The organism is Spirochaetia bacterium (assembly GCA_022482625.1).
GTDB lineage: Bacteria > Spirochaetota > Spirochaetia > Sphaerochaetales > Sphaerochaetaceae > Pleomorphochaeta.
On the sequence record JAKVOU010000001.1, the window covers coordinates 2,537,038 to 2,652,380 of the forward strand.

Consider the following 115,343-nt stretch of genomic DNA (forward strand, 5'->3'; position numbering starts at 1 on the left):
GGTACTGTATATGAAAATCAAATATAATTCAGAAATGTTGTCAGGTGGAATCTTTACTTTGGTGGCTGCTGTGCTATGGCATCAGATTCCTAGCCAGATACCGACATTGGAAAAAACGGAAATCAATGCACAGACTATTCCTAAGATTGCCATAGGGGGGCTTTTTATTTTTTCGGTCGTGTTGCTGCTGCAGGGACTGTTCTACTATCCAAAGAAGGAATTGGTCTTCAATGATGAACTCTATCATTCACGGGGATTCAGAGATGCTATCCGTTCACTGGTCTATATTGGTATCGTCATTGGCTATCTTTTTATTTTTACAGCTTTTGGCTTTATCGTTTCTAATATTTTCTTGGTAGTTACGATATTGATTTATTATCATGCAAGAAAATGGTATTACTATGCAATTCCACTTGCAGTTGTTGGTATCGTCTATGCGGTGTTTTCAATCGGATTGCATGTCTCATTGCCATAAAAGCTGGGACAACCTGTCCATATAGAAGGAGGAGCTGCCTATGGAAGTTTTTATGTCAGGGATACATACCCTGATGAATCCGAATATCTTATTGGTAATCCCCTTGGGATTGATTCTTGGTATTGTTGTCGGTGCCATTCCAGGCTTGACTTCTGATCTTGGTATCATACTTTGTATTCCGCTGACCTATGGGATGGACCCGACGGTTGCAATAGTCCTTTTGCTTGCAATATATGTAGGTGGTACATATGGAGGTTCAATCACAGCCATACTTATCAATACCCCGGGAACTTCGGCGAATGCTGCGACACTCTTTGACGGGTATCCGATGACAAAGAATGGTGAAAGTTTCAAGGCCCTTTCCATGGCCTTGTATGCTTCAACCATCGGAGGTCTTGTAAGTGCCTTTGTACTGCTTTTTGCTGCTCCTCAGATTGCAAAGATTACACTTTTGTTTGGCCCTGCAGAATATCTGTCGCTTGCTATCTTCGGACTCTCGGTTATAGCGGGAGTTTCAAATGACAATATATTCAAGGGGTTGATAGGTGCCTGTATCGGTATATTTGTTTCAACTATCGGTATGGATAAGATAAGCGGTACCATGAGATTTACCTATGGTAATCTTCAGCTGAGGCGAGGTATTGACCTTATCATTGCCCTTATCGGCCTGTTCGCAATTTCTGAGATTCTCATGAAGTCAAAGTATGATCCCAGGACCGATAGGAAAACTGTTGATTCTTCTTCCATCATAAAGAAGGAAATCACTCCTGCAGAGTACAAACGGTGCAGACGTCCGATTGCAATCGGTACTCTTGTCGGTGTCATCATAGGGGCTACGCCGGGTACCGGAGGTGGTTTGGCAGGATTTATATCCTATAATCAGACAAAGCAGACATCTACACATCCTGAGACTTTTGGAAAAGGAGAAATTGAGGGCGTCGCTGCTTCTGAATCCGCCAACAACGGAGCTTGTGGTGCTACGATGATTCCAATGCTGACCTTAGGGGTACCAGGTGATGGTTCAACCGCAATTCTGATGGGTGCCTTTATGATTCATGGTATGGTTCCCGGACCGATGCTTTTTGTCAAGCAAGGAAATATCCTGTATGCAATTATGCTGGGGCTTATCATCGTGAATATCTGTTTGTGGTTTATAGGCAAGGTGCTTATAAGATTTTATGCCAACATTACAAAGATTCCTTTTGAATTATTGGCCTGTACTATACTTACTTTATGTACTGCCGGTGCATATTCAACAAATAACAGTATCTATGATGTGTACTATATTTTTGTCTTCGGTATCTTGGCCTACCTGATGAGAAGAATGGATTTCCAATTGGTACCTGTTCTGCTCGGTATAGTATTGGGGCCTTTGGCTGAAACAAATTTCAGAAGGGCCCTTATCCTTTCGGACGGAAGTTATTCTATCTTTCTGACTAGGCCTATCAGTTTGGCTTTTCTTATTGTTTCTGTTGCTTCAATTGTTATTTTTACAATAAGAGGTATCAGAGTAAAGGCAAAGATAAGGGAAAACGATGGCTCGGTTCCAGTGTCTGCATCGGACTCTGGCCATATGGAATAAAAATCAAAACCTAAAGATGGCCAGTAATACAAACGGTGTCTTCTTCTTTGGTGGAAGGCCCCGTTTGTATATTGTATATAACCAGTGTATACCTAAATGCCATTTACAGGGATTCACAAACAAGCTACAAGATGAATTTTTTGGTTATTTCCCATACTTTGCATGGTATACATCAAGATCTGCATAGAGATCTTTTTTTTCTTTACTTGTCAGGTCCAGCGCAGGAGCTCTCATATGCGATCCCGGCAGTCCGTTGTATTCCATTGCAGCTTTGAAGTAACCCATGTTGGCGCCAGCTTTGATTATCTTGGCCAATTCATTGGCCTGCTGCTGTGCCTTGCGTGCAGCTTCAATGTTTCCGGCCATGAAGTTCTTGTATACTGATACAAAGGGTTCGGGACCACACTGGGCACAACCTGAAACTGCACCCTTGCATCCCATGGCCAAGGCTGGAAGGAACAACTGGTCAGGACCGCATACTACATCGAAATTGCCGTTGTTACAGGTAAGATAGTCCTTGAACCTGTTGAAGTCGGGGAAACTGTATTTGATCCCTACGACATTCTTTGCTTGCCTGACTATGGCTTCAATCTGAGAAACCGAGATATCATTTCCGGCACACTGGGGAATATTATAGAGATAGACGGGAAAATCTTCCGGCACACTGTTCGCTACAGATACAAAGTAGGTAATCATTTCACGGTCATTGACACCTAAGAACTGTGGTGTTACGACACCTATGCCGGCAGCACCGGCTTTCACTGCATGTTTTGCCAATGTTATGGTATCTTCTGTTGTTGCTGTACCTACTTGTACAAATACGGGAATACGGCCTGCGGCATACTTTATTACAGCTTCGACAAAATCCATTCGCTCCTGAGTAGAAAGTTTCAGCATTTCGCCGGTCGTACCGCACGGGTACAGGCTGTCAACTCCTTTCTCAACCAGATAATTTACTAAAGACTCCGTTACGGCATAGTCAATTTTATTTTCTGCCGTAAAAGGAGTGACAATTGGGACAATGATTCCTTTCATTTTTGTCATTTTATATTTCTCCTTGACTGAATTGTATTCAGAATTGCTTTTGGTTTATCCTTGTGTTTATGTTTTCCCTTCTATGCCCAGAGAATAATGTTCTCTGTAATTTCTTTGGCACAGAAACAATACCCCATACCCTAGGGATATTCCAAGAGTATGAAATGTTGTCAGGGCAAAGTGGGGCAGGAAGATAAGCGTCCAGCTTGCGCTATGAAATATTTTCCTAAATCTACATGTTGTTACTTAGATGTTACATATCCCAGCTTATGGGAAATACAATCAGCAGTCTCAATAGTAAGATCTTTGATTCTCTCAAATGCATTGTGCTCCTTGATGATGTTTATCGGACCTGTTACACCGACTGCAGCAATCGTAACGCCTTCATGGTCACGGATAGGAGCCGCAATACAGCCGATGTTCTCTGAATATTCCTCATCATCAGTAGCATATCCCTGCATACGGCATTGAAGCAGATGTTTTTTGAAAAGGTCCTTGTCCGTGATGCTGTTTCTTGTCGCACGTTTCAGATTTGCATTTTGAAGCACTTGGTCCATCTGTCCGTCCGGCATCTGTGAAATGATGGCCTTGCCTCCTGCACTGGTGTTGATATTCAATGGAGTCCGGAGAGGTGCAATTATCACATTCACTGTGGGGGATGGCAATGCCATCTGGGTGTACATGACATAACCTTGCTCATAGATTGCCAACTGACTGACCAGGTCTGTTTCTTCGGCCAATTTTTTCATTTCATTCTTTGCGATGCTGTCCAAATCAATTTCACGGTAGACAGCTTGGGAAAACATCAATAGTTTCAACCCGAGCGAATAGCTGCTTGGTGTCATATGATGTTCTATCAGATAGTTCTTTGCAGTCAGAGTCTTGATGATGCGAGTTGCAGAAGCGATAGGTATATGTAAACCGGTTGCAATCTCCTTGATTGTTCCCTTGCTGTTCTTTGCCAAGTAGTCGAGAATATCTGTAGCTCTGTCAACGGCTGGTACTAAATTCCCATTGTTTGGATTCACCATACTAATTCCTTTTGTTCATTGTCAAAAGATTTGTGCCAATATGCACTATAAATATTATTGAATTTGTTGAAATAAAAACAATAGATAGTCTTCATAAACTTCCCAATCAACATGTTTTTCCCTCTATCTGAGAAAAATTTTCTTTCTATGGACCTTTATTTGCTTGGCGGTCGTTTGCTCCTTCATCGGAGATGATGGGTACCTGATAAGGTCAACCAGTATGTTTGCCAGTAGCGCCAGATGTAACATGATCAAGAAAACCCCCACTGCCTTGTCTGATGAGCATGGCAAGACAGTGTTGGATTTCCATGTTACTCCAGGCTGTCCAGGATGCCAAAGACTTTCTGCGCACCAGAGAGGACATGCAGGTAGTCTGTCCCGGCACTGATGAAGTTAATGCCCAGCTCATGCCATGCCCTGATGACTTCAGGATCGTCGGAACCGGTCGAGATACCGATTGATTTACCTGCGTCCTTCAATATCGAGATGGCTTCTTTAATGAGACCCTGTGTATGTGGGGCAAAGACCTTGTTCAGTTCTCCAATTGAACCCGAGAGGTCACAGGCTCCGAAGATGAAGCAGTCCACATAGGGATTTTTTGCCATTTCCTTAAGGTTGGATACGGCTTGGGCCGATTCAATCTGGACACATCGTATCATTTTCCTATTCACGTCCTCGACATATGCATCTACGTCCTGCAGCCCGTATTTGATTGCCCGTACGGGGCCGAAACCTCTCTTCCCCTTCGGGGGATACAGGGTACTCTGCATTGCGGCGTCCAGTTCCTCAGCAGTGTTCACCACGGGAAAGATGATTCCGTCTGGTCCCATTTCGATGACTCTTTTTGCGAGTATCGGGTCATTCCAGGGAACCCTGATGAGCGAGTTGGTACCCGCCGAGTGTGCTGCGATGATATGCGTGAGCAACGTATAGTAGTCGATTGGAGCATGTTCGGTATCGATCCAGAGGAAATCGAACCCGACCATGCCGCAAAGTTCAGAGATGCTGCAATCTGACAAAGTGGTATGCATGCCTTTTACCAATTTGTGGTGCTTCAGCTTGTCTTTTAAATCAGTCATTGTTTCTGCCTCCAAGTATGCAGATTCTGTAAAAGAATTTTCCAGTTGTACGCTGGTAATAATATCGGTCATTTTACCTTTTGAACGAAAAGGATACCTGTTTTCACGGGCAATCCTGGCTGATGCTGTCGGCACATGGTATCGGTGTTGCCCTGCCTGATGTTTCCTGTGAATGCGCCTGTTCCTATTGTTTCCGTTCCTTTTCCCGTTTTGCTACCTTGAGTATCGCCGGGCTTGCAAGTGACAGTATGATCAGTATGATCAGTGTCAGGGAGATCGGCCGTATGAAGAACGTCAGGTAGGTCCCCTGAGGGAGCATCATCGACCGGATGAAGTTCGATTCAATCATCTCACCTAGGATGAGGGCTAGGACGATTGGCCCCGAAGGGAAATCCGCCTTTGCCATCGCGAAACCGAACAGCCCTGCGCACAGACAGACGATGACATCGAAGACACTGTTCTGGATTGCATAGGACCCCACTAGAGAAAAGATGATGATCGTCGTCGAAATCCATGACCTGGGAAGTTTGGTGAATTTGACGAACAGCTTCGATCCGACGTTGCCAAACACCAGGATAAAGAGGTTGCAGATGAAAAGGAGAATGAAGATTACCCATACCATGTCAATATGTTCTGAGAAGAGCAGCGGCCCCGGGGTATAGTTGTACATCATCAGTGCTCCGATCAGTATTGCGGTGACAGAGTCTCCCGGGATCCCCAGGGTCAGCATCGTGGTCATCGCACCGCCTATGCAGGCATTGTTCGATGCACATGTTACGGCCAAGGCTTCTTCCGAACCTTCCCCGTACCTGTCCTTGTCCTCGGAGAAGTTCTTGCATTGCGTCCATGTGATGATTGACGCAATGTCACCGCCGGTTCCCGGTATTGCTCCGACAAAGACGCTGACGAGCGAAGAAAACAAGAATGCCCATTTTGTTTTCCACATTTCTTTCAACGTCATTCTTTTCTTTGCATCCTTCGCTTCTGCCATGAAATCAGAGAAAGCTTCCCTGCCTATTTCTTCTCCTCTGTACTTCTTTCCGACCTTCAGCACGGGCGTCTGTGAGATTTGGTTCAGACATTCCCCGATACCGAACAGCCCGATCATGATGGGAACGAACGAGAAACCATCAAGCAGGTAATAGTTGCCGAAGGTATAGCGCTTCACTCCTGAGATGGGATCCATGCCGAACATCGCAAGGCCCAGGCCTATGAAGCCGACCATCAGGCCCTTCGGAATGCTTTTCCCTGAGACTGCAACCATCATTGACAGGCCGAATAGGGCCGTCATTGCGTATTCAGGAGGTCCGAACTTGAGTGCAAAGCGTGCAATCGGGAAGGAGGCGATGCACAGCAGTATGACGCCGAAGATACCACCTAGGGCTGAGTAGACGGTATTGATCCACAAGGCTAGAGACGGCCTTCCGCCCTTTGCAATCTTCGTTCCATCAAACGTGGATGCGATTGAAGCCGGCGTACCGGGGACTCCGAGCAGGATTGCCGAGACGCCACCGGCATAGATTGCTGCACAGTAGATGCCGAACAGCATGCCTAGGCCATATCTGGGATCAATCCAGAACGTCAGTGGTAGCAAGATAGCTACTCCCATCGTTGCCGACAGACCAGGCAATGCACCGATGAACATGCCTAGGAAAATACCTATGAGCGTATAGAACAATACGCCAAGATTTAAGACTGAATGCAGTGAACTTAACAATATATCCATACAATAACTCCGATTACCAGAGACGGACTCTCAGCAGGAACGAAAACAGCACGTAAATGAAAAGTACGAGGAAGATTGCAAACAAAGCATTCTGCCACCAGGCTTTTTCGTTGCTCATCAACATGCAGACAGGAACAAACACGACGATGGAATTCAGTATGAATGTCCCTACGTGCAAGTACCAAAGAATGACATAGAGGAAAAGAAACAGGACGATCATCACGATCTGGATGACTTTTCCTTTTTGGAATACTTCCTTGACATAGGTACCATCCTTTTTTCCTTTATATGCCGACAGTATTCCCTTCGCTATGTTCAAGACGCTCAGTCCGAACAGAAGCGTGCTGATGATGAAGGGGAAGAAGGCTGCGCTGGGGATGTCCGGGTTCTGGGAAGTCGGGAAGAACCGCGCGAAATAGAAGAGGAAGATGCTGAACAGCAGGCTGATGATGCAGACGATCATTTCAGAAATCATGGTCAATTTTCTCCATAGGACGAAACACAACAGGCAACAAGACCTGTATACCTGTCCAGGCTACATTCCAAGGATGGAATGTAGCCTGGCATTCTGTTATTTGGAAACATTCAGGACTTTGGGAATCAGCTGGCTGTATTTCTTATATTCCTGTTCTGCGAATTTCTGCGCATCCTCGGGTCCGAGCCATCCGGGCTTCAGCCCGCTTGTCTGTAGCATTTTCTGATAGGTTTCGCCTTCGTATGACTTCTTGATTGCTGCTTCCAGAATATTGAAGATATCATCCGGCGTATCCTTAGGGACACCGAAGCCCAGCCAGCAAAGTACGGAGACATCGTACCCCAGTTCCTTTGCCGTAGGTACATCCGGGAAAAGCGGGAACCTTTCATCGTCGAAGACTGTCAGCAACCGCAGGTCTCCGCTCTGTACCTGTGCACGTACTTCCACAGGGGAACAGACTACTGCATCGATATGTCCGCCCATCAGCGCAGTGATGGCCGGGGCAGCACCTTCGAAAGGAATGTTGCTGAACTTGACGTCGGTGGCCTGCTCGAACTGGCAGGCGGACAGGTGCCAGATGGCCCCGATGCCCGAGTTCCCTAGGGAAATCTTGCCGGGGTTTACCTTGACGGCATTGATGAATTGGCTGAAGTCCTTGTACTGCGAGTCGGCACGGACTGCAATTGCTGCCGGATGGTAGGCCACCCTGCATAGGAATCTGAAGTCGTCAGGGGTCACATCCGCATTGCCGGCCGGCTTGAGCTGTGCTACGTCGACGGGTAGGTGTGTGATCGTATAACCGTCTGGAGTGGCCTTTGCCCCGTAGGTAATGCCGATGCCGCCTCCGGCACCGGGTTTGTTCGTCACCGTGACAGGGACCCCCAGGGCATCTTGGATACCAGGTGCAATAGACCTGCAATTCAGGTCGGAGGATCCGCCGGCACTTGCCTGGCAGATGATTGAAATCTGCTTCGTCGGGAACTTGCCCTCGCTCTGTCCCTGTGCGGAAACGGATGCCATGGCACCGGCACAGACCAATGCCGTCAGGATCAACAATTGTTTCTTTCTCATTACTCTTACTCCTTTTTTTGAATATCGTGAATTGTTGTTATAAATCACCATATATGATTTATAATTATCAAATTTGATTATACAATCACTTTTTTAGAGTTGTCAACAAAAAAAACAAACAATTTTACAATGCAAGTATTTGTAGATAATTTATTATACAATAAATAGTTATATTAGTAATAGTAAATATTTTCCTAAGTTGTAGTTTCTATAGACTTGATTTTATCTTGTATTTTGGTGAGAACTGAGAAGAATAGTAGAATATGTAATTAATTATTTACAATAAAGTAATTAATTATATATAAACCATAACTTCAAGTGAGGTTTGTCATAATTTTCTGGTACATGGCATTGTGACATAAATACAACTTTATATTTTAGAAACTAATAAGGATAACTCTAAGGAGATTTATTAATAAATATTTATATTATAAATAAATATTTAATTTTCCGTATTGATTCTTTCTCTCTGGCAGAAACGTTGGGAATTTTGTTGACAACTAAAGTAACTACAATTATAATCAAATATAATAATACATAATCATATTTGATAAAACTCGGTGGAGGGTACTACCATGCGATTGTTACAATCTTTGCCAAGAATTGGGATTGTCGGTTTTTCGGACGGAGATCCGGATGTACATGAAGAGATCAAGATATTTGTACAAAAACAAATTGATGAGATTTCCAAAGAAGTGAAACGTCGGGCCGATATAGAGCTGATTGAAGCTTCTTCGTTGGTTTCTTCTGCTGCACAGGCAAAGGAAATGGCACAGGAATTGTCGAGCCAAGGGATTGATGGGATAATATTTTCCTATGGCGTGTTCAGTTATCCGAATTTTTCAGCGATAGCTGCAGAATTTTCTTCATGCCCCATACTGCTTGTTGCCAATTTGAGTCCGGATTGGCCGGGAATGGTTGCCCTTCTGGCAAGTGGCGGAGCTTTGAACCAGTTGGGAATAACGCATTTCCGTGTGACAGGCAATATCCATGAGGATGCCGTGTATGACAGACTGTTGCTTTTTGCAAGATGTGCCCATACGGTTTCTGCCCTCAAGGGAATGACTTATGGATTGATCGGCGGTCGTTCCCTGGGTATGTACAGTGCAACGGTGAGCATGCAGGATTGGCAGCGTATCTTCGGGGTTGATATCGAACATATTGACCAGTTGGAAATCATCCGACGGGCCCAGACGATTCCTGCTGACCAAGTCGAGAAAGGTTTCAAGTGGCTCACGGACAATTGCAAGGATATCAAATACGATGGAAGCCAGTTGACGGAAGACAAATTAAAGATGCAGATTCGCTGCTATGAAGCGACCAAGCAGTTGGTTTCGGACTACCATCTGAATTTTGTCGGTGTCAAATGCCATTACGAACTCAGTCGCCATTACTGCACGCAATGTTTAAGTGCGGCATTTCTCAACGATCCATATGATTGGGATGGTCCTAAGGAGCCAACTGTATTTGCCTGTGAAGCCGATTCCGATGCTGCTTTGACGATGCAGATCCTCAAATTGTTGACTGACAAACCTGTTGTATTTATGGATGTACGGCATTGGGATGCCAAGAATCAGGTCATGGTCTTCTGCAACTGTGGTTCAGAGTCTACATACTATGCAACCGGTGAAGATGATTACAAGGCAAATCTTGCCCATGTGACGCTCTATCCAGCCTTGCATATCTATGCCGGTGGCGGTTGCCATGTAAATTTCATGACACATCCGGGACAGGCTACCGTTGCACGCTTGTGTAGGGATGACAAAGGCTATCGGATGGTCATGTTCAAGGCAGAGTTTGTAAAACTTCCTGATGAAACGATGAAGGAGACCAATGAAGAATGGCCTCATGTCTTTGCAAAACTTCCGTTTGACCATGAAATTTTCCTTGACCGATTCGATGCGAATCATTGTCATGCTGTCTATGGTGATCATATTGAGGAACTCAAGATGATCTGCAAGATGCTGAAAATCGAAGTTGATGAATACAAATAAGGAATAGGAAGATGAAAGTTGCAATTGGAAGCGATGAAGCCGGCTTTGATCTGAAAACGATTCTGGTAAGCTACCTCACGCAGGAAGGATATGCGGTAGATGATGTCGGGACCTATTCCAAGGATCCGGTCCTGTACCCTGACATAGCCCTGAAGGTGGCGACGGCGATACGGGAGCAGAGGGACGAGCGCGGCATCCTGATCTGCGGTACGGGCATCGGCATGGCGATGACGGCCAACAAGGTGCCGGGGATCAGGGCGGCGCAGGCCCATGACACGTACTCGGCCGAGCGTGCGAGGAAGAGCAACGACGCGCAGATCATCACCATGGGGGCACGGGTGATCGGGCCGGAGGTGGCCAAGGCAGTGGCGCTGCAGTTCCTCAGGAGTGAGGGGCTGAAGGAGAGCTCGAAGGCGAAGGTGGAGAGGATGTGCGAGATAGAACGTTCCTTCGGGACGGAGAGGAAAGGAGCCTAGGGACATATGCAGAGGATAATCAACGACCCGGACATGGTGGTCGAGGACATGCTGAGGGGGTTCGTGGAGGCCCACGGGGACAAGGTGGCTGCGACGGGGGACCCGCGGGTGCTGAAGTACAAGGGAGCCCCGAAGAAGGGGAAGGTCGGCATAGTGACGGGCGGGGGCTCGGGGCACAAGCCTGCATTCATCGGTTACCTAGGCAGGAACCTGGTGGATGCGGCCGCGGTGGGTGAGATCTTTTCCTCGCCGACGGCGAAGGCGTTCCATGATGCCTTCCGGGGAGCCGGTGTTGCCTGCCTGTACGGCAACTATGCCGGTGACAACATGAACGTGAGGATGGCCGTGGAGCTTGCCGAGGACGATGGGCTTGAAGTACGGACGGTGGTAGCCAACGACGACGTGGCAAGCGCGCCGAAGGAAGAGCGGGAGAAGCGCCGCGGCGTGGCCGGCGAGGTGCTCATGTGGAAGGCCGCAGGGGCGAAGGCCGCATTGGGCGGCACGCTGGACGAGGTGGTCGCGGTGGCACAGAAGGCCATCGGCAATACGCGGAGCGTGGGCATCGGGCTCACCTCCTGCACGATACCTGCTGTGGGGCATCCGAACTTCCACATAGCCGAAGGGAAGATGGAGGTCGGCATCGGACACCACGGGGAGCCCGGCATCAGGGTCATGGACCTGGCCAGCGCGGACGAGATGGCAAGGATGGCGGTGGACATCGTGGTGCCGGACCTGCCGTTCGTGGCAGGCGACGAGGTCGTGGTGCTGGTCTCGGGGCTTGGTGCGACACCGGTGATGGAGCTGTACATCTTCTACGGCGAGGTAGCCCGGCTGTTGGAGGAGAGGGGGATACAGGTCCACTACCGGTACGTGGGCAACTACTTCACGTCGCTGGACATGATGGGGGTGACGCTGACGGTGATGCGGCTTGACGGTGAGCTGGAGCCGCTGATGGACATGGAATGCGAGTCGATGGGGCTGACCCAGTTCAGGGTCGGGAAGGAATAGGAGAGATGGAAGCATTCAAAGACAGTGAAGGCAAGGTGGTCGTGGAGGACCTGATCCGGTGCATCAGGGAGAACCGGGAGTACCTGAGCGAGGTCGACGGGCTGATAGGTGACGGCGACCACGGGATAAACATGAGCAAGGGCTTCACGCTGTGCGGGAAGGAACTGGAAGGCAAGGACGTGGGGCTGTGCGAGGGCCTGCAGGTGCTGGGCACGGTGCTGCTGACGGAGATAGGCGGCTCGATGGGTCCGCTGTACGGCTCCTTCTTCCGGGGGATGGCGAAGGCCTGCAGGGGGAAGGAGCTGATAGACGGCCAGGTGATGGGAGAGATGCTGCAGGCGGCAGAGGAGAAGGTGTCTGCCCTCGGGAACGCGAAGGTAGGGGACAAGACGCTGATGGATGCCCTGGTGCCTGCTGTGGAGGCCTACAGGGAGAGCATGGCTGCAGGTAAGGATATGAGTGAAAGCCTTGCAGCGATGAAGGAGGCTGCGGCGAAGGGGCGTGACAGCACGAAGGACCTGGTGGCGAAGGTCGGCAGGGCTGCACGGCTGGGAGAGCGCTCGCGTGGCGTGCTGGATGCGGGTGCGACGTCCTGTGCACTGATACTGGGGGCGATGGCAGATTCGGTCAACAGGCTGCTTGGACGGCAGTGAGAAGGGAGAATGTCTGGCCATAGGGGGGAGGTTCCTTGCAGGGAGCCTCCCCTTTGCTATATTTCCGGTATTCAGGCATAAAGATTACAAGAGAATCACTTACTTCAGGCAGTCAACCAGACTGGACAATTCATTTGAGTTATATTGAAAGAAATGGCATACTGTGAAAGAATAGTCCGATTTGTAGGCTATTATAGGTAACTGAGAGTATATGAATCTTCTGTCAGGGGATATTTGTTATGCTGTTGAATTGGACTTGATGATGTGCATTTTTCTAAGCCTTTGTAACAAAAAACGTACCTGACAAAAAGGAAATTGAAAAAATGAGTTTGACTTTTAGATATGCACAAGAATCTGATACCGCATTGATCCTACAGTTCATCAAGGATTTGGCTGAGTATGAAAAAATGCTTGATGAGGTAGTTGCCACTGAATATGTATTGCGGGATTGGCTGTTTGAAAAGAAAAAGGCAGAAGTCATATTTGCAGTAGTTGATGGAACAGAAGTCGGGTTTGCATTGTTCTTCCATAATTTTTCTACCTTTTTAGGCAGAGCAGGCATCTATCTTGAGGATCTGTATGTAAAACCAGCATATAGGGGTTGTGGATATGGAAAATCTATTTTGAAGAAGCTTGCCCAGATTGCTGTCGAACGCGGATGTGGCAGGCTTGAATGGTGGTGTTTGGATTGGAACAAACCGAGCATAGATTTCTATTTGTCTTTGGGTGCTGAACCGATGAAAGACTGGACGGTCTATAGGATTGCCGGTACTACACTAAAAGATCTGGCTGACAAGTAAAGGGACACAACCACCTGAATAGACTTTTTGCACAGGAAGGTTTCTTGTGTCGATTGATGTTGCTATGGACCAAAAATGGGGATTCTCTTTCGGAATCTGTTGCTTTTTTTAATAATCTTGGCTAGAATAAAGTTGTAGTTTGGATTAGCCGAAATGGAGGGGCTCCGATGTACCTGAAGCGTACCATTGAAAACAGTATAAGAAAATTCAATGATTTTTTCCCGGTTCTGATTGTCACTGGGCCACGTCAGGTCGGGAAAACGACCGTATTGAAAAACTGTGCAGAACCGGGACGTAATTTTGTTTCTTTGGATACTCTTGAAATCAGAAATCTTGCACAGAATGATCCAGCGTTATTTCTCCAACGGTATAAGCCACCTCTGATCATTGATGAAATCCAGTATGCTCCCCAACTTTTCCCTTATATAAAAGCAGCAGTAGATAAAGATGAAAAGCCAGGGATGTTCTGGCTTACAGGTTCCCAGCAGTTTATTCTTATGAAAGATATTACGGAATCACTTGCGGGACGGGCCGGAATCCTCAATTTGCAGGGTTTCTCATATGATGAAAAATTCCAGAAGCAATCATTGCCATTTGTCCCTACTGCGGAATTTATCGAACAAAAAGAAAGAAACAACATTGATGCTGATGTGACTTCTGTGTTTCGGCAAATATGGAAAGGATCATATCCCCGGTTGTTTACCGCCGCCGATGATTTCTGGGAACCTTTTTATAGTTCATATATCCAAACATACATAGAACGTGATGTCCGTACGTTGTCAAAAATCGGGAATGAACTCGATTTCTTGAAATTCATGAAGGCCGTTGCTGCACGGATCGGGAATCTCCTCGATTATGCTGACATTGCAAAAGATGTCGGTGTAAGTCAACCGACAGTAAAATCATGGATATCAATACTTAATGCATCAGGAATCGTTTGTCTGCTGCAACCATATTCGACAAACCTGACAAATAGGATTGTAAAGACTCCAAAAGTATATTTCATGGATACAGGACTTGCAGCATACCTCTGTGGATGGAAAACTCCGGAAGTGCTTGAAACAGGTGCTATGAACGGAGCTTTTTTCGAAAATTTCGTCATAACGGAGATTCGAAAAAGCTACATGCATAATGGTCGGATACCCTCAATGTATTTTTATCGTGACAAGGAAAAGCGGGAAATTGATTTGCTGATTGAAGAGAACGGAATGATATATCCGATTGAAGTGAAAAAGACAGCAAGTCCTTCACGGGCAGATATTGCAAATTTCAGTATCTTGGATAAGCTGAAACTCAAACGGGGTATGGGAGCCATTGTCTGTATGGCACAGACACATTTGCCGTTGACGGAAAAGGACCTGATTATTCCTGCCGGATATCTATGATATCTTACATTGTCGCATAGGTAGCAAATGAACAAAAATTGCATGGTAGGGATATTTGTCTGATAAAAATCGAATACGATGATGAATTTCTCAATGTACACACTATAAGACTCACTTCTGATGATGGCTTCAGAGTATGATTATCGCAGGATAAGACCTTTTTTACTTGTATCCCGACAACGTCAAGTGTACGGGATTATATGCATTATTTAAATATACTATAATAAAATAAATGAGATTTTTAATTTAAATTGATGACTTTGTGATGCTTGGTTTATAGCATGAAATGCACCTGTGGAACTTCAGCTTTAAAATTTTTTATTTTTTCCTTGACAATTCTCTGATTGGCTATAGTATTGGTATAGAGTTAAACTGGTATTACCAATTTTATATTTATGTCATGGGAGATTTGTATGAGGAAATTCATGCTATTGGGAACATTAGCTATTGCTCTGTTGCTGATGCCGAGCTGCAGCAAGCAGGAAACGCAAGAAAAGGCAACAGCTACTAAGACGGCAACTCAGAAAACAGAAATTGCTACAAAGACAGAAAACTCTGTATCAGAAGGTACTTGGACTCAGAAAAAGGACATTACTTGGATTGTTCCATATGAAGCAGGTGGAAACAGTGATGTCATGGCCCGTGTCTATGCCAAGTATCTTTCCAAGTATGCAGAACATGATGTCAACATCGTGAATGTCAATGGAGCCGGAGGCCGTACTGGGGCAGCACAGGTCATGAAGGATACTCCTGATGGATATACCTACCTCATGCAGCCTGTCGCATATCCGATGCAGTACAGCCTCGGCGTAGCCAAGTTTACCTATAAGGATTTTGACATGGTCGGACAATGGGTAAACTCAACGATGGTTCTGGTAGTGAATGCCGATTCACCTTACAAGACCCTAGCTGATCTTGCCGAGGCAGGAAAAGCTCAGCCGAAGACTATCAAAATGGGCTCAAGAACCGGCACTTTGCCTCTGTTCGCCGTATTGGATCTGGAAGACAGGGAACAGGTACAGTTCAATGTCGTTGACCTTTCCGAAAATAAGGCTCCTGAGCTGCTCAGCGGCAGGATAGATGCTTACATCGATGGTGTTGGGGCTGTGCGCCAATACCTTGATTCCGGCAAATTCCGTTGCCTGGCTGTGGTCAGTGATACGGAAGTACCTGGAGGTGAACAGTATCAGACCTATAAGGAACTTGGCTTCAAGGGATATGAATACCTCAAGCAATCATTCGGCATATGGGCTCCGAAAGGAACTCCTCAGGGGGCACTTGACTACATGAACGAATTGACGAAGAAAGCCTCTGCAGACAAGGACTGTATTGCTGAAATGGCTAATCTCGGCGTAACACCGACTTATATGACCATTGCTGACTATACGCAGTTCATGTCCGATACCTATGCATCGTTCCAGCAGATAGCAAAGAAAATCGTCCAGTGAGGAAATGTAAGAGAAAAGGATGTATGCCGGTTAAAAGCCGGCATACACTCTGTCATCTTTTTGTAAAGAAGGTTTTGTATGGGCGAACTCGTATTTCTTAGTATTATTTTCTTGATTGGTATCGTCATGTTTGTCATGACATCATGGTTCCCTGAGAGTATCATTGACCACTCTGGTGGGCCTGCTCTTTTCCCGCGTGCCGTCATTGCTGTATTGCTTTGTTGCCTGGCAATAAGAATTGTCCAGGTACTGCAGACACCTAAAGAAGAGAGAAAGCCGTTTGCTTTCCTTGAAATATTCAAAGGACCAAGCATGATTTTCATCTTGGCAACGATTCTGTCGTTTGTCGTCATGCATTGGCTCGGATTCATCATTTCGATGGGACTCTATGTGCCTTCCCTGATGCTGTACTACTATCGCTTGCAGTATGGGAAAAAGCCTACGAAAAAATTGGTTGCCATCGTAATTATTTTCTCCATAGGCGGCATAGTACTGTTTGACTACCTGTTCTGCAACATGCTGCATGTATTGCTGCCGAAAGGTCTGATAGGATTCTAGGAGGTACCTATGTTAAGTCAAGTCTTTTCGGCGGTATTCCGACCGGATGTCCTTTGTCTGATATTCATCGGTGTTGTCATCGGGAATATCTTCGGCTGTATCCCAGGGCTGAATGCGCCTATAGCCATTGCCTTGGCCTTGCCGATTACTTTTGTCCTTAATTCATTTCAGTCAGTGGCACTGATCATCGGCCTCTATATGGGCTGTACGGCCGGTGGCCTGATTTCAGCAATCCTGTTGAAGATTCCTGGTACTGCGGCCAATGTGGCAACGACTTTCGACGGATACCCGATGGCTCAACAAGGCAAAGCTACGGAGGCACTGTCCTACGGTTCCTTTGCTTCTCTTTTCGGGGGTATGTTCAGTTCCGTCGTCCTGCTGCTCATGGCTCCGATATTGGCCAACTTGGCTCTTCAGTTTGGGCCTTGGGAATATTTTGGTACGGCACTTCTTGCCTTGATCATGGTCTGTACCCTGATGGGTGAGCGCATGCTGAAAGGGTTCATTGCTGTATGTTTCGGCCTGCTGTTTACCTGTGTCGGTCTGAGCCCCGTAGATGGAGTTGCCCTGCGTTATACTTTTGGTAGCACGGCACTTGATTCGGGTTTCAACCTTATCGTCGTCATCGTTGGTATTTTTGCTCTTCCTGAGCTTATATCCAATTCGAACAAGATGGATGATACCGTGCTTCAGGCAACTGTAAAACGCAGGAAATTCTATGTGCCTACACTTGCTACCGTCAAACGGAACCTGAAGGTCATGCTGAATGGCAGTATCCTCGGTACGTTCATCGGTATCTTGCCTGGAATGGGCGGTGGTGCTGCAAGCCTTATTTCCTATGAACAGGCACGACGTACCAGTGCACATCCTGAACTCTTCGGAACCGGTTATGAAGAAGGTATATTTTGCTGTGAAAGTGCAAACAACGCTACTACCGGAGGGGCCTTGGTCCCTATGTTGGCTCTTGGGGTTCCTGGTGATACCGCATCTGCTGTGATTATGGGAGCCTTGATGCTCCAGGGGGTGACCCCGGGACCATTGCTCAGCATGGATAATTCTCTTCTGTTCAACAGCGTTTTCCTGATTGTGTTCCTGGCAAATCTGCTCATGTGGGTCTTCCAGGCATCGACGATACGGTGGATGGCCAAGATAGCCGTCGTACCCAAGTATATTCTTTTCCCGATCGTAGCACTGTTCTGCATAGCAGGAACCATCAGTATCAGGAATAATCCTTTCGATCTTGCATTCCTCATGCTTTTCGGCATCATCGGCTACATCCTCAGCAAGAATGACTATCCGTTGGCACCCTTTATATTGGCGTTCATACTGGGAGAGTTCGTCGAGAGCAATCTCAGACGGGCAATTACCTACTATGGTTCCTTCGGTGGCTGTCTGAAGGTTCCTTCGATAGGTACGCTTTTCTTCTTCCTTGCCGTAGCTTTGCCTATCATCTCAGTAGCAAGGAGAATCTATGCGTCCAGACAGAAAGCCAAGAAAAAAGCCTGAAGACGGACAGGATTGAAAATCAGCAACAGACAGCCTGCCGATGGCGGGCAGACAATAGTAAGGAGCAATAAATGATCAACGATGTTGATATCAAGGATCTGAACCGACAGGTGTGGATCAACAATGTATTTCCTGAATGGGGAACGTTTCTCAATGAGGCAATCAATGCCGCAGAAGTCAAGCCGAATACATTCAAGATGTGGTGGCTGGGATGCACAGGCCTGTGGGTCAAGAGCCCGGCTGACTGCAATATCATCATTGACCTCTGGCTCGATACCGGCAAGCAGACAAGAAAGTTCCCTGCGCTTCCTGCATGGCAGCAAGGCAAGGACTTCCAGATGGCTCGGATGATGGGTAGCCATCAGTTCCAACTGAACGCCAGGGCCGTACCGATGGTCATTGACCCATTTGCCATTACCAAGATGGATGCAGTACTTTCTACCCATTTCCACCGTGACCATATTGATCCCTATGTAGCAGCTGCAATCGTCAAGAATACCGATGCACCTTTCATCGGGCCTGAGTTCAGTGCGAATATCTGGCGCAAGTGGGGTGTTCCTGAAGCAAGGATTACTGTGGTGAAACCTGGTGATGTCATCAAGCTCAAGGATATCGAGATTGTGGCAGTGGATTCATTTGACAGGACTGCCTTGATCACAGCTCCTCCTGCGGGAGATATCAGGGGTATCCTCCCTGATGATATGGATCGGCGTGCAGTAAACTATATCATCAAGACACCGGGCGGCAATATCTATCACAGCGGCGATTCCCATATGTCCAATTACTATGTCAAGCATGGCAAGGAATATGACATTGACGTCGTCCTGGTATCGTATGGGGAAAATCCCATCGGGTGCTCAGACAAGGTAACTTCCATAGATTGCCTGCGTATTGCGGAGAACCTGCAGGCCAAGGTACTGATTCCGTTCCACTATGATATCTGGTCCAATATGCTCGGAGACCCGAAGGAGATTGAACTCCTTTATAATTACAGGAAAGCCCGCATGGGATATAAGTTCCATCCGTTCCTCTGGGAAGTCGGCGGTGACTATACCTATCCTGATGACAAGGACAAGACCCGCTACATGTATGAACGTGGTTTTACCGATGCCTTTGAGGATGAACCGAACATTCCGTTCAAGTCATTCCTATAGGAGGTGCCGGATGGATCTTTCTGCGTTGAAGAAGGCTGTGTACGATGCAAACATCGAACTGGTCCGGCGTAACCTTGTCATCTATACCTGGGGCAATGTAAGCGCCATTGACAGGGAACAGGGACTGGTCGTGATAAAACCTCGCGGCATTGCATATGAAGAACTTGGACCGGAGGATATGTCCGTGACGGATCTGGAAGGCAATCAGATCGGGGAAGGCCTGCTGCCTTCCGTCGATCTTGATATCCATCTTGAGATCTACCGTCAGTTTCCTGAGATCGGTGCCATTGCACATACACATTCCACGTATGCCACTGCCTGGAGCCAGGCCTGTAAGGAAATCCCGGTCTATGGGACTACCCATGCCGATCATTTCTATGGACCGATACCCTGTGCCCGTCCTTTGACGGAAGCAGAAGTGGAAACCGATTATGAAAGGAATGCCGGCAAGGTCATCTGTGAGACACTGAAAGGTCGCAATCCCTTGGAAATGGGTGGTATCCTGACAGCGGGTCATGGGCCGTTTACTTGGGGCAAGGATGCCGATGCTGCAGTTGCACACAGTGTCATTCTTGAGGAACTGGCAAAGATGGCATACCTTACTTCAGAACTTGAGGGTGGTAGAAAACGGGTGCTTCCTTCCTATATGGTAAAGAAGCACTATACACGCAAGTATGGCCCTGGTTCCTACTTCTATCAGAGTAAGAAATAATGGAAAGAAATATCAAGAAATCAGTATCGCTTTCCCTTTTCAGGGGAAAGCCGGAATCCCCTATCCTGTTCCGGGATGACATTGAACATACTATCCCGTTGGTCAAGGACATCGGATATGACGGTGTGGATCTGTTCGTTGAGGATGAACAGTCAGACAAGACCCTGCGGGCTGTGCAGCTTTTGCAGCAGCATGACCTTGGAATCGGCGTCGTCATGCCTGCGGCTTTGGCTGGTATGGGACTGTTTCTTGGGGATAGCAATCCTGCGGTCAGGGAAGAGACGGTACGTCGGATGAAAGGAATTATCCGCTTTGCCGGAGATATCGGCGGTATGGTTTCCCTTGGTTTGGTCCGTGGCAGTTATTTGGTCGGAAAAGAATCTGCTGAGACTATGCTTGCACGCTTTGCCGCATCAGTTGAACAGCTTCTGCCGACAGCAGAAGCAGCTGGAGTACCGCTGTTGATCGAGCCGATAAACCGGTACGAGATCAATACGCTTTGTTCCAGTATGGAAGCTGCCCGGTTTATCTGGGAGACCAAGCTGCCTCTTGGGCTGATGCTTGATACATTCCACATGAATATCGAGGATGAGTCAATCTGTGCAAGTTTCATATCTTGCAAGGATTTGGTGAAGCATGTACATTTCGTCGATTCCAACAGATTGGCTCCTTCCATGGGCCATCTGGATATGAAAGGTATCTTTGCGGTATTGGTGGCATTGGGATACCAAGGTTATCTCTGCCTTGAAGCCCTGGACAGGCCGGATGGTCTCACTTGTGCAAAGAAGGGTATTGAATTCTTTACATCTGTGGGACTTCGGTAAGGAGAATTTACTGTATGAAATTTACAAAAGAAAAACTTGATAACAATGAGAAAGTCTATGCTACCTGTATCGGAGAAATAAAAGGACAACAGGTTTTCATCGGATGTTCTGAGGGACCTGGAGCTGCCCATGCAATAGGTGAGGATGGCACAAGAACGACTATATGGACGGAACCAGGCGGTACGATGAATTTTGTTGCCGTACCAGGAAGACAGGATTGCTTTTTTGCAACCCAGAAATTCCTTCCAGTCTTTTCTGCAGCGGATTGTACGCTCAATGTCGTAGACTATACCGGTGAAGGGTGGAAGGTAACCAAAGTAATGGATTTCCCTTACCTCCATCGGTTCGAGATTTTTGAGCACAAAGGCCAGTTGTATTTCTTTGGGGCAACTTTATGTACGGAAAAGGCCTTCCAGCAGGACTGGTCACATCCTGGCAATGTGTATTGTGGCAAGTTGAATACTGACCTTGAAAAGCCTTTCCAGGTCAGGAAACTGTATGAGGGAATTACCAGAAACCATGGCCTGTGTCATTCTTTCCAGTGGGGGACATATGGGGCTCTGCTTATCGGAGGTGACGAGGGATGTTTCAGTTTTGAAATTCCTGAGGATCCTATGGAAGACCGATGGAATATTACCAAGGTGCTTCCTAATGCCGTAAGTGACGTAGCTACCTGCGATATCGATGGTGATGGGGAATTGGAAGTAGCTGCCATCGAGCCATTCCATGGTAATGTCTGCAGGATCTATAAGAAGATTGAAGGCCATTACATCTGTGTGCAGTCCTATGAGATTGAATTTGGTCATGTAGTCTGGGGTGGTCTTCTCTGTGGTGAGCCTCGTTTTCTCCTTGGCTGGAGGCGAGGGACAATGGAGCTGGTTTCCATCGGATGGAAACGTGGGGGCTTCTTTGCTGAGACAGTTGACGAAGGGACCGGTCCCAGCCAGGTCTCTGTCAAAGGTGATGTCATTCTTGCGGCGAATCGTCAGATTGATGAACTTGCAGTCTATCGTTGTTCCAGATAGGAAGTGATGCCGAATACGACATATTTATTGTCGTATTCGGACAAGTAGTATATAGTAGGCTGTTGTAAGGTGGTATGACAAAATGACAACTCCCATCATTGATAAGAAGAATTATAGCCAGCAGGTTTTCAGTTATATTTTTGAGCAGATTGACAAGGGCAAACTGAAGCCTGGTGACCAACTCCCCAATGAGCGTCAGCTGTCCGAAGAGATGGGGATAAGCCGTCCTCCTCTTCGTGAAGCACTCAAGGCGTTGGTATCGCTTGGCTTGTTGACGACCCGTCATGGCGGCGGTACCTACGTCAATGAATTTGGCGAAGACTATCTCAAGTCGATGCTGCGGTTCATGACAGTTGTTGACGATGGGTTCGTCATTGATTTTGTCCAGATGCGAAAGGTACTTGAGACTGAGTCGGCCAGAATGGCTGCTACTGCCGCTTCTGCGGAACAGATTGCAAACCTGGAGAGGATCCATGATGAGCGCAAGCAGTTGTTCAATGACAATAGCGGACATCTTGAATCCTGCCGGGACCATTTGCAGAAGCTGGACCTTGAATTTCATCTTTCCATTGCTGAAGCTTCAGGCAATCGTGTATTTTCAGCTTTTCTGGATGCTATGCACAATATTTTGCGAAAGCACCAGAAGCAGGCAGTGATGGCAGAGAACATGACAAGCAGATCCCTTGAGTTCCATCAGAGGATTCTTGATGCGATAAAGGCAAAGGAACCTGATGAGGCTGCAGAAGCAATGTATGCGCACATTGCTTCGGTGGAGCAGGCAATCCGTGCCAATATCGCCAGAAAAGACAAGACTTAGGATTGTTTCGATTTTCCTTGTATTTCCATATGATTTAAAGAACTGCTTAGGAAAGAACTATGGCCGTTGCTGTGTTTTCAAAAAAATAATCCTATTGTTCAGATTCCAAAGCTATGAAGTTATTATCGGTCCTTTACTGGTCGATTGCAATAATCTTTTTATTGCTGATTCAGGAAAACAAAATATAGAAGATATTTCATTATATCCTGTTAGCAGAATGGAAAAATTATATTTTTATCTTGTTAATAAGATAAAAATAATATATATTTGTCTTGTATATAAGATAATATAATTCTGAGGTTATGGATATGGAAAAACAAATCATCAAGGAAGTGCTTGCGGACGCAAAATACTCGGTGCGACATATAGAATTGATGAAGCGAAAGTATCCTTTTGAAAAAAATGCAAACTATGTCCTTACGGGAATAAGACGTGCCGGGAAAACCTTCCTTTTGTATCAAAGGATGCAGGAGTTGGTAGCAGACGGCACAAGCTGGGATGAGATACTTTACATAAACTTCGAAGATGAACGATTGCTGGATTTTTCGGCAATTGATTTGAATATATTGATCGAACTGCATATTGAACTCTATGGAATGAAACCTATTCTGTTCCTTGATGAACTTCAGAATATACAAGGATGGGAAAAATTCGCACGGCGTATGGCTGACCAAGGCTATCGCATCTATATCACAGGTAGTAATGCCAAGATGCTCAGTTCTGATGTTGCTACGATTTTGGGCGGACGTTTCTTGATCCAAGAAGTGTATCCTTACAGTTTCAAGGAGTTTCTTGCGGCTGAAAACGTGGATTTTTATTCCCTACAGACATTTTCAACCGCTGAACGTGCACACCTGTTCCGACTGTTCGATGAGTATTTTCGCTTTGGCGGTTTTCCCGAAGTTACGAAATATACTTCAAAACGCTCTTTTCTTTTGAGCCTTTATCAGAAAATATTCCTAGGAGATATTGGTGCACGGCATAATCTCAATAATATATTTGCATTACGTGTCATGATGAAGAAGGTCGCGGAAGCTACAGGTCAGCCGCTTTCCTTTAATAGACTTAGAAATATCATTGCTGCGACGGGAACAAAAATAGGAACATCGACAATAATAAACTATGTAGAGTATGCAAAGGAAAGCCGGATTCTGTTTGGCCTGCATAACATAGCTGCTAAGTTATCTGATAAGGAAAGTTCTCTGAAATACTATTTTGCAGATAATGGACTTCTGTCCCTTTTCTTGATTGATTACAAGACAGCTTTGCTTGAGAATCTGGTTGCACTGGAACTTATCAGACGTTATGGTCAAGATGATGCCGTATACTACTATAAGAACAAGATTGAAGTAGATTTTTACGTACCTGAGCAGGAACTGGCTATCCAAGCGTGCTATGCACTGACTGATTTGACAATCGAAGAGAGAGAAGCAATGGCATTGACAAGGCTATGCAAGGTTCTTCCATGCAGGACTTTGCAGATTATAACCTATGATACCGAAAAAACTCTCTCAAGCAATGGACGTGCCATACAAGTCCTGCCGGTTTGGAAATGGTTGTTGGAATAGAAGTCCGCAACAGACTGTCCAGACTGACTGCGGCGCCAGCATTCTCTTGATGGATGGATACGGTTTGCAGATGCCTGGACAGATCTGCATCTTATTGTATCTTTCATAGGGACTGAAGCAAAAACAATAGATTTGCCTTTTGTATATTCCTTTCTGTACTTCTTTCTTTCCAACAGATAGCTTCGTATTTCCTTGTGTTTTCATATGGTTTCAAGGTAGACTGCTTTGGAACCAGGAGGACACTTATGGATATCATCGGCAATCCTATCATGAAGCAGTTGTTGGAAAGGCATTCTGTAAGGGCATTCAAGGATGAGGGCATTGACAAGAATGTGGTAGATGCTCTGAAACTTGCAGTGCTGAGGGCTCCTACGGCTGGTTGCATGACTCTCTATAGCATCATTGAAGTAAATGACAAGGACAAGAAAGAAAAGCTTGCTGTCCTCTGCGATCATCAGCCGATGATTGCAAAGGCTCCTCTCGTCTGGGTTTTTTTGGCTGATATCCAGCGTTGGGTTGATTATCTGCATATGGGTGGTTCAATTGAACGAGGGAAGCGGTTGGACAGGGACTACCGTGACCCTGGTGTGGGAGACTTCCACCTGTGCATGCAGGATGCGGTGATTGCAGCACAGACTGCCGTGGTTGCAGCTGACTCATTGGGGCTTGGTTCCTGTTACATCGGGGACATAATTGAGAATTATGAACAGCTCCGTGAGTTGCTTGATCTGCCGCAATATGCGGCACCGGCTGCCATGGTTATCATTGGGAAGCCTACGGACAGAAAGCACCTGATGCTTCCCCGGCCTGCTGCCTTGCATATCTTCATGGAAGATGGTTACCATAGGATGAGCCTTGAAGAAGTAAGTGACTGTTATGGTCCGCTTGAAGCCCATCGAAAGAAATATAGCAAGCTTCCTTTTGAGGACGGTAATATAGCAGATGACTTTTATCTTAGGAAATATACTACTGAATTCATGAAGGAGATGAACAGGAGTACCAAAGTTTTCCTGGACCGTTGGGCTGGGAAAGCAGAAGAATAAGCATCTGTTGCAGTAGACTCTTTTATGTTTGTCATAGGAAAAATGTGTGGTACGGAACGGTAAGACTATTCTATCAGCTCGCCCTTTATGAGGACTCGTCCTTCGTCAGGGCATCTGTATCTGAAAGATTTTGTTTTGCTATTGCCAGTATCAAGCGTTCCTCCGTGTAGGAGCGCAAAGATATTTGGATAGATGCATTGCCATAGTTCATGGCAAAGGGGAGGACAAAGGTCTTCAACATACATTATATCCCCAGTTTTGTGATAGCCGCTTATGCAATTGCTTTCCAAGATTGTCGATTTGACTTTCATTTCTTCTTTGTCCTTTTATATAGTTTTTCGATAATAGTTTTTATGCTTTACCTAAAGATAGACATTTTACATATATTTTTATAGTGACTTGTTTATCCATAGTGTGAAAGCAATCCATAGCATGATTTCTATGCTAACTGACAGTACCGAGGATTATTTGGAAACTGGAACTGGAAAAATACAAAGAAAATGTGACATAATGTACATAAGGTAGGAGCAAAAACAATGCAGAATATTGACTTTGATAATCTTGCACAGTATCGGGAAAATAATCGGCTCGAGGTAAAAAGTGCAGAAAAAGGTCTTCCTAAAAGTCTATGGGAAACTTATTCTGCATTTGCAAATACGTCAGGTGGAAATATTATTCTGGGAGTAAAAGAAAACAAAGATCACTCTTTTTACATTACTGGAGTCACCGGACAGGATCGACTGCTCAAAGAATTCTGGGATACGATAAATAACCGCAAGAAAGTAAGTGTAAACATCCTGACAGACAGCATGGTTTCAGTTGACAAGGCAATGGGAAAAGATGTTATCTGCATTGCTGTACCACGTGCCAATCGTACTGATAAACCTATATACATCGACAATGACATATTTTCCGGAACATTTCGTAGAAATGGTGAAGGGGATTATCACTGCACACGAGAAGAAACAACAAATATGCTACGTGATCAAAGTGCCATTTCCCAGGATAGCAAACTGTTGGAAGAGATGGATATCAATGTCCTTGATCAGGATGCTGTCAAACGATATCGTACCATTTTTTCAAATGTCAGACCCGGTCATGTGTGGACAACATTGGCGGATGAATTGTTTCTTGAGAAGATCGGAGCTATAGCTCACGGTAGGGAAGATGGAAAGTTGCATCCTACAGGAGCAGGTCTTTTGATGTTTGGGTCTGAATACTCCATTGTCCGTGAATATGGTTCATATTTTCTTGATTACCGAGAAGAACTGTCTCCATCAACCCGATGGACTGACCGTGTGATTTCCAGTAGCGGTGACTGGAGTGGCAATGTTTTCGATTTCTTTTTTCGTATCTATGGTAAGCTTGTTTCAGGGATTAAGATACCGTTCAAGTTGAAACAGGAAACCAGGATTGAGGATACTCCGGCACATAAGGCAATCAGGGAAGCACTTGCAAATGCGCTTATCCATGCAAATTACTATGGCCGGCGTGGAATTGTCATTATAAGAAAACAGGGCAGTATCAGCATTTCAAATCCTGGGACGCTTCGGATAGCACCGGAAGAGGCAATCAGCGGGGGGCTTTCGGATCCACGTAACAGTATACTGATCAAGATGTTCAATCTCATCAATATCGGTGAACGTGCTGGTAGCGGGTTACCCGAAATCTTTTCGGTATGGAAACAGAATGGATGGAAAACCCCTGAACTGAAGGAATCTTTTGATCCTGACAGAACGGAACTGTTGATATCGCTTCCGGTATCAAACCAGAAAAGTAACCAGAAAAGTAACCAGAAAAGTAACCAGAAAAGTAACCAGAAAATTCTGGAATTGATGAAAAACAATCCGGCTATCACAATAAAACAGATGATGTCAGAGGCAGGCCTTTCAGAAAGCGGAATAAAAAAGATTGTAAAAGTGTTGAAAACGAACGGAATCATACGCCGTGTCGGGTCAGACAAAGCTGGGCATTGGGAAGTAATGGAATAATCGGCTTTTTTCTCCAATGTCAAATGTCTGTGCATAATGTGGAAGGTTTTTAGTTAGGTTTCATTTGATAGGAAGTTATTTTCTTGTTTCCATGGTTTTTGTGACAATAGGAGGATAATTCGGGAACTGGGAAGTTAGATATGGTTCTTACTGTACGATATCCTTGTACTGTTTGAAGATGAAGCCAAGGCTTGTTACCATAATATCATTATCATGGTCATGAAGGCTGAATTTATGCTATAATCATAGTCAGAGCTTAGATATCGCTCTGAATAGTATCGGAGGAATTATGCTGAATATCTTTCAAAATGGTTCAAGGTGGCTGAAGGCTGATTTTCATCTTCATACGATTTCCGATTCGGAATTTTCTTATAGTAAGCATGAGAACAAAGACTTTGTATCAGACTATATAGCTAAATTGAAAGAACAGCAGATTTATGTTGGCGTAATAACGAATCATAACAAGTTCAATAGCACAGAATTTTCTGTTTTGAGTAGTGAAGCTGAAAAAGAAGGAATATTTTTACTCCCTGGGGTTGAACTTTCAGTCCATGAAGGAGCCGGAGGACTCCATGTACTGGTCGTGTTTGATGAACCTTGGTTACAAGGCAACTGTATTGGTACTGCGCTGTCTACTATTTTCAGTGGAAAAATTCCGGATGATTATGAGGATCAAAACGGATATGCGGATAAGTCCCTGAAAGAAACTACTAAGATTCTGGATGAATTTCACCATGATTATTTTTATATATTTGCACATGTGAATCAAAAAAGTGGCTTGTTTGAAGAATTGGATATCGGAAGGATCAAAGACCTTTTCAATAACCCTAACATTGCCAAAAGGATCCTTGGGTTTCAGAAAGTAGAGGTGCAGCAAAAAAAGGATAATCTGATTCAAGAAATAGGCAAGCAGAATTATCCTGCAGAGGTAGAGGGATCTGATCCTTCTGCCATTGAAGAAATCGGTTCAAAGAAGGGTGACACATGGATCAAGATAGGTAGTTACAATTTTGAAGCTATCAGGATGGCTTTATTGGATCATATACATAGAACCAAGGCAGAGCAGCCAGAACATGTACGACATTCCTACATTAGAAGCATCAGTTTTGAAGGAGGGCTCCTCGATGGGAAAACAATTGACTTTTCTTCTCAACTCAATACGTTGATAGGTATCCGAGGCAGTGGGAAGTCTGCCATACTCGAATCTATTTGCTATGTTTTGAATTTCCCAGACAGAAACACAAGAATCGACCATGAATACAAGGACCGATTGGTGGATTATGTCCTTGGCAGCGGTGGAAGAATAAAGCTGGTGACCATTGATGAAAATGGTCAGGAATTTGAGATTTTCAGAACACTCAACAGGGAACCGGAAGTGTTTGTATCTGGCACCGAAGAACCAGGAATTGCGATAAGGAAAACCGCTATACATTGTCCGTTGTTTTTTGGACAAAAAGAACTTTCTTCCCGAGGTGAACATTTTGATCAGGAGTTGCTTGGTAAACTACTGGGAGATAAACTGGTTCCCATACGTAGGGAAATCATAGAAAAGAAAGGTAAGATCGTTGATATCATTACTATCTTGTCCAAGCTCAATGGCCTTTCCGATCATATAAAAACTTTGGAAGATACCATAAGGGACTGCAAATTCAATCTTAGGAAGTTCAAAGAATTCGGTATCGAGGACAAGTTCAGGGGACAGACCGAATTTGCTTCTGATAAACGAACAATAGAATCAATGATAAAAATGTGCATGGATTTACGTGAAGCCTTGCTCCAAGTCCATGGAACCATGTCTGAAACCTATAACGCTACTTCTGTTACTCTTTCAGATCAGAACAGTGATATTGCTGAAGTTTTGAAACCTTCATATGAGGTGGTGTCTACAAGCTTGAAACAAATAATGGAGCTAGCTGATAGACTTGAAGCTTCCAGGCAGAATATGGAGAAAGTCTATGGCAGTTTCAAGGAGAAGGAGCATGAATTCTCGGAGCAGTTTGCAAAAATCCGTAGAAGCATTGAGAAGGAAATAAGAAGTAAAGGAATTGACTCCGTCCAACTTGAAGATTATCCGATGTTACATGAAAAAATTGCAAAGAGCGAAAATCGTCTGAACCTTCTAGAGAAACAACAGCAACAGGAAGAACTTCTGAAGACAAAACTACGGAGAGAATTACACGCCCTTGCAGAGTTATGGAGAAAGGAATTTTCTATAATTGAAACAGAATTGGGTATCATAAACTCTACTCAGGGTGCCATACAGATTTCTGCAGAATTTGAGGGTGACAAAGACAGTTACCTACAGTATCTGCAATTATCTTTCAAGGGGAGTGGTTTGATGAAAAATGCTCTTTCAAAGCTGGTTGAGAACTCTAAGGATTTTATTGCAGTCTATGATGATTTTGATGGTGCCTGTAATTCTTTTCCTGATGCTTCTCGAGAAAAATTCCGTTCATCTGTACAAAAACAATTGGGAGATCTCCTTACGTATCAGGTTCCAAACTCGTATTCGATTACCTATCATGGCAAGGAACTGAAGCAACATTCATTGGGGCAACGGGCTTCTGCTTTGATTTTGTTTGTCCTTGGACAGAAAGGCAATGATGTTATTATCATAGACCAACCGGAAGATGATTTGGACAACCAAACTATATATGAAGAAGTGATCAAGCAGATAATTGCATTGAAACCTGACATGCAATTTATTTTTGCAACACATAATGCCAATATTCCCGTACTTGGAGATGCAGAAATGGTTCATACGTGTTCTTATGTCGATACCGATGGAAAAACCTCCATCGCTGTTGATTCCGGAAGTATTGATAATCAGAATACGCAAAAATCCATTATAAGTATAATGGAAGGTGGTGAGGTTGCCTTTGAAAGAAGAAAGGAAATATATGAATTATGGAATTAGTTGAACTATATGATATATTGTTGAAGGGTGAAGATAGCAAGAACCAATTCAAGCAGAATTTTACCAATTCTGATAGTTTGGCTGCAGAAATGGTGGCTTTCAGCAATAGCGATGGAGGAAGGATTTTTATCGGGGTTGCTGATGATGGTGCGATAGCAGGTCTTTCTGCTGAAGATGTTCGTAGATTGAATATGATGATTTCCAATGTTGCTTCTCAGCATGTTCATCCAGCAATCAACCCTATGACAGAAAACATATTGACAGATGAAGGTTCTGAAATCATTGTGGTTGCTGTTCCTGTAGGCTTATGCAAGCCTTATTCAGATAACCAAGGTATCATTTGGGTAAAAAGTGGGGCAGATAAACGAAAAGTGACTGCCCGTGAAGAATTACAGCGTATGTTTCAGGAAGCAGGGCTGGTTTATGCGGATGAAGTTCCTGTAAACGGTTTGACGGCTACGGATATAGATTTGAAGTATTTCAGTACTTTTTTTGAGAAACTTTATGGGGAATCCGTTGATGCGCAGCAGAAAACTTTATTACATATTTTGGAAAATATGAATTTGGCAAAGGATGGTTTCCTTAATGTGGCGGGAGCCTTGCTCTTTTCAAGAAATGTCAAGTATAAGCTGCCATTGTTCATCGTCAAGGCAGTGCATTATCCTGGTACCGATATTGATACTGCCAGATATGAAGACAGCAGAGATTTTTCTGGATTGCTGGAGGAAGTATATACTGATACGCTTTCTTTTATTCTGAGCAATGTGCCTTATCGGCAAAATGATCAAAATGTAAATTCAACTGCAGTACCTGTAGTAGCAAAGACCGTATGGGAAGAGCTTTTGTCCAACGCACTTTTTCATCGTGACTATTTTGTTGCGGCTCCAGTCCGTCTCTTTATGTTCAGTAACCGTGTAGAACTTGTTAGTCCTGGGCATTTACCTAATAATCTGACGATTGAAAATATCAAAGCAGGAAATTCAGTGAGTAGAAATCCTATACTTACTTCTTACGGAAGTAAAATACTTCCTTACCGTGGCCTTGGAAATGGCATAAGGCGGGCATTGAAACTGCATAAGAAGATTACATTTGTAGATGACAGAGCCGGAAATCAATTTAAGGCAATTGTTTTCTATTGAAGGAAAGGAAGGCTATATCTTACTTGTGCTATATAATATATACTTGGGAGTTTATTATCGTTTCAATTCTATTTTTGTAATATTTTTTGAATTGATGCAACAAAATCAAAATTCTATACAATGTTCAATATTGTACTATACATGCTGATTCTTAGAGAAATAGGGCCGAGATTAGAGAAAATCAATACTCAGTATTTCAAATACGGGGTATTGCCTTTTAGTCGGTTTTAATATCATACCCATAAGTTAAGATCGAAGCCAATAATCTGTACCGGAAACTCAGTGCTTGTAGTAGCTAATGGAGTTTTTACAAAACGCATTGATTAATGTTTCAGATTTTGCTGTCTTGCTTACAATTAGATATTCAATAAAGAAATTAATTATTATAATATTATGCCGTTTACGGTAGAATTTAATATTCTATACTTATTATAAGTGAATCTCAATTAAGAAAAATTTTTAATGATAATAAATATGTTTTGTGAAACTTTCAGAAAATTGTTTACTATTATAAGATGTTATTTTAGAAATTATATAAGGATATCTACTAGCAAAAACTTGCATAAAATATTTACTGATTCTTAATTGTATAAAAATGACTGTATTAATATAAGTATGAGTCATTAATTTGAGTATAAATTATATATAATTTATTGTATAGTAAATAATTATATTGACATTTTAGGCTGTTTATGATACTGTTATCAGTATTAGGAGGAAGTAATATATGGTTAATTTTAGTAGCCTGAATGGGAAAAAAGCCATAGTAACAGGAAGTGCAAGAGGCCTTTGCAATGGAATAGCTACAGCTTATCATGAAGCAGGTGCCGAAGTTGTTCTTGTTGATGTGAATGAGAATGTCAAGGATGCTGCTCAGAAAATGAGTACTGGAGATATTCCTGTACATTATATTGTCGGGGATTTGACAGACACTGCTCATCTACCGGCACTTGTCAATTCTGCAAAAGAACAACTTGGTGGACGAATTGATATTTTACTTAACGGGGCAGGTATACAATACCGTTGTCCGGCTATTGATTTTCCAGTTGAAAAATGGGAGAAAATTATTGAAATAAATCTAAACTCAGTTTTTTTTCTTTCTCAGCAGGTAGGCAAAGTTATGATTACCCAGCATTATGGCAAGATTATTAATATTGCTTCAATGACTGCGTTTATGGGCAGTGTTCTTATTCCGGCTTACACTGCCAGCAAGGGGGCAATTGCGCAATTGACTAAGGCCTTGTCAAACGAATGGGCAAGTCTAGGCATTAATGTGAATGCAATTGCACCCGGTTATATGGCAACAAAACTTACGGCTAATATGAAAAAAGTCAATCCTCAGCAGTATGAAGAAATATCGAACAGGATACCGATGAAACGTTGGGGACAACCTGAAGATTTGTATGGAGTTGCTATTTTCTTGGCAAGTGATGCTGCTGCTTATATTTCTGGAGCAATTATTCCTATCGATGGAGGATTCTTAGGGAAATAATTTCCTGTTCCGGAAAATTCTGCACCCTGAACTTAAAAGAAAGCACACTCAATCAAACTGGGTGTGCTTCTTTTTGGTCTCTTTTAATTTTTATTTTGCATTATTCACTATATCGTTTTGTAGTTTTCCTGATGATAAGTTTTGGATCAAGTATTACCCGTTCAGGTTTACTGTTTTTATCATTCAATTGTTTTAACATCAGTCGGACAGCTTGTTCACTCATTTCTTCAACATGTTGATCCACTGTTGTTAGCCCAATATCATATAAGGAAGCAAATGAAATATTATCAAAACTTACTACTGAGATGTCTTCCGGAACTTTGATTCCAGATTCTCTACATCCTTCGATAAAACCGATTGCTGTCAAATCATTGCCAATAACAATACCCTTTGCTCTATGATCTAAATTTTTAATATATTCCTTTGCCAATTCATATCCGGTTCCCATTTTTAAATCAGTTTCAAGGATATTTTCATCTTGAATAGGGATTTTATAATTATTCATTGCTTGCTTGTATCCTTCATAGCGTTGGATAGAAGCAGAAGATTCGTTTTGTCCCTTGATATAAGCAATACGCGGGAACTCGTATTCAATCAAATGCATGGTTGCTATATAGCCTGCCTTAAAATTATCCAAAATAACAGAATCCCCTTGATAGTCAAAGGCATCAAGCATACGATTGACTAAAACGATAGGCATATTACTTGACTTGAGCTCATCACTTATTGCCTGGTTTCTTGCTGTTAGCAAAATTAATCCAGCGAAATTAGCAGCTATAACATGTTTGATAAATTCAACTTCTTTTTTTACATTGTTTTCACTATTGAAAATAACCAACATATAGCCATTTTCACTGAGCTTTCTCTGAATAAAGAAAGCTAAGTCTGCATAAAAAGGGTTGCGAATATCACTAAGAATCAATGCAACGACTTCCATATTTCCAACGCTTAGCCCTCTAGCAATAGCATTTGGTCTGTAACCAATTTCAGATATATATTTTAAAATTCGATTTTTGACTGGTTCACTGACACCTGGAGAATTGTTCATAGCTCGTGAGACGGCTGACTTGGATACCCCTAGTTCCGTAGCTACTTCGGAAATTGTTATTTTTTTGCCCATTGAAATTCTCCTTATATGTATTATACAGATGTTGATGATTAAGTGAACTGCTATGTTGTCGCGAAGTGCTAGCTACGAAATATAATATGTCATTTTTATAATACAACAACAATCATGGATATCAAGTGTTAAGGTAAGTAACAGTAAAAATAGCCGAGCTCCATCGCTGAAGCTCGGTATAAAAACTAACCAAATTTACGGCGAATAATTAAAACTATTTAAGTGGTGCTGGATATGCGAAATTGCCATTTGCAATCGAAACCGGCCAGACAGTTACTTGTTTTTGATTCTGATATTGTACTACAGTCAGATTGCCTCCCATGTTTTGATTTTTATAATCTTTTCCATTGAATTGTGAATCGGTGAAGGCAATCTTATCATAAGGTAATATGATTATTGGTTTTGCCCCAATTTGAAAAGACTTATCAATTTCGATTTTGCCAAGGGCATTCTTGATTGTCTCTGAAGTTATTTCTTTGCCATCATTGGCAACATTTTGAATTGCTTGAGCAAGAACATATGTTGTAATGTAGGCTTCAGCGGAATGTCCGTTCATTGCTATCCCAAATTCTTTTTTAAATTTATCAGATATTGCAGAACCCTTTGAGCCTGCAACAAATTCTGTTGCCAAAGAGATACCATTGCATAGAGACCCTACTGCTGGTACATATGAGGCTTCAGAGAACCCGTTGCCTTTTGCGATGCAAAGCTTCGGAGCATATCCTTGTTCATGGAATGTCTTTGTAAGTAAAATGGCATCTGATACGTAACAGTCAACAATTAATGCATCAGGATTCATTTCTTTCAATTGTAAAACTTCGCTTGAAAGATCCGCAGCACCCTGTGAATAAAGGACTTCACCTAAATAGTTATATCCTAATTGCTTTGCCCAATACCGTGTCCACTCAACAGTCTGCTGGCCAACTTCTGTATTGTCAGCACAGACTGCTATTGTTTTTACGTTCATTGCATCATTTGCTTTGTCTAGATCCCGGATACTATAAATCATATCACGAATAAACATCATATTTGTCGGTGCAAGCCGGAAAAAATAATTGTATCCATGTCCTGTCAAATTATCTGAAGTTGCATTTGCAGTAATAAAAGGAACTGAATAATTTTCAGCAACTTGGGCAACTACTTCTGTTACGCTGCTCTGATATGCTCCAATTACTGCTAAAACTTTCTTTTGTGTAATCAAGCGTTCCATCTCGGTCATACCGGTTTGACCTTTTCCTTGGCTATCACCAAAAGCTATATCAAGTTTTTTCCCATTGATTCCACCTGCAGCATTGATTTCATCCAATGCCATTTTGATTCCTTTTTGCATGTTTTGCCCTGAATCAGCAAGATCACCTGTCAGGGGATAAAGACCTCCCAAAAGGATAACGTCATTCGAAGAAGATTCCTTGGTTTCTTTTTCTCCATTGGCAAATGCTCCTCCAACAACAAATACTGACATAGTACCTAACAGCAACAATTTTTTGAGTAAACTCTTCATTTTTTTCTCCTTTTTGTGAATAGTTTAGTATCGATAAGTATTAAATCTGATTTGCTTGCAATCAGAATCCTAAATAAGCTTTTTTTACATTTTCATCATTAAGCAGTGATTCTGAAGTTCCGACAAGGCTTATGATGCCATTTTCCAATACATATCCTTTGCTGGCTAAATTAAGAGCTTTTCTTGCATCCTGTTCTGCCAGGACAATTGAAAGTCCATCTTGCTTAGTTATGTTTTTTGCGATTGTAAAAATGTTATCTACAATTTTTGGTGCTAAGCCAAGGGAAGGCTCATCCATCAAAAGTACTTTCGGTAACCCCATCAAACCTCGTGAAAAGGCAACCATTTGTTGTTCTCCGCCGCTTAAGGTACCAGCTGCCTGGCTTTTCCTTTCAGAGAGGATAGGAAACCAGGAAAAGACTTTTTCCAAAGACATCTTTTTTTTCAGCTTGGCTTCTTTTGTGCAAGCTCCAAGTTCCAGATTTTCTTGGACAGTCATTTCAGGAAAAAGTTGTCTTCCCTCGGGACAAAGAATTATACCTTGCTTAATGAAATCATAGCAAGATTTTCCAGTTAATTCATTTTCTTCAAAGAAAATAGAACCCGAAAATGAATGTAATAAACCTGCTAGGGTATCCATTGTAGTGCTTTTGCCAGCTCCATTACTTCCTATGAGGGCAATGATCTGACCCTTTTCGACAGCAACATCTACATCCCATAAAACTTGGGTTGCACCATAGCGTACACAAAGTTTGTTTGCCCTCAGATATGCGTTATCACTCATTGCAACCGACTCCTTTTCCTAAATAGACTTCAATTACATATGGATCATTCATAACAACTTCAGGAGAACCCTCAATGATTTTTTCACCATGGTGCATCATTATTACTTTTTCACATAAATGTGATACTGCACGCATGACATGTTCAATAAGTAAAATAGTAATTCCATTCTCATTGATTTTTCTAATCAACTTGACGGCATCGTCTGTTTCCGTAGGATTTAATCCTGCCATGACTTCATCAAGCAACAACAATTCAGGATCAGTTGCAAGCGCACGTGCTAGTTCCAATCTTTTTTTATACGAAGTACCTACTTCTCCAGGAAAAAGATCCTTTTGTGGGTACAAGCCTGTAAAATTGAGTATTTCCAATGCAAATTCTTTTGCTTCTGTAGCCTTAGAAAAGTTTTTTCTACCGAAAAGCGTTCCTGAAATTACATTGTCGAGTATTGACATGTTTCGTAGCGGTTTCATGATTTGGAATGTTCGAGCAATTCCCTTGCTTGTGTAAGTATAGGGTTTGTTTCCTGTTATATTTTCTCCTTGGTAGAAAATCTGACCTGAGGTGGGCGCCAACATACCACTGATCATATTGAACACTGTAGTTTTTCCAGCCCCATTGCTTCCAATAATACCTGTAATGCTATTTTTCCTGACTGAGAATGTTACGTTATCTACAGCTTTCAGCCCACTGAACTTTTTCGTCAGTTTATCTACTTTCAACATTGTTTCTGGGGTAATGTGCATCTCATTTTGCATTGTTTGTCTTTCCTTTGCTGAAGTAAGTATTAATTCGAGTCTTCAGCTTACTGTGGCGATACCAACCTGTAATGCCACTAGGCTGCAATACTATGACAGCGATGATTATTGCGGAATAAACGACAAGATTAAATCCATTTGCGATTGAACTTAAAGAAGCATTCAGATACTCAGACAGCGGAACGAGAATTGCACCACCGATAAGAGGACCAGCTACACTACCTAGTCCTCCTATGATAGCTGGTAAGACATATTCCACAGATTTAGAAGTCATCATGATATCCGGATTGACATAGCGCACATAGCAAGCATAGAAAACACCACAGACAGCAATCATACCTGAACTAATGAATGTTGCAATCATTTTATATTTTAAAGGATTGATTCCTACTGCTTTTGCAGTATCTTCATCTTCCCTTATTGTTTTAAGCCCATAGCCAAGCTTTGAATGATCAATTCTTTTGATTACAAGATAATAACCAGCCATCATGACAAGAGAAATATAAAAATATGGGGCCTTGGATCCAAAACGCATAAGGGCAAAAGATGGCTTACCATAAGTAAGCAACAGTCCTTGACCTTTGCCGGCAAGTTCCCAATTCAAGAATAAGTTCCTAAACGCTTCACCGAAGGCAATCGTAACCAATGAGAAATATGCTCCATGCAACACAAAGCAAGGAGAGAGAATTACAGCTCCTAAAGAACCGACAATAAAGAATACAATTATTATACTCAACCATGGGGAAATATTGAAATAATTCAAAAGCATTGTAGTAATGTAGGCTCCCAATGCCATAAAAGCTGCATGTCCTAATGAAATCTGGCCTGTCATTCCCCCCAGGATATTCCATGCCAATGAACATGAAATTGTTAAGAAAGTCGTAATAAAAATTGAGATAATATATGGAACCGTAATAAATATCGGTAACAAAACAATAATCAGAAGAAGAGCTACGAGCATAAGTAATTTTTTGTTGAGTTTCATATTTATCCTCTTTGCTTTTTTTGATTGAATTCTGCTTTTCCGATCAAAATCAGAATGAAAATAAAGAAGACAAGGGCATCTTTGAAAGATGAACCGACGACAACTGCGCCGAGGGTTTCCAGTAAGCCCAGAACAATACCGCCGAAGAAAGCTCCCAGAACACTTCCCAGGCCTCCTAGAGTCACTACGATAAAGGACCGTGTACCGTATATATTGCCTACCGTAGGGAATACGTAATAAAATGACATTAGGCATGATCCGGCTATTCCAGCAATTGCAGCGCCAAGTCCATAGGTAATAGCATAGATGGATTTTGCTTTTATCCCTGTAACTTCTGCTCCTCGTGGATTTTGGGATGCAGCTCTGATTTGTTTTCCTAAAGTTGTGTATTTAAGCATAAGAAAAATCAAAGCTGTGACAACCATAAGGATTACAAAGCTCAACAACTTCGGTGAACTAATATTCATTGTCCCTAGGTGTACCACTTTGTTTTCAAAAACGCTTTTTGCTGTGCGGTAATCAGACTTGAATATAAGTAATGCCAAATTTGCAAAGAAAATGCTTAGACAGCATGTCAGGAACAACACATTTGAATCATCTTCTTCTCTCATCGAACGTGTAATAAGGAACATCTGCAGCAATGCACCTACACAGAACATCATTATTGCCACGAGTGGAATTGAAAGGAATGGGTCGAGTCCTACTTTTTCATTTAATACGTAGGACATGTACATACTTATCATGAGAATTTCACCTTGACAGAAATTAACTATTTTCATGACACCAAAGATCAGATTAAGGCTCATTCCTACCATCGCGTAGATGCCTCCGATCATGATACCATTTACAATTGCTTGCCCAATAGTATTCAAACTAAAAACCTCCCTTACCTTCTGTAGAAGCGGGTTCGCTGTAATTTTATATTGATTGTTAAGAAAATAATTTCATTTTATCAAGGTAAAATACTGGAACCGATTTCTTCAATAAGACAATAATATCATACAATTTTGAAAAAGCAACAAAAAAAAGTAGCTAAAAGGAAAAATTGTTTTTGAAGATGTTTTGCTTTTTACTTATAAATATAAATACCTTACTATTTTTTTATTTTTATTAAATATTTTCCTTCATTGTAATGAATTGATAAGTTTATATGCAATACTTTTGTTGTTTTTTAAAATTAATGAAGCTATTTCTATTACATGATGTGTAAAATTAGATAGAGAGAATTTAACAATTGAGTTCTAATTTATTTAGAAATTGAAGTGATTATAGAACCTTTTGTAGATTTGTGTTGACAGCAATAAAGTTTCATTTTAAAATCAAATATAAAGAAACCGGTTTCGTAACAAAATAGGAGATACAATCTTGATTATTGCTGGAAATAAGCTATGGAATGATTCGGTAACAGCCGGCTTACATGAAATTTCTGTTTCACAAGAGAAAAAACTTTTTCTTTTTGAGCATGTTCCCGATACGCTTTATGATGCATTGATAAATTCTGTGAATTCTTATCCTGATAAAATTGCTGTTGTTGACGATATTGGCATGGAATATACTTTTGCTCAGTTGCTTAGACTAACTGATAGATTTGCAGGGGCTCTATGCAAAAAGGGAGTGACCTTAGGTAGCCATGTGGGTGTATTGCTTTACACTTCGATAGAATTTTGTATAACTTTTCTTGCATTATCAAGGCTTGGAGCTATCTGCATTCCTTTTCCAACTAAATATAAAAAAACTGAAATTTTTTCTTTAGTTTCAAAATCAGATTTAGAATTTATGGTTTGTGATAGTACTTTTAAACCTTGGTTTCAAAGTACAAAATTTTCTGTCATTGTCTCTGAACGTGTACATGATGACGAACTTGGTTTTGCTGCGTTATCGGTTGATCCTAAGCTCCCGGAGCATACCAAATGCCATGTTAATAGAACTTGTGATGCCTTGATTGTATTTACTTCAGGTACCACCTCAGAAAGCAAGGGTGTGGTGCTGACGAATTATAATATTATGCATGCAATAGTTGTTTACCAACGTATTTTTACAATTACTGACAATGATTCCTGTATAATTCCTATTCCAATGTATCTGATAACAGGACTTGTGGCTTTATTCGGCTTGTTTGTCTATGTAGGTGGCACAATCTATTTACAAAAATTTTTTAATGCGACAAGAATCCTTGCTTGCATCAAACAACATGGCATTACCTTTATGCATGCATCTCCTACAGTTTTTTTTCTTTTGCTTGAAGAATCAAGAAACCATAAGAGTTTGCCTTCATTGAGAGAATTGGCCTGCGGAAGCAGTAATATGCCAGTTTCAAAAATCAGAGAAATTCACCAATGGCTTCCGAATTGTATATTCCATACGGTTTATGGATTGACGGAAACTACTTCACCGGCGGCGATTTTTCCTTATGATGCGGCAAGTAGTAAATTCAGTGGATCTTGTGGATTACCAATTCCGGGAACTGTTTTTAAAGTGGTTGATGAAAAAGACAAGGAACTTGATTACGGCATGATCGGGGAGATCATGATTAAAGGGTCTGTTGTCGTAGACCATTATTATAAATTGAATGGAAACTATATTACTGCGGATGGCTGGTTACATACAGGGGATTTAGGTTATTTCAATGAGAATAATTACCTGTATATAGTTGATAGAAAGAAAGATATGATCAATCGTGGCGGTGAAAAGATTTGCAGTATAGATGTAGAAAATGAACTGTATAAGATAAAAGGAATTAAAGAAGCCGCTATTATTGGTATTCCTGATTGTCTCTATGGTGAAGTTCCAATTGCTATTGTTTCACTTTCAGAACCTTTAACAGAAGAGCAAATAATACATCGGATGTCAGATCAAGTAGCTAAGTATAAGGTTCCCGTAAAAGTGTTTATTGTTCCTTCAATTCCAAAATCTGCAAATGGAAAGGTAGATAAGAAAAAATTACGGGACGAATATGCTGCTTTTGGGCAAAGGAGATAAAAGACAATGAAGAAACCTATATTCATGTCGGCTGAAGAAGCCGCTCGACTAATAGAAAACAATTCAACAATTGCAACTATAGGAATGACACTGGTATCTGCTTCAGAAAGTATTTTAAAAGCTATTGAACATGAATTTCTGACAACGGGGAGACCAAATAATCTGACCTTGGTACATTCATGTGGACAGAGTGACAGAGACAGAGGTATCCAGCATTTTTCACATGAAGGTATGCTTAAGACAATCATAGGAGGACATTGGGGACTTCAGCCAAAGATGATGGATTTGATAGCAAACAATAAGATACTTGCTTATTGCATTCCACAAGGTCAATTTGCTCAGCTTTATCGAAGTATGGCAGGTGGAGAACCTGGTAAAATTACAAAAGTAGGATTAGGTACTTTCATTGATCCTCGACTTGGTGGAGGAAAAATGAATGAAATTACGAAGAATGCACCTGATATCATAGATGTAGTGACCATCGATGGAGAGGAGTATCTTCGTTATAAACCTATTCCATTGGATTATTGTATTATCCGGGGAACATATATAGATGAACTGGGTAACCTCACGACCGATGAAGAGGCCATGAAGCTTGAGGTGTTACCGGCAGTTCTTGCCTGTAAAAAATTTGGTGGCAAAGTAATAGCCCAGGCAAAGTACAAGGTACAGGCAGGAACCTTGCATTGCAAACGTGTCGAAGTTCCTGGTGTATTCATTGATGCAGCCGTCATTTGTCCTAATCCTGAAGAAGATCATCGCCAGACACACAGTTTTGCATTCAATCCTGCATATTGTGGTGATATAAAAGTTCCTGTAGGCAAAGATGAGACATTGCCTTTGACAGTGAGAAAGGCTATTGGCCGAAGAGGTATGATGGAACTTTCTCCTGATGACATTCTGAATGTCGGAACTGGTATTCCCAATGATGTAGTCGGTCCGATTATCGCCGAGGAAGGCATTGGGGATGATGTAACTATTACAGTTGAATCTGGAATTTATGGTGGCATCCCGATGGGAGGAATTGATTTTGGAATTGCGAAAAACAACTTTGCCCTTATACGCCACGATGACCAATTTGATTACTACAATGGTGTAGGAGCGGATGTTACCTTCATGGGGGCAGGCGAGGTAGATGCTGCAGGCAATGTCAACGCAACCAAGCTTGGTCCCCTTCCGACTGGTGCCGGAGGATTCGTAGATATTACGGCAAATGCAAAACATGTCGTTTTCTGTGCCACTTTCACTGGGAAAGGACTTAAATGTTCTTTCCATGACAAAAAGATCCATATTGACCATGAAGGATCGCTGATTAAATTCGTCAAACAACTTCAGCAGATTTCATACAATGCCGATTTGGCATTTAAGCATGGACATAAGATGCACTATGTGACTGAAAGGGCTGTGTTTGAATTGACTAAGAACGGTCTGATGTTGACTGAGATTGCTGATGGAATTGATTTGCAACGTCAAATACTTGATTTGATGGACTTCAAACCTTTGATCAGTCCTGATTTGTGCAAGATTAACCCACTGGTTTTTAATGATAAGGGAACGATGAATTTGAGAGAATTCATTTCAAATAAAAAATAACATTCATGGAGGATTTCATATGAGATTGGAAGGCAAAATTGCAATTGTCACGGGTGCAGGGAGAGGCCTCGGTGCTGGAATAGCAACTAAACTTGCATTGGAAGGAGCGAAAGTTGTTGTTGCGGACATCAAGACGGATTTGGCACAGGGGACAGTTGATGCCATTGAAAAAGCGGGAGGCGAAGCTACTGCCTGCTCTGTCAATATTGCAAGGCAAGAAGAAGTTGACGCAATGTATGATTTGACATTGAAGACATATGGTACTTTGGATATTGTTGTCAACAATGCTGGGATCAACAGGGATGCAATGTTGCATAAAATGACAGTTGAGCAGTGGAATACAGTAATTGCCATTAACTTGACAGGTACTTTTTTCAGTGTACAACGTGCTGCTCAGATTCTCAGGGAGAAAGGCAAGGGAGCAATTATCAATATTTCGTCAGGCAGTTGGTTAGGAAACATAGGTCAGGCGAATTATGCAGCTTCAAAAGCAGGTGTCGTCGGTTTGACAAAGACTGCAGCACGTGAACTTGCAAGAAAAGGTGTAACGTGCAATGCCATTTGCCCAGGATTCATTGATACTGACATGACAAGGGGCGTTCCTGAAAAAGTTTGGGATATCATGATCAATAAAATTCCTATGGGACGTGCAGGCAAACCTTCTGATGTTGCCAATCTTATTGCCTTCTTAGCATCAGATGAAGCTAATTACATAACTGGTGAAGTTATAAATGTCGGTGGCGGCATGATCGTTTAGGAGTTTGAAATGGACAATATGCAAGATGTAGTTATTGTAAGTGGTGTTCGGACCGCAGTGGGAAGTTTCGGTAAAAGCCTGAAGGATATACCTGCTATCGACCTAGGTGCTATGGTAGTGAAAGAAGCTGCCAAAAGAGCAGGTCTCCCATTGGATAGTGTTGATGAACTAATTATTGGTCAGGTCGGAGAAGTTGCTGAGAATGGTTTTGTTGCAAGGGCCATAGGAATCAAAGCTGGACTTGCAAATGACTCTACTGCTTATTCTGTCAATCGTCAGTGTGCATCAGGTATCCAATCCATTGCAGATGGAGCTATGGAAATTCAGTTGCACCATGCTGATATCGTTGTTGCTGGTGGCGCAGAAAATCTTTCTATGCTTCCATATTACGTGAAGGATGCCCGTTGGGGCACAAAAATGGGGCATAAGGTTCTTGAAGATGGAGTCTTGGATATCCTGACTTGGCCTGTGACCAATTCACACAATGGTATTACAGCCGAAAATATTGCAAGGAAATATCATGTCACCAGAGAAGAGCAGGATGCTTTTGCTCTTCGTAGCCATAATCGGGCCGAAACAGCAATCAAAGCAGGAAAGTTCAAGGATGAGATACTGCCGATTGAACTGAAGGATCGGAAAGGCAATGTAACGGTCTTTGATACTGATGAAGGTGTAAGATTCGGTCAGACAATTAAAAAGCTGCAAAGATTGAAGCCTTGTTTTCTTGAAGGGGGAACTGTTACTGCGGGTAATTCTTCAAGTCTCAATGATGCAGCAGCCGCAGTTGTAATGATGTCTCGTAAGAAAGCAATGGAACTTGGTTTAAAACCGTTGCTGAGAGTCGTTGATTGGGCAGTAGCAGGTATTGATCCTGATTATATGGGATATGCACCGAAGCTTTCCAGTGAAAAATTGTCCAAGAGAATTGGCAAGGATGTCCGTGATATTGATATGTTTGAAATCAATGAGGCTTTTGCAAGTCAATGTATTGCTGTTACGAGAGATCTTGGCCTTGATATGGATAAGGTCAATATCTATGGCGGTGGGCTTTCAATAGGGCATCCTTTGGGAGCGACAGGTACCGTATTGACCGTAAAGGTGCTGTATGAGTTGATGAGAACCGATAAAAAAGATGCTATGATCAGCATGTGTATCGGCGGAGGGCAAGGGATGTCAATGTATTTTACCAAGCCATAATAACCATAATAAACCATTTGTTTTTTCCTTACTTCGGCGTGCTGGTTTTGCTGGTTGCAATCGGCACGCCTTGTTACATTAGTCGTGTTGCTTGACGTAGGTATTTTGAAACAGAATCTTATATGTTTTGCTGGTGTTTGATTGTTTTTTTATCATGTAGGACAGTATGATGACAAGGGGAGATAGCATGAACATAGGCGAGTATATGAAGGCACTTAAAAAGCAAATGCAGGATTTCGGAATTACTTGCATTGAAACGGCAGACGGCAAAAGTGTGACATCCCTGGAGATTGATGATGGCAAGACGAATATCTATGACATTTCTTTTGGCGGTGTGCTTTTTCATCTTTGTGATTTGACTGCTGGTTGGTTATATCTGGAAAATGAGGAGATTGGCGTAACAGTTTCAGGCAATATTGAATATATCAATCCTGCACCTGCAGGAACAACTGTATACTGCGAAGCAACGATGCTGAAAAAAGGAAGGAAACTGTCATATATTGATACGAAAGTAACTGCTGAGGGAGGAAAGCTTGTGTCCAAGGCTTCTTTTGTCTTTGCCAAACTTAGCAGTTGATATATGAAGGTATCATCATAACTGTATCGGCTATGTCAGTTTTTGATGAGAAATATGCCAAGTTTGTTGGTTCATAGCTGCTTGTCAGCGGATTTCATGATATATGATTATAAAAACAGTCTGGCAGTTTTTTGGGCAATTTCCGGATAACGGGAGAAGGCGAGTACCAATTGTATCGGATCCTCGGTACTTCCCTGATTGTTTGAAGCAAGTAAATCAATCAAGTCCCTGCTGAGATACTCCTTGGTCCTTGGTTGATCAATATTACCGGCATTGCACTGGAAGAGGACTCCCAGTTCCTTCAGTGATTTGAAAAGGTCATTGTTCCATGTCAGCCAAGGATACCTTTCCACATGTGCAATGATGACATTCCGTCTATTTTCAACTACATGCTCTATCTTTTGCAGCAAATGTTCGGGTTCGTGCATGATAGGAAATTCCAAAAGATAATATTTGTCATCAATTGGAATACCCTGGATGTCTTTTTCTGCGTCTTTGACAAAGATTTCTGATCCAAGATAGCAACTGATTCCGAAGTCTTCAGCAAGTGATTTGCAATATCCATAGACATTCAATATATTTGGCACATCTGTGTGCACATAAGGATTGAACAGATGTGGCGTGAAGGTAATAGAGGAAATATGGCATCTAATATATGCAGAAAATATGCTCGGTAACTGTTCTTTTGTTACCGAACCACCTTCAATACCAGGCAGTAAATGTGTATGGATATCTCTGTACATATTATTTATTATACTACATTCCTACTTCGTTGTACAAGAATTAGTCAATATAGCCATTTTAATAACGTAAATGAACGGATTGGTAACATGAATATACTTGTCTTTTAAGAAGAAATATGCTTTAGATTTGTATCTATAAGTCAACGCTCAATTATTTCATGTAGGCATTATTGAGTGATACTACAATGCATTGACTAATCACTAAGGAGAATTAGAGTATATAATGAGTAACTTTACATATTATATTGATTGGGATTATTCGTGAATATGTCAGTTTGTAAAGAAACAAGCCATATTAGGCATGTTTCCTGATCAGTTCTGCAGGCGGCTCCTTCACATTGACATCACGGTATTTCGGAGATTCCCTGCCGACGGTCGATAGTTCCTCCCTTATCTTCCGTTCCTTCGGCTGGTCCCTGTGCTGTAGCCCGTGACCTTTCCCGTACGGCTGGAAAAGTACCTGCCGCAGACCCTGCAGCTGTATTTCTACCTCCGGCAGTCCCCTGCCGTATGACATGCTCCGAACCGCAGTACGGACAGATGACCGTCTTGGCCTTGCTTGGCAGGATACCGGATCCTGAAGCTTTCCTGTCCTTCTCCAGTACAGGTTTCTTGTCCATTTCCTTGTTCAGTTTATCGACGATCAATTGCAGCTCCGTGTCATTGAACTGGTTCAGCCATCTGGCAACATTATGCAGCTTTTCAAAATCCTTGGATGTGATCATGGGAACACTCTATAGCTAGAACGTTATTGACACAACACAACAGACATATTCACGAATAATCCCCAAATATAACTTATATATTTTGGTCCTGATATATTACATACTACCAATCAAATATCTTGACTGCAAGTAATCAGTTCAGATTTATTATGATAACCAAACGGCAAACAGAGAAAAAAGACAACTTTTGAAGAAAATGATATATGGTGTCAATGCCGTCGTCAGCCTATCTATTTTGGCAGAGACGTAACTAAAAATGACACCGATGAGGCATCTGAGAGGAAACCAGCCGTTATTTTCCAAGTAATTGCTAAGATTATACAGGAAGTGAACAACTGGCCGGACTGTACGAATACAATCTTTGAGGTTGGCAAGTAATGGCAGGGACATTATGTGTTGGGGCATAAATCTGTGAAGATACTTATTGACTGAAGTTATCAGCATGCTCCATACATAGAAAGACAGCTTTTCGATGACCCTATCATAGTGACGGTTCTTACCATTATCACTGTTAACATTATCTTTAGACTGTTCCAGAAATAAATCAAGAAAAGTTTTGTACAGATACAAAAAATAAGATAGTTATGTAAAAGATTCTCAGGATTGAAGAACTACTGAGAGAATATTTTGTACATGATGAAGAATTCGATTTCTAATCTGGCAAGTTTTCTTTTTAATATCAGAAAGAAAATCTAGAAAATCTACCCATAGTGTAGACAAAATCATCTATGCAATATATATACGAACTATCAAAATAGATATTTTGCTTATTTTTTGGAAAGTTGCTTATGATATATCTGCACTGTCTTTACCCTTTGTAAAAATTACGGTGCCAATATGCTGTAGCTTGTTTTATAATCAGAGTTTTGCAATGCAGGTTTAGTACAAATCCCTTAAGCCTTCTTTTTGCCACCGGTTTTCGGCTTCTTCCTGGAACCGGGCCTTGAACCCTTGGGGATCTCCAGCCCGAACTCGTCGAAGATGTCCACCTGCTTCCCGACGAACTCCGAGACCTTCGGGGACCTGCCCCTGAGCTGGACAAGCCTGACAGACCGCATCTCGTCAAGTACGTCCCACGGAGTCGCGAACCGCTTCCTGAAACCATCGCTCGTGGAGAAATAGCGGGCATGGAGGTAACAGTTGAGGATGAGTGCGACGAACTGGAAGAAGACCCTTCCGTCGGTACTGGGCTCCGTCCAGGTCCGGAGCCTCCTTCCTCCCTGCCAGCCCTTCAGATACATGAAAGCCTTCTCCTGGGAATCCCGCATCCGGTATTTGGAAAGGACCCAGTCAGGCGGATACTCCCGTGCATCCATGTTCGTGCAGACGATCGCGAAGAACCCGCAGCGTTTCCTGCATCCCGCAATCTTCTCCTCGTCCCTCGAGCAAGAGACGACCGTCCCGTCACCATCGGTCTCGACGGCAAAGTGCCTGCGGAATTTCTTCAGGAGCCTCTCATCCGGCGCCCCGCCGCCCTTCAGGTGACCGAGGAGGCTCTCCTCCTCGTCAAGCAGCTCCACGGTGAGCGCTTTGTCCTCTGCGCCTCTGGCCTCGGGATCGAAGAAGAGACAGAGCCTCTGCGGAACCGATGTCCCATGGCCTTTCCCTTCGTTTTCCCTGTAGCAATAGGGGTACTCGTAATCCTTGGCATAGCAGTCGTGGTCCCTGAGGAACACCCCCCTGGCCGTGATGCTCCCGCTTTCGGAAAGGGCCTCTCCGATGCATTTCGTGATCTTTGCGTCACCGGTCTTCGCCATGAATATGGCCCTGATCCCCTCCGGCACGAGGAGATCCAGGTTTTCCTTGCTGAGATACGCCCTGTCCAGGATGAGGCCGTAGTCACTGAATCCCGCACTCTTGAGTTCCTCCAGCAATAGCCTCAGCGTCCTGGAGTCGGGGATGTTTCCGGGAAGCTTCCGGTAATGGGCGGGAAGGCCGGTTGCCATGTCGTACATGACAAGCAGCCCCACCTGCCTTGCGAGGTCGTGTTCCTTGTTCTTCCCCCATCGGGAATCCGCCAGGTCCCTTGCATGGCTGGATATGCTGGTGCTGTCTATCCCGAACCAGTCGGCAGCCCCGCCCTCGCGTGAGGTGCGAAGTGCCATGAACCGGTCGGCCTGCTCCTTGGTGACCGACTGCGACAGCCTCGTTATCCTGCTGGAGTCGATCCCTGCGGAAGGATACCACTGGGTTTTTGACGACGACTCGAGCCTGCTGCAGCTGCGTCCGTAGATAAGCCGGAAGTAGGCGATGGTGAGGATCTCGGCGGTACGCCCGCGACCGAAGACGGTCTCGAGATCCTCCTTCAGCCCGCAGCCGCGGGCAAGCAGGTCAAGCATGAAGCTGTCACCGTAGAGCAGGTACCGATCCTCACCCTCGTATGGGGAACCGTCGTCGGGAACCCCTGTACGGTCATACCGGCGGGACAGGTCCCATGCCTCGGGGAAGAGGAACCTTTCCTTCTCATCGGAAGAAAGAAGCCTGAAGCGGATGTTGGGGATGAAGAGGAAGGGTTCGTCAAGCTTGCCCCAGACGGTGATGTCGGGAACACGGACGCCCTTCCTGTTGATTTTGGGATCTGTGGTTATCGCATACCTATGGCCGTTTGAACGGAATGCCTTCATCCGGTACTTTGCGTTCGGATCCTTCTTCCTGCCCATACCTAGCCTCCTTTATATGTTAATACAAATAAAGAAAAGATTCAAGGCACATAACTGCAATCAGACAAGGATATTACATGATTTTCAGCAATTCATACTAAACCTGTATTGCAAAACTCTGATTATAAGTAAAAAAGCATATTTTTTGTACTGTAGTATTGCCGTGAGAAAAACAAAGGTATATTGTCTGTTCCATATTGAAAATCAGTAAAGAGAAGTAGCTGTTCATTGTTTCCCAGTTTCAATATTTCCATCTGGTCTTTTGTGGGGGTTGCTATTTCAAGTAATCTTTTTGATTTGATAATATTAATATTGTGTTTGAGCAGTATTGAAAATAGAGAACCATTGAGATTTTCATTGACTAGAAAATCCAATGAGGGTGCATAGACATTTATTTCAATTATCAGGGGATTGTTATCGATATATCGAAGCCGTTGGGTTTTGAGTACTTGTTGTTGTGAATCTATAGCGAAAAAGTCACATTCTTTCTGTGTCGGATGCAGAAATTCTTGGGATAAAAGTACTGTCTTTGGATTATGATGATTTTTTAAACAATTGTCAGTAAAACCTATGTTGTCATTTGCTTGGAGAATAGATTTCTTTTCAGCAACGAAAGTCCCTTTCCCTTGCTTTTTTATCAACAGACCATCTTCAACCAATTCCTGCATTGCTTTTCTGACAGTAATTCTACTGATTTTTAAAGTTTCTATCAGTTCATTTTCAGTTGGTATCTTTTCTCCTTGCCGATATGTCCCTGATTTGATTTTGGACGAAATATAAAGGCTTACTTGCCTATATAACGGTGTTGCACTTGTCGGATCTATTTCCATAATTTGACTTCTCCCAATTGTCTAATACATTATATAATAAAATATAATAATTAACCAGTGAAATGTTTATCAAAAGCTAAGTAAAGATATTTTTTGCATTAGTAAGCTAGTAATTTATTTTATTCCAAAGGATTAAAATGAAAAAACATGTTGACATAATAAGATAATAGGCATTATTATATAATGTATTATTACATTATACCAGTTAAAGACTGTAATTCGGAGGAAAGGTATGAAAAAAATGTTTGTAGGTATGTTGCTGGCTTTGCTTATTCCTTGTAGTACCGTATTTGCTAATGGGTCAAGTGAGCAATCAAAAACAGCAGGTCCTGTTGTTTTGAAGTTCATTCACAAGTTTCCCGAACCCCAGCGGCTGAAGTGTTTCAATGAAATCGTTGCTGGTTTTGAAGAGGAAAATCCTGAAATCAAGATTGATATGACCGCGTATGGTGATGAAGAAATAAAGGATAAGACAAGGGTATTGCTTGGAAGTGACCAGGCTCCAGATGTGTTCTTTACATGGAGCGGTCAGAGAGTACAACAGTATGTTGATTCCTCAGTTGCCTTGGATATAACCAAGTATCTTGATGCAGATCCTACATGGAAAGACAGCTTCAACCAATCGATGCTGAACTGTACAAAGAAAGAAGGGTCATATTGGGGTGTACCTTTTGACTATTCCTCCAAGGAAATGATTTACAACAAGAAGATTTTTGCCAAGTATAATATCAGTATTCCGACTACATGGAAAGAATTTCTTGCTGTCTGTCAGACACTTAAAGAAAACGATATCATTCCGATTGCAGTAGGTAACCAATATCCATGGGTTATCTGCCATTATCTGACTACTCTTAATACCAAGCTTGTCCCTCAACAAGTTCTTCAGGACAACTATGCGTTGAAAGATTCTAATTTTACCGATGCTGGATATGTCCAAGCATATGACATGTTGCTTGATTTATACAACAAAGGGTACATGAACCACGATGTAAATTCCTGTACCTATGAAATGTCTGAATCTTTGGTTATCGAAGGAAAGGCTGCCATGTGTTACGATGAAACCCAGATCCTATCTAAGTATGAAGAAGCGATGGGTGATGACTGGGGATATTTTGACTTTCCTGAAATTGAGGGTGCCAGAGGCGAGAAAGGTTATATTACCGGAGGACCCGATGTGTTCATGATTAATAGTTCTACCAAATATCCGGAAGAAGCAGTGAAGTTTATCAAATACCTTACTAGCAAGAAAGTACAGGCAAAAATCTGTAAGGATATGGCATTCCTGCCAGTTGTAAAGGGTGCAGCAAATTCTGAGAACTCGTTGCCTGAGACTCTGGAAATTATCAAGAAAAACAATGATGCTCCTGGTATTGCCGAATGGCTTGACTGCGTATTGAACCAGACTGTAGCCAATGAGTATCTGGTTGGATGTCAGGATGTATTTAACGGTGTAAGTCCTGAAAAGTTGATGGTAAATGTTTCTGAGGTAGCGAATCAAGAGAGTAACTAAGTTTTATACATGTGTGTATCAGTATGTTACTGATACGCACATGCTTTTTAATAGGAATATCGATGACAACGATTTATAAAGACAAGAAAATACTGTTATTTTTTACGATACCGGCATTTGCTTTTGTAGCATTGTTCATTTTCTATCCATCGATAATGAATTTCTACTACAGTTTATTCCGGTGGGCGAGCTATTCGAAGAAGATGAAATTTGTTGGATTGAGCAACATACGAAAATTATTTGCTGATGCTGTTGTTTGGAAAGCATTTGCCAATAACGTGCTGTATGCTGTTTATTCCCTTGTATTTCAAGTCTGTGGTGGATTGGTTCTTGCCCATGTTATTAATCTGTATCTCAGCGAAAGGTTTGCAAGGTTTTCGCGAGTTATTCTTTTTATACCGGCTGTTGTTTCCATCACGGCGATCGGGTTGCTGTGGATGATCATTTATAGTCCGTCTGTCGGGTTCTTGAACCCTTTGCTTCGGCTTGTAGGATTGGGAATGATTGCTACGGATTGGTTGGGGAACAAGGAAACTGCCATGCGGGCTGTCATTATGGTTTCCCAATGGCAATATTTGGGGGAAATGGTCATGTTGTTTACTGTTGGATTGCAAAATGTTCCAAAGGAAATCTATGATTCTTCGCGGGTCGATGGAGCCAATGGTATACAGACTTTTTTCCATATTACCATTCCAATGATTAAGGAAAACATCCTTATGAATGTTACTATTACAATTATTGGTGCATTTATGGTGTTTGATGAGGTGTATGTCATGACTAGTGGTGGGCCTGGGCGAGCCACTGAAGTGTTGGCGACATTGCTGTATAAGACTGGTTTCCGGATGGACAAGATGGGGTATGCCAGTGCTATTTCCGTATTGTTGTTTGTTATAACTTTTCTTCTTTCAATCATTCAGCTGCGGACATTCAATGTCAAGTTCAAGGAGGGAAAGGAAAAATGAAGAGATATAATCCCATTCCACGGATTGTAATCAACTTGTTGGTTTTCTTTATTGTGCTTGCCATTTTGGTCCCGATTGTTTGGATGTACTTTGGTGGTTTCAAGACAGATACTATTCTGTTTTCCAGTCCTTGGGCAATGCCGCAGAGTTTTTCCTTCAGGAATTTTGTTGTTGCTTGGAATTTCTGTATTGGCGGAAATATTTTAAACAGCATCATATATACTGTAATAGGAACAGCAATCACTGTCTTGCTTTCAAGTTTTGCCGCTTTTGCTACGGTAAGGTTTTCCTTTTGTCTGAAAGCCCAATATTTTGTATTTATCATTTCAGGGATGATGGTTGCTTCCCAGAGTGCTCTTATCCCAATTTATAAGTTATTGATGAGTATACACTTGTACAATACAAGAATCGGATTGATTCTGCCATACGTTGCCTATCGTATTCCGTTTTCGTTTTTCTTGCTATGGACTTACTTCTCTGTTTTGCCAATTGACGTAGAAGAGTCGGCTTATCTGGAAGGAGCAAAGATACATCAGATATTTTTCAAGATTGTCTTTCCGATGAGCAAAGCTGCTCTTATTACAGCTATCATTGAAAGTTCTAGGTATATTTGGAATGATTTTGCTTTTGCTCTTGTATTTACAGAGGATCCTTCATTGAAGAATATACCTTTGGGCCTTTTTGCACTCAGGTCGACGACTCATACGAACTGGACCGTATTGTTGGCTGGTCTTGGCCTTTCGGCAGTACCGATGATTGTCGTGTATCTTTCACTGCAGAAATATTTCATCAATGACGTCAACGCAGGTTCAGTAAAGGGGTAAGCAAGCTATGTTTTCAATGTTATGCATAGGAGATAATGTCGTCGATATCAACTATGACAGGAAAAAGATTTATCCTGGCGGCAATTGTGTCAATGTTTCGGTGTATGTTCGTTCTCTGGGATATGATGCGGCCTATGTCGGTGTATTAGCTGATGATGCCTATGCCAAATTAGTAAGGGATGTACTTGATTCCCATCATATAGACCGTAGTCTGTGTCCTATCAAACACGGAGAAACCGGACGTTGTAGCTGCAAGACAATCAATGGGGATCGAATCCTTACCGATGAGAATGATCTTGGCTTGGTCAAGTCATCACCGCTTTTGATTTCTGATGCTATCCTTCGTTTTGCAAGAGATTTTAGTCTAATCCATACAAGTTGCTATAGTTTCATTGATGGGCAGCTTGAAAAACTGAAAGGACTAGGAATCCCGCTTATCTATGATTTTTCTGATTTGTGGGATGAAAAGAAAATTGCAGCAGTTTGTCCGAATTGTACCTATGCTCTCTTTTCTGTTGGAAATCTGGACAATTTTAATCAAAATAAACAATTGCTTAAGCAAGTAGTCGATAAGTTCAATTGTGAGCTTTCGATTGCAACATTAGGAGCAGACGGAGCGTGGGTCTATTACCATGACAAGGAATTCTTCCTGTTTCCGTATAACCGATCGGGAAAAGTATTTGATACGACCGGATGTGGTGATGCATGGATTTCCGGTTTCATTGCTACATATCAATGTGAAAGAGACAAATATAGGTCATATACCACTGCAGGTACATCCGATTTTCATCTTTCCGATGATGATGAGAATGATTTTTCCAATGGTCTGATACCTTACTGTATGCATGTAGGAAACTATTGCGCTGCAAAGATTGCAAAAACTGACGGGGCTTTGGGATATTTTGTTCCTTTTGCTGATTGGGAGGAATAAGGTTCATGGTAGAAGCAATTATTTTTGATATGGATGGCGTGCTTATTGATTCAGAGCCTTATCATCTTAGCTTGGATCTGGAATTGCTTAGAAGACATGGAATTGAAATGTCTAAATCAGAACATGATAAGATACGGGGAATGGATAATCTTTCTTTTTTCAAAAGGGTGGTTGCTGAACATAAATTAGATGTTTTACCAGAGCAATTGCTTGCCGAGAAAAACAGCATGATGCTGGCAGCCTTGCAATATAGGTTCCCACATATGCCTGGAATTGAGGATTTGACAGTCTTGCTCAAGCAATTGGGGTTACTGGTTGCTGTTGCTTCTTCTTCTTATAGAGTCGTAGTCGATTATGTATTGGAGAGGCTCCATTGGAAACATCTTGTTTCCTGTTCTGTGTGCGGGGATGAAGTTACCATTGCAAAACCTGATCCACAGATTTATGTAAGGACTGCTGCTAAACTTGGTGTCTTGCCCTTGTCCTGTGCAGTAGTCGAAGATTCAACCAATGGAATCTTATCTGCAAAAAAGGCTGGGATGAGTGTCATTGCCTACTGTAGGGATGCTGTTGGCGGGCAACAGGATGTCAGTCTTGCTGATTTTTCTATATACAGCTTCGATGAGATTGGAAAAGTTCTTTGCAGGATAGTGTAAAGACTTTACACAAAGATTATAATACGTTATGATATGTTATATATTATTTTGGGAGGACTCTATGTTTAATTTTGATGAGTCACGGTACGCAAGTGTTGTGAACAATGCGATTGCACTGCGGCCACAGATTGAGGCTGCTGTCGATGAGATATGCAAGCAGGGATATTCAAATATCTTTTTTGTCGGTTGCGGGGGAACGTATGCACATTCTCTTCCAATGAAGTACTGGCTTGATTCTTCTTCGATGATTGAAAACCATGCAGTCATTGCAGCAGAGTTCATGGCGATGGGACACAAACGTTTTAGCAAGGACAGTATCTGTATTTTTTCTTCCAGAAGCGGTAATACAAAGGAAATTGTTGAAGCTGCCCAATTCTGCAAAGAAGCAGGAGCAAGAACAATGGTCTATGTTTCAAATGACGATACCCCAGTATGCAAGTTTGCAGATTACAAGTTCTATAGTTTTGCAGAAGATGATTGTCTGAGCGAAGCAATTTATTCTTATATGATTTTTGCTATTGCAAGGTTTATGAAAAATGCAGGTGAATTTCAGGACTATGACAAATTTATGGAAGAGTATGAACAGCTGACACCTTTTTTACTGAAGGCGAAAGAGCAGTATGAGCCTAAGGCTAAGCAGGTAGCTGAGAATTTGAAGGATGACACTTACCATATGGTTGTCGGTTCAGGAATGCTCTGGGGCGAGGCATATGATTATGCAATGTGTATCCTGGAAGAAATGCAGTGGCTGAAGACAAAATCAATCCATGCCGCGGAATTCTTCCATGGTACTTTGGAACTAGTTGAAAAAGACATGAGTATCATTATGCTGTACGGTGAAGATGAAACAGAACCTCTGATGGACAGAGTGAAGAAATTTGCTTCGACGATTACTGACCGAATTAACATATTCGATACTTCGGTTGTCGAGTTGCCATTCTCTTGTGCTGTATATAGGAAGATTGTATCTCCTCTTGTCATTTATGCAATCCTAGAGAGACTGAGTTGTTATTTGGAAGAAGTAAGGCACCATAAGCTGACGATCAGACGTTACTATCGGCAGATGGAATATTGATCTGAGCTGACAGAAGGGACTGTTGCCGTGTCATCCTATGACTTTTGCAACAGCCCCTTCCTAAGCCATTCGAGAATGAAATTCAAGTTATGATTCTACTTTTGTGTGTATCATAGGCTTATTGAAACTATATGTCCAAAAGGAAAACAGTACGTGATGGCGGATACATCATATCAGTTTTTTCTTTTTTTTTCGTGATAGTATATTTGGGCAAGTGTTTCTTCTGCCCAGCTGTATTGGCTCATATATTCTCCACAAAAGTCACTTGCATTTTTTTCTCCGTTTAGATATCTGTAATAATCACAATCAACCAACTGTGTATTTAGACAGCATTCCTTTCTTGTCTTTAGTATTAATCCCAAGATGCCCGAAATTGTAGCACTACATTTTTAACCCCAATGCTTCCTTGAACTTTCCTGAGTCAAGACTTGAGGGAACCTCAATCCCAAAGGCCCTGTAGCATTCCTTTACTTGCCTGTTCGGAGTTTCGACTATGACTGTTCCGTCTTGCTTTCTGAAGCACATCAGGGACTGTGTCCTGCCGATGATCTCCGGAAGCGGATGGCCGTCCCCATTCGCTTCCTTCCTGAACAGAAGCGTGATGATGAGGCAGATCATATCTGCAAGGATCTTGCCCCGTACCGTGCAGTCGGTCCACTTTGCAAGGGGAAGCAGCTTGAGATATGCCTTGGATGTCTTGAAGGCTCCTTCTATGTCGGCACGGTCAAAGTAGCGGGAAAGGATGTCCTTGGGAGCAGCCCGGTAGTTTGCAATGAGTACGAAATATCCGGATTTCACTGTCAGGAAGTCCTTGTCCCTGGCACTTAGCTTCCCGTATGCATCCTCATCCCTCAGGATGCCGTCACGGAATCCCATGAGCGCATTTTCCTTGTCGACGAACGGATAGAGGAACATATGCGCATCAAAGAGCCTGCTCTCCTCGCAGGTCCCGAAATAAGTATGCCTGTTGCGGACAAATGCATATTTGCCCTTTGGGATCTGTTCCTTGTGCCTCCAGTACAGTTCCTTGTATGGATATCCCTTCCTTGCCGGCATCCTCAGTATCAGGGACTTGTCCCCGCAGTCAGAAAACGCCCTTATGATTTCCTTTGATGCATATCCGGCATCAAGGGTGAGGGAACCGACGCTGATGCACAGGCTTGACTCCACGTCTTCCACGATGCCCATCACCGTGCTCACGTCAAGCAGGTTCCCCGGGATGATGTCGAACCATACCGGAAGGGAATGCCGTGCGTCCAGTACCAGGACAAGCCTCATCATGCAGGCGCTCCCATGTACCCCGTGGCTGCACAGTGCATCGAAGGGATTGTCCGCCATGCTGTTCGGCAGGGGGGTCGAATCCACATAGCACGCATTGCCGAAACCAGGATCCTTCATCTTCATGAAGGACACGAACCCCTTGAAGAATGCCATCTTCACACGGTCATCCCCCAGCAGGGAGAAGAAGCCCGAATCACAATGCAACGAGGCTGTCCCTATGTCATCAAGGAGGTAGGCTGCAAAGGACTTGTCCAGGAAGCTGTCACACGATATCGCACTTCCGTTCCTCAGTATCCCATGCAGGAGATGGGCATACACCCTCTGGAGGTCCTTTTTTTTCGTAAAGACGTCCTCCAGAAGCCCTGCCAGCCCCTGTTTCCTCAGAAACTCCAAAAGGAGATAGGCATCCCCGAAGACGGTGTGTACCTCCTTCTTCAGTTCCCCGTGCGACATGATCCTCCCGTCATCGTCATCAACGGGACTGAACTCATCCTTTTCCACATCATAGGAGACAAGGCCCCTGGTCGGAGAAACGAAGACCCCCCTTTTCTTTGCAGCATCAAGGAATATTATCTTCCCCAGCACCTCCCTTGAAATCTGCCTGGAATGATATTTCGCTCCGCGGACGTATGCGACGTCCTTGATCGAAGCCGAACCGGATATGAAATTGCCTGCGGCATCGCAACAAGTCTTCTGAGTTTTGATAAAAGCCATGTTCGCCTCTTAAGTAGTCTTTTATATCACTACATAATATACAGCGCATTACAACTTATATCAATAATTCAAAAGAAAATATTCAAACTATTTGGAATGTAGTACTACAAAATCATTCATCTAAGGTATAATAGTAACCTGTTTGATTATGGGGGTCGTGATTGTGCTGGGGGCTGCCATAGGATTTTCTGGTTCAGATTTCAGACATCTTGAACCATTGTTTGCTCCGGATACACAGCCGATTGCAGGTATGTTGCCGATAATTGCTGTTGCTCCGTTTGCCTTTGTGGGATTTGATACTGTTCCGCAGGCATCTGAAGAGTTCTTATTTGATACCAGACAATGTAAGAAAATCATGAAACTCGCTATTTTTTTTGGTTTTCTGATCTATATTGCGGTAAACACGGCTACAGCCATTGTATTTCCTTGGTATGATTTCATTTCAAAGCCATCTGAGTGGTATACGGCTGATGCCGTGGCCTATGTATTGGGACGGGGAGGAGTATATATCCTAAGCATCTGTATCCTGGCAGCATTATTGTCTGGAGTCCTTGCCTTTTATATGGCCGCAAGTCGGCTTTTGTTTGCCATAGGTCGTGAAAATGGTTTTTCATTTTTTGCTAAGCTCAATCAAAAGAACGGGACTCCTGAAAATGCCATTGTATTTACTCTGATGTATTCGCTTTTTGCTCCTTTTTTTGGACGGACTGTTACTTCTTGGATTTTTGAGGTTGCATCCATCGGTACTGCAATAGGTTACCTTTATACTTGTCTGTCTTGCCATAAGTTTTCCAAGAAAGACGGAAATCGAAGACAGGCAACAAAGGCCTTGATAGGGAGTCTGTTTTCATGTTCGTTTATTGCTTTATTGCTCATACCGGGAACGCCGTCGTTCCTTTCAATACCATCCAGGATAATTACCTTAGGTTGGGTAATATTGGGTTCTGTTTTCTTGTTGACACATAAAAGGAATTTCTTAGGGAAAAAATCCGATAGGAGGATACTGGATCATTGAATAACATTTTATTTCGAAAGACATAGACGGACAATACCAATATATTTGAATATCTGTTTTTTATTGCTAATGATTTTCCAATTTCTAAACTATATTTTTTCCAAGGATTGTATTCTGTTACGGCAGAAGCTTCTGTTTTGCTTTATGGTTTCCTTCTAGTCAATTCCTTGAGAATATTGTCCAAGCAGTTATTTATCTTTCTGCTATACATTAGTTAATGTATATTGGATTTATAATACCCTGTCTAAATTATTTCATATGATTCTACGAATTTCATCCAATGAAGAGTAGTGGTTGTCCGCCATGTACTGTTCCAGTCCTTTCAGGATTCCCATGGCTGCAGTCGGCTGCAGCAAGGATGCTGTGCCTATTTCGCAGCAGGTAGCTCCTACCATGATGTAAGCTATGACATCTTCCCAGCTCATGATGCCTCCTACGGCAACTACGGGAATATCCACTGCATGGCATACCTGATGTACCATCCTCAGCGCTATGGGCCTGATAGCCGGACCGGAGAGACCTGCGTAGACGTTGTTGAATACTGGTTTCTTTTTCTTGATGTCAATTGCCATTGCTTGGAAAGTATTTACCAATGAAAGCGCATCGGCACCTACTTCTTCGCAGGCTTTTGCAAGGTCAACGATATTTTCTGCATTGGGAGACAGTTTTACTATCATCTTCTTCCTGCAGATTTTTCTCATCCTTGCGACGAACTGCTTCGCGAATTCAGTCTGTATACCGAAATTCATGCCTCCGTTCTTGACATTCGGACAGGAGATATTCAGCTCGATGAAATCTATATCCAAATCATTGAGTTTTTCCAAGGCTTCTTCATACTCTTCTTCTGAGTGGCCTCCCAAGTTTACAATCCTGGTAAAATCGAAAGTAGTCAACTTGGGATAGATGGTATCGATAAAGGCGTCAACTCCAGGGTTTTCGAGTCCTATGCTGTTCATCAGTCCGCTTGGGGTTTCCCAGATCCTTATACCTTCATTACCACACTGGGGTTGCAAGGTAAGTCCCTTGAAGCACATGCCACCAAGCTTTTCGATATCGAAGAACCCTGACAGTTCCTTTCCGAAGCCACAGGTACCTGATGCCAGCAGAAGTGGATTCTTCATGACGGTCCCTGCAAGATTTGCCTGCAATGCATTATTCATAGAACACCTCATTTGCCTTGAAAACCGGGCCTTCCTTGCATACTCTTTGATTTCCGTGGATGGTCTTGATGGAACAGCCAAGACAAATGCCTATGCCACATCCCATTCTTGCTTCCAACGAAACGAAAAGTTTTTCTCCGACTCCCTTTTCCCTGCATATTTGGGAAAACAGTTTCATCATGATGGTAGGACCGCAGGCATAGATGTAATCATATGCCTGTACATCGATATCCTGGATGATATAGCCACCGACATTGACAGTGACCGCATCGAGGATTTCCTTATATTGATCTACCAGGATTGCTTCTTTGCTGAATCCCAAGTAACCGTCTACGATAGTATTTTTCTGTTCTTTCAGCTTTTTCCCTGCATAGTATAGCGGCGCAATTCCTGTCCCTCCGCCTACCAAGGCTATTTTTCCTTCTGCATGGGGAAATCCTGTACCGTTCGGTCCCTGAAGCAGGACATGTTGCCCTGCTTGCATAGTGCTTAGCTTTTGAGTTCCTTGGCCGACTGTTTGGTAGAGAAAGGATGTCGTTTCAGCATTGCTGTCAAAAATACCAAGAGGTCTGGATAACAAGGGGAAATTGTCTTCCGTCCGTACCATGACAAACTGGCCCATGTCGCAGGAAGAAGGATCCTTGACCTTCATGAGATAAAACTTGTCGTTTACCTTCCTGTTGTAGACTATTTCATTCATTTGTTCTGTCCTTATATACTATTTTTCCATCGATGATGGTATAGACGACTTTGCCTTGCAATGTTTTCTGCAGGAACGGTGAGTTGGATGATTTCGATTTTCCGCTTGTATAGACCCATTGGGCTTGTGGGTCAAACACTACGAGGTCGGCCGTTGCCCCCTTTTGGAGTGAGGGGAGTTCAAAACCATATAAAGAGGCTGGATTGGTGGTCAGCAGACGTAGGACATCGACCATTGTCATACCGTGTTTTTTGACAAGCATTTCGTAGACGGCTGACAATGCAGTTTCCAGACCTATGATGCCACTGGGAGAGCGTAGGAATCCTTGTCCCTTTTCTTCTATACTATGTGGAGCATGGTCAGTCGCGATGAGATTGAGTGTCGAATCCCTTACCCCTTCTATCAGAACCATCCGGTCCTTTTCTGTTCTGAACGGGGGATTGAGCTTGGCATTGGTACCGCTTCGTAGGATTTCGGTTTCATTGAAGGAAAGATGCTGTGGTGTTGCCTCTGCAAAGATCGTTGGAGAAAATTGTTTGGCAAACCTGATGATTTCAACGGATTCTTGAGAGCTTATATGTTGGAAATCAACTTTTGCTTTCGTATGGACTGCAAATACACAGTCTCTGGCAACCATACTGCTTTCTGCCAGATCCATGGCTCCTTTCATCTGAAGCAATTCGGCGACCTTCCCATCATTTATACCATGTACACCGATGAAGTTCTGGTCTTCCTCATGCAAGCTGATAGGACAGTCAAGTGCCTTGGCCTTTTCCATGGCTTCGGCTACCAGCTTGGTATCCATGATGGGGGAACCATCATCACTGAAACCGACGGCACCATATGATCTGAGGGCATCCATATCGGTCAGTCTTTTACCTTCCATGCCTTCCGTTACATTTGCCACGGTATACAGTTTCAATGGAGTTGCTTTGGCTTTTTGATAAAAGTAGGCAAGGGCCTTTTCATTGTCCATCCGAGGCTGCGTGTTTCCCATGCAGACGACTTTCGTGTAGCCGCCGGCAATGGCGGCTTCACTGCCGGTACATATGTCTTCCTTGTAGGTGAAGCCGGGGTCTCTGAAATGGGCATGTACGTCTATCAAACCGGGGAAGACCAGCATGCCTTCGGCATCGATATATTCGGTTGCCCTTCCTTTTTCAATATGTTGGCTGATTCCCGTGATTTTTCCATCAGCAATCTGCAGGTCAGCTTTTTTCTGCCAGCCATGCAGGGGATCGATAAGCAAGCCGTTTCTAATGATGAGCATACTTTTCCTCCAGATAGCGGACCAATATATCCGCTGCTTTTCCTGCATCCTCAAGCTTGGCATATTCCTTTTCGTTGTGGCTTATCCCATTCTTGCAAGGAATGAAGAGCATGCCGGTAGGTACGATATCAGCAAAGCACATTGCATCGTGTCCTGCTCCGCTCACCATATCGGCATAGGGAATGGACTGATCTGCAACGATGTGTGCCAGGTTTGTACTGATTCCTTGGGACAAGTGTACAGGTTTTGCTTTTCCTATTTCCTTTATCGAAGCTTTCATGCTTCGCTGTGCCATCGTTTCTTCAACCTTATGCCGTATTGCACGTTTGGCTTCCGTCAACGTATGCTGGTCCTGGGAGCGGATGTCGAGGGTAAGCTTGGTCTTGCCCGGGATGACATTGATGACATTGGGGAAATTGTCCAGTTCCCCTGCCGTTATGACGATATCATCATGGGCTTTTGCATAGCTTTCTGCAAAGGAGACGAGCTCGGAGGCAAAGCAAAGGGAGTCTTTCCTGATTCCCATCGGGGTAGTACCTGAATGTTCGCTTTGCCCTTGGATGGTTATTTCCAGCCGTTCGTTGCCGACGATGGCATGGACGATCCCGATGATCTTGTTGCTGTCTTCAAGAATCTTGCCCTGTTCGATATGTACTTCCAGGTATTCCTTGATCCCTTCGAGGGAATCTGCATAGAGCAGGCCTTTTTCTTCGAATATCCTGCTGAGCTTTTTTCCTTCCTTGTCTGTGAGGTTCGCAACCGTTGCCTTTGTATATTCCTTGGACAGCAGTCCGCTTCCTATCGTACATTTATTGAAATTGGTAGATTCTTCACAGCGGAATGCACCGGCTCGTACCGGTATGCGGATGCCTTTCGCTGAAAGGTCAAGCAATACGGCAAGTCCGACGATGACCCCGATGACACCATCATATCTGCCACCTGAAACAACGGAATCCAGATGTGAGCAGATCCATGTAGCCGGTGTTCTTTTGCAATTGGATACATACGAGTTTCCGATGTTGTCGGTGAAAGTATCAAAACCATATTCTTTGCCGATCTGAAGAAATGTCCGGTGCATTTCATCTTCTGTGCTGCTGTAACCCAACCGGGTCACACCGCCGTTTTCGAGGCAGCCTATGTGTTCGAATCTATTGAAAATACTTCTTATTTCTTTTACGATATCTGATTTGTCCATAGCCATGTCTTCCTTGGGAGAATCGAATGATTCCGGTAGTTGCTGTCAACCTACGACTTCTTCTTCCGTTTCCTTCCATGTCAGGATATGTCTTTCCAGGATATCAAATACCTTATAGAGGAACAGGCCGAGGACACTCAGAAGGAAGACCGCAGACAGTATCAGGTTGATGTTATAGTTTTCTCCGCCGAGTACGACCAGATAGCCTAACCCGGCCTTTGCTCCTATCATTTCACCGATGACGGCTCCGATCATGGCTTGGGTAACTGCTACCTTCATTCCGGAGAGAAGCATCTCTCCGGAAAAAGGCAATTCAATCTTGATGAACCGCTGCCAGGCATTGGCCTTCAGTATGGTCATCAGATTGTAGATGTTCTTTTCAATTGACCTGACAGCCAATACTTCATTTGTCATGACGGGAAAGGACACGACCAAGATGACCAGAGCCACCTTGGACTGGATGCCCAGTCCCATCCAGAGGATGAACAGGGGAGCAAGAGATATCTTCGGTGCAGTCTGGACTATGATGACGAAAGGCATCACAAGCTTTTCCAGGAATTCAACCTTTGCCAGGACATAGCCGAGGACCAGCCCCAGCAGGATGCCCCAGAAAGTTCCCAGGAATATTTCTTCCAAGGTTACCCAGATGTGATAGAGCATATCACCTGTCCTGAAGAATTCGATCATCGACAGCAGGAATGCATAAGGGCTTGGCAGCAGATAGGCCGGTATCTTGCATAGTACGATATAAAGTTCCCAGACCAGCAAGAATACCGGGATTACTGATACTGGCAATATGACGTTCCTGTATTTCTGATAGAATAGTCTCATCTCCTGCTCCTGTTTTCCTAACTATTTGATTATCTTCGAATACAGCAGATCATTTGCATCGAAGACATTGTCGATGATGCCGTACTCATGCTGGATGTTGATCAGCTTGTTCCAGCGTGCAGGATCTGCAGTCCCGATACCATTGGCTTTGGTGAAGTCGCTCTGCCACAGATAAGTCTTGAACACTTCGTTGATGATCTGGATGGTAACATCCCTCTTCGAGGCATTGAATGTCTTTACGTAGTTTGCAATGGACAAGTCAACAGCTTCTTCTGCATGTCCGTCACAGATGTACTGGATTGCCTTTGTCAAAGCACTGCTGAATGCGTCGACTACTTCAGGATGTTCCTTGATATAGGCGTCTCCTGAGATCAGCACGTTGCCGAATGAAGGCAAGACCGTATCAGACCTGATTTCCTTTACGTCGGCACCGGCATTGTTCAGCTCAATGGTCCTGAGCATGGAGAATACGATGGCGTCTACCTTGCCGGTCGTCAGGGAGTTCAGGATGGCACCGGTACCGATTATTTCCAGATCGATGTCATCAAGTGTAAGTCCGACGCTCTTCAGCAGGACCTGCAACTGGATGTAGTTTGGGCTTCCCAGGCTTGTTACGGCAATTCTCTTTCCTTTCAGGTCTTTTGCACTCGTAATTCCTGAATCGGCCTTGAAGATGGTTGATCCCAAGCCATGCTGATACGTATTGTGCACGACTTTCACGGGTACGCCGTTGGATTTGGCAGTGACTACTGCATCTGCATTGGGGAAGCCGAATTCAACGTTTCCTGCTGCAACGTTCTTGACTATATCAGAAGCTGCCGCATAGTAGAAATCGACATCAAGTCCTGCTTCCTTGAAGTAGCCTTTCTGCTGGGCTACATACAGGGGTGCATAGTACGGGGTCGCTCCACCGTCCAGTTGGATCGAGACTTTCGTCAGTCCGTCGGCAGATTTTGCCTCGGTTGCTTCCGTTGTCCCCTGAGCCCAAAGACAGGCTGCCGACGACAACAGTGCGATTGTCAGGATTGCTAATTTTCTCACAACTTTTCTCCTTGTAAATACGAGTTTATTTTTACAACGGCTTCCAGCGTTGTCTTGCACATCTTCAACTGGGCGTCCTCGAAATCAACCAGCCATTTATCCTCGATACGGTTGCAATGGACTACACAGATGCTTCCGGCATAAATATTGTTCAATGATGCCAGGGTCAATACGGTTTCTGATTCCATTTCAAGGTTTTTGATATTCAGGTCTTCATAATATTTGATCAGGTCGGTATCGCTGGTTTCCTTACCGACGATCTTACGGCCCTGTCCTTTGTAGAACGAACCTACTGATGCACAGATGCCCATATGATATCTGACGTTGTTTTCTTCACAGGTTTCCTTCAGGGCCTTGACAACTTCAAACGAAGCTATGGCTGGGTATTCCGGCCTCACATAGAAACTTGAAGCTCCTCCCAGACGCATGGCTCCTGTGTTGATGATGAGATCTCCGCATTCTATTCCTTTTTGGACTGCTCCGGTACCGCCGGTGCGGATCAGAACTTCTGCGCCCAAGTACATGAGTTCCTGTACGACGATTTCCGTAGATGCAGAACCTATGCCTGTCGAACAGACGCTTAACCGGACATTCTTGTATGTTCCGGTTCCGACGGTAAATTCCCTGTTGCTTGAAATGATTTCAAAGTTATCACATAAACTGGCGAACTTCATGACCCGTTTCGGGTCGCCGGGGAGCAGTACAATCTTTGCGATGTCCCCTTTCTTGCATTTCAAATGAGGCATCAAGCCATTGAAAAATGGTTTGTCTGCCGAAATATACTCCATATATTCCCCCAAAAAAGATGTGTTGTACGATTATTGTTGCTTCGATGTGTTTTCCGAATCATGCCAGCGGAGCAGATATTTGCCTGCCAAGTCGATGATTTCGTAAGAGATGATGCCGACCAGTACGGTTACGATGATACCTGCCATCAGCAGGGCGGTATTGTAGGTGGCGGAGCTGTATGTCAGAATGTAGCCTAGGCCTACTTTGCCTGACATCCATTCAGAGACAATGGCTCCGATGACAGCCTGGACGATACCTATCTTCAGGCCTGAAAAGATCATCGGCAGTGAATACATTATCTCAATCCGTGAAAATATCTGCCATTTGCTGGCTTTCAGTATCTTCATCAGATAGCGTACATCCTGTGGTATTGAACCGATTCCCATGATGACGCCGATCATGACAGGAAAGATTACCATTGAAACGATCAGGACCAGCTTCGATGTGATGCCAATACCGAACCAGACGACGAACAGAGGCACCAAGGCAATTTTGGGAGCTGTCTGCATGAAAATGATATGTGGCATCAATGCTGTCTTCAGTCCATCTACCTTGGCAAATACATAACCGAGGACGACTCCGAAAAAGACACCCAACAGAAAACCTACCGTTACTTCCCATGTGGTTGCCCACAGATGTGGCCAAATCATACCCGAGCTAAACAATTTGCCGAACTGGACAAAGACAATCTTCGGGGCCGGCAGGACAAAGGCAGGGACATCATGTGTCGAAACGTAAATCTGCCAGATCAATACGAAGATACTTATTGACAGGATATATTCACCTATCAACTTTGCAGCTGTCGTTACATTTCCCTTTATCCTCATCCGATGATTCTCCTCAGGTATCTGCTGTAGTCCTGGAATTCCGTCGTTTCCCTCATGGCCATAGTACGGGGCCTAGGTAAGTCGATGGTTACTGTTTCATTTATCATGCCGGGATGAGCAGACATGACAACTACTCTGTCGGAGAGGAAGACTGCCTCAGGAATACTATGGGTAACAAATACGACCGTTTTCTTTGTATTTTCCCAAATCTTGAGCAACTCGATGTTCAGATGATCTCTTGTCAGGGCATCAAGTGCACCGAAGGGTTCATCCATGAGCAATATCGGGGCATCGTATGAGAGTGCACGAACGATGGAAACTCTCTGCTTCATACCACCGGACAGTTCTCGGGGAAGGGCATCCTTGAACTCTGTGAGACCAGCAAGTTCCAGTAGGGCATCAAGTTTTTCCTGAGACTGGATACTCTTGTCTTTCTTGATATCGAGGGGAAAACCGGCATTCTGCCGTACTGTTTTCCATGGTAGCAATACAGGGTCCTGGAAGACGAATCCCATTTCCTGTTCAGGGCCATCCTTGTAATCAATCTGCCCATTGGTCGGGTTATCAAGACCTCCGATGATTCGAAGGAACGTAGATTTTCCACATCCTGAAGGGCCTATGATGGAAACGAATTCACCGTTTTCTATTTCCAGGTTGATGTCTCTCAAAGCTACAGTGTCTTCTTTCATCAGGACATGGTAGATTTTCGTCAGGTCAGTTGTCTTTAGGCAATAATCATTTGGCATGTTGGTCCTCCCTGAATCCCAACGAATATGATATGTCATTGGCACATTGTCTCAGTTTTTCTATCATCTGTATGTCGATGTCTCCGGTTTCCTTCAGATTGTTGAACGATACGCTGGCAATCGGCTTATCCATGGAATCGAATATGGGGCAGGCTACACCGATGACACCTACCTGCAGTTCTTCATTGGATTTTGCATAGCCGAGCTGACGTATCTTCTGCAGTTCTGCTAGGTAAGTATTAATGTCTGTGATTGTGTTTGGAGCTATTTTCTTGAATGAATTTTCTTTGTTTTCGTTGATGACTTCTTCTGTCGGCAGGTAAGCGTCTATTACCTTACCTGCTGAAGTGGCATATTTCGGAATTGCAAAACCCGTACGTACGTAGAAATATTGTGTATCGATGTTCTGGATGTAATCAATACAGACTGTGCTGCCGTTTTCGACGATACACAGTTCGACTGTCTTGTTGAGTTCCTTTGACAAGGCATTCATGTATTCGTGGGCTATCTTGGTCAGTGCATTTTTCTGGGAAATGTTCTGGGCCAGTGTGAGGACCTTGAAACCGATTCTGTATTTCTTTGATTCATTGTCCTGAAAAGCGAATCCATCTTCCTTAAGGCAGGAAAGGATCCTATGTACGGCACTTGTGGAAATACCTAATTCATCTGACACGCTTTTTACCGATACACCGTCGGGCTCTTTGCTCAGCAATGTCAGTATTGCCAGTGTTCTATTTATCAACTGCATGTTGTCATCCCTTATTACGGGATACGATTCCGTATCACGAATTTAGACACATAATACCATGCACAGGCATTTTGTCAATGAATTTAGAATTTTATCAAAATAATTGCCTGTTGTTAGCAAAACTGATCAAGGGTATGGTTATACATGGGTAGGAATGCTAGAAGTAACTGTAATTGGAAGCAAGAAGTTCTAGGAAAGAACATGATAAATATTTAACTAATATTATTTTTGATGTGTAAAAATTCATATCATAGCTGCAGATTTCAAAATGCTTACGATATTTTTTACTGACAACTTGCCTGTTCGTGTTTTTACTTTTTCCGGAAATTCTTAGAGGGCTTTGATTTTCAGAACATGGTTTATAAAATCCAGCTTTATCCTTTTTCGATAAAGTCCCTATTGCTGACTTAAGGATTGTAGTACGGCCAGACAAAAAGGAAGATATGGACTAATCCAATAAAAATAAACTTTACATAAGAACAATATGTAACTTTCTAAGTAAGTATACTTATAGAATTATTTTATGTTTCTTATCTGAGAACTGCTGCCATACAGGTTTCTCGGATGACAATATTGGAACTGAGGACGATTTGCTCAGTTGAAGGATAGGCATCTTGAATTAATGACAACAATTGTAGCATAGCAATTTTTCCCATTTCCTCGAACGGTTGCCTAACTGTTGTCAATCCAATTAGCGATGAAGTAGGAATATCATCAAATCCAATTATTGAAATATCTGCAGGGATGCTATAATTGTTTTTTCTTAATGTCTCATAGGCACCAAAGGCCATGACATCATTTGATGCACAAATGGCAGAATAATCGAATTTTTTCTGGTCGATTAGATTTTGAGTTTCCTGACTGGCTGTTATCTTATCATAATTTCCATTTATTTTTGTTATGTTGCTTAAATCAATTTTACTATCTTCCAGTGCTTTTAGAAAACCGCTGTAACGTTCTTCTGCCGTTGAAATATCTGCAGGTCCAGCAAGATAAAGAATTTTTTTATGTCCAAGACTAAGCAGATATTTTGTTGCTTGGTACATTGCAAGGAGATTATTTGTAGTAATTGATTGAACTGGGGCGTTTATGCTTGGTATCCGATCAAGAAAGACAATAGGAGGCAATCGTCTCTGTACCATTTCAACAAGCAAATCGGATGGCTTGCCTGAACCGACAAACACAATACCTAAAATATTGATTTTGATTAGATTTTTTAGGATTTGTTCCTCAATTTTTGAATTACCTTCAGTATTGCAAACCAGTAAATCATATCCCTTGCTTCTGCAAATACCTTCGATACCTTTCAGCATGAGAGGAAAAAATTGATTTGTAATATCCGGGATAATAAAAGCAATGAAACCCATTTGGGGGTAATTGCTGCGTTTTGTATGCATCTCGATAACAGATAATACTTTTTTCTTTGTAGAATCTTTTACGTTTGGCGAATCTGCAAGCACTCTACTTACAGTAGAAATTGAGACATTTGATAATTCTGAAATTTCTTTTAAAGTAAAGTCATCTTTCTTATCTATCATATATTTAGTTTACGTTCAATGCAAAACTTTGTCAATTGCAATAAAATTTTTTCAATTTTTACCATTTTATGCAAAAAGATAAATTCATGAAAAATTGACATGATAATTAATTTTTATATATTTTATTATTATATATATAAATATAAAATTTATAATATTAATACTTGACAAATAGTGAAAATAATATGATAACTTTATGCAAAGGAGTTGAAAATGAGAAAACTATTATTAATGCTTATGGCAGTATTTTTGGTTTCAGCTTTTGCATTTGGAAATGGAAAGCAAGAAAGCCAAAACACTGAAACTGAATCTACTGAATCGCAAAAAGAAACGACTGAAATTACATTTCTTTGCAGTTCGGTAAAACCGTATGATACGGCCATGCCCAAAATGATTCAAAAATTTGAATCTGAAAATCCAAATATAAAGGTAAAGCTTGAACAGTTGCCAACCAAAAATATTTGGCAGATGGTGGAAGTAAAATTAGGAGCTAAGGAATCTGTTCCTGATGTAGTATTTACTGATGCTCCTCTTGTTACTGCTTATGCGGTGAAGGGATACTTGGAACCGCTCGACAGTTATTTTTCTTCAGATGAATTGTCTCAATATCTGGATGTTCCACTCAAGGCTTGCACATACAATGGCAAACTTTATGCTGCTCCGTTCCAAAATTCTTCCCAATTGTTATATTATAATACTGACATGTTTGATGCTGCAGGTTTGAAAAGACTGTCGAAAGATCCTGCTGACAGATTGACGTGGAGTGAAGTCGTCGATTTGGCTAAGAAATTGACAATTGATTCTGATAATGATGGGACACCGGAAGTATTCGGATTGGGAATTTCTCAGATCAGCCGTCCTTACCAGATGCTTACCATGCCAGAATCCCTTGGAGGAAAAGCTATCAGTGATGATGGACTGTCAGTTAAGGGCTTGTTGACAGATTCGGCATGGAAGCAGTCTTGCCAATTTATTTCTGATTTGTTTAATGTCGATAAAGTTGCACCAAAAGGTGTTTCTGCTTCCGATATGCTTGCATATTTTCCTAGCGGCAAGTTGGCAATGCTGATTGGGCCGGATTATAATATCCGTGCATATAGTCAGCTAAAAGATTTGCATTGGGATTATGCTCCTTATCCATATTTTAAAAATGGTAAGCCAGTTACTCCGACTGGTAGTTGGTCTTTAGGTATAAACAAATATTCAAAGAACAAACAGGCTGCAATGAAATTGATTAAATTCTTAACATTGACTCCTGCCTGTGTGGATTGGTTCTATATGGATGGTCATTTACCGACAAATAAAAATACATTTACTGCCATTGATAATGATTCGAAATTTAAAGAATGGCCTTTTAATGTCTTTGATTTACTGACTTACGAATCTAACAATACAGCTGTTCCCAGGCCTATGACACCCGGTTATCTTGAGTACGAATCCATTCTTACAAATGCATTCGACGATATAAGGAATGGTGCGGACATCGATACGACTTTGTCAAATACTGAAGACCAAATTGACAGATCACTTGCAAAATACCGATAAAAATTTTTTCTTTCCAGAGACACCAGCTTTTGGTTGGTGCCTTTGGTATTTATCAGAAACATATTCAAGGAAAAGACAATGAACACTAGTAGAGAAAAATTTGTTCCATACTTTTTTCTTATTCCTGCTTTTATTGGACTCGTATTATTTCGTATTGCACCGGTTATCTCTTCTCTGATTGAAAGCTTTCTTAAAGTTTCATTTGCAAATGGTGCGCAGAAAAGCTTTTGTCTTTTTGACAATTACAAAACAGCTTTGTCAGATCAAGTTTTTATCCAAGCTTTACTTAATACATTAAAATTTATAATTGCCATTGTACCTTTTGAAATTATTTGGGCTTTTGCCTTGGCATTATTAGTCAACCATCCTATAAAAAGGATTGGCATTTTCAGAACAATATTCTTTATTCCTTTTACAATTTCGCTGGCAATTACTTCAACAATTTGGGGAATAATGTATAATCCGAATGGTGGTTTTGTAAATTCAATATTTGAACTTTTCAGAATACCTTCTCAACAATTCTTGACAAGTGCATCACAGGCATTGCCAAGTATAATCTTTTTCATTGCTTGGCGAGCTGTAGGTTATTGGATGATTTTCTTGATTTCTGGCTTGCAAAACATATCACCCTCTTTATATGAATCAGCACAAATTGATGGGGCGAGGGGATACCAAAGCTTTTTCTATATTACGCTTCCGATGATGAAGAGAACTTTCCTTTTTGTTTTGGTGGCAAATACTACCGAGAACATATTGATGTTTACCCCAATGTACATTTTGACAGGAGGTGGTCCTCAAAATTCTACAAATGTTGCAATGTACGAAGCGTATCGGGAAGTATTTATTTACGCTGATAGAGGAGTTGGAAATGCAATGGTCATGCTTATGATTGTTTTGATACTTCTGATAATAATTGCTGAATTCAAATTGATGAGAAAGGAAGATTAATTATGAGAAATACAGGAATTAGAATTTTGCATTATACAGTTTTGGTCCTTTTTGCCATACTTTTCCTTTTGCCGATATACTGGGTAGTTATTTCATCATTCAAAAGTGATGATTCAATATTCAATGCTTTGATGCCGTTCAGTCTCAAAGCCTTGAAATTGGATAAGAAAGTATATATTGGTGCATTTTCATATATGCTTTTCAAGCGTAATTTTGCCAGAGCAATTTTTAATAGCTGCTTTGTAACAATCTGCACGACAGCAATGGGAATCATTGTCAACTCTATGTGTGCCTTTTCTTTTTCCGTTTTTGATTTCAAAGGAAAAAATACTTTGTTTACACTTGTATTGCTTACATTTATGATTCCTTTCAGTTCAATTGCCTTGCCACTGTACCAAATTGTCAGTTCACTGCATATGGTTGATACATATTGGGGATTGATTTTACCAGCTGTTGCTAATGGACTGTGTGTTTTTTTGTTCAGGCAATTCTTTCTTGATATTCCTAAGTCATATTTGGAAGCTGCAAGGCTTGATGGAGCAAATTGGTGGACAATTTATTCAAAGATATTCATGAGAATGTCAATTCCAATTGTTGTAAGTGCAGGAATCATACTTTTTATGTATCAGTGGGAAGCTTTCCTTTGGCCTTTGATTGCCGGGCGTTCACCTTCAATGAAAGTTATCCAAGTCGCAATTGCAGATTTGTCACAGGACAATGAAGTTTATTGGAACCAAATTTTTGCCTCTTGCACACTATCCTTGATTTTGCCGATTGCAATAGTCTTACCATTGCAAAAGTATTATATTGCCGGACTTACAAGCTCTGGATTAAAAGGTTAAGTTATGAATAAAATTCCGGTTGTCATTGATGTTGATCTAGGTTTTGGATCAAGGAATGCAGATATTGATGATGCATTGGTATTGTTGCTTGCATTGAATAATCCTTTTTTTGATGTCAAGGCGATAACAACAGTGGGAGGGAATGTTTCTCCGGAGGAAGTTGCCTTAAACTTGGATGTGTTGCTGAAACGTATTGGTTTTGCCTCAATTCCTCATTCAAATTGCTGTGGACGACCTTTGGATCCTCTGCTTTGGGTAAAAGAAAGATGGCATGGTAGCCTGTCACAGGATTGTCTGAAAGATAAAGAAAAGACTTATAGTGTTGATTTGCTGAGACATACAATTCATAATTCAAATGAAAAGATAACGATTCTTGCAAGTGGCCCTTTGACTAATTTGGCTTTAGCTTTGGCGACAGAACCTTCTTTGTCTACGAAGATAAAGCAGATTTGTTTGATGGGTGGTACAAAGACAGCACCAGGTCTTGATTCCTTTCCTGTTGAATTCAATATCAAGGCAGACCCATATGCAGCGGCTTTTGTTTTTTCTTTGTTGATTCCGACTTATGTTTTCAGTTTGGATGTAACAAAGGAAAGAAAAATCATTCCTGAGGATTTGGATGTTCTGAACGAAGCAGTACCGGATGGTCTTGTTTGCAATTTGCGTGAAGCTTTTATCCGATATATGAGTTACCGGTCCCATAAATATGGCTTTGACAAGCCTTTTTCATTTATACATGATGCTTATCCTGTTGTTTACCTTTTACATCCTGAATTTTTTTCAATGACACCTTGTCACATAGCCGTAGATACCGATTGTGGATTGACAAATGCAATGACTGTCTTTGATACGAAAGTGACTGAACAGGATTCCTGTTTTCAGTACTTTGCATCTCATGCAGATGCAGTATCAATTCTTGATTTCGTGTTTTCGGAAATAGTACGAAAATGGGGAAATATCTTATGAAAGAATTGCTTTATGATACTGATTTGATTGGCGATGATTTATTGACACTTATGGTCATTGCAGGAACTAAAGATGTTTCCCTGGCAGGAGTCACTGCATATGGCCGAAGGATTGGTGCTCTTGGGCGTTGCAGGATTGCCCAGCAATTACTGGATTACCTAGGCACGACAGGTGTGGATATAGTACCAGGTGCTGATAGACCTATGTTGCAGGATCCATTACAGGGGTGTATATTTTGCGATAATGTTATTTCCAGTTACGTTTCTAGCAAATGGGATGCCCAGAGAATCTATCAGAATCAGATTCTAGACAAAAAAGCGGCAGAATATTTAGTTGAAAAGGCAAACAAGTCTCCGGGTAAGTATACACTCCTTTGTACAGGTCCTTTGACTAATCTTGCATTGGCTTTGGAACTTGATTCGACAATTGCTACAAAATTCCAGGAAGTTTATGTTATGGGTGGTACGTATGCTGTCAGAGGAAACAGTTCTCCTGTTGCAGAAGCAAATTTCTATAATGATCCTGAAGCTGCCAAATTGGTCTTTTCACACTTCTCAGGAATCAAAATTGTCGGATTGGATGTTACTCTTCGTTTTGCTATTAATCGGAATACTCTTTCTTTTTCCAATGAGTCTTATTTGAAAAATTTCTTTTGTGATCTTGTCTATTCTTGTTGCTGTGCTCATAAAGAAAAGGGGACAGGTCTGCTCATGCCATTGCATGATACGTTGGCTTTTCTTGAATTGGCTGATCCTGGAATCCTCACATTCAAAAAAATGAAGGCGACGATAGGAACAGGGGCTGGCCGTACCCGTGGTATGATGGTTTGCTGTCCTGATGATGGAAATGTCAGGCTAAACTCCCAGTATATTGCTGTTGATGTCGATCTTGACAGAGCCCGGCGATATTTTGCTGCTTGCATGGAAAGGATTATAAAATGAAAAAACTGGAAGGTATCATTCCTTATCTGATCAGTCCTGTAAATGATGACGGAACCGTGAAGCTCAATGTTCTTTCCCGCTTATGCAATGACCTCATTGCAAGTGGTGTCCATGGCTTATGTGTTTTTGGAAGTGTCGGAGAATTTGCCTATTTGACTCCTGGGCAAAAGGACTCGTTGTTGAGAGAAGTCATAACAACAGCAGCCGGGAGAGTCCCTGTAGTAGCAGGAGTCTCTGGTTTTTCTATTGCTCAGGCTGTTTCTGAAGCTATTAAATTCAAGAATATGGGTGTGGATGCAATTGTTGTTATGTTGCAGGCTTATTTTCCTCTTTCAGAAATGCAGATTGCCAACTATTTCAAAAGTGTAGCATCTGCTGTCCCTGATCTTCCTATTATCTTATATTCAAATCCCAAATATATGCATTTTGAAATGTCATATGCTATTTTTGATCAGCTCATTGGTGTTCCGAATATACAATATTTCAAGGATGCGTCAGGCAATACCGGGAAGTTGTTGAGTATTGTCAATAAATATGGCAACAGGTTTAAGATATTCAGTGCATCTGCTCATATTCCTACGTTTGTTTCTTTGCTTGGAGGGATTGGATGGATGGCAGGGCCTGCATGTTTGATTCCTGTTCAATGTGTCCGGCTTTATGAATTGTGTAAAACACATTCTTATGCTGATGCTTTGGTTTTACAGAAGCAACTATGGAAATTGAATGAATTGTTTTCGACTTTTCATTTGGTTCCTTGCATTAAAGCCGGGCTCGAAATACTTGGTTATGATGTCGGTAAGCCTGTATTACCTCTAATGCCTCTTTCAGACAAAGGAAAGAGGCAATTGGAGGATATTCTTCTTGAAATCAGGAACTCTTAAAAATGTTTATCATTGCTTTGACCTTGACAGCACTTTGTGCTTTCCTTTTTCCTTCAGTCGGGACTTTTCTATATCAATTGGGATTTGTAGTAAATCTATGCATAATGGCAATGTATTTTTTCCTTGGCATTGTCGTTGATATAAAAGAAGTCAAAGAATCACTTTCTGAGAAAAAGCTTTTTTTCATTACACAAGTTTGTATTTTCATTATTGCACCGATAATTGCTCTTGTTACTTTTCTTGTCCTTGGTAATTATTGTAGTAAAGATTCGTTGCTTGGACTGATATTCATCGGATGTGTGCCGACTACTATGACATCCTGTATCATGCTGACGAAACGTTACCAAGGAAATACTGCTGCAGCATTGTGTAATGCCATCAGCTCGCAATTGGTTGGTATATTCATTACACCCTTAATCATTTCTTTTATACTGAAAACCCAATATCAACTTGTACAACCTTGGCAAGTGGTTATTAAGAATCTTTTAATGAGGGTAATAATTCCTTTTTCTTTGGGACAACTTTGCAATTTCCTGGCAAAAGGAAAATTAAACAAACGTGTTCCGAATATCATTTCTTTCTATGGTATTTTTGTAATCATTTACATAAATTTTTCCCAGGTGGTTTCTGGTAATGATTTCAATGCACTTATTGGCAATTTTAAACTTCCGATTGTGGGGACCTGCATCATTTGTTTGTTACAACTTTGTATCACGCTTATAATGGGTAAGGCAACACATATTTCATTTGGAAATAGAATTGCTTTGATTTTTACGGGGACTCAGAAAACAATAGGACTTGGAATACCTCTGTCTGCGATTTTTTTTACTAACGAACCGTCATTGGGAATGGGCGTAAACATGCTATTGATAATATATTATTTCCTTGCAATGGTTTTTACCTCACTGATTGTAAAAATTCTTATAGCAAGAAGAAAAAAAACAGATATTGGTCCTGTTGTATCCAAAGTATGACAACGGTCAGGTTCTATATTGAACATCAAGTATTTTATTGGTCTAAAATTTCAGACAACCTATTATAAATAATCTTGAAAAGCGTCCTGAGGGTAGAACTTTTTTATCAGAAGGGGGGAAATATAGGTCCTTCCTGGTTTCATCATTATTTGATGTATTTTTTGTAGTTAGATGAAAGTGAACATAGGGATTCGGTTAATAGCTATAGTTTTGAAAAAACTTTAGCTATTGATTCTTGATATCTGCTATAAGTTGGTTTTGTTGACATTTGAATATAATTACTTTATTTTGAAATAGAGAAATTTATATAAAGTCAACTGGTTTTGGCAGTATATTTGTTATTTATATAGAAGAATCTGTTGATGTTGACGATTCATCTATATGTTATTTTTCAGAAAAGAGATAGATTCTACTTGTGGTCTTATAAAGGGGAGTTTCGAAAAAATGAAAGCATTGAATACCAATCAAAGCAAAGAAACACGTGATTTTATCAAACTATGTGCAGAAATCGAAAAAGACTCGGTGCGAGCGGCAAAAGTTCTTGAAAGGACCGGGATTTATACAAAAAACGGTCAACTCTCTTCTCATTATAATCGAACAAAATAACAATGTACCGACATCGGGATGGATTGATCTTTGGATTCCATGGATGTGATGAAGATGTACGAAACCAATTGGTAAATCGTCAGATAGAATTGTCTCCTAGTAATAATTCTTATGATTGGTTAGGGCCTGGTATGTATTTTTGGGAGAATAATGTCCATCGTGCATATGAGTGGGCCGACTACACCATGAAACATCCACAAAATAAAAACCAATCTATAAAAAAACCATCTGTAGTGGGCGCAGTACTTTGTCTTGGTAGCTGTTTGGATTTTCTTGATGCAGAAAATTTGGAATTATTGAAACCAGCTTATGATTTTCTTTGCCATCAGACGGAAGAAACAGGGAAACCGATTCCTAAGAATAGAGGTAATGGCCTGATTAGAAATTTAGATTGCGCTGTTATTGAAATGTTGATTTCTTTGAAAAAAGAGAAAGAAGTTGTCTATGACAGCGTAAGAGGGGTTTTTTTTGAAGGAGAACCTATATATGAAAACGCCGGATTCAGGTCAAGGAATCATATTCAACTCTGCATACGTAATCCTAATTGCATCAAAGGGTATTTTATCCCAAGAGACTTGGATGAAAAATATTCGTGTGTTTGAATAAATATCCTATCAAGAGATGCGCACAACAACCTTTTGCAGAAGTTGAAAGAGAGGGATATTTTGATTTTGCTAACTTTCTATTGGAGATAAGTTGTTGCTTCCTTTGCTGGTTTTATTGGGTCTGCCTGATACTTGATGTACAAATCTCAAGGAAACTCTGTTGCAGTGACAGATATATATCATTGCAACAGAGACTGAAAACAATTGTGAAGCTTGTTTGTACTGATTATGCCTATTGCTTTTGGAATATCATATGCAATGATCTGCCGCAATCAAGGGAAAAACCTGTAATGGCATGTTCCTTCCGTATCAAAGTCAAGGATGATGGAAGGTCATCGAAGACATCAAAGCAGAGGACATCCTGACTCCTTTGGTAGAGTTTTGCAGCAGGCCATCTGAAACGGGAAATGATGTATTCCTGCCCTTGCTGGCTGATTTGAAGTACTGCGCTGTTTTCAGTATCGGTATATGTTCCTTCCAAACCGTCAAGCTCCTTTGCCGGGAGCACTTTGTCCAGATCATATGTCCTGCCTGCTGCCTTGTAGAGTGCCTTGGAATCACAGAATGATATATATGCATCCAATGTGCCTAGTTGATAACTGCCATCAGGAAGACGGTGCAACGCAATTCGGTAACCGTTTTTCTCTACAAAGTTTTCCTTTCCATTTTCACTGATTGTAAGCTGACAGGGCCTGTCCTTGTCATTGTTCACATAAGTACCGACCATTGCTTCCTTCAAATCTTTTCCACTTTCAATGGACTGTTCCTGCGGAAGTTCCAGGAGTATGTCAGCGATACGAAGGGCAGCTTGCTTCGGAGCAATATTCGTCGTATTGCTGAAGATACAGATATCCAGATGTTCCTTGGGGAAGATGAGTATCTGGGAGCGAAAACCTGCATCTACACCTCCATGTCCGAAGAATTCCAGTCCTTTATGGCTGCCGAATTCCAATCCGGCACCGTATTCACTCGGAAGGCCATTTGACAGGATCGGACGGGTAAACATGAAGTTTCTTGAGGCTTGGGAACCAAACGAAGATAGTTGCCCTTCATAGTAATCCAAGACTGACACGAAATCATCGACGGTACTGTTGACGCTTGTCGGACCATAAAGACAGAAATTCAAAGGTTGATAAGCAAACTTGCCGTTTCCTCTGTCAATGTAGGAATATGCAACATTTTTCAGGACCTGTGTGACCTCATTCCGTACACAGGTCTGGTTCATCCCAAGGGGAATGAAAACCTTTTGCCTGAGGAACTCAGGAAAAGGCATGCCTGATACCCGGTTTACGATTTCTGCAAGCAGGGTAAAATTAGAATTGCTATACAGATACCTTGAACCGGGAGTAAAATTCAGATTCCTTTGATCTGAAAGGGTAGCTAGGACATCCTGCATGGTAATGACATCATCAATCCTGACCCCACGGAGCATCAGGAGTTCCCATTGGTCACGTATCCCGCTGGTATTGTTCATGAGGTTGCGAATGGTAATGGCAACCGGGATATGTATGATATCTCCTACATATTTCCGGATATCATCATCCACCTGTAGCTTGTGTGCTTCCTGAAGCAACAGGATTGCCATGACGGTAAACTGCTTGGAAACCGATGCAAGATGGAAAAGTGTCTGTGAATTGATAGGCACCTGGTATTCCAGATTGGCCATCCCGAACCATTTCCTATATATTGTCTTCCCTGCTTTCCTGACAAGTACCTGGCCACCTGGACAATTTCCTGACTGCCACCTAGCAAACAACTTGTCAATGTTTTTTTCAGTATCCATAACTGTTGCTTCTCCTGTAAGTCTGCTGTCTGTCAATAGACAGGGACATGGAACTTGCTGATGCACGATCCATGTCCATTCTTCTGTATGATTGCATGTCCGTCAACGGGCATTCTTTCATGTCTTTCTTATTTGTCTCAGTAAATCAATGAAGAAAAATAAATGATACCTATCATGACGACATCACCGGTGTTCTGATAGTTGTGCAGTGTGTTTTCAGGCACATAGGCACAGTCTCCGACTCCCATGGGAAACACTTCGTCATCGATGTGCATGTCTATTTTTCCTTGCAGGATAAAAAGGCTTTCATCCATCTTGCAATGGGAAATCATTTTTTCAGAAGCCCAGCATCCTACGTCAAGCTGTACATACAGGCCGGTCATTTTCGCTTTCTTATCGCCAGGCAGGTTGGAAGGAGTGAGAATTTCATACTTTGTAGAAAGTTCGGGCATGTGCATCTGCAATCGGGCTGTAGGAGCCAGACAGTAGGTGCCTTCCTGTTCCTTCTTGATTATTTTCCCGCTCCAAGTATTCTTTTCCTCAGTTTCTCCCGTGATAAGCCAGACTTCGGAACATTCCAGACATGCAGCAATCTTACGCAGTGTATTGAGCGACGGCTGTTTGAGATTACGTTCCAGTTGGGAGAGAAATCCTACTGTGTATCCCGTTTGCTCTGCTACTTGTGCCAAGGTGTAGCCCTTGCGTTTCCTTGCTTCCCTTATCCTGTTTTTCTCCATTTCGAATCCCTCTGTCATTTATTCATTTCCAATGTTGCATTACTTCAAGAATAGTTGCATCTGTCGAAGACATACCCGGGAAGCTGACGGTTCCCATATTTCTCAACGTTTGTTCTGCTGTTGTACCAACGATGCCATTGTCATTGGGAATGACCACATCGGACAAAGCCAGAATTGCTGATTGGACGGCACTGGCAACTGCATTTGCCAATTTTAGGGAACAACCCTCTTTTGCGCCATCACAAATCATACCAGTGATCCCTCCTGCCATGTTCTTGATACTGTTCTCCATCTGTATCATCGACCCATCCAGCATATATGTCAAAGCACAGGCTACTCCTGTTCCTGACGCGACACCGCAGCCACACATGCCCGACAGTTTCCCTGAGAACCGTTTGACATAGACGGTGACCAGGCAGGACAGAGCCAATGCCTTCAGCATTTTCATCCTTGGAATATGCAGATACTGTGCAGCACGGGCTATGGGTACCATTGCCGTAATTCCATGGTTCCCGCTGCCTGCACAGGTCATTATGGATATCGGACTGCCCGATACCCGGACGTCTGACGCTGCACAGGTAGCAATCTGCAATTCTGTAGTCAAATCGTCTGCGACCCATCGTTTTCCGTCAGCCAGATCCTTCAGATGTGCACCGATTGCACTGCCAGGTCTGTGCGCAAGTCCCCACTTTGATGCTTCCATGTTCATATCGGCACCGAGGGCAAGCAGTTCAAGTTCATCAGAACTACAGGTTTCTACCAATGCAACCAATTCTTTGATTGTAACATCCGTAAGGCCATCTGTACACATTTTTTCTTCATCTGATGGCCTCCTGCCGTCTAAAAGGACCTTGCCGTTTTTCTCGCGGTATACGATGGAATCGTGGTAATCCTGGATGATGCATCTGCCGTTTCCTTTTGAACCTTTGCAGGATGCTTCAATATAGAGCATCTTGCCATTGTCAGAGACCGAAACAGATACGCCATCAGAAGCCAAAAGGGATGTGCAGGCTTTTGCCTGGACATCAGTCACTGTCTTCAGTGCTTCAAGCTTCAGACGGTAATCTCCTCCGATTGCACCGAGGGCAGCGGCAGCTTTGATTCCTTTCTCGGGGAAACCGGGGATGCCGACGGCCATGCAATTCTTATAGATATCGGGACTGACGATGATGTCGATGTGCTGTGTGCCGATGGAGTTCAGGTCAGAGGCGGCACTGCAGCACATGGCTACAGCACCGGGCTCCGTGACACCCAAGGATGGTTTGATTTCTTCTGCCAGTATGTCCAAGAGTTGCTGTTTGTTCATTTCTGTTCAGCTCCCAATGCTTTTACCGCTTGTTCCAATTGTTCAAGGCCTTGCGTCAGCAATGACCTGGGACAACCGAAATTCAGACGCATGTACTGTTCGCTGGAAGGGCTGAACCGAACACCTCTGTTGCAGCCGATCTTGGCGTTGTTGATGAAGAATGCATCGAGTTCCTTGTTGTCTTTGAAACCAAGACGCTCACAGTTCAGCCAAAGGAGATAGGTTGCTTCCGGTTTCCATACCTGGATCTGGGGAATCCTTTCTTTGAAGAAGTCGCAGGCATAGTCCCTGTTTGCCTCAAGATAGTCCAGCAGCTGTTCCAGCCAGTCATCACACTTGGTAAATGCCGCTTCAAGGGCCACGAATCCAAAGATATTGCCATTGTCCACTTCAAGGCTGTAGAGGATATCATCAAAGGCTTGCCTGATTTTCGGATCAGGAATGACTATGTAGGAAGTGGAGAGCCCTGCAAGACCGAATGTCTTGCTTGGGGCGTAGCAGGCAATGGTATGGCTTTCGGCATAGGGGGTGAGGGAAGCAAATGGAATATGCTTATGTCCCTTGAAGGTGAAATCTGCATGGATTTCATCAGAGATTACCAACAGGTCATGCCGTTGTGCAAACTGCTCAAGCTGCAACAGTTCTTCCTTGGACCAGACTCTTCCTACAGGATTATGAGGATTGCAGATCATCAGGACTTTGAGGCGTTTGTCTACCAAGGATTCCATCTTGTCGATGTCGAATGCGTATCGGCCGTTTTCGTCTTTGTCCATCAGGCAGTCGATCAACTTCCTTCCGTTGTTGGTCACTACATGGGAAAAAGGACCATACACGGGACTGAGAATCATTACGGCATCTCCAGGCCTTGTGACAGCCAGCAGGGAAAGGGCCATTGCAGGAACGACACCGGGGCTGAAGGTAATCCAGTCGTCATGGATGTGCCAGCCATATTGCCTTTCTACCCATTCACTGATGATATGGTTGTATCTTCCGCTCCTATAGGTATAGCCGAATACACCGTGTTCCAAGCGTTTCTGCATGGCATCCAGAACTGCATCTGGAACCTTGAAGTCCATATCTGCAACCCACAAGGGGAGGATATCATCAGTTCCGTATGTTATTTTGTTGTGGTCCCATTTGAGACAATCCGTGTTATGTCGGTCAATGACCGTATCAAAATCATAATTCATATGTGTTTTTCCTTACGCTATCTTAATTTTATTTTGCCAATGTACATGCGTACATGATCATTTCATACAGATTCGGGAAGTTTTCGTATTGGCAGGAAATGGTGCGTGCATCTTTCAGCTGTACGTTCGGAAGCCTTGCAACGCTTGCAGCCATGGCTGAGTCAGTAAACTCTATTTCCAATACATAGGGAGCATCGAACGTATACAGAGGAATGTCTGCGGGATTCCTGTCCAAGGCAGAGACTACAGAGGTGACGGTGTCTTCATAAAGTTGTTTCCTGCAATGGAACTTTGCGGCAGTCCGGCCCAGTGAATCCTTGGTGCAGACAAAGTTGACCCATGGCATCATCTGCTGGTCAATCAGTTCCTTGCGGAGTCCTGAGTCTCCGACGACGAGGGCTACCGGAATACCAAGGTAGCCGGCATAGGCAGCATTTGTGGTTGATTCATTCATGCGCTTGCCGTTGATCGTAAGGTTATGGATCAACCTGCTGGAAAAGCTGTGGTCCATATTTGCCTCTGTTTCGCCTACACCGGCATGATAACCGACGAAGAAGACCATGGAACATGTTGCGTCAAGTCCTGACATCATATAGTAGGGGCGCGGGGAACCGCTTATCAGACTGATGCGGTCATCAAACTCACTCAATTGGGCATATGAAAGATTGGTACCGGACCCATGGGAATCAGCAATAAGGATTTCTTCAATTTTGTTCTGTAGTGTGCTGTTATGGATGCCGTCGATGATCCATCTTATCTGCATATGCATTGATTGACGAAAACGTTCCTGCTCTTCAGTTTCCTGTTTCCAGTTGGTAATTCCAGCCAACCCTTCCATGTCAACGGAAATGAAAATCTTCATAGAAACAATCTCCTAAGTTATGAAAATTTTTTGAATAAATATACGAAAAATGTATTGACAAAAAATAACTTACGGTAAAATATTGTACAAAAAAGTGGATTTAGATGCAATACTAAGCTGAAAATATTTCTGAGAGTTAAATTTTGAGAGGTTTTTTACTAAAAGGGAAAATATATTAGTTGCCATATACTGTCCTTATGTGACAGATTGGAATTTGAATTTTGGAGGAATGAAAAATGAAGAGGAAAGGGATGATTACAGTTTCCCTGGTACTTGGAATCGCTGCAGTCTGCTTGTTGAGCAGCTGTGGTGCCAAAGAGAAAAGTTCTTCAGCATCGGCTACCACGGAAAAAGCCACTGCTGCAGCAACTACCACGGAGAAAACTGCTACAGCTACATCATCTGCTGCGGACAAAACCCCTACAGCGACGACAGAAAAAACTTCTCAGACTCAGGAAACCAAGCCGGTTGCCAGTGGGGATGATTCCCGCTACCTGGTCTGGAACTTAGGAAAGGAACCGAAAAGCTGGGATCCTACCACAAACAGCGAAAGTATCTCTGATACGATGTGCAAGCAGTTGTTCGAAGGTCTGACCGTAAGCACAGCTACAGGTATTATCCCTGGCATTGCTACGTCCTGGGATGTTTCTGAAGATGGAAAGACATACACTTTCCACTTGCGGAAGAATGCAAAATGGTCTGACGGTTCTCCCGTTACTGCCTATGATTTCCAATATTCATGGCGGAGGATCTGTGACCCTGCCGTTGCTTCCGATGCACTTCAGGCTGTTACTGACTATATCGTAGGAGCCCAGGAGTACTTTGACGGTACAGGTCCCTATGATGATATCAAGGCAACTGCACTTGATGACTATACTTTCCAGGTAGTACTCAAGAACGTGACACCTTATTTCCCGCAACTGGTAGCAAATGATGTCTATCTGCCGGTGAAAAAGGATGTTGTCGAAGCAAATAGCGATGCTTGGGAAAAGAATCCTGCTACCTGTATTTCTGATGGTCCGTTCAAATTGACGGAGTACAAGATCGGTTCCCATTTCATCTTCGAAAAGAACCCGTACTATTGGAATGCGGATGCCGTGAAGCTCAAGGGTATCAAGGCAGTCATCATTACTGATGCCAATACGTCATTGCAAGGCTACCAGGCCGGTCAGATCGATGTGACCAGTACCCTTCCTGCTGAGCAGATTCCTCAGTTGGTTGCAGAAGACCCGAATGTGGTCATTACTGCAGACACAGGTGCCCAGTTCCTGAACTTCAACTGTGACAAGGCACCGTTCAACAATGTGGATGCCCGTAGGGCAGTTGCCTATGCAATTGACCGCAAGCAGTTGACCGAACAGGTATTGAAGGATGGTTCCGTACCTGCCAGCGGTTTCCTTGCTCCTACCTGCATGAAGACGGACGGAGGTTCGTTCCGTACGATGGAAGACGATGGCTATCCTGCTGCTGAATATGGTATTGATCCCCGTAAAGCAGATGTACAGGCAGCAAAGGAAGAGTTGGCAAAAGCCGGCTATCCTGACGGCAAGGGTTTCCCGACCGTGGAGCTTGTCTATAAGAACAATGCCAAGTACAAGAAGATTTCTGAAGCAATCCAGCAGATGCTGAAAGCTAACCTGAACATCAACGTGACGCTCAGGGCAGAAGAATCCAGCGTGTTCATTGATACGAAGACGAAGGGCAAGTATGATATGGCTCCCGGCGGCTGGACGAATGCACCGTATGATGCAAGCGGCCTGGTCAAGCTGTTCTATTCCCAGAATGGTAACAACACACCGCAATGGCGCTGGAAAAATTACAAGGGAGCTCCTTGGGATACTGTCTTGAATCCTGGCAACAAGCCGTTTGACGAGTCATTTGACAAGGCAATGGCTTCCCAGGGCAGTGCCCGTGACGAGGCTTGGCATGAAGCTGAAGTTGCATTGATGACTGACATGCCTATCACTCCTTTGTTCTACCCGTCGTTCATTGCAGTGGTCAACAAAGACAAGGTAGAAGATGTCGAGCTGACCTCCACGAACAGTTTTATGTTCAAGCATGCACAGATCATCAAATAGTTGATTGACTTTGCTTGGTTATAGCTATGCATACTGTGCAGGTTTGCCTGCACAGTATGGTTCATTGTATATACCTGGGAGAACAAACGTATGCTTCGCTATATTATAAAACGGATAATCTCGGCACTTATTACTATATGGTTTATAATGACACTGACGTTTTTTCTCATGAATGCCATACCTGGGGATCCCTTTTCAAGTGAGAAGATGGCCGATCCCGTTATCATTGCAAACATGAAGGCAAAATATGGTCTTGATAAACCGCTTCCGGTCAGATACGTGCGGTATCTCGAAGGTTACCTTCATGGTGACTTTCGGCATTTCCTATACGAAGAAAGGTCTGACGACCAACCAGATTATTGCAGCCGGATTCCCTACATCGATGCGGATCGGTCTCAGTGCAACGTTGTTGGTACTGTTCTTAGGTGTCTTTTCCGGCATAATTGCTGCTTTGCGCCAAAACAAATTCGTTGACCGGCTGCTGATGATCCTGTCGACATTGGGGGCGACGATTCCCAGCTTTGTCTTTGCTACCGGCTTCTTGTTCCTTTTCAGCAAGATGCTGGGGCTGGTCCCTGCCTATGGGACAAACAGTTGGCAGGGCTATATCGGTCCTGTCGTTGTCATAGCTTTGTTTCCGCTTGCTTTCGTGACACGGCTTATGAGAACGTCGATGTTGGATATCCTCAGCCAGGACTATATCCGCACGGCACGGGCAAAGGGTCTGTCAGAATGGAAGGTACTTGGCAAGCATGCGATGCGCAATGCCATACTTCCTGTCGTTACCTATATCGGACCTTTGTTTGCGGCCTTGATTACCGGATCCTTTGTCGTTGAGAAGGTTTTCGGAATTCCTGGTATCGGCAATCTTTTTACCAATAGCGTCCTCGACAGGGACTATACGCTCATTATGGGGATTACCGTCTTTTTCGCTGTGTTACTTGTGCTGTGTGTGTTGGTCGTTGATATCACGTATGTCTTGATTGATCCTCGCATTACGTTAGATTAAAAGGAGCTGGAACCATGCTTGATACAAAAACCATACCTTCGGCGATGTGGGCATCCCTTCCCAAGGAAAAGAAAGATGCTGAAAAGATAGAACGGCCGAACCTTACGTTCATGCAGGATGGATGGAGAAAGCTCAAGGCAAATACCATTGCAATGGTAAGCCTGGTATGTATTGCCGTCATTGCCATCGGTGCAATCTTCATTCCGTTTTTCTGGCATTATAACTATTATGAGCAGGATCTGAATTATGCAAACTTACCTGCACATATGAAGACCTTTGCTGTTGATGATAATGACTATGTCTATGTCACGCCGCAATACACGCTTGTTGCGATGGATGGGCACGGCAATCTGAAAAATGATGCAGAACTCGTGCGAAAGGACATGATCCACAAGAAGAATTACTACAAGGTGAACGGGCATTCCGTAGTGATTGGCTATGGCAGTTACATGGAAGCTGTGAAGGAATACAAGAAACTTCAGAAGACAGGTGACAAATACGTTCCTGTCAGTGGTGCCTCGTACCTTGCAGTCTTACTATGGGGCTTCGGCTCCTGACAGGATTTCCTTGCGGAAGGCGAAGACCATCCTTGAGAACAAGTTGGTCCGTGTCACTGTGACCAGTGATGGAAAGACCCTTACCGATACGAAGACGCTGCATAACAGGACCTACATACTGGGAACTGACGGGCTGGGAAGGGATTTGTTCATCCGTATTGTGTATGGTGCGCGTATTTCCCTTACCGTCGGTATCATCGCGGCACTGATCAATTTCATCGTCGGGGTGCTCTATGGAGGTTTGGCTGGTTATATCGGTGGAAATGTCGACAATGTCATGATGAGGATCGTAGATGTCATCGATTCCATTCCGATGACGCTCTATGTCATTCTTATCATGGTGATCATCGGTTCCGGCCTGACTTCGATCATCCTTGCCTTGGGGCTGACGTTCTGGGTAAAGATGGCCCGTATCGTAAGGGGACAGGTCCTTAGCCTGAAAAAACAGGAGTTCATAAAGGCCGCCGTCGTAATGGGAGCCGATACCAAGAGGATCATGGTACGGCATCTGATCCCGAACATGGTAGGTCCCATCATGGTCAACATTGCCATGCAGGTTCCCAGCGCGATATTCAATGAAGCTTTCCTGAGCTTCATCGGGCTTGGGATTTCTGCGCCGATGGCTTCCTGGGGTACGCTTTGCAATGATGCCTTGGCCGGTATTTACGTGTATCCTTACCAGATGGCATTTCCTGCCATTGCCATTTCAGTTACCATACTGACTTTCAACCTGTTCAGCGATGGGTTGAGAGATGCCTTCGATCCAAAAGTAACCAAGTAAGGAGTACACCATGTCCAAGGCATTGCTTACGGTAGATAACCTTCATACATCATTCTTTACCCAGTTCGGTGAAGTCAAGGCCATACGTGGTGTGAGTTTCCATGTTGACGAGCGGGAGATCATCGGCATCGTCGGTGAATCGGGGAGCGGAAAAAGTGTCACTTCGCTCTCTATCATGAAGCTTTTGACTTATCCTGGGAAAATCGTCGGTGGAAGCATTGCTTTCCAAGGCGAAGAGCTGACGACGAAGAGCCAGCATCAGATGAGGAAGATCAGGGGGAACAGGATTTCCATGATCTTCCAGGATCCGATGACTTCCTTGAATCCCCTCTATACTGTCGGGAACCAGATTGTCGAAGCCATCAACGAACATCAGCATCTTTCTCCCCAGAAAAGCAAGGAAAAGGCAATTGAAATGCTTTCGCTGGTGAGGATTCCTTCGCCTGAAGAACGTTTCAACTGTTATCCACATGAATTTTCAGGAGGTATGCGCCAGCGTGTCATGATTGCCATGGCTCTCTGTTGCCAGCCTCAGTTGCTGATTGCTGACGAGCCGACAACGGCTTTGGATGTCACGATTCAGGCCCAGGTGCTTGAACTCTTGAAGAACCTAAACCAGGAACTGCATACTTCGGTTATCCTGATCACGCACAACTTGGGCTGTGTTGCTACGACCTGTTCCCGGGTATTGGTCATGTATGGCGGAAAGATCATGGAAGAAGGGACGACCGAAGAAATTTTCTATGCACTGCGTCATCCGTATACGATGGGACTGCTGCGGTCAGTCCCGACTGTTTCAGATACGCAGACGAAGAAACGGCTTGTTCCTATCCTAGGGACTCCTCCGGATTTGCTGCGCCCACCCAAGGGCTGTCCGTTCTATCCGCGCTGTGATTTTGCCATGGAAATATGCCGGAGTGAAGAAGTTCCGGCATTTGAGTTCAGTCCTACGCACAAAGCCTGCTGCTGGCTCTGCCATGCACAGGCTCCGAAGGTCGAAGCGTATGAACAGCAGCAGAAGGGAGTATTCCATGGATGAGACGGTATTGGTCGATGTACAGCATCTGAAGATGCATTTTACGCGGAAGACGGGTCTGATAAAGCAACAGGAAAAGTGTGTAAAGGCTGTCGATGATATTTCCTTTACGATCAAAAAAGGTGAGACCCTGGGACTGGTAGGAGAATCCGGATGCGGAAAGTCCACTACAGGCTACTGCATGGTCCGTCTCTATGACCCTACCGGGGGAAGGATCATATATGATGGGACGGATATTGCTTCTTTGCCAAGCAAGGAAATGTGGATGTTCCGTAAGAAGATCCAGATGATTTTTCAGGATCCGTATGCTTCACTTGATCCCAGGATGACTGTTTCCGATATCATCGGAGAACCATTGGACATTTATCATCTTTATGAAAATGCCAAGGACCGTCAGGACCGTATCAATGTCCTGCTGCAGACCGTCGGGTTGGGCAAGGAGCATGCCAACAGGTATCCTCATGAATTTTCCGGTGGCCAGCGACAACGTGTAGGCATTGCCCGTGCCCTGGCTGTAAATCCTCAGTTCATAGTCTGTGATGAACCTATCTCTGCCTTGGATGTATCCGTGCAGGCACAGGTGGTCAATATGCTTGAGGACTTGCAGCAGCAGATAGGACTTACTTATCTTTTCATTGCACATGATCTTTCAATGGTACGGCATATTTCCCAGCATGTCGGTGTTATGTATTTGGGATCATTGGTAGAAACAGGAGAGACGGAAGAGCTTTATAAGCATCCGCTCCATCCTTATACCCAAGGATTGCTTTCAGCAATTCCTTTGCTTGATCCTAAAGCTGGCAAGGAGAAGAAGACTCATTTGCTTGAAGGAGAGATACCGAGCCCTCTCAATATGCCCAAGGGTTGCAAGTTTGCTTCCAGATGTCCCTATGCAATGATCCGTTGCAAGGAGGAAGTACCGCCGTTGAAGGAAGTGTCTCCTGGTCATATGGCAGCTTGTTTCCTTCTTTGATTGTCAATATTGAATATGAGGATTATCTTCGGGGGATAGGTTGTCCTTTCTATAAGTACAATTAGAAAATAAATTGTCTTACAGATAGTATGCAACTGGGGTGTATATAATTCGTTCTAAGTGTAAGAGAATACTATTGATTACAACAGATATGAAACTTCATGTCTGTTGTTTTATAGTGGCTAAGAAAATTCTCTTGCTTGCATGGACCTGTATTGTTTTAGAAAGTCATATCGACGGGAACCAACATCATTATCTTCTTTGAGATGATACTCCTTTAATTCCTATTGAGGCTGTATTTTTAACAACCTTGCCGACATCTAGGAAAGGTATAGGATTATTGGTGTGATAGAAGTTGATATACGTATGATTCTTGGTATTTGTCTTGATATAATGTTTAGAAATCAACCAAAGTTTTTTTATTGTTTCGATTTTATCATATGTCCGGTGAAATGAACTGAATGTCTTTAGGTCTTTTTGTTTGAGTACATCCATTACGCTGTTGATCTGTATGCTGCTTTTTCCTTTATCTCGTGAAACAATTTCCATGGGAAGATGCAGATTTGATTTTATGCATCTGCATAAGGCGTATTCTGATTGTCCATGGACGATAGTCATGAGATGTTGGTAAGATGGTTTTATCTTACTCATTGTTATGTCCTTTTTCCGTATGCAGGACTTTTCCCTTTTCCCCTTGTGCTATCCTTTTGTATGTATCTGTTACCAACTCTTCAAAATCCAAATCTCCTGATTCCGGTACACCTTCATAAAATCCATGGAGGTATTTTACTCTCATACTGTTGTTTTTCTGGGTTCTGAACTTATATTCCGTTATACATGTAATTTTCTTATTCCCGTTTGCATCTGCACGTATTACATATACATTTTCAGGTGGAACAGCGTCCAGCAGCAAGGTGTTGTGGGTTGAGACTATCAACTGACCTCTGTTTTCAGCTGGCAGATCCAATAACATTTGCATGATTTGTACCATCAGCAGATCGTGGATACCTGAATCAATTTCATCGACCAATACCGTCTGACCTGCAGCATAGGAAAAAAGCAAAGGAAATATTTCCAGTATTTTTTTTGTTCCTGTCGATTCCATGGTCACAGGAACGGAACAGATTTTTCCGGAAATCAGTTTGTCGAAATACAAGGTGTAATGGAATCCTTCTTTTGCCTTTGAAAAATGGTAATGGACGGCTTTGATGTCAGCATAGAGCTTTGTGAAATATTGGTTTAGCATGTCCTCACAGGCAAGGAGCTCCCTGTTGTCTTTTGCCTTGGTAAAACCTTCTTCCAGATTGTTGAGGAACTGAAACAGTACGATACTCCTACCGGTTTCACCATAATGGACTTTGCAGAGGATATTGATTCCCTGAAGTGCTTTTTTTATGGAAAGCAGGACTGGAGACAATGCATTCTTGATATAAGGGATATTCGTTCTGGTCTGTTCATACGTCAGAATGGACATGAGGGTATGCTTACCCCAATATTTGTCTATTTCCTCTTCCAATTCCTTCTTGTATTTCGTTGTCACGAAGCATGAAGGACTGAGAAAGCTTTTATCTTGCGAAATACTGAAAAGGATTCCGGCTTTTTCCTTCAATGTTCCATAGAGCTCCTCTTTTATTATTCCCTGCTTTGAAAAACTCGCAAAGTAATGCCCATCATGATTGTTCAGTCTGAATCCAAGTTCAATTTCCATTGGTTTTTCATTGCCAATGGACCAATAGTTATGAATGATGTCGGAAAGGGATGAATTACGTTCTTGAATGGCTAAATCCAAAAGTTTCTGTTTGATTTCATCGTCTTGCAATGATGTAATTTGATTTACCGAAAAATTTTTATGCATTTGGTTCGTCAAGGTGTCCATGGTTTGCATCAGAAACAAGATGCTAAGGATAAGATTTGATTTTCCCGCGCCATTCTCACCATAGATCAAGGCCAGTTTCTTTGGGATTCCATGGGAACCACGCAGATCGATCGATATACTTGAAAATGACTTGAAATTTGTTAATCTAATATAGGTAATCATGTTTTTATCCCGATTTTTGTTATAATATATACCAAAATTTATTATAAGTAAATTATAATTAATTGATTTTGTATACTTTCTTTGTACTGTTTTTTGTTTGTATCAAGCCCAAGATGCCTGAAATTGTAGCATTATATTTTTAATTCCAACGCTTCCTTGCTGGCATCCTCAGTATCAGGAACTTGTCCCCACAGTCAGAAAACGCCCTTATGATTTTCTTTGATGCATATCCGGCATCAAGGGTGAGGGAACCGACGCTGATGCACAGGCTTGACTCCACGTCTTCCACGATGCCCATCACCGTGCTCACGTCAAGCAGGTTTCCCGGGATGATGTCGAACCATACCGGAAGGGAAGGGAGCCGTGTGTCCAGTACCAGGACAAGCCCCATCATGCAGGCGCTCCCATGTACCCCGTGGTTGCAGCATCAAGGAATATTATCTTCCTCAGCACTTCCATTGAAATCTGCCTGGAATGATATTTTGCTTTGCGGACGTATGCGACGTCCTTGATCGAAGCCGAACCGGATATGAAATTGCCTGCGGCATCGCAACAAGTCTTCTGAGTTTTGATAAAAGCCATGTCCGTCTCTTAAGTAGTCCCTTATATCACTACATGATATACAGCGCATGACAACTTACATCAATAATTCAAAAGAAAATATTCAAACTATTTGGAATGTAGTACTACAAAATCATTCATCTAAGAATTATCTCATGGCTATCTGGGAAATATGATGGATATGTCCCTTAAGTCTTTCATAAGCTCATTGTGACTGTCCAGAATAATTTCCGGAACTTGGCTATAGTGACGTTGCTTATCACCGGTTTTTTCTTTGATAAGAAGTTTCTGCTGAACTTTAAAGCGGTATTCGCACTACAACTTAAAAACAAACAGTCACTGACAGGATCAATGATCATGAAAAGATTGGGATTTTGAGAAAAGCAACAATTATACTATTTCAAACCTTTTTTACCAATGAATTGCCTTTCATCGGGTTTATTGCCTGCCGGGACATTTCAATTTCTTTTTCTCCTTTTTCTCCCATTGACAGACATGTTTTTACAAACAATATATCAAGAATAACAAGTTGCACTAACCTTGAAACCAAGGCATCAGTATAATAGGGCATATCGTTTTTGACACTGAATAGGGCAATATCTGCAATTTGAACTAGCTTGGAATGTAGATAGCTTGTAATGGCAATGACCGTACAGCCGTTTTCCTTTGCATTTTTTGCACATTCAACTACTTCCATGCTTGCTCCCGTATGAGAAATCAAGATCAAGACATCTTTTTTACCCAAGTGAGAAGAACGGATGATGGCAAAATGGGAATTGCTTTCATAACTTGAATGCAATCCCAGTCGCATGAATTTATGATGACCATCCATTGCAATGGCACTTGAACCACCAGATCCATAGAACAAGATTTGATTGGCATGTAAAATTTTATCAGCTGCTTTTTCCAAATCTTCGGGTGCAACAAATTTTTCTATATCACAGATAGCTGAAGTAGCAGAATGAATTACTTTCTTGCGAATCAACGCAATGGAATCATTAGGCGTGATGTTACCATAACCATCTTTCAACAGTATGTTATTTTCATTTTCTGAGGTCTTTTCTGAAGCTTCTTGTACCAGTTCCAATCGAAATGTCTGATAAGATGAATAATCCAGCTTGTTGATGAATCGAATGACAGTTGTCTCACTTAGATTACATTCATGAGCAACTTCACTTATCGATAATCTCATCGCACTTTCTTTGTTAGCAAGAAAGAAATCTGCAATACGTTTCTGTTGGACGGAAAGTATGCTGTATCGATATTTCATTTTTTCAAACGGTCCCATTTCCATATATTACTCCTCTTCCAATATATATCGTTCATATCATTTCATCAGACGTGCCAAGGATGAGAAACATTATCAAAAGAATAAGTAAAACAAGAGAACCAAAAGTTGCTGTTCACTTATCTTAATCAAATCAATATGCAATGTTATTCAATACGAAGCAAAGATTTATCCTAACATGGTAGTCAAAATCCATACTACTTGGTCTTATTGTTGATGTTATTCCAAATCTGACAAGGTAAATCCACATAAAGAATACTGATAATGGAATCAAGCTCATGACGTTTGAAGCAATGGAGGATGACACTATATAGGATAATTGCTATACCAGATTTGATTATAGAAAATGTTTTACTTAAGTACCTCCCATAATGATACTTGGCAATAAAAGAATCAGTAAGGTTTTTTCAATGTTACAGGCAATCCTTCTTTTTGTGGGATTTGCTTCTGCTTGGTAATTATTTCTTTTCGCAGTAAAATAATTATATATCATAAGGTACCTCCCATCAAGATTACCATTATAGACTCAAAGCCAGAATGAGAATCATATCTGATTCATTTTCAATTCATCAATGATACATTGTGAAAAACCTACTTACCTTCTTAATATCCCACCGGTATCTATTATTCAGTCTGTATGAAGAAAAATCTTGATACCGATGAAAATTTTCTGACATAATACAGTAGCAAAGCATAAAGAAAATTTTGCAAAGCTTTGATTTATTTGTATGCTACTCAAATATAACATAGAAATCTGAAAGTTCCTGAATAAGACAAAAGTTCCGCAAGAAGCAACATTCCCGTAATTCTGGTTGTGTATATAAAGCAACAACAATAATACAGCAGTTTAGGAAATGAGAACTGCTTTTCGATATTGCTTTCAGTTCCAGAGAACTTGACTATATGCAATGGATCATGATGTATAAATCAATTTTTCATAGCACTCTTTCAGCGTTGCGGCCTCTCCTACATTACCAGGAAAGATTACATAGGGAATGGATGGGAATTTGCTTTCTTGTCCCAATTGCCAAACAGGAATGCCCGGACAGATTTGGCCAAGAACTTTTGCACGTTTTACATGCAAAGCCTTTATTCCTATGTCACTTGAAGTGATTCCTCCTTTTGCAATAATGAACGAAGGCGTGACAGTCAAAAGCTGCACAAGCGATTGTACACCATCGCTGATTTTGACAGACCGGATCAATGCCGATTCTTTTGAGTCATCTGGCAAAGATAACAAAGTTCTCTCTGTAAAACAAACTGCGGTCTTGCCAGAACGGATAGTTTTTTCTTCTAGTTTGACACAGCGTTCGATTTCTTTCATAAAAGCAATTTTACCTTCTAAAACAAGGCTGGATTCAAACTTAATTGGTACTACATTTTTTGCAGTTAGAAGCAAATTCAATTGATCGGTTGATTTTTTCGTATGGCTTCCAACTACAATCAGGCCGCCATTTCTTAGATCTGGGTTTACTAGTTGCTTTCTTTCAAGCAGAGGCATCTGGGATATCCCTGCAATAGCGGCGACAAATCCTGCAGCTGTCCTGAACATATAATGTCTACCTGCCTGCATTGCACGATAGAGTGCAATACAAAATACCTTGACATCACAATAATCGAATGCATTCACACAGATCTTATTAAAATCAGTTACTTGCAGCAATTGTTCTTTGATTCCATCAAATTGACGCTTTCTTAATGATTCTAATGATATGCATGTTACATCCTTGGCCTTATATTTCCCTTTTGTTTTTTCTTCTACATACTCTGGAATACTGGAGTGCAAATACCCAAAAGTCTTGTCTTTTGCAAATTCAGTATCTGCTGCAGGAATGAGCATCGGCCCTTGTTTTACATAATGAATGTCGTCAATGGTATATCTACCACCTTCCTTGAAGAATGGGCAGAGTACTTCGCCATCAACATGAATACCAAGTTGTTCTTCCAAACCTTTTTTCAGAATTTCTGTCTCCAAAGGATAATGTCCTCTGAGCGTGGAATCACTTCGGGAAATAAAAGTAAAATTATATCCGGTTTCCTTGGATGCTGCGATAGCTGAAGAAACTATTTCCTTATGTATTTTTTCTGTTTCTTCAGCAGTCATACCACGACTATTGGTAAGCACATAAAACACATTGCTTTTTTCGTTCAAACCTTTGCAAAGAGATTCAAAAGACCAATCGGTATATACGTTGACATCATGGACTGTCTGCACTCCTGTAGGATCATCATCCAGCACAATGAATTTCATCTTACTTTTTGCTCTTTCATCAGCTAGGATCTGGTCTAAGGACCTTTCATCAGAGAGAGGAGGATACTTTTTCAAAATCTTATCATATTGAATGGTGCTCATCTTGATTTCCCTTATTTTCAATCAATATCAGATTTCACGACGACACCGGCAAGGTTCTCGAAATACTGTACGATTCCGGCATGATCGTCATTCATATGTCCGCTGACCTTCAGGGCTTGCATGATCTCAAACAATTGGGCAGTCAATGGGATAGGAACATCAATAGCATGGGCCGTATTGACAGCGTTCTTGATGTCTTTATGGTTGATGCTGATTTTCCCCCCAGGAGCGAAATTCCTTTTGCACATCATTGGGGCTTTTGCATCCAATACTGCACTTCCTGCCAATCCTCCTCTGATGGCATGATACACCTTCATAGGATCTGCCCCAGCTTTGACAGCCATGGTCATTGCTTCCGAAACGGCTGCGATACCTAGATTGACAATGATCTGGTTTGCCAATTTGGTGGTACTGCCGCTGCCGCTTGGACCGATAAGCACGTTACTTTTTCCCATAATAGAGAAATATGGAACCATTTTTGCATAATCAGATTCATCTCCTCCACACATAATTGCAAGCGAACCCGCTATTGCACCAGGTTCACCTCCGCTTACTGGAGCATCTACAAATCCGACTCCTTTCTTTTTTAACTTTTCATAACAGGATTTACTTTCGTTCGGTGTGACACTGGACATGTCACAGACAAGTTTCCCGGCTTGCAGGGATGATGCAACCCCGTCAGGAGCAAACAAGACATCCTGTACAATTCCTCCATTTGGGAGAATTGTAATAACAACATCACATTCTTGTCCTATCTGGACATAACTTCCGGATTCTGCTCCTAAAGATGTCAATTCAGCCACTGCTGCAGTATTCAGATCAGATACTAGCAAGGAGATTCCTGCCTTAAGCAGATTTTTTGCCATGGGTTTTCCCATGATTCCTAAACCAATGAAACCGACTTTTGTAAACTTTTTTTCTTCCATTTTTTATTCCTTATCCTTTTATGCTACCGGCAGTAACACCTTCGATGTAATACTTTTGCAATGGTAAAAACAGTGCAATGGGAATACCTGCAGAAATAATTGTCGCTGCATAGATATATGTCCACTGGACAGAGTATTCACCGACAAACTCACTGATAGCAATTTGAATTGTTCTTATTTCTTTACTTCTGGCGACCAATAAAGGCCACAGATAAGAATTCCATTGTGTCATGAAAATCATCAAACCTGAAGTAACAAAGATTGGAATTGAAATTGGAATGATGATTTTGAAAAAAATCGTGGGCCATTTTGCACCATCGACCATTGCCGCTTCCACTAGGCTTACAGGCAAATCCTTGAAGAACTGAATAAACAAGAAGGTGACCAGTCCGTCTGCTACCGCAGGAAGAATCATACCGGAGTATGTGTCTATAAGATTCATTTTATTTGCAATTGCATATAGAGGAATTGCAATTGCTTCAAAAGGAACCATGAAGGAAACCATTATTATCAAATAGAATAAATTACGTCCTTTAAAATCAAAACATGTATATGCAAAGCCTGCAAGTGAACATAAAAGACAACCAAGCAATATAGAGGCTACTGTGACTATCACTGTATTGAGGATAGGTCGGTAGAAATGGTATTCACTGAAAATATTTATGAAATTTTCCGATACAATCTTCGAGGGAATCAGAGATTTCATAGTGAAAGGGAACATGTGCTGGAATAAATCATTCTGTGTTCTCAATGAGGCTGAAAGGCAAAACAAAAGAGGAAAGAGAGCAAAAATAGCCATCAGCACAAGAACTATATATAGGAAGGACTTTTGGGTTCTTTTCTTTATTTTTTTACTGATCATATCTTAGGCTTCCTTTTCTTTCACTGCAGTTTGTTGGATGAAATACAATACAATGATAATTAATAGGAGAATCGTGACAATACAGGATTCCCTCTGTTGATTTGAATATTTGAATGCAGATTTATATGCTTCATACATAAGCAAATCAGTGCTTCCTTGCGGTCCCCCTCCTGTTGCAATCTGCACAGGTGCGAATAACAGGAAATTTGCTGTTGTATTTGCAATGATTACAAAGAAAAATGTGTTTTTTAGCAAAGGGATTATAATTGTAAACAATGTTCTGAAATAACCTGCTCCGTCTATGGCTGCGGCTTCTTTGATTTCTGAATTGATTCCTTTTAGACCGGCAAGAAAAAACATCATCCAGTAAGCACATCCACGCCAAGAACAAATTAAGATAATAGAAAGCAACGCCCATCTTTTATCGATGAGGAATCCAATTCGTCCGATTCCAAATATACCAAGGAGACTATTTATGATACCGTTGTTAAAATTCAGCATTGTTTCCCATAGCACGGTCGATATGGTTATGGAGACACAAAACGGCAGATAGAGCATGGTACGGAATATTTCAATTCCTCGTACTCTGGAATTTACAAGCAGAGCCATGACGAATGCAATGATAATCTGCAGTGGAATGGTAATGAGATTGAATTTTAAAGTTACCCATAAAGAATTCCAGAATGTCTTGTCTACAAAGAGAAGCTGATAGTTTTCCAAAGTAAAGCCACTACCTTGCCTTCTCAGAAAACTTTGGACAAGACAATTTGCAATCGGGGCGATTTTAAAAATACAAATCAGAAGGAAAACGGGAAGGACCATAATATATGGTAGCCAAGAGTTCTTGATGTTAATTCTTTGCATAAATTGTCCTTTATTTGCACAAAGACGATAACAGCTGTTATCGTCTTTGTAAGATCTGATAGCCCTTACTTATAAGAAGCAACAGAAAGATTGAATTGTTCTACGGCATCCTGCAGTGTGGATTTTACATCAGCTCCGTTCCTTACATCTTCCCACGCTTGGTTCAGGATATTGGAATATTCTCCAAACATGGGGGTAACAGCGCGTGCAACAGCTGTGTGGGCTGCTTCATAGGCTGCAATCGTCAAGTACGGTACATTGCCATTCATCATTTCCTGCTGTTTGTCCAATCTGCTTGGAACATCTCCATTGATCTTCAACCACATGTCGTTTCCTTCTCCCAATGTGAAGAACTTTACGAATTTGGCAGCAGCATCCTTATTCTTTGATTGGCTGTTGACGCCAAAGTACCAACTGCCAGTGGACGTAGCGGCTTTGTCTTCATACCCTTTGAAACAAGGAGCATAGGTGCAACCGATATGTACATCTTTTGAAGTGTTTTTCTGAGTCCATGTGCCGCCGATCATGAAAATCATCTTACCAGCATAGAATTGCTGGGTAAGTTGATCTGCATCATAACCGCGGGAAGCAATACCGTCTTTTACAAGATTCTGATACCAAGTCATTGCATCAATCCAAGGTTTCGTGTTCACAACTCCATCGAGCGTAAGGCCATTGTCACTGATGTTTTTTCCGCCCATTGAGTTCGGAAGCATATTCATTTGATAAACACGGCTTACTTGTTGGAAATCAAAACCAATTATTCCCTTGGAACCAGTTGGGTCAAGCTTTGCAAGGGCTTTTTTCGCCATCTCAGCAATTTGCTCATATGTCAGGCGGTTATCAGGTCCATTCTCAGGGATTGTGATTCCTGCTTCATCAAGAAGGTCCTTGTTATACCAAAGCAGTTGGGAAGAAGTATTTTCTGGAGCTGCATACATTGTGCCGTTCCAAACGCTTGCAGCGTAGGATGCGGAATCCCACTTGGCCTTTTCATCTGCAGAGAAATACTTGTCAAGAGGTTCGAGATAACCACTGGAACCATATTTTGCAACATACGTGACGTCAACGCTCATGACATCAAAATCCGAAGCCTTTGCCGCACATTTGGTTTCAAGTACATCGAACAGGTCATTGAAGGAATAGAATTCAGAATCGACTTTATAGCCTGTTTCTTCTTCGAATTTCTCCAAAATCGGTTTTGTTTTTCCTTCCCATCCACTAGCACCAGTCCCTTGGGAAATCCATTTGATGGTAATGTTGTCATTTGAATTTGATTCTGTTGCAGCAGAAGAACTTGCTTCATGTGTACCATTTGCAAACAGACTTCCGAAAGTAATAGCAATAACCATTAATGTTACCAATAGCTTTTTCATAAAATTTTCCTCCGTTTGATTTTATTTAGTTTGCTAATTTTCTAAACAATTCTTCAAATAAGTTGTCTCGCTTGATATTGAACACGTAACGGATTTGATGACGCGTACAATCAAATCCCCATTTGTCGTCATATTCAGGAATAGGACTGGTAATAAGACAGTCATCCATATAATCTCCGTCCAGTAGCCATGCGACCGCAGTGACATCCCAAATTGCTCTGGACCATGTTGGTCTCCCATAGGTAAGTAGGGCTTCTTTTTCAGTGACATCAACAAGATAATCACAAAGTTTATTTTTCCCTTTCAGGTGGTAGTTCAATTCTGGACCTGTCGTCCTGAAAGAAGAAACTACGCCAAGGCATGGGAGCATTATCAAAGGTACTCCACAGCCGAAAATAATCCTTGCACCAGCTATATCTTGGAACAAATTGAATTCTCTGTTAGTGGGCCAGTGGAGTGCATTGCCGCCTAACCAAACTACAACGATGTGGTTGATGATTTCTGGGTTGATTAGAATTGCAGAAGCAACATTTGTTATTGCTGCGATTGCAATGACATATAATGGATTTTCTTCAGAGTAATCCATGGCTCGCCTTGCAAGATCTTCAGCCGCAGGAGAATATATTGGGGTATTTTCATTGGAAAGGTAGTTTTCAGAACCTTTGAACGTGATCTTTTTTAAATCGTCTCGTTCCAGCAAAGTAAGGATATTGAAAATCTCATCAAAGCTTTTCTGCATCCCTTCAGCTGGTGTAGCTGCTTTTTTATTGGAAAAAGGAGCAGCATACAAGGCTTTGAGATTCAATTTGTCACTGGACTTCACTAAAAAAGACAATGCATACTGATCATCAATTTCGTTATATGTATCAGTATCAAGTACCACATCAACTTTTCCTTTTGGTTTTTTCAATTTCTGTAGACGTTGTGCTTCATTGACCTCTACTTTCATAAACACTTGACTCCTTTGTATTTTTATTGGAATTGGTTGGCTTGTTTGCTACGACTTTTCCAATTCAGTTTTTGAAGACCAAAGTCCTATACGGGTTTCTCCATGGACGAAATAAATCTCTTATGCATTTTGAAATATGCGGATGTATGAACCCACAACATCAGCAACTACTTTGATTGCTGTAGCAGACAGGGATGAATAATGTATATCCGGATCCTTTTCAAGCATGTCTTTTATTTGCTTTGTAACGGATCTTGAAATTTCTGTGTTGACGTTGATTTTGGAAATTCCTGATTGGATACAATGTGATATTTCTGCAGCGGATACTCCAGAACCGCCATGTAGGACCAAAGGGAAATCAGACAGCTGTGTATGTATGTCACTAAGTATATCAAAACGAATATTTTGTTTTCCTCTATGTAGCCCATGCACTGTGCCGATGGAAACAGCCAAGGCGTCAACATTTGTCCTCTCGACAAATGCTTGTGCCTGTCCAGGGTCTGTATAGAGTTCTTTGTTTGATAATTCCCGTTCATTTGTACCCATACCTGTTGCTAAAGAACCAAGTTCGGCTTCTACTTGAACACCTTTTGCATGGGCAAGTGCAACAATTTCTTTTGTATTCGCTATATTTTCTTCAAATGGTAATAATGAACCATCATACATAACAGAAGAAAATCCAGTATTGATGGCTTTTTCAATAGTTTCTTTATTTTTACAGTGGTCCAAATGCAATGCCACAGGAAAGGGAACGGTCGTTGCCATTTCTGAAACCAATATGTACAGATCATCGATGTCCATGTAAGGAATGTTGCTTCCAAAGGCAATGATAATTGGAGAAGCTTGTTCGTTGGCTGCTAAAAAACAACCTTTTATTGTTTCATAATTGTAAACATTGAAAGCACCTATTGCATAGGTCTTTTTTACAGCATCCGACAAAACATCTGACAATGATACTAACATAATATTCTCTTTCACGTAGTTATTTTTTTACCGTAAATTATTAACTTAGGTATTTATTTACTAAATTGTATATCAGTTTCGTTTTTTGTCAAGAAAAATATTGATTGTAGTAAAAAATGAGTTTTGTTGCTTTTGTAGCAAAATTCTAAAATAAAAATTTGGATATATCGATAATCAGTATGTTAGTAAATGTCATTAAATGGTTAATGATAAAGATTTGATTACTTTGTTGGGGTTTTTGCAAAGCGTAGAATTGCTTGGACAAATATCCAAGGCCGGTGCATATCTATACAAAAATATGTCTGCATATTTAGAAGTGACTGCACACAGATACTGTATTGTCTTCTGAGATTTTATGGATATAGGAGAGCGCTTGCACTATCAGATAGTTTGGAGAATTTTGATCTGGAGGTGGTTAATAATGACATATCTATGGGGCAACTGGAAGAACATATATGTTGCATCAGAAAAATCGGAAGGGATAGCAATTGTAACTATTTTAGATTAGTTTAATTCTGGTATTTTGAAAGTGAAATATCAAATCTCAGAATAATAGAAAGGTTAATGTTTGTTTTATGGATTTTGTACTATGAGTCTGTATACGTGATTGTATTGCTTATATAGTCGATATGTTGGGGTATATTGACTTGAAATTTAAAAGTATGCGTGATACTATCACGTATATGTTAATACGTTTTAGATTAAACAACATATATTCCTTCGGAAAAGAGAAAGAATTTGCTATGATATCTGCACCGAGGTTTTCAAGACTGAATAAGCACAAATATCATGCTGGAAGCCTCGAAATACTAAAGCTCTCTGCATTTTACGGAGCAAATGGTGCAGGTAAATCCAATCTTGTAAAAGCACTTGATTTTTTTAAGTCAATCGTGGTGACAGGCAAACTTCCTAGTTCTCTTGCCCTTCGACGCCTCAGGTTTTTCCATGAGTCCACTACTCCTACTTTGCTTGGTGTTGAATTTGTTACAGAAGGTATACCTTATCTTTACGCATTGGAAATTGGTGAACAAAATATTCTAAAAGAAGAATTCTATGTTTCGGGACTGAATGAAAAAGAAGATAAACTTATATTTGAGCGTACGACGAATCAAGATGGAACAGCAACCTTGAAATTTGCTGATTCAAAATGGAAACTTAAAGAAAATAAGATGCTTCAGAAAATCATAGAACAGAATCTGCTAAAACAAAATATAATAGCATTGAAGGTATTGGCAGAATTGGAAAACCCATCCAAAAAAGAAACTAACCAAGCATATGATTGGTTCAGAAAGAAACTTGTAATTCTTACTCCTTCAAGTGTCCCTTCGCTCCTTGTGCAAAAACTTGATATAGATAAGGAATTTCGTACTTTTGCAGAAGGTATTATTTGTTCCTATGGAGTTGGAATAAAAAAGTTAAAAACTGAAAAGAAAAATATTAAGGATTTTTTTGGGGATGACAATCCTGCTTCAATGGAGAGTGTTCTTAATAAAATGGATGAGAACCAAAATTCAGCTTTTGAGTTCAGGAATCCAGAGGGAGAAACTTTTGATGTTGTCCGTGAAAACGGCGCCGTTGTCGTCAAACAATTGAAAACTATGCATACCAGAGAAAATGGGCAAGCTGTTTTATTCGATCTTGGAGAAGAATCCGAAGGATCGAGGAGGCTGCTTGATTTTCTTCCTGCATTTACAGATGTGATAGCTTCGGATACAACATGCATCATTGATGAAATTGAGAGGAGCATTCATCCTCTTCTGATAAAAGAAATCATTAAGAAATTTTCATTTGATGATACGACAAAAGGTCAATTGGTATTCACCACCCATGAGTCAAATCTTCTTGACCAAGAAATCTTGCGGCAAGATGAAATCTGGTTTGTGGAAAAGGATTCTTTTGGGGACAGCGATTTATATTCTCTTTGTGATTTTAAGGAACACAATACCAAAGACATCAGAAAGGGCTACCTTGAAGGACGATATGGAGCTATTCCGTTTCTTGCGAATCTGAGAGATCTCAACTGGGACAAATATGATTTTCAGAAATAGATTATACCAAAGGAAACCACCAGATAGAGATGCTACACTTGTCATTATCTATTGTGAGGGAAGCAAAAGAGAACCCCAGTATTTTACTTTTTTCAAAGGGTTCAGTTCAAGAATTAACCTTGAGATTGTTCCCGCTGATTCCCAAGGTAATAACTCACCTCTTGGTTTATACCAACAAGCATTCCTTGATATTTTAGATGGTACCCAACGACCTTTGAAGTATGATGTAAGCGATGATGACTGCGTATGGTTTGTCATTGATACGGATACCTGGGGAGAATCCATCGCGAAATTAAGAAAGGCGTGTGCACCTTACAAAAACTGGTATGTAGCGCAAAGCAATTCCTGTTTTGAAGTATGGTTGTATTATCACTTTTCTTCGGAGCCAGCAAAAGATATTATGCAAGACAGTACAGGATGGAAACATGTTGTCGATGCAAAGGTCCCTGGCGGTTTTGACAGCCGAAAACATCCTCTTCTCTTAGCAGATGCCATTGATCATGCAAAGCAAAACTTTATAAAAACAGATACAGGAGAGGTATGTTACGGTTCTACAGAAGTGTATCAATTGGGAGAACAGATATACCCGTTGGTGTCATCTGTGCTTGAGAAAGTAATGGAAGGTACTAAATAAACAGTTTCATGACAATACGGAACAGCAACATCAAAATACTGTTAGGGAGTTACCTGATATTAGTACTAAAATTTGGTCTTTTAAATAATGTTTTTGGCTCATTTACTTTTTTGGGGGAGGGTAAGCATACAGGGAATTGAAAAATGAGAGGAATTCCTTGTATTGTTCGGTTATCTACAACCACAAGAAAAGGAACCCTCTCATGAATGACTATATCAGAATACCTTCTGGATTGGAAGGGTTTTCCAATGCCGGGACCAAAGCCGTCCAGACAGCCACCAGACTTCAGAAGTTGAAATTCAGCAAATAACCAGGAAAATCAAACAATAGGAACGCCAGATGAAGAATCCGGCTTGTTTTTCCGTTTGCCCGGCATGGGTGTTATCTAGACGGTGAAAGTCCGTTGCAGGTTGCGATGCAGGAGGAAGAAAACAGACCTGAACTGCTAGCCAGAGGCAAGGGCGTACCAGCGATGGTGGGTCTGAAGGAAGCCCGAGGCAGGAGTGTAAATGAAGTGGCTGCATGGGATGAAAGACAACATTCTTAACCGGGGAGGTCTTCGGGGCGACCCAGGCTGCAATGATGCCGTTTGACGGTCGCAGACAAACGAACCCGAAGAAGTCGGCAGAGGCCATAGTAGTGCAGGGAGAGTGCACGAAGGGCCGAACAATCAGATCTTTCCGAAGGAGGAAAGGCCATCATGCAGAAGACAGACACCTTGAGAGGGGCTTAGCCACGGCATGGGGGAGGAATACCATGAGGGAAGGAAATCCGCCAATGCCTATGGAAGCAATGGAAGAAGCCTGGGAGGAGGGAGGAGATGCTGAAGAAGCCCTGTCTGCCTCAGGACAGGTGGAAGCTGAACGACTTCCATGCCTATTCCAGCAACAGGCACTGGTATTTCAGCAAGGCAGTGCTCAATGCATTCATTCCGAAATCGGCGATAATCCAAGAGTACGGATTGCTTGACATCGAAGCCTATTACAGGCAAGCCAAGCGTATGCCAGGAGAATGGAGACAGACAGACGTGTACGTGAAAGTCGCCAGCTAACGCTGGGATTCGGATCTGATTGAACCGCCGTATACCAGACCGGTACGTACGGTGGTGTGAGAGGAAAGGTTCTCCGGTTATCCGGAGAACCCGACCTACTCGATTGTTTTACCTGATGACAAGTTGCTGCTACTTGAAAATCACAGAAGAGTTTTTTGCAACCGAAGGATAACGGGCATATGCTACCAGCAGATGGACGGGGTCGGTCGTGCTTCCATGGTTGTCCGTGGCAAACAGGTCAATCAAATCATTGTCCAGATAGGTAAGGGCTTTTTGCCGTGTGATGGCATCAGCATCGCATTGGAAGAGTACTCCCATGGCTTTGAGTTTCTTTGTCAGCGCACTGTCCCATGTAAGCCAAGGGTATTGCTCGATATGTGCGATGATGACTCCATATCCTTTCTTGATGACTGCTTCAATTTTTGTAATCAGGTTGGCAGGGACTGCCAGTATAGGGAATTCCACGAGGTAATAATGACCTAAGATCGGAATACCTGTGATTTCCTTTTCCGTGTCCTTGAGGAAGATTTCTGAACCCAGTAAGCAGGTTAAGCCGAAGCTTCTTGCAAGTTGCCTGCACTGGTCATACGTCTCCCGTATGTTCGTTACGTCAGTGTGTATGTATGGGTTGAACAGATGCGGCGTAACGACTAGTGTCGAAATATGGCATTGGGCGTACCTTGAGAATATCTGAGGCAATTTCCTGTAAGTACGTAATCCTCCGTCAATATTAGGTAATAAATGTGTATGAATATCCGCGTACATGATTATGTAGTAACTTATTTTTTTGCGATTTAAAAGAGTTGTCCGTGAAATAATTGGTTAGAGCTAAAGATATTTAATATTTGATTCAGATATAATATGTTTAAATGCTACTATTATGCGTTATAGAAGATATTAAAATAATATTTATTTATAAGTATGAATACGATTATATTATGTTATTGAGTCAAATATATAAATTTGAACCTTGTTGTAGCTATCGATATGATGAGGTGAAAAAGTTCAAGATTATCATGTATATTCATGGCAAGGGTTCAGTTTGTCAAGACAAGGATATTTAGCTGAAAAAGAAAATATCCTTGTTGTCAGATACTATGTATTAAAGGAAGATGGCTGCTGCTTTTTTCGCTACGGAAGGATACCTGGCATAAGCCAGTATCAATTTGTCTGGAGCATCGGCGGTTTTTCCATGGTGATTGGTAGCAAAGACATCGATCAAATCTCTGTCAAGATACGTGCGTGCTTTTTGCAATGTGATGTTTGCTGCGTCACATTGGAAAAGAATGCCACGGGCTTGTAGTTCTTTGAAGATTTTCGAATCCCAAGTTATCCATGAATAACGTTCAATGTGGGCTATGATGATTTCGTATCCCATTCCCAGTGCCTTGTCAAATTTTTGGAGAAAATCATTGCTTGGTGGTGCCATGGCTGGAAGTTCGATGAGATAGTAACGACCATCAATTGGAATTCCTTCGATATCAAGTTCACTGTCCCTGAGGAATATTTCGGAGCCCAAATAGCAATGGATTCCAAAAGTTTCTGCAAGTTGCCTGCAAGACGTATAGGTATCATAGATACTAGGTATCTGCGTATGGACATACGGATTGAACAGGTGGGGAGTGAATACTACCGAGGAAACGTTGCATGCTGCGTATTCAGAAAGAATCTGTAATAGGCGTTTCTTATTCTGCAGTCCGTCATCAATGCCGGGTAGCAGGTGTGTGTGTATATCTGTGTACATGATTTGATTATATGGCATTAATATTTATTAATGATACTAAAATTTTGTATTACCACAAACATTTTCTATATTTTAATCAAAATTATTATAGCTTTTAATTTTTTATGATTATAAATATCTTAGGTGCCTTATTCCTTATGTGATATAGATAAGGAATCTGTATTGCTAATCTATATATTGATTGAATATATATTATATGAGTTACAGTCATATTTAATATGATGAACAGTGTCATGATATTTGAAAATATCATTAGGGGGAAATATGACTTATGGTCTTGTATAATAAAATTGATTTGCGAAAATAATAAAACAACATTTCAGAATGGCAAAATGAAATCCTTTTGAGAAAATTCTGCTATAACTTGCATGGAAAAATGTTTTAGGGGAAAATTCTTCCTGATCTTTTGAATTACTGAAGGATATTGGCTATAGGCCAATACTAACTTTTTCAAAACATCAATAGTTTGCCCGTGATCTTAGATTCTTACAACTCATAAAGAGGACGAAGGGTCGAATTCAAGCTTGAAGTAGATGTCCTTCTGTTCCTCCATGACCTCTTAACCAACGGATACTCATGTGGAAATCGACACTTTCATCGAGGTGAAAAAGGAGCATCTTGATGCGGGATCCCCTGAGGTTCTACTCTTTGCAAACCAAAATCCAAGCAAGGAGGAACGAGGAGTTGCTCAAGATGCCCATAATTGAGAGTATACGGAAATTGAAAATGGATGGCTATACGCCGACGGAGATTGCACGGAGCCTGGACATCAACAGAGGGACCGTCTACAAGTACCAGGACAGGACGGACTACGATATCGGCATCGATGAGGTGAAGATGATTTTCAGGCCTGAAGTAATGTCCAGTTCCTTGTCGATACAGTCAAACAGGTACGTGGTACCGTAGAAAGATATTTTGGGAAATACCTCAGCAGTCGGTTCAACAACTGACTTGTTTCTGTACCTGCCATCGGTCGGGAGGATTTCACTGGTAACATCGTTGACAAGTTTGATACCTCCCCCTCTCCCCGTCTGTTCTTGGACTGTTTGAATTCCTTGACCCAGTACGACTTGGATTAATACGCATAGGTTATTCCTGACCTTTTATTCTTCTGATGGGCAATTTCCATATCTGCTTTCTGCATTATGTATTGTAGCACATAACGATGTCCAAGATAATAGGAATTGACAAGTAATATGCATCAAGAAAAGGAAATATGTCGAATTCGATACCTGATTATCGTTAGGTGTTTTGGGAGAGTAGGTTGAAAAGAGAATAAAGACCTTTAGCTGGCCGGATGATGGCTTCTATAGATGTCTATGATGCCTCGATAAGTACCCGTCCGTCCAAGCGCATATTCTCTCATAAGGAAGCAAATAATCTGATTATTGAAGGAACCAGGGCCCATTTTATCTTCGTGTTACTGAATGAATTTCTATAAATATAGAATAAGATAAAAGAAATTGCAGAGAAGCATCGACCATCGGGTGAACAGATCATGTATTACTGATGAAACTTGAGGGCCTTCTTGTTGTTTCCGTTTTTCTGTCCATGGCTATGATTATAAATTGAAGAGTTCACGGAGGAAGGAATTAAAATTCAGACTTCCTGAAAACATTATGGAATAAGTCATAGACTGGTGCCATGCAGCAGACAGGAAGTCATAATTTACCTCCAAATATAATAAAGATTAAAAAAATAGATTGGCTGCCTTCTGTGCTACAGAAGGATACTGTGCATAAGCTGATATCAGTTTGTCAGGGTTGTCAGTGGGTTTCCCATGATGGTTGGTGGCAAAGATATCAATCAGGTCTCTTTCAAGATACGTACGGGCTTTTGGCAATGTGATATTTGCTGCATCACACTGAAAAAGAACTCCACGTGCCTGTAAATCTTTGAAGAGTTTTGAGTCCCAGGTCAACCAAGGATAGCGTTCAACATGGGATATGATAATTCCATAACCCATGTTCAGTACCTTGTTAATTTTTGGGAAAAAATTACTACCTGGTGGTGCTACAACCGGAAATTCGATGAGGTAATAGCGACCGTAAATGGGGATTCCTTCGATATCAGCTTCAGTGTCCCTGATGAATATTTCGGAGCCCAAATAGCACTGGATTCCAAAAGATTCTGCAAGTTCTTTACAAGACATATACATACTATAGATGTTGGTCAAATTAGTATGGATGTCTGGATTGAACAAGTGGGGAGTGAATACTACCGAGGAAACGTTGCATGCTGCATATTCAGAAAAAATCTGAAATAAGCGTTCTTTGTTCTGCAACCCGTTATCAATTTCGGGCAACAGATGGGTGTGTATATCTATGTACATAATCTTATTATATAACAATATTGATTTGTAGAAAGATTTTTATTTGGAAAAAAACCATATATTTTTTGTGCATGCATCAACATTATTATATATAAATATGTTTTCTTATAAATAATCTTAGCTTTCTTATTTCTCTTTATTTTACAGATAATATCACTATAATTTAATGAGTTATACAAAATAAAATAGATATAATAAAAGTTACAATTATATAATATTTAATATTGAATGTTGTTTTTTAATAACTTATTTAAAGAGTATAGATAATTTATTTTGCACTTTTACATTGATGGTAATAATGTGAATTTACAATGAAATCGGGGAATACCAATAACATAAATACTATTTTCGAAGTTTTTATGTTTCTTGTAGTAAATCTGTACAGATAGGTTTAAAAAATATATGAAGCTATGTTTAACGTATGATAAGTGTTGGTATGATATTAGTACTATTGGCAGAGATATCAACTTCCTTTTTGTCGTTTGTCCATGAATAAGACATCCTGCATATAGATTATTATTGTACAGTATTTAAAATCAATCACTATAAGAAATTAATATTGTAAAAAGAAAATATAAGTCCAGTGTTGATTGTTATAATCGGGAACTGTAAATAATATTAGGGCAATGCTCAGAAATAATATAGAGAATATCAGGGTTATCGAAAACTGTATGTATCGATGAATAAGGTATAGCTTGCTTATCATAGCCTGTTTCTAGTACTGTGTTGGGTGATAGATAAATCCTGTATTCATAATCACTGCTATTAGAATATAAGTTGACAGTTGGAATCAATTGACCCGACTTTATCACAGAAACTCTTTGGTATCATGTTGGGTGTAATATCGGAAGGATTAATGTAGACAGGTCACCTATACAGTGTGTATTATGGCACAAAAATCTACGCTAGTTTGTATAAGGAAGGGTGCTAGCTTTTGTTATGATGTGTATGTGCAAATTTTCAGATAAAAAGCTTTTCTGCTTTTTCTGCTACAGATGGGTAACGGTTATATGCTAGTACCAATTTGTCTGGTGCATCGATGGTTTTTCCATGGTTGTTGGTAGCAAAGATATCAATTAAATCTCTTTCCAGATAGGCCTTGGCCTTTTGTAAAGTAATATTATCTGCATCACATTGGAAAATCACACTGCGATTCTGCAATTCCTGGAAGATTCTTGAATCCCAACTTAGCCAAGCATAACGTTCAATGTGAGCTATTATGATGTCATAGCCCATTTGTTGAGCCCTTTCAATCTTTTTCAGGAAACTATTACTTGGCGGTGTCATAGCTGGAAATTCAATGAGATAGAAGCGGCCATCAATCGGGATTCCTTCAATGACAAATTCTGTATCCTTGATAAATATTTCAGATCCCAAATAACAGCGGATCCCAAAAGTTTCGGCAAGTTCCCTGCAAAACGCATATGTACTGAAGATGTTAGGTATGTCCGTATAAATATATGGGTTGAAAAGGTGAGGAGTGAACACTATAGAAGAAATGCCACATGTTGCATATTCAGAAAAAATCTGAAACAAAGATTTTTTGTTCCGCAATCCATCATCGATGTTGGGGAGCAGGTGTGTGTGTATATCAGCATACATATTTTGGATTATATAATGGTACTATTTATTATGATACATTTTTTTTGTTATACCACAAATACTTTTTATGTTAGCATCAATATTGTTGCATTCTGTGCTTTTTTTTTGACAATTTTACTCATTTTATTATTTATTATACTGATAAAAATAATTATTATATAAATTAATTATATAGCTAGTTATTAGTTTGTTCTTATTTTGTTTGGTCCAGCTGATTATTGTTGCCATATAATTGGCCAATTTATTAGAATCTATACTCATTAATTTGTTTTTATATATGTAATACTTAATTATTTGTATTTCATTGAATCTGGAGACTGACTGGATATTGATGAGATTGATTACTTGCTTGATATTTGTCAGTTTGCCTAGAATCTGTGTTCTTTGCCTTGAATGACAGGATATATCTATTTTTTCATGGATGATATTGAGCTACAGGTACTAATTATATTGCTTGGTTAAGTTGTGCTACGAGGTATGTATGGATATGCTTTCAGAAATGAGAGTTGTTAGGTTTGGTGGCCTTTTCACTGGTAGCCGAAAACATACAAGTCGGTGGTATGCTGACTTACCGTGGTACCCAGTCTCTTTTTTCGATTGATGTACGTAAGGATTTTGGTAAGTTTTCAGTTGGTCTAACACCAGGTTTCGCTGCTTTTATTATTTCAAAACCAGAGATTTCTATGGATTCTGCGGAACAGACAGTAGACCTGACAGGAAATCTGAATTGTCTTTCTTTTGAAGCTGGCGTGTATTATAATTGGCTTGAGCAGACTAATATGAAGGCTTATAGTGGTGTCAGCTATCTTTTTGGTTCCGATATATATGATGGCACTGATGCTGATGTTTCATTTCCTTTGCTGAATATCAAGATTATAGTGCTTGGTGCTGATTTAATGCTTCCTGAGTATGATAACTTGATTTTGTCAGGAAGTATCGGCGGTGAAATACATTGGCTGGCTTCTTCTTCTGTTGAAGTTGATGATTACCATAAGGCGAAGCTGAATTCTTCTTTGTTCAATACATTTGGAGAAATCGCCGCAAGGATTGCCTTTTAAAGAAAATAAACCACCTTAGGGCTGTGTAATCCAAAATATCTTGAGATAAAATCAATAATGTGTAGTCGGAATCCTTGGTATAATTTGTGTCAAGGATTCCATTTGGTTTGCCCGGCATGGGTGTTGTACAGACAGTGAAAGTCCGTTGCAGGTTGCGATGCAGGAGGAAGGAAACAAACCTGAACTGCTAGCCGGAGGCAAGGGCGTACCAGCGACGGTGGGTCTGAAGGCAGCCCGAGGCAAAGTCCCGAGCCAACGGACAGAAATTTCATACAAGGCAAGCCTGCCGGATAAATCTGCCAAACAAGACGAAGTCCGATCGCGAGGCAGGAGTGCAGATGAAGTGGCTGCATGGGAAGAAAGGCAACAAACATTCTTAACCGGGGAGGTCTTCGGGGCGACCTAGGCTGCAATGATGCCGTTTGATGTAGACAAACGGACCCGAAGAAGTCAGCAGAGGCCATATTTGTTTACGTAAGCTACTTGTATGGGCAATTATAGTTTTACATGAGCCCAGGCATCGGAGACTTTTTCGATGGTAGCCTGTGCTTGTTCCCTTTTGCCTTGCTGTGCAACGACTTTCTGCAATGTAGGATCATAATACCAATGGGCATCGAAGCTGGAGAGTACTTCAGGATTCCATTTTTCTCCTATGCACAGGGAATAGAACCGAGTGCCTTTTTCTTTTTGTGCTGCCATTTTTGCTTTGAGTCTGGAAACAAGATCATCCATCAGGAAATCGGAGATGACAAGCACATCTGCTGAAGACCATTTTTCTTCTTCAAGCTTATCCATGACCTCTTCGAGGGCGGGGTTGAGATCTGTGCCTCCTTCAAAGGTCTGTCTGAGGAAGGCAGCTAGCCGTATCGGATCATAATGGTCGAGTTCCAATTGTGTGATATCGACGGAATAGAAGATCAGATAACAGCTTCGCTGTGCCTGCAATGCCAGTTTTGCCAACGCTAAGGTAATCATTTTGGAAATGGTTTCAGCTGTGCCTACCATGGAGCCGCTGGTATCTACCAGCAGCATGATAGGTCCCCGTTTCTTGGCTTTTGCAACAGTGACTTCTTCTGTAATGGTATGCTTCCGTTCAATGAAGAGTGTGTTCTGGTAGCGGAAGGAGAGCAGTTGCTTTTCAAGCAATCTCTTGTCAAACAGTTTCTTTGTGGCAGGGCTGCATCGATAGAGCAGTTCTGTAGGAATCAATGAAGACAGGTCGTTTGATTGTCCTATGCCGCTGATCTGGCCTTTGCTGGTTGGTTTTTCATAAGGAATAAGGTCCGTAACCGTTCTGTGCTGGATTTCTTTGACCAAGCTGATATCTTCCTTGCTTGTCCTGCCTAGCAGGTCAAGCAACTGTCTGATGGAAGCATCATGCTCAAGAAGCTTTTGATAGTATGCAATGACCTTGAAATCCGATGTCTTTTTTGCTGCCCTGCGATGATCCCATAACCCCTTGAAAAGTTGCTTTCTACCTTGTTCCTTTCTTGTCTTTTTCATTTCCTTGAGTGTATTGGTAAGGAAATGATCTTGACTTGTTGCAAGCTGTCTTTCAAGGTAGGTTTGCTTTCTTCTTTGGAAATTTTCCCTTAGATCTTCCTTGAGCCGTCTTGTGAGTACTTCCTTGTCAATTTGTCCGGCCGCAACCATACGCCGGTAAAAATCAAAGTCAACAGTACTTTTGGAAACAAGGGATGACGTCGTTGATGGCAGGGTTTGGTAGTAGGTTTGTTTCTCAGGGAGGAAGGACAGCACGGCTGTGCTGTCCTGGAGCTCAAGAGAAGCGATAAAGAGTTCTTCTTGTTTGAACAGGTCAGTTTTAGTTGCTGCTTGCAGCCATTTCAATACAGTTTCTACCAGTTTGTCTGCCGTAGTGACTGCAGGCTTCAATTTGCCTGCAAGGTAATGGCAGCTCTGGCTGAGGCTGTCAGAAGGGAAGGGCATGGGCTGTGATGTATCGGTAAACAGATCTTCCAGTGCCGTGATAAGCTGGAAACGGCTGCAGAGGTCTGGCTGGGCTCCTTGGAGTTCAAATTTTCTTGCCAGTACATTGTCTGAGATGTGCT

At 42.1% G+C, this 115,343-nt stretch carries 106 protein-coding genes and 1 pseudogene (1 of these 107 running past the window's edge); 57 read left to right on the forward strand and 50 right to left on the reverse strand.

The genetic code is table 11. The features are described 5' to 3' along the window. The first annotated feature begins 10 nt into the window (after positions 1 to 10). Both LKE40_11520 and LKE40_11525 read left to right on the forward strand, forming a co-directional pair. Positions 11 to 475: a tripartite tricarboxylate transporter TctB family protein gene (locus tag LKE40_11520; protein MCH3918057.1), complete on the forward strand. Its 465-nt coding sequence runs from the start codon at positions 11 to 13 to the stop codon at positions 473 to 475. Positions 476 to 515: 40 nt separating this feature from the next. Continuing rightward, positions 516 to 2,057 carry a tripartite tricarboxylate transporter permease gene (locus LKE40_11525; protein ID MCH3918058.1) on the forward strand — a complete coding sequence of 514 codons (1,542 nt, stop codon included), beginning with the start codon at positions 516 to 518 and terminating at the stop codon, positions 2,055 to 2,057. A 144-nt stretch (positions 2,058 to 2,201) separates the two neighbouring features. On the opposite strand, the gene LKE40_11530 is transcribed toward LKE40_11525, so the two are convergent. The 6 genes from LKE40_11530 to LKE40_11555 form a co-directional block, all read right to left on the reverse strand. Continuing rightward, the gene (locus LKE40_11530) at positions 2,202 to 3,101 is read right to left on the reverse strand and encodes a dihydrodipicolinate synthase family protein (GenBank protein MCH3918059.1); all 900 of its coding nucleotides are present in this window, start codon (positions 3,099 to 3,101) and stop codon (positions 2,202 to 2,204) included. Between the two features lie 233 nt (positions 3,102 to 3,334). After that, positions 3,335 to 4,123, reverse strand: coding sequence for an IclR family transcriptional regulator (locus LKE40_11535; GenBank protein ID MCH3918060.1), 789 nt, complete (start codon positions 4,121 to 4,123; stop codon positions 3,335 to 3,337). A 311-nt stretch (positions 4,124 to 4,434) separates the two neighbouring features. After that, positions 4,435 to 5,202, reverse strand: a complete 768-nt coding sequence (locus tag LKE40_11540; protein ID MCH3918061.1) for an aldolase/citrate lyase family protein — start codon at positions 5,200 to 5,202, stop codon at positions 4,435 to 4,437. A 184-nt stretch (positions 5,203 to 5,386) separates the two neighbouring features. Continuing rightward, positions 5,387 to 6,928 (reverse strand): tripartite tricarboxylate transporter permease, encoded by a 1,542-nt coding sequence (locus tag LKE40_11545; protein ID MCH3918062.1) that lies wholly within the window; start codon positions 6,926 to 6,928, stop codon positions 5,387 to 5,389. 13 nt (positions 6,929 to 6,941) lie between these two features. After that, entirely contained in the window at positions 6,942 to 7,403 is a 462-nt protein-coding gene (locus LKE40_11550) for a PAM68 family protein (GenBank protein MCH3918063.1), read from the reverse strand. A 96-nt stretch (positions 7,404 to 7,499) separates the two neighbouring features. Beyond that, entirely contained in the window at positions 7,500 to 8,474 is a 975-nt protein-coding gene (locus tag LKE40_11555) for a tripartite tricarboxylate transporter substrate binding protein (GenBank protein MCH3918064.1), read from the reverse strand. A 575-nt stretch (positions 8,475 to 9,049) separates the two neighbouring features. On the opposite strand from LKE40_11555, the gene LKE40_11560 reads away from it, so the two are divergent. From LKE40_11560 to LKE40_11635, 16 genes are all read left to right on the forward strand, one after another. Continuing rightward, positions 9,050 to 10,468: an L-fucose/L-arabinose isomerase family protein gene (locus LKE40_11560; GenBank protein MCH3918065.1), complete on the forward strand. Its 1,419-nt coding sequence runs from the start codon at positions 9,050 to 9,052 to the stop codon at positions 10,466 to 10,468. An 11-nt stretch (positions 10,469 to 10,479) separates the two neighbouring features. Further along, on the forward strand, positions 10,480 to 10,944 hold the full coding sequence (locus tag LKE40_11565; GenBank protein ID MCH3918066.1) for an RpiB/LacA/LacB family sugar-phosphate isomerase: 465 nt from the start codon (positions 10,480 to 10,482) through the stop codon (positions 10,942 to 10,944). Between the two features lie 6 nt (positions 10,945 to 10,950). Then, complete coding sequence (locus LKE40_11570; GenBank protein ID MCH3918067.1) at positions 10,951 to 11,952, forward strand: dihydroxyacetone kinase subunit DhaK; 1,002 nt, start codon at positions 10,951 to 10,953, stop codon at positions 11,950 to 11,952. A 5-nt stretch (positions 11,953 to 11,957) separates the two neighbouring features. Next, positions 11,958 to 12,605, forward strand: a complete 648-nt coding sequence (dhaL, locus tag LKE40_11575) for a dihydroxyacetone kinase subunit L (protein ID MCH3918068.1) — start codon at positions 11,958 to 11,960, stop codon at positions 12,603 to 12,605. Between the two features lie 323 nt (positions 12,606 to 12,928). Then, the gene (locus tag LKE40_11580) at positions 12,929 to 13,405 is read left to right on the forward strand and encodes a GNAT family N-acetyltransferase (GenBank protein MCH3918069.1); all 477 of its coding nucleotides are present in this window, start codon (positions 12,929 to 12,931) and stop codon (positions 13,403 to 13,405) included. A gap of 167 nt (positions 13,406 to 13,572) precedes the next feature. Further along, a complete protein-coding gene (locus LKE40_11585) occupies positions 13,573 to 14,790 on the forward strand; it encodes an ATP-binding protein (GenBank protein ID MCH3918070.1) in 1,218 nt (405 codons plus the stop codon). Between the two features lie 413 nt (positions 14,791 to 15,203). Continuing rightward, positions 15,204 to 16,238, forward strand: coding sequence for a tripartite tricarboxylate transporter substrate binding protein (locus LKE40_11590; protein ID MCH3918071.1), 1,035 nt, complete (start codon positions 15,204 to 15,206; stop codon positions 16,236 to 16,238). 78 nt (positions 16,239 to 16,316) lie between these two features. Beyond that, positions 16,317 to 16,796: a tripartite tricarboxylate transporter TctB family protein gene (locus LKE40_11595; protein MCH3918072.1), complete on the forward strand. Its 480-nt coding sequence runs from the start codon at positions 16,317 to 16,319 to the stop codon at positions 16,794 to 16,796. Positions 16,797 to 16,805: 9 nt separating this feature from the next. Further along, complete coding sequence (locus tag LKE40_11600; GenBank protein MCH3918073.1) at positions 16,806 to 18,302, forward strand: tripartite tricarboxylate transporter permease; 1,497 nt, start codon at positions 16,806 to 16,808, stop codon at positions 18,300 to 18,302. A gap of 71 nt (positions 18,303 to 18,373) precedes the next feature. Then, entirely contained in the window at positions 18,374 to 19,456 is a 1,083-nt protein-coding gene (ulaG, locus tag LKE40_11605) for an L-ascorbate 6-phosphate lactonase (GenBank protein MCH3918074.1), read from the forward strand. A 10-nt stretch (positions 19,457 to 19,466) separates the two neighbouring features. Beyond that, positions 19,467 to 20,168: an L-ribulose-5-phosphate 4-epimerase AraD gene (gene araD / locus LKE40_11610; protein MCH3918075.1), complete on the forward strand. Its 702-nt coding sequence runs from the start codon at positions 19,467 to 19,469 to the stop codon at positions 20,166 to 20,168. Continuing rightward, positions 20,168 to 20,992: a sugar phosphate isomerase/epimerase gene (locus LKE40_11615; protein ID MCH3918076.1), complete on the forward strand. Its 825-nt coding sequence runs from the start codon at positions 20,168 to 20,170 to the stop codon at positions 20,990 to 20,992. The genes araD and LKE40_11615 overlap by 1 nt, the downstream gene beginning before the upstream one ends. 14 nt (positions 20,993 to 21,006) lie before the next feature. Next, entirely contained in the window at positions 21,007 to 22,017 is a 1,011-nt protein-coding gene (locus tag LKE40_11620; protein MCH3918077.1) for a hypothetical protein, read from the forward strand. A gap of 82 nt (positions 22,018 to 22,099) precedes the next feature. After that, on the forward strand, positions 22,100 to 22,834 hold the full coding sequence (locus LKE40_11625) for a FadR family transcriptional regulator (protein MCH3918078.1): 735 nt from the start codon (positions 22,100 to 22,102) through the stop codon (positions 22,832 to 22,834). Positions 22,835 to 23,142: 308 nt separating this feature from the next. Next, on the forward strand, positions 23,143 to 24,402 hold the full coding sequence (locus tag LKE40_11630; GenBank protein ID MCH3918079.1) for an ATP-binding protein: 1,260 nt from the start codon (positions 23,143 to 23,145) through the stop codon (positions 24,400 to 24,402). 245 nt (positions 24,403 to 24,647) lie between these two features. Further along, a complete protein-coding gene (locus LKE40_11635; protein ID MCH3918080.1) occupies positions 24,648 to 25,445 on the forward strand; it encodes a nitroreductase family protein in 798 nt (265 codons plus the stop codon). A gap of 65 nt (positions 25,446 to 25,510) precedes the next feature. Here LKE40_11635 and LKE40_11640 read toward each other — a convergent pair whose 3' ends face one another. Continuing rightward, a complete protein-coding gene (locus LKE40_11640) occupies positions 25,511 to 25,756 on the reverse strand; it encodes a TIGR04076 family protein (protein ID MCH3918081.1) in 246 nt (81 codons plus the stop codon). A 225-nt stretch (positions 25,757 to 25,981) separates the two neighbouring features. Here LKE40_11640 and LKE40_11645 point away from each other — a divergent pair, with 225 nt between their 5' ends. The 4 genes from LKE40_11645 (at position 25,982) to LKE40_11660 (ending at position 32,984) form a co-directional block, all read left to right on the forward strand. After that, entirely contained in the window at positions 25,982 to 27,436 is a 1,455-nt protein-coding gene (locus LKE40_11645) for a putative DNA binding domain-containing protein (protein MCH3918082.1), read from the forward strand. A gap of 289 nt (positions 27,437 to 27,725) precedes the next feature. Then, entirely contained in the window at positions 27,726 to 30,353 is a 2,628-nt protein-coding gene (locus LKE40_11650) for a histidinol-phosphatase (GenBank protein MCH3918083.1), read from the forward strand. Further along, positions 30,344 to 31,492, forward strand: a complete 1,149-nt coding sequence (locus LKE40_11655; protein ID MCH3918084.1) for a putative DNA binding domain-containing protein — start codon at positions 30,344 to 30,346, stop codon at positions 31,490 to 31,492. The genes LKE40_11650 and LKE40_11655 overlap by 10 nt, the downstream gene beginning before the upstream one ends. 727 nt (positions 31,493 to 32,219) lie before the next feature. Beyond that, the gene (locus LKE40_11660) at positions 32,220 to 32,984 is read left to right on the forward strand and encodes a glucose 1-dehydrogenase (GenBank protein ID MCH3918085.1); all 765 of its coding nucleotides are present in this window, start codon (positions 32,220 to 32,222) and stop codon (positions 32,982 to 32,984) included. A 100-nt stretch (positions 32,985 to 33,084) separates the two neighbouring features. On the opposite strand, the gene LKE40_11665 is transcribed toward LKE40_11660, so the two are convergent. From LKE40_11665 to LKE40_11690, 6 genes are all read right to left on the reverse strand, one after another. Beyond that, positions 33,085 to 34,104, reverse strand: coding sequence for a LacI family transcriptional regulator (locus LKE40_11665; protein ID MCH3918086.1), 1,020 nt, complete (start codon positions 34,102 to 34,104; stop codon positions 33,085 to 33,087). A 214-nt stretch (positions 34,105 to 34,318) separates the two neighbouring features. Next, positions 34,319 to 35,605, reverse strand: coding sequence for an ABC transporter substrate-binding protein (locus tag LKE40_11670; GenBank protein MCH3918087.1), 1,287 nt, complete (start codon positions 35,603 to 35,605; stop codon positions 34,319 to 34,321). Between the two features lie 61 nt (positions 35,606 to 35,666). Beyond that, the gene (locus tag LKE40_11675; GenBank protein ID MCH3918088.1) at positions 35,667 to 36,389 is read right to left on the reverse strand and encodes an ABC transporter ATP-binding protein; all 723 of its coding nucleotides are present in this window, start codon (positions 36,387 to 36,389) and stop codon (positions 35,667 to 35,669) included. Beyond that, complete coding sequence (locus tag LKE40_11680; protein ID MCH3918089.1) at positions 36,382 to 37,146, reverse strand: ABC transporter ATP-binding protein; 765 nt, start codon at positions 37,144 to 37,146, stop codon at positions 36,382 to 36,384. The genes LKE40_11675 and LKE40_11680 overlap by 8 nt, the downstream gene beginning before the upstream one ends. Continuing rightward, entirely contained in the window at positions 37,136 to 38,131 is a 996-nt protein-coding gene (locus LKE40_11685) for a branched-chain amino acid ABC transporter permease (protein MCH3918090.1), read from the reverse strand. Before LKE40_11685 ends, LKE40_11680 begins: the two co-directional genes overlap by 11 nt. A gap of 2 nt (positions 38,132 to 38,133) precedes the next feature. Continuing rightward, positions 38,134 to 39,003 (reverse strand): branched-chain amino acid ABC transporter permease, encoded by an 870-nt coding sequence (locus tag LKE40_11690; protein ID MCH3918091.1) that lies wholly within the window; start codon positions 39,001 to 39,003, stop codon positions 38,134 to 38,136. 493 nt (positions 39,004 to 39,496) lie between these two features. Between LKE40_11690 and LKE40_11695 the strand changes: the two genes are divergently transcribed. The 5 genes from LKE40_11695 (at position 39,497) to LKE40_11715 (ending at position 45,234) form a co-directional block, all read left to right on the forward strand. Then, entirely contained in the window at positions 39,497 to 41,110 is a 1,614-nt protein-coding gene (locus LKE40_11695) for an acyl--CoA ligase (protein ID MCH3918092.1), read from the forward strand. Between the two features lie 6 nt (positions 41,111 to 41,116). Next, a complete protein-coding gene (locus tag LKE40_11700; GenBank protein ID MCH3918093.1) occupies positions 41,117 to 42,703 on the forward strand; it encodes an acyl CoA:acetate/3-ketoacid CoA transferase in 1,587 nt (528 codons plus the stop codon). Between the two features lie 19 nt (positions 42,704 to 42,722). Beyond that, positions 42,723 to 43,460 carry a 3-oxoacyl-ACP reductase FabG gene (gene fabG / locus LKE40_11705; GenBank protein MCH3918094.1) on the forward strand — a complete coding sequence of 246 codons (738 nt, stop codon included), beginning with the start codon at positions 42,723 to 42,725 and terminating at the stop codon, positions 43,458 to 43,460. 9 nt (positions 43,461 to 43,469) lie between these two features. Beyond that, positions 43,470 to 44,657, forward strand: a complete 1,188-nt coding sequence (locus LKE40_11710; GenBank protein MCH3918095.1) for a thiolase family protein — start codon at positions 43,470 to 43,472, stop codon at positions 44,655 to 44,657. A gap of 187 nt (positions 44,658 to 44,844) precedes the next feature. After that, entirely contained in the window at positions 44,845 to 45,234 is a 390-nt protein-coding gene (locus LKE40_11715) for a PaaI family thioesterase (GenBank protein ID MCH3918096.1), read from the forward strand. 107 nt (positions 45,235 to 45,341) lie between these two features. On the opposite strand, the gene LKE40_11720 is transcribed toward LKE40_11715, so the two are convergent. The 4 genes from LKE40_11720 to LKE40_11735 all read right to left on the reverse strand — a co-directional run bounded on the left by LKE40_11720 (position 45,342) and on the right by LKE40_11735 (position 50,192). Next, positions 45,342 to 45,977 carry a hypothetical protein gene (locus tag LKE40_11720; GenBank protein MCH3918097.1) on the reverse strand — a complete coding sequence of 212 codons (636 nt, stop codon included), beginning with the start codon at positions 45,975 to 45,977 and terminating at the stop codon, positions 45,342 to 45,344. Positions 45,978 to 46,321: 344 nt separating this feature from the next. Then, positions 46,322 to 46,702 carry a hypothetical protein gene (locus tag LKE40_11725; GenBank protein ID MCH3918098.1) on the reverse strand — a complete coding sequence of 127 codons (381 nt, stop codon included), beginning with the start codon at positions 46,700 to 46,702 and terminating at the stop codon, positions 46,322 to 46,324. An 893-nt stretch (positions 46,703 to 47,595) separates the two neighbouring features. Continuing rightward, positions 47,596 to 49,362 carry a transposase gene (locus tag LKE40_11730; protein MCH3918099.1) on the reverse strand — a complete coding sequence of 589 codons (1,767 nt, stop codon included), beginning with the start codon at positions 49,360 to 49,362 and terminating at the stop codon, positions 47,596 to 47,598. Positions 49,363 to 49,484: 122 nt separating this feature from the next. Next, the gene (locus LKE40_11735) at positions 49,485 to 50,192 is read right to left on the reverse strand and encodes a GntR family transcriptional regulator (protein MCH3918100.1); all 708 of its coding nucleotides are present in this window, start codon (positions 50,190 to 50,192) and stop codon (positions 49,485 to 49,487) included. 232 nt (positions 50,193 to 50,424) lie between these two features. On the opposite strand from LKE40_11735, the gene LKE40_11740 reads away from it, so the two are divergent. From LKE40_11740 to LKE40_11765, 6 genes are all read left to right on the forward strand, one after another. Next, entirely contained in the window at positions 50,425 to 51,702 is a 1,278-nt protein-coding gene (locus LKE40_11740; protein MCH3918101.1) for an ABC transporter substrate-binding protein, read from the forward strand. Positions 51,703 to 51,764: 62 nt separating this feature from the next. Next, positions 51,765 to 52,664 carry a sugar ABC transporter permease gene (locus LKE40_11745; protein ID MCH3918102.1) on the forward strand — a complete coding sequence of 300 codons (900 nt, stop codon included), beginning with the start codon at positions 51,765 to 51,767 and terminating at the stop codon, positions 52,662 to 52,664. Next, positions 52,661 to 53,488 carry a carbohydrate ABC transporter permease gene (locus tag LKE40_11750; protein ID MCH3918103.1) on the forward strand — a complete coding sequence of 276 codons (828 nt, stop codon included), beginning with the start codon at positions 52,661 to 52,663 and terminating at the stop codon, positions 53,486 to 53,488. Before LKE40_11745 ends, LKE40_11750 begins: the two co-directional genes overlap by 4 nt. A gap of 7 nt (positions 53,489 to 53,495) precedes the next feature. After that, complete coding sequence (locus LKE40_11755) at positions 53,496 to 54,419, forward strand: PfkB family carbohydrate kinase (GenBank protein ID MCH3918104.1); 924 nt, start codon at positions 53,496 to 53,498, stop codon at positions 54,417 to 54,419. A gap of 5 nt (positions 54,420 to 54,424) precedes the next feature. Beyond that, positions 54,425 to 55,075: an HAD family phosphatase gene (locus LKE40_11760; GenBank protein MCH3918105.1), complete on the forward strand. Its 651-nt coding sequence runs from the start codon at positions 54,425 to 54,427 to the stop codon at positions 55,073 to 55,075. 61 nt (positions 55,076 to 55,136) lie between these two features. Further along, positions 55,137 to 56,150 carry an SIS domain-containing protein gene (locus LKE40_11765; protein MCH3918106.1) on the forward strand — a complete coding sequence of 338 codons (1,014 nt, stop codon included), beginning with the start codon at positions 55,137 to 55,139 and terminating at the stop codon, positions 56,148 to 56,150. Positions 56,151 to 56,531: 381 nt separating this feature from the next. On the opposite strand, the gene LKE40_11770 is transcribed toward LKE40_11765, so the two are convergent. Continuing rightward, on the reverse strand, positions 56,532 to 58,145 hold the full coding sequence (locus LKE40_11770; protein ID MCH3918107.1) for a transposase: 1,614 nt from the start codon (positions 58,143 to 58,145) through the stop codon (positions 56,532 to 56,534). A gap of 148 nt (positions 58,146 to 58,293) precedes the next feature. Between LKE40_11770 and LKE40_11775 the strand changes: the two genes are divergently transcribed. Further along, positions 58,294 to 59,160, forward strand: a complete 867-nt coding sequence (locus tag LKE40_11775; GenBank protein MCH3918108.1) for an APC family permease — start codon at positions 58,294 to 58,296, stop codon at positions 59,158 to 59,160. 254 nt (positions 59,161 to 59,414) lie between these two features. On the opposite strand, the gene LKE40_11780 is transcribed toward LKE40_11775, so the two are convergent. The 11 genes from LKE40_11780 to LKE40_11830 form a co-directional block, all read right to left on the reverse strand. After that, the gene (locus LKE40_11780; protein ID MCH3918109.1) at positions 59,415 to 60,320 is read right to left on the reverse strand and encodes a dihydroorotate dehydrogenase; all 906 of its coding nucleotides are present in this window, start codon (positions 60,318 to 60,320) and stop codon (positions 59,415 to 59,417) included. After that, positions 60,313 to 61,020, reverse strand: a complete 708-nt coding sequence (locus LKE40_11785; protein ID MCH3918110.1) for a dihydroorotate dehydrogenase electron transfer subunit — start codon at positions 61,018 to 61,020, stop codon at positions 60,313 to 60,315. The genes LKE40_11780 and LKE40_11785 overlap by 8 nt, the downstream gene beginning before the upstream one ends. Further along, positions 61,013 to 62,290 (reverse strand): dihydroorotase, encoded by a 1,278-nt coding sequence (locus LKE40_11790; protein MCH3918111.1) that lies wholly within the window; start codon positions 62,288 to 62,290, stop codon positions 61,013 to 61,015. The genes LKE40_11785 and LKE40_11790 overlap by 8 nt, the downstream gene beginning before the upstream one ends. Next, positions 62,277 to 63,485, reverse strand: a complete 1,209-nt coding sequence (locus LKE40_11795; GenBank protein MCH3918112.1) for a Zn-dependent hydrolase — start codon at positions 63,483 to 63,485, stop codon at positions 62,277 to 62,279. The genes LKE40_11790 and LKE40_11795 overlap by 14 nt, the downstream gene beginning before the upstream one ends. A gap of 45 nt (positions 63,486 to 63,530) precedes the next feature. Then, positions 63,531 to 64,316 carry an ABC transporter permease gene (locus LKE40_11800; protein MCH3918113.1) on the reverse strand — a complete coding sequence of 262 codons (786 nt, stop codon included), beginning with the start codon at positions 64,314 to 64,316 and terminating at the stop codon, positions 63,531 to 63,533. Between the two features lie 21 nt (positions 64,317 to 64,337). Further along, positions 64,338 to 65,357 (reverse strand): ABC transporter substrate-binding protein, encoded by a 1,020-nt coding sequence (locus LKE40_11805; protein MCH3918114.1) that lies wholly within the window; start codon positions 65,355 to 65,357, stop codon positions 64,338 to 64,340. Next, the gene (locus LKE40_11810) at positions 65,354 to 66,145 is read right to left on the reverse strand and encodes a nucleoside phosphorylase (protein ID MCH3918115.1); all 792 of its coding nucleotides are present in this window, start codon (positions 66,143 to 66,145) and stop codon (positions 65,354 to 65,356) included. Before LKE40_11810 ends, LKE40_11805 begins: the two co-directional genes overlap by 4 nt. 30 nt (positions 66,146 to 66,175) lie before the next feature. Further along, a complete protein-coding gene (locus LKE40_11815) occupies positions 66,176 to 66,973 on the reverse strand; it encodes an ABC transporter permease (GenBank protein MCH3918116.1) in 798 nt (265 codons plus the stop codon). After that, positions 66,970 to 67,719: an ABC transporter ATP-binding protein gene (locus LKE40_11820; protein MCH3918117.1), complete on the reverse strand. Its 750-nt coding sequence runs from the start codon at positions 67,717 to 67,719 to the stop codon at positions 66,970 to 66,972. Before LKE40_11820 ends, LKE40_11815 begins: the two co-directional genes overlap by 4 nt. Further along, positions 67,709 to 68,467 (reverse strand): IclR family transcriptional regulator, encoded by a 759-nt coding sequence (locus LKE40_11825; protein MCH3918118.1) that lies wholly within the window; start codon positions 68,465 to 68,467, stop codon positions 67,709 to 67,711. The genes LKE40_11820 and LKE40_11825 overlap by 11 nt, the downstream gene beginning before the upstream one ends. Positions 68,468 to 68,997: 530 nt before the next feature. Next, complete coding sequence (locus LKE40_11830; GenBank protein MCH3918119.1) at positions 68,998 to 70,005, reverse strand: LacI family transcriptional regulator; 1,008 nt, start codon at positions 70,003 to 70,005, stop codon at positions 68,998 to 69,000. A 213-nt stretch (positions 70,006 to 70,218) separates the two neighbouring features. Here LKE40_11830 and LKE40_11835 point away from each other — a divergent pair, with 213 nt between their 5' ends. The 9 genes from LKE40_11835 to LKE40_11875 all read left to right on the forward strand — a co-directional run bounded on the left by LKE40_11835 (position 70,219) and on the right by LKE40_11875 (position 78,310). Continuing rightward, positions 70,219 to 71,550, forward strand: coding sequence for a sugar ABC transporter substrate-binding protein (locus LKE40_11835; GenBank protein MCH3918120.1), 1,332 nt, complete (start codon positions 70,219 to 70,221; stop codon positions 71,548 to 71,550). A 78-nt stretch (positions 71,551 to 71,628) separates the two neighbouring features. Continuing rightward, positions 71,629 to 72,498 (forward strand): sugar ABC transporter permease, encoded by an 870-nt coding sequence (locus tag LKE40_11840; protein MCH3918121.1) that lies wholly within the window; start codon positions 71,629 to 71,631, stop codon positions 72,496 to 72,498. Positions 72,499 to 72,782: 284 nt separating this feature from the next. Then, positions 72,783 to 73,340: a carbohydrate ABC transporter permease gene (locus LKE40_11845; protein ID MCH3918122.1), complete on the forward strand. Its 558-nt coding sequence runs from the start codon at positions 72,783 to 72,785 to the stop codon at positions 73,338 to 73,340. Between the two features lie 3 nt (positions 73,341 to 73,343). Continuing rightward, a complete protein-coding gene (locus tag LKE40_11850) occupies positions 73,344 to 74,306 on the forward strand; it encodes a nucleoside hydrolase (protein ID MCH3918123.1) in 963 nt (320 codons plus the stop codon). Further along, positions 74,303 to 75,247 carry a nucleoside hydrolase gene (locus tag LKE40_11855; protein ID MCH3918124.1) on the forward strand — a complete coding sequence of 315 codons (945 nt, stop codon included), beginning with the start codon at positions 74,303 to 74,305 and terminating at the stop codon, positions 75,245 to 75,247. Before LKE40_11850 ends, LKE40_11855 begins: the two co-directional genes overlap by 4 nt. Further along, positions 75,244 to 76,128 (forward strand): dihydrodipicolinate synthase family protein, encoded by an 885-nt coding sequence (locus LKE40_11860; protein MCH3918125.1) that lies wholly within the window; start codon positions 75,244 to 75,246, stop codon positions 76,126 to 76,128. The genes LKE40_11855 and LKE40_11860 overlap by 4 nt, the downstream gene beginning before the upstream one ends. Positions 76,129 to 76,130: 2 nt before the next feature. Continuing rightward, complete coding sequence (locus tag LKE40_11865; protein ID MCH3918126.1) at positions 76,131 to 77,102, forward strand: bile acid:sodium symporter; 972 nt, start codon at positions 76,131 to 76,133, stop codon at positions 77,100 to 77,102. A gap of 444 nt (positions 77,103 to 77,546) precedes the next feature. Further along, positions 77,547 to 77,708, forward strand: coding sequence for a hypothetical protein (locus LKE40_11870; protein MCH3918127.1), 162 nt, complete (start codon positions 77,547 to 77,549; stop codon positions 77,706 to 77,708). 23 nt (positions 77,709 to 77,731) lie between these two features. Further along, a complete protein-coding gene (locus LKE40_11875) occupies positions 77,732 to 78,310 on the forward strand; it encodes a hypothetical protein (protein MCH3918128.1) in 579 nt (192 codons plus the stop codon). Between the two features lie 235 nt (positions 78,311 to 78,545). Here LKE40_11875 and LKE40_11880 read toward each other — a convergent pair whose 3' ends face one another. The 5 genes from LKE40_11880 to LKE40_11900 form a co-directional block, all read right to left on the reverse strand. Next, a complete protein-coding gene (locus LKE40_11880; GenBank protein MCH3918129.1) occupies positions 78,546 to 80,096 on the reverse strand; it encodes a beta-lactamase family protein in 1,551 nt (516 codons plus the stop codon). Positions 80,097 to 80,233: 137 nt separating this feature from the next. Further along, a complete protein-coding gene (locus LKE40_11885) occupies positions 80,234 to 80,851 on the reverse strand; it encodes an XRE family transcriptional regulator (GenBank protein ID MCH3918130.1) in 618 nt (205 codons plus the stop codon). 4 nt (positions 80,852 to 80,855) lie between these two features. Continuing rightward, a complete protein-coding gene (locus LKE40_11890) occupies positions 80,856 to 82,139 on the reverse strand; it encodes an L-serine ammonia-lyase, iron-sulfur-dependent, subunit alpha (protein MCH3918131.1) in 1,284 nt (427 codons plus the stop codon). After that, the gene (locus LKE40_11895) at positions 82,136 to 83,329 is read right to left on the reverse strand and encodes a pyridoxal phosphate-dependent aminotransferase (GenBank protein ID MCH3918132.1); all 1,194 of its coding nucleotides are present in this window, start codon (positions 83,327 to 83,329) and stop codon (positions 82,136 to 82,138) included. Before LKE40_11895 ends, LKE40_11890 begins: the two co-directional genes overlap by 4 nt. 28 nt (positions 83,330 to 83,357) lie before the next feature. Next, positions 83,358 to 84,191 (reverse strand): M55 family metallopeptidase, encoded by an 834-nt coding sequence (locus LKE40_11900; protein MCH3918133.1) that lies wholly within the window; start codon positions 84,189 to 84,191, stop codon positions 83,358 to 83,360. 236 nt (positions 84,192 to 84,427) lie between these two features. Between LKE40_11900 and LKE40_11905 the strand changes: the two genes are divergently transcribed. From LKE40_11905 to LKE40_11930, 6 genes and pseudogenes are all read left to right on the forward strand, one after another. Then, positions 84,428 to 86,269, forward strand: coding sequence for a peptide ABC transporter substrate-binding protein (locus LKE40_11905; GenBank protein ID MCH3918134.1), 1,842 nt, complete (start codon positions 84,428 to 84,430; stop codon positions 86,267 to 86,269). A gap of 90 nt (positions 86,270 to 86,359) precedes the next feature. Further along, positions 86,360 to 87,278 (forward strand): annotated as a pseudogene (locus tag LKE40_11910) (ABC transporter permease). A 14-nt stretch (positions 87,279 to 87,292) separates the two neighbouring features. After that, on the forward strand, positions 87,293 to 87,835 hold the full coding sequence (locus LKE40_11915) for a hypothetical protein (GenBank protein ID MCH3918135.1): 543 nt from the start codon (positions 87,293 to 87,295) through the stop codon (positions 87,833 to 87,835). Further along, positions 87,768 to 88,616, forward strand: a complete 849-nt coding sequence (locus LKE40_11920) for an ABC transporter permease (protein MCH3918136.1) — start codon at positions 87,768 to 87,770, stop codon at positions 88,614 to 88,616. Before LKE40_11915 ends, LKE40_11920 begins: the two co-directional genes overlap by 68 nt. A 10-nt stretch (positions 88,617 to 88,626) precedes the next feature. Continuing rightward, the gene (locus LKE40_11925; protein MCH3918137.1) at positions 88,627 to 89,655 is read left to right on the forward strand and encodes an ABC transporter ATP-binding protein; all 1,029 of its coding nucleotides are present in this window, start codon (positions 88,627 to 88,629) and stop codon (positions 89,653 to 89,655) included. Then, a complete protein-coding gene (locus LKE40_11930) occupies positions 89,648 to 90,625 on the forward strand; it encodes an ATP-binding cassette domain-containing protein (protein MCH3918138.1) in 978 nt (325 codons plus the stop codon). Before LKE40_11925 ends, LKE40_11930 begins: the two co-directional genes overlap by 8 nt. A gap of 643 nt (positions 90,626 to 91,268) precedes the next feature. On the opposite strand, the gene LKE40_11935 is transcribed toward LKE40_11930, so the two are convergent. From LKE40_11935 to LKE40_11985, 11 genes are all read right to left on the reverse strand, one after another. Continuing rightward, positions 91,269 to 92,663, reverse strand: coding sequence for an AAA family ATPase (locus LKE40_11935; GenBank protein MCH3918139.1), 1,395 nt, complete (start codon positions 92,661 to 92,663; stop codon positions 91,269 to 91,271). 139 nt (positions 92,664 to 92,802) lie between these two features. Continuing rightward, positions 92,803 to 93,057, reverse strand: coding sequence for a transposase (locus LKE40_11940; GenBank protein MCH3918140.1), 255 nt, complete (start codon positions 93,055 to 93,057; stop codon positions 92,803 to 92,805). Beyond that, positions 93,054 to 93,245 carry a hypothetical protein gene (locus tag LKE40_11945; protein ID MCH3918141.1) on the reverse strand — a complete coding sequence of 64 codons (192 nt, stop codon included), beginning with the start codon at positions 93,243 to 93,245 and terminating at the stop codon, positions 93,054 to 93,056. Before LKE40_11945 ends, LKE40_11940 begins: the two co-directional genes overlap by 4 nt. Before the next feature lie 379 nt (positions 93,246 to 93,624). Then, a complete protein-coding gene (locus tag LKE40_11950) occupies positions 93,625 to 94,518 on the reverse strand; it encodes a MurR/RpiR family transcriptional regulator (protein ID MCH3918142.1) in 894 nt (297 codons plus the stop codon). A 907-nt stretch (positions 94,519 to 95,425) separates the two neighbouring features. After that, positions 95,426 to 96,865 carry a hydroxyacid dehydrogenase gene (locus LKE40_11955; protein ID MCH3918143.1) on the reverse strand — a complete coding sequence of 480 codons (1,440 nt, stop codon included), beginning with the start codon at positions 96,863 to 96,865 and terminating at the stop codon, positions 95,426 to 95,428. Between the two features lie 17 nt (positions 96,866 to 96,882). Further along, the gene (gene garR / locus LKE40_11960; GenBank protein MCH3918144.1) at positions 96,883 to 97,791 is read right to left on the reverse strand and encodes a 2-hydroxy-3-oxopropionate reductase; all 909 of its coding nucleotides are present in this window, start codon (positions 97,789 to 97,791) and stop codon (positions 96,883 to 96,885) included. A 10-nt stretch (positions 97,792 to 97,801) separates the two neighbouring features. Then, positions 97,802 to 98,383, reverse strand: a complete 582-nt coding sequence (locus tag LKE40_11965) for a carbohydrate ABC transporter permease (protein MCH3918145.1) — start codon at positions 98,381 to 98,383, stop codon at positions 97,802 to 97,804. A gap of 273 nt (positions 98,384 to 98,656) precedes the next feature. Beyond that, positions 98,657 to 99,517 carry a sugar ABC transporter permease gene (locus LKE40_11970; GenBank protein ID MCH3918146.1) on the reverse strand — a complete coding sequence of 287 codons (861 nt, stop codon included), beginning with the start codon at positions 99,515 to 99,517 and terminating at the stop codon, positions 98,657 to 98,659. A 65-nt stretch (positions 99,518 to 99,582) separates the two neighbouring features. After that, positions 99,583 to 100,893: a sugar ABC transporter substrate-binding protein gene (locus LKE40_11975; GenBank protein MCH3918147.1), complete on the reverse strand. Its 1,311-nt coding sequence runs from the start codon at positions 100,891 to 100,893 to the stop codon at positions 99,583 to 99,585. Positions 100,894 to 100,918: 25 nt separating this feature from the next. Continuing rightward, positions 100,919 to 101,842 carry a nucleoside hydrolase gene (locus LKE40_11980; protein MCH3918148.1) on the reverse strand — a complete coding sequence of 308 codons (924 nt, stop codon included), beginning with the start codon at positions 101,840 to 101,842 and terminating at the stop codon, positions 100,919 to 100,921. A 120-nt stretch (positions 101,843 to 101,962) separates the two neighbouring features. Next, positions 101,963 to 102,805, reverse strand: coding sequence for a class II fructose-bisphosphate aldolase (locus tag LKE40_11985; GenBank protein MCH3918149.1), 843 nt, complete (start codon positions 102,803 to 102,805; stop codon positions 101,963 to 101,965). Between the two features lie 683 nt (positions 102,806 to 103,488). Between LKE40_11985 and LKE40_11990 the strand changes: the two genes are divergently transcribed. From LKE40_11990 to LKE40_12005, 4 genes are all read left to right on the forward strand, one after another. Beyond that, positions 103,489 to 104,853, forward strand: coding sequence for an AAA family ATPase (locus LKE40_11990; GenBank protein MCH3918150.1), 1,365 nt, complete (start codon positions 103,489 to 103,491; stop codon positions 104,851 to 104,853). Next, positions 104,837 to 105,487 (forward strand): RloB family protein, encoded by a 651-nt coding sequence (locus LKE40_11995; GenBank protein MCH3918151.1) that lies wholly within the window; start codon positions 104,837 to 104,839, stop codon positions 105,485 to 105,487. Before LKE40_11990 ends, LKE40_11995 begins: the two co-directional genes overlap by 17 nt. Positions 105,488 to 105,890: 403 nt before the next feature. Beyond that, on the forward strand, positions 105,891 to 106,034 hold the full coding sequence (locus tag LKE40_12000; GenBank protein MCH3918152.1) for a hypothetical protein: 144 nt from the start codon (positions 105,891 to 105,893) through the stop codon (positions 106,032 to 106,034). A 273-nt stretch (positions 106,035 to 106,307) separates the two neighbouring features. Then, positions 106,308 to 106,538 carry a hypothetical protein gene (locus tag LKE40_12005; protein ID MCH3918153.1) on the forward strand — a complete coding sequence of 77 codons (231 nt, stop codon included), beginning with the start codon at positions 106,308 to 106,310 and terminating at the stop codon, positions 106,536 to 106,538. 129 nt (positions 106,539 to 106,667) lie between these two features. On the opposite strand, the gene LKE40_12010 is transcribed toward LKE40_12005, so the two are convergent. Next, positions 106,668 to 107,303, reverse strand: a complete 636-nt coding sequence (locus LKE40_12010; protein MCH3918154.1) for a hypothetical protein — start codon at positions 107,301 to 107,303, stop codon at positions 106,668 to 106,670. 337 nt (positions 107,304 to 107,640) lie between these two features. Beyond that, positions 107,641 to 108,282 (reverse strand): hypothetical protein, encoded by a 642-nt coding sequence (locus LKE40_12015; GenBank protein ID MCH3918155.1) that lies wholly within the window; start codon positions 108,280 to 108,282, stop codon positions 107,641 to 107,643. 621 nt (positions 108,283 to 108,903) lie between these two features. On the opposite strand from LKE40_12015, the gene LKE40_12020 reads away from it, so the two are divergent. Both LKE40_12020 and LKE40_12025 read left to right on the forward strand, forming a co-directional pair. Then, positions 108,904 to 109,188, forward strand: coding sequence for a hypothetical protein (locus LKE40_12020; protein ID MCH3918156.1), 285 nt, complete (start codon positions 108,904 to 108,906; stop codon positions 109,186 to 109,188). A 394-nt stretch (positions 109,189 to 109,582) separates the two neighbouring features. Then, positions 109,583 to 109,723 (forward strand): hypothetical protein, encoded by a 141-nt coding sequence (locus LKE40_12025; protein ID MCH3918157.1) that lies wholly within the window; start codon positions 109,583 to 109,585, stop codon positions 109,721 to 109,723. 249 nt (positions 109,724 to 109,972) lie between these two features. On the opposite strand, the gene LKE40_12030 is transcribed toward LKE40_12025, so the two are convergent. Both LKE40_12030 and LKE40_12035 read right to left on the reverse strand, forming a co-directional pair. Next, a complete protein-coding gene (locus tag LKE40_12030; protein MCH3918158.1) occupies positions 109,973 to 110,614 on the reverse strand; it encodes a hypothetical protein in 642 nt (213 codons plus the stop codon). Positions 110,615 to 111,574: 960 nt separating this feature from the next. Then, complete coding sequence (locus LKE40_12035; GenBank protein ID MCH3918159.1) at positions 111,575 to 112,216, reverse strand: hypothetical protein; 642 nt, start codon at positions 112,214 to 112,216, stop codon at positions 111,575 to 111,577. Between the two features lie 518 nt (positions 112,217 to 112,734). Here LKE40_12035 and LKE40_12040 point away from each other — a divergent pair. Continuing rightward, entirely contained in the window at positions 112,735 to 113,274 is a 540-nt protein-coding gene (locus LKE40_12040; GenBank protein ID MCH3918160.1) for a hypothetical protein, read from the forward strand. 145 nt (positions 113,275 to 113,419) lie between these two features. Beyond that, positions 113,420 to 113,680, forward strand: coding sequence for a hypothetical protein (locus tag LKE40_12045; GenBank protein ID MCH3918161.1), 261 nt, complete (start codon positions 113,420 to 113,422; stop codon positions 113,678 to 113,680). A gap of 89 nt (positions 113,681 to 113,769) precedes the next feature. Here the strand turns inward: LKE40_12045 and LKE40_12050 are convergent, their stop codons facing one another. Then, positions 113,770 to 115,343 carry the 3' portion of a VWA domain-containing protein gene (locus LKE40_12050; GenBank protein ID MCH3918162.1) on the reverse strand. Its footprint extends 148 nt past the window's final position, so the window shows 1,574 of its 1,722 coding nt (coding positions 149–1,722); its start codon lies beyond the right edge, outside the window — the gene reads right to left on this strand; its stop codon occupies positions 113,770 to 113,772.

Bases quoted from the DNA above. Each gene is read 5' to 3' on its own strand.
- LKE40_11795 (MCH3918112.1), bottom strand. From the start codon at position 63,485: ATGGACAAATCAGATATCGTAAAAGAAATAAGAAGTATTTTCAATAGA.
- LKE40_11905 (MCH3918134.1), top strand. From the start codon at position 84,428: ATGAAGAGGAAAGGGATGATTACAGTTTCCCTGGTACTTGGAATCGCT.
- LKE40_11520 (MCH3918057.1), top strand. From the start codon at position 11: ATGAAAATCAAATATAATTCAGAAATGTTGTCAGGTGGAATCTTTACT.
- LKE40_11775 (MCH3918108.1), top strand. From the start codon at position 58,294: ATGGGGGTCGTGATTGTGCTGGGGGCTGCCATAGGATTTTCTGGTTCA.
- LKE40_11785 (MCH3918110.1), bottom strand. From the start codon at position 61,020: ATGAATGAAATAGTCTACAACAGGAAGGTAAACGACAAGTTTTATCTC.
- LKE40_11730 (MCH3918099.1), bottom strand. From the start codon at position 49,362: ATGGGCAGGAAGAAGGATCCGAACGCAAAGTACCGGATGAAGGCATTC.
- LKE40_11885 (MCH3918130.1), bottom strand. From the start codon at position 80,851: ATGACAGAGGGATTCGAAATGGAGAAAAACAGGATAAGGGAAGCAAGG.
- LKE40_11835 (MCH3918120.1), top strand. From the start codon at position 70,219: ATGAGAAAACTATTATTAATGCTTATGGCAGTATTTTTGGTTTCAGCT.
- LKE40_11530 (MCH3918059.1), bottom strand. From the start codon at position 3,101: ATGACAAAAATGAAAGGAATCATTGTCCCAATTGTCACTCCTTTTACG.
- LKE40_11720 (MCH3918097.1), bottom strand. From the start codon at position 45,977: ATGTACAGAGATATCCATACACATTTACTGCCTGGTATTGAAGGTGGT.
- LKE40_11755 (MCH3918104.1), top strand. From the start codon at position 53,496: ATGTTTTCAATGTTATGCATAGGAGATAATGTCGTCGATATCAACTAT.
- LKE40_11620 (MCH3918077.1), top strand. From the start codon at position 21,007: ATGAAATTTACAAAAGAAAAACTTGATAACAATGAGAAAGTCTATGCT.
- LKE40_11600 (MCH3918073.1), top strand. From the start codon at position 16,806: ATGTTAAGTCAAGTCTTTTCGGCGGTATTCCGACCGGATGTCCTTTGT.
- LKE40_11970 (MCH3918146.1), bottom strand. From the start codon at position 99,517: ATGCAAAGAATTAACATCAAGAACTCTTGGCTACCATATATTATGGTC.
- LKE40_11675 (MCH3918088.1), bottom strand. From the start codon at position 36,389: ATGAGTGATAACGCATATCTGAGGGCAAACAAACTTTGTGTACGCTAT.
- LKE40_11700 (MCH3918093.1), top strand. From the start codon at position 41,117: ATGAAGAAACCTATATTCATGTCGGCTGAAGAAGCCGCTCGACTAATA.
- LKE40_11710 (MCH3918095.1), top strand. From the start codon at position 43,470: ATGGACAATATGCAAGATGTAGTTATTGTAAGTGGTGTTCGGACCGCA.
- LKE40_12030 (MCH3918158.1), bottom strand. From the start codon at position 110,614: ATGTACATAGATATACACACCCATCTGTTGCCCGAAATTGATAACGGG.
- LKE40_11550 (MCH3918063.1), bottom strand. From the start codon at position 7,403: ATGATTTCTGAAATGATCGTCTGCATCATCAGCCTGCTGTTCAGCATC.
- LKE40_11665 (MCH3918086.1), bottom strand. From the start codon at position 34,104: ATGGGCAAAAAAATAACAATTTCCGAAGTAGCTACGGAACTAGGGGTA.
- LKE40_11990 (MCH3918150.1), top strand. From the start codon at position 103,489: ATGTTAATACGTTTTAGATTAAACAACATATATTCCTTCGGAAAAGAG.
- LKE40_11565 (MCH3918066.1), top strand. From the start codon at position 10,480: ATGAAAGTTGCAATTGGAAGCGATGAAGCCGGCTTTGATCTGAAAACG.
- LKE40_11940 (MCH3918140.1), bottom strand. From the start codon at position 93,057: ATGATGGGGCTTGTCCTGGTACTGGACACACGGCTCCCTTCCCTTCCG.
- LKE40_11725 (MCH3918098.1), bottom strand. From the start codon at position 46,702: ATGATCACATCCAAGGATTTTGAAAAGCTGCATAATGTTGCCAGATGG.
- araD (MCH3918075.1), top strand. From the start codon at position 19,467: ATGGATCTTTCTGCGTTGAAGAAGGCTGTGTACGATGCAAACATCGAA.
- LKE40_11900 (MCH3918133.1), bottom strand. From the start codon at position 84,191: ATGAAGATTTTCATTTCCGTTGACATGGAAGGGTTGGCTGGAATTACC.
- LKE40_11890 (MCH3918131.1), bottom strand. From the start codon at position 82,139: ATGAACAAACAGCAACTCTTGGACATACTGGCAGAAGAAATCAAACCA.
- LKE40_11870 (MCH3918127.1), top strand. From the start codon at position 77,547: ATGAAAGCATTGAATACCAATCAAAGCAAAGAAACACGTGATTTTATC.
- LKE40_11715 (MCH3918096.1), top strand. From the start codon at position 44,845: ATGAACATAGGCGAGTATATGAAGGCACTTAAAAAGCAAATGCAGGAT.
- LKE40_11535 (MCH3918060.1), bottom strand. From the start codon at position 4,123: ATGGTGAATCCAAACAATGGGAATTTAGTACCAGCCGTTGACAGAGCT.
- LKE40_11650 (MCH3918083.1), top strand. From the start codon at position 27,726: ATGCTGAATATCTTTCAAAATGGTTCAAGGTGGCTGAAGGCTGATTTT.
- LKE40_11955 (MCH3918143.1), bottom strand. From the start codon at position 96,865: ATGAGCACCATTCAATATGATAAGATTTTGAAAAAGTATCCTCCTCTC.
- fabG (MCH3918094.1), top strand. From the start codon at position 42,723: ATGAGATTGGAAGGCAAAATTGCAATTGTCACGGGTGCAGGGAGAGGC.
- LKE40_12005 (MCH3918153.1), top strand. From the start codon at position 106,308: ATGCTGAAGAAGCCCTGTCTGCCTCAGGACAGGTGGAAGCTGAACGAC.
- LKE40_11555 (MCH3918064.1), bottom strand. From the start codon at position 8,474: ATGAGAAAGAAACAATTGTTGATCCTGACGGCATTGGTCTGTGCCGGT.
- LKE40_11760 (MCH3918105.1), top strand. From the start codon at position 54,425: ATGGTAGAAGCAATTATTTTTGATATGGATGGCGTGCTTATTGATTCA.
- LKE40_11860 (MCH3918125.1), top strand. From the start codon at position 75,244: ATGAAAAAACTGGAAGGTATCATTCCTTATCTGATCAGTCCTGTAAAT.
- LKE40_11590 (MCH3918071.1), top strand. From the start codon at position 15,204: ATGAGGAAATTCATGCTATTGGGAACATTAGCTATTGCTCTGTTGCTG.
- LKE40_12025 (MCH3918157.1), top strand. From the start codon at position 109,583: ATGGCTTCTATAGATGTCTATGATGCCTCGATAAGTACCCGTCCGTCC.
- LKE40_11545 (MCH3918062.1), bottom strand. From the start codon at position 6,928: ATGGATATATTGTTAAGTTCACTGCATTCAGTCTTAAATCTTGGCGTA.
- LKE40_11655 (MCH3918084.1), top strand. From the start codon at position 30,344: ATGGAATTAGTTGAACTATATGATATATTGTTGAAGGGTGAAGATAGC.
- LKE40_12010 (MCH3918154.1), bottom strand. From the start codon at position 107,303: ATGTACGCGGATATTCATACACATTTATTACCTAATATTGACGGAGGA.
- LKE40_11560 (MCH3918065.1), top strand. From the start codon at position 9,050: ATGCGATTGTTACAATCTTTGCCAAGAATTGGGATTGTCGGTTTTTCG.
- LKE40_12015 (MCH3918155.1), bottom strand. From the start codon at position 108,282: ATGTACACAGATATACACACACACCTGCTACCCGGCATTGATGACGGA.
- LKE40_12020 (MCH3918156.1), top strand. From the start codon at position 108,904: ATGCGGGATCCCCTGAGGTTCTACTCTTTGCAAACCAAAATCCAAGCA.
- ulaG (MCH3918074.1), top strand. From the start codon at position 18,374: ATGATCAACGATGTTGATATCAAGGATCTGAACCGACAGGTGTGGATC.
- LKE40_11815 (MCH3918116.1), bottom strand. From the start codon at position 66,973: ATGAGGATAAAGGGAAATGTAACGACAGCTGCAAAGTTGATAGGTGAA.
- LKE40_11810 (MCH3918115.1), bottom strand. From the start codon at position 66,145: ATGGAGTATATTTCGGCAGACAAACCATTTTTCAATGGCTTGATGCCT.
- LKE40_12035 (MCH3918159.1), bottom strand. From the start codon at position 112,216: ATGTATGCTGATATACACACACACCTGCTCCCCAACATCGATGATGGA.
- LKE40_11845 (MCH3918122.1), top strand. From the start codon at position 72,783: ATGTGTGCCTTTTCTTTTTCCGTTTTTGATTTCAAAGGAAAAAATACT.
- LKE40_11635 (MCH3918080.1), top strand. From the start codon at position 24,648: ATGGATATCATCGGCAATCCTATCATGAAGCAGTTGTTGGAAAGGCAT.
- LKE40_11935 (MCH3918139.1), bottom strand. From the start codon at position 92,663: ATGATTACCTATATTAGATTAACAAATTTCAAGTCATTTTCAAGTATA.
- LKE40_11740 (MCH3918101.1), top strand. From the start codon at position 50,425: ATGAAAAAAATGTTTGTAGGTATGTTGCTGGCTTTGCTTATTCCTTGT.
- garR (MCH3918144.1), bottom strand. From the start codon at position 97,791: ATGGAAGAAAAAAAGTTTACAAAAGTCGGTTTCATTGGTTTAGGAATC.
- LKE40_11670 (MCH3918087.1), bottom strand. From the start codon at position 35,605: ATGAAGAGTTTACTCAAAAAATTGTTGCTGTTAGGTACTATGTCAGTA.
- LKE40_11850 (MCH3918123.1), top strand. From the start codon at position 73,344: ATGAATAAAATTCCGGTTGTCATTGATGTTGATCTAGGTTTTGGATCA.
- LKE40_11855 (MCH3918124.1), top strand. From the start codon at position 74,303: ATGAAAGAATTGCTTTATGATACTGATTTGATTGGCGATGATTTATTG.
- LKE40_11945 (MCH3918141.1), bottom strand. From the start codon at position 93,245: ATGGCTTTTATCAAAACTCAGAAGACTTGTTGCGATGCCGCAGGCAAT.
- LKE40_11825 (MCH3918118.1), bottom strand. From the start codon at position 68,467: ATGCAGTTGATAAATAGAACACTGGCAATACTGACATTGCTGAGCAAA.
- LKE40_11790 (MCH3918111.1), bottom strand. From the start codon at position 62,290: ATGCTCATCATTAGAAACGGCTTGCTTATCGATCCCCTGCATGGCTGG.
- LKE40_11625 (MCH3918078.1), top strand. From the start codon at position 22,100: ATGACAACTCCCATCATTGATAAGAAGAATTATAGCCAGCAGGTTTTC.
- LKE40_11735 (MCH3918100.1), bottom strand. From the start codon at position 50,192: ATGGAAATAGATCCGACAAGTGCAACACCGTTATATAGGCAAGTAAGC.
- LKE40_11840 (MCH3918121.1), top strand. From the start codon at position 71,629: ATGAACACTAGTAGAGAAAAATTTGTTCCATACTTTTTTCTTATTCCT.
- LKE40_11915 (MCH3918135.1), top strand. From the start codon at position 87,293: ATGCTTGATACAAAAACCATACCTTCGGCGATGTGGGCATCCCTTCCC.
- LKE40_11585 (MCH3918070.1), top strand. From the start codon at position 13,573: ATGTACCTGAAGCGTACCATTGAAAACAGTATAAGAAAATTCAATGAT.
- LKE40_11770 (MCH3918107.1), bottom strand. From the start codon at position 58,145: ATGGCTTTTATCAAAACTCAGAAGACTTGTTGCGATGCCGCAGGCAAT.
- LKE40_11995 (MCH3918151.1), top strand. From the start codon at position 104,837: ATGATTTTCAGAAATAGATTATACCAAAGGAAACCACCAGATAGAGAT.
- LKE40_11685 (MCH3918090.1), bottom strand. From the start codon at position 38,131: ATGAAACTCAACAAAAAATTACTTATGCTCGTAGCTCTTCTTCTGATT.
- LKE40_11570 (MCH3918067.1), top strand. From the start codon at position 10,951: ATGCAGAGGATAATCAACGACCCGGACATGGTGGTCGAGGACATGCTG.
- LKE40_11525 (MCH3918058.1), top strand. From the start codon at position 516: ATGGAAGTTTTTATGTCAGGGATACATACCCTGATGAATCCGAATATC.
- dhaL (MCH3918068.1), top strand. From the start codon at position 11,958: ATGGAAGCATTCAAAGACAGTGAAGGCAAGGTGGTCGTGGAGGACCTG.
- LKE40_11950 (MCH3918142.1), bottom strand. From the start codon at position 94,518: ATGGAAATGGGACCGTTTGAAAAAATGAAATATCGATACAGCATACTT.
- LKE40_11645 (MCH3918082.1), top strand. From the start codon at position 25,982: ATGCAGAATATTGACTTTGATAATCTTGCACAGTATCGGGAAAATAAT.
- LKE40_11750 (MCH3918103.1), top strand. From the start codon at position 52,661: ATGAAGAGATATAATCCCATTCCACGGATTGTAATCAACTTGTTGGTT.
- LKE40_11880 (MCH3918129.1), bottom strand. From the start codon at position 80,096: ATGGATACTGAAAAAAACATTGACAAGTTGTTTGCTAGGTGGCAGTCA.
- LKE40_11780 (MCH3918109.1), bottom strand. From the start codon at position 60,320: ATGAATAATGCATTGCAGGCAAATCTTGCAGGGACCGTCATGAAGAAT.
- LKE40_11865 (MCH3918126.1), top strand. From the start codon at position 76,131: ATGTTTATCATTGCTTTGACCTTGACAGCACTTTGTGCTTTCCTTTTT.
- LKE40_11630 (MCH3918079.1), top strand. From the start codon at position 23,143: ATGGAAAAACAAATCATCAAGGAAGTGCTTGCGGACGCAAAATACTCG.
- LKE40_11540 (MCH3918061.1), bottom strand. From the start codon at position 5,202: ATGACTGATTTAAAAGACAAGCTGAAGCACCACAAATTGGTAAAAGGC.
- LKE40_11980 (MCH3918148.1), bottom strand. From the start codon at position 101,842: ATGAAAGTAGAGGTCAATGAAGCACAACGTCTACAGAAATTGAAAAAA.
- LKE40_11660 (MCH3918085.1), top strand. From the start codon at position 32,220: ATGGTTAATTTTAGTAGCCTGAATGGGAAAAAAGCCATAGTAACAGGA.
- LKE40_11580 (MCH3918069.1), top strand. From the start codon at position 12,929: ATGAGTTTGACTTTTAGATATGCACAAGAATCTGATACCGCATTGATC.
- LKE40_11680 (MCH3918089.1), bottom strand. From the start codon at position 37,146: ATGCAAAATGAGATGCACATTACCCCAGAAACAATGTTGAAAGTAGAT.
- LKE40_11930 (MCH3918138.1), top strand. From the start codon at position 89,648: ATGGATGAGACGGTATTGGTCGATGTACAGCATCTGAAGATGCATTTT.
- LKE40_11800 (MCH3918113.1), bottom strand. From the start codon at position 64,316: ATGAGACTATTCTATCAGAAATACAGGAACGTCATATTGCCAGTATCA.
- LKE40_11975 (MCH3918147.1), bottom strand. From the start codon at position 100,893: ATGAAAAAGCTATTGGTAACATTAATGGTTATTGCTATTACTTTCGGA.
- LKE40_11595 (MCH3918072.1), top strand. From the start codon at position 16,317: ATGGGCGAACTCGTATTTCTTAGTATTATTTTCTTGATTGGTATCGTC.
- LKE40_11765 (MCH3918106.1), top strand. From the start codon at position 55,137: ATGTTTAATTTTGATGAGTCACGGTACGCAAGTGTTGTGAACAATGCG.
- LKE40_11820 (MCH3918117.1), bottom strand. From the start codon at position 67,719: ATGCCAAATGATTATTGCCTAAAGACAACTGACCTGACGAAAATCTAC.
- LKE40_11830 (MCH3918119.1), bottom strand. From the start codon at position 70,005: ATGATAGATAAGAAAGATGACTTTACTTTAAAAGAAATTTCAGAATTA.
- LKE40_11895 (MCH3918132.1), bottom strand. From the start codon at position 83,329: ATGAATTATGATTTTGATACGGTCATTGACCGACATAACACGGATTGT.
- LKE40_11640 (MCH3918081.1), bottom strand. From the start codon at position 25,756: ATGAAAGTCAAATCGACAATCTTGGAAAGCAATTGCATAAGCGGCTAT.
- LKE40_11745 (MCH3918102.1), top strand. From the start codon at position 51,765: ATGACAACGATTTATAAAGACAAGAAAATACTGTTATTTTTTACGATA.
- LKE40_11925 (MCH3918137.1), top strand. From the start codon at position 88,627: ATGTCCAAGGCATTGCTTACGGTAGATAACCTTCATACATCATTCTTT.
- LKE40_11985 (MCH3918149.1), bottom strand. From the start codon at position 102,805: ATGTTAGTATCATTGTCAGATGTTTTGTCGGATGCTGTAAAAAAGACC.
- LKE40_11615 (MCH3918076.1), top strand. From the start codon at position 20,168: ATGGAAAGAAATATCAAGAAATCAGTATCGCTTTCCCTTTTCAGGGGA.